Genomic DNA, 115,343 nt, shown 5'->3' on the forward strand with positions numbered 1-115,343 from the left:
CGAAATTGAAAAAGATTTTTCTTCTTATGGAGATGAAGCAAAATTTGGAGGAGGAAAAACCGTGAGAGACGGAATGTGCCAGTCTTCAACTGCTTTACGTGATGAAGGTGTTCTTGATTTTGTAATTACTGGTGCTACAGTTATTGACCACTGGGGAATTGTAAAAGGAGATATTGGTATTAAAGATGGAAAAATTGTTGGCGTTGGTAGAGCTGGAAACCCAGATACTATGGACAATATCACTCCCGGTATGATTATCGGAGCTTCAACAGAAGTTCATGGTGGACATGGATATATTGTTACCGCTGGAGGAATTGATACGCACATTCACTTTATCAGTCCTACTCAAATCGAAACTGCTTTGTACAGTGGTATTACAACTATGATTGGTGGTGGAACTGGCCCTGCTGACGGTACAAATGCTACAACTGTTACACCAGGAAAACACAACATTAAAAGAATGTTGCAGGCTGCAGAAGCATTTCCTGTAAATGTTGGTTTCTTCGGAAAAGGAAATGTGGCTACAGAAGCTCCAATTGAAGAACAAATTGAAGCTGGAGCATTAGGAGTAAAAATCCACGAAGATTGGGGAGCAACTCCTGCCGTGATAGATGCTTCTCTAAAAGCAGCAGACAAATATGATGTGCAAGTAGCAATTCATACTGACACGCTTAACGAAGCAGGATTTCTTGAAGATACTATGAATGCTATCGCAGGACGTGTTATTCATACTTTCCACACTGAGGGAGCAGGTGGAGGTCACGCACCAGATATTATCAAGGCAGCAATGTATCCAAATGTATTGCCAGCATCTACAAATCCAACTAGACCTTACACAACAAATACGATTGATGAACATTTAGATATGTTAATGGTTTGTCATCACTTAAGCCCAAAAATCCCAGAAGATGTAGCTTTTGCTGATTCACGTATTCGTCCAGAAACTATTGCGGCAGAAGATGTGCTTCAAGATATGGGAGTATTCAGTATCATGAGTTCCGATTCGCAGGCTATGGGACGTGTTGGAGAGGTAATTACTCGTACTTGGCAAACGGCAGATAAGATGAAAATTCAAAAAGGGTTTTTAGCTGAAGATGCAGCAAACAAAAACGACAACTTTCGTGCAAAAAGATATGTTTCTAAATACACAATCAACCCTGCGATTGCCCACGGAATTTCTAATCACGTTGGATCTATAGAACCAGGAAAGATTGCAGATTTGGTAATTTGGAAACCGGCATTATTTGGAGTTAAGCCAGAAATTATCGTAAAAGGTGGTTTTATTGCCGCAAGCAAAATGGGGGATGCTAATGCTTCTATTCCAACACCACAACCTATTATTATGCGTAATATGTTTGGAGCTTATGGTAAAGCATTAACTAAAACGGTGTTCACCTTTGTTTCTCAGGCAGGTATCGATAATAATATTGCCGAAGAATATGGTTTGGAAAAGAAATTACTAGCAGTTTCAAATTGCAGAAACATTGGCAAGGCTGATATGATTCATAACAACGCAACTCCAGAGATCATGGTAAATGCTGAAAACTATACCGTAACAATCAATGGAGAAAAAATCACTTGTGAACCGTTGGATAAACTTCCGTTAGCACAACTATACTATTTGTTTTAATTAATAATTATTTTACTTCTTACTGCGACAATTTATGTTGTCGCAGTAAGATTAGAAACAAAAATCAAAAGAATTTTATGAAAAATTGGAAAATAAATTTGGGTTTAATTCTTCTTCTAATATGTGCCAGTTTTACAACGGTTCATGCGCAGAAAGGATCTTTAATGCTTTATGGTTCTTTAACTTATAAAGACAATAATAATACGGGTAGCAGTTTTGGCGCGAACCCTGTTGGAGTAGGGTATTTTTTTAATGATCATGTTGTTGCGGGGATGAATTTTGCTTTTGATCAAGAGAAAAACGCAGCAGGAAATCTTACTGATTCTAAACATGAAATTGGTCCTTTTTACAGTGATTCTTGGAGTATCGGAGATCACTTTGCCATCATCGCTCAGGCTGACGCGCATTATGTATGGGGAAATACGCTTATGAATACTCCAGGATCTTATAGCTACAACGGTTATCTGGGAAGAATCTACCCAATTGTTGCCGTATTTCTTGGTCATGGCTGGGCGCTAAAAGCTAAATTCTGTGAATTATCTTATGAAAACACAACAGGAAATGACGCAAATAAAACGAGTAACCGAACATTTGTTGCAGGAATAAATGGCTCAACATTAGGGCTTGGCGTTTCAAAGAATATCTCTTTTAAAAGAATGAAATAATGATTGTACAAGGGATAATAGGCAATACAAAAACGCAATCTATTGAAGGACTTGAGGTCGATCTGCTGGAAATTGAGTGGTTTGAAACTACTAAGAGAATTCAGCGCAAGCGAACAAATTCAGGGATGGAAATTGCGATTAAATTTATTCAAGAAGGACAGCGATTGAATCAAGATGATATTCTGTATCAGGATGATAAAAAAGCTGTTATCGTGAATATCAAACCGTGTGAAGCAATCGTAATGACACCGTCTTCTCTATTAGAAATGGGTACGATATGCTACGAAATTGGAAACAAACATCTTCCATTATTTATTCAGAATGATCAGATTATGATGCCTTTTGAAATACCAATGTTTAGATGGTTAGAAGCGAGTGGTTACAAACCAGAAAAACAAGAGATAAAACTCTTGCATTTGCTAAAATCGAATGTAGCGCCTCACGGTCATGGAAATTCGTCTCTTTTTACAAAAATCCTAAATATGGCTTCTTCAAATGACTAATATAGAAAATACTTATTTAGGAAGTCTTCTTCATTTGGCAGATCCTACTTTGCCAATTGGAGGATACACACACTCTAACGGATTGGAGACTTATGTTCAGGATGAGGCAGTAAATTCTGTGGCTTCGGCAAAGGAGTTTGTATCAAACATGTTAATGTATAACATTAAATACAATGACGCATCTTTCTTGAAATTAGCTTATGAAGCGGCTGCAAATAATGATTTGAAAACCATCATAAAACTAGATCAAGAATGTAGCGCTTTAAAAAGTCCGCGTGAAATACGTGAGGCAAGTCAGAAGTTGGGAATTCGACTAATTAAGATTTTCCGAAGACAAAAAGCCTTTGACCTTATTGACGGTTATGAACATGCAATAGCAACTAAAGAAGCTACTGCCCACTATTGTATCGCTTTTGGATTGTATGCTCAGTTATTGGAAATTCCGCTTGACGAAGCTTTATTCGCATTCTATTACAATACAGCTATCGGAATGATTACCAATTCGGTAAAGCTTGTACCTCTAGGACAATTAGATGGACAAGATGTTTTATTCGAATTACAACCGCTGATTAAAAAATTAGCAAAAGAAACACTAACAATTGACAGAGAGCTTGTTGGTCTTTGCAGCATCGCGTTTGATATTCGCTGTATGCAGCACGAGAGACTTTATTCAAGATTATACATGTCTTAAAAAAAAATAAAAAATGGAAACTAGAAAATATGTAAAAGTAGGAGTGGCAGGACCTGTTGGATCAGGAAAAACTGCATTGTTGGAACGTTTAAGCCGAAAAATGCTAAACGACTATAATTTAGGAGTAATTACAAATGACATCTATACTAAAGAAGATGCAGAATTTATGGTAAAAAATAGTCTTTTGCCAAAAGAAAAAATCATTGGAGTAGAAACGGGAGGTTGTCCGCACACTGCAATTCGTGAAGATGCGAGTATGAATTTAGAAGCGGTAGATGAATTGGTTTCGCGCTTTCCGGATATCGAATTAATTCTAATTGAAAGTGGTGGAGATAACCTTTCTGCAACTTTTTCACCAGACTTGGCCGATGTGACGATTTTCGTAATTGATGTGGCCGAAGGAGAAAAAATTCCTCGTAAAGGTGGACCAGGTATTACAAGATCTGATTTGCTTTTGATTAATAAAATTGACTTGGCGCCGTATGTAGGAGCTAGTTTAGAAGTAATGGAGAACGATGCACGTAGAATGAGAAAAGGCGCGCCATTTGTATTCTCAAACCTTAGATCTACAGAAGGAATTGATGAAGTTATTGGCTGGATCAAGAAATATGCATTACTAGAAGATATTGAAGAACCAAATTTAGTTCGTTAATCAAATGGTAAGTACCCTAAAAATAGAAATAGAAGAAAGGGATGGGGAATCATTTTTAAGAGATGCGTACGTAAACCAGCCCTTTAGGATTATGCCTGTTGGGCAGTATAAATCTGATGGAGCTTCTTATTTGATGATCATGAGTTCATCACCTGGAATTTTAAGCGGTGACGTATATGATATTCAGGTGAATGTAAAAGAAAATGCTCGTTTGCAATTGCAGTCACAGTCCTATCAGCGATTGTTTAATATGGAGGGTAGTGCATCGCAAATCATGAATATCAAAATGGAAAAAGGAACTTCTTTCTCTTATGTTCCTCATCCTGTGGTGCCTCATGAAGATTCTACATTTAAAAGTCATAACAAGATTCAGCTTGAAGATGATTGTGATTTAACGATAAGTGAAATTATTACTTGTGGACGCAAACATCATGGAGAAACTTTTAAATATAGTCATTTTCAGAACCTTACGGAGGTTTACCATCATGACAGGCTTATCTTAAAGGACAATGTTTTGTTGAGACCTGATATTATGCCCTTGGCTGCAATGGGTTTGCTGGAAGGTTTTACCCATCAAGGAACCTTTGTATATCTCAATACAAAAAATGATGATTTGGAAGATAGTATCGAATATTTTTTTAAAGAATTGGAAGGACTGGAAAATGTATCATTCGGAATCAGTAAACTAGAAGCAAATGGTTTTGTGATTAGAATTCTTGGAAATGGAGGAGAGCAAATATTTGATTTTTTCAGAAAAGTGCAGGATGTGCTTTGGGAAGAAAAAGCAGTAATACAAATTTAAGCAGATTATGGATTCAAATTTAATAGCATTATCGATTACAGCGATCAGTATCAGCTTTTTTCACACTGCTTCGGGGCCTGATCATTATCTGCCATTTATTGTTTTATCTAGATCACGAAAGTGGAGCATCTCTAAAACAATAATGCTTACAATCGTTTGTGGTTTAGGACATATTCTGAGTTCGGTAGTTTTAGGGTTTATTGGAGTTTTCTTAGGTTGGCAAGTCAATAAAATAACATTTTTTCAAGATTTTAGGGGCAATGTTGCAAGCTGGGCACTGTTGTTATTTGGTGCAATTTACCTTGTTTATGGGCTTTGGGCTGCATACAAGAACAAAGCGCACAAACACTTTGACGTAATGGGCGAAGATGTATTTGTGTATTCGCATAAACATGGAGAAGTGGTTATGTCAACAAATCGAGTTAAAGTAACGCCTTTGGTTTTATTTGCCATTTTTGTGATGGGACCAAGCGAACCTCTAATTCCTTTGTTATTCTATTCTGGGTTGAAGCGTTCTGTTGGCGAAATTTCTACAATCGTTAGTGTTTTTACGCTTAGTACAGTTTTGACGATGCTTGGAATGGTGCTTTTAGGAGTATATGGATATTCTTTTTTCAAAACAGAAAAGCTCGAACGTTATACACCGGCAATTAGCGGGGCAGTAGTTTTGGCATGTGGTATCGGGATGGTTTTTTTAGGCTGGTAATTCAAATAATTTTTATTTCTAGAAGTATATATAAATGAAAAAAATAAAATCAATAGTAGAAGCAGTGCTTAAGGGCATTGGACAAATCATGCTTCAAGAAAGCGCTTGGACAGGATTATTATTTTTAATTGCAATATCATATGATTCGCTGCTTATGGGCGTTGGCACCTTGTTGAGTGCTATAATTGGTACTGCAACAGCAAGAATTTGCGGTTTCAGTAACGAGAATATAAAAGCAGGTTTGTACGGATTTAATGCAACGTTAGTAGGAGTGGGGTTGGTTTTCTTCTTTGAAGCTAGTCCGCTAATATGGTTTTTGATCGTTTTAGGATCTGTAATTAGTACATTGCTCATGGAATTTTCCATTCGCAAAAAAATACCTTTTTTCACTTTTCCTTTTATTGTAATTACAGTAGTTGCTGTTTTGATGATTCAGCATTTTGGATTAGCTGCAGCAAGAACACCAATTGCAAATAGCGAGATGGGCGAATTAGAGGTTTTTGCAGTAGCGGCGCATGCTTACAGCGAAGTAATTTTTCAAGGAACTATTGCCGCGGGTCTATTGTTTTTCGTAGGAGTTTTTCTGAATAACCCTACAGCGGCATTATACGGATTTGTAGCAGCAGTGATTGCGGGGGCAATTGCAGGTTTTTACGAAGATTCTGTAAAACTAATAGAAGATGGGATGTTTAGTTTCAACGCTGTTTTATGCGGAATTGCCTGCAGCGGTGTAAAACCCAGAGATGGATTATATGTATTGCTATCCGTTGTGATAGCAACCTACTTCGATATTTTTATGATGCATCATGGATGGATTACACTTACGTTTCCATTTGTTTTCTCTATGTGGGTAATCGTTTCCCTAAAAAAAGTAGTGAGCCATTTTGAAAGTAAAAATCAAAAACAAGAGCCATCAATTGTAAAATAAAATAAAGCGTAATGAGAAACAAACTTTTTACAGCAATTGTAATAGTATTGTTGACAATACAAAATGGTTTCGCTCAAAAGACAAATAAACCAGAAGTAAATAAATCAGAAGCAGATACAATGCATCTGAGCAAAATAGTTATCAGCAATATCGACTTCAGAAAACAAATAATGAAAGTTGATTTAAAAATGGCGCCTGTAAATTCTGCACAGGATTTATTGCGAAAAGTCCCGGGACTTTTTATCGCCCAACATGCTGGCGGAGGCAAGGCAGAACAAATATTTTTGCGAGGTTTTGATAATGATCATGGAACCGACATTAGCGTTATGGCTGACGGAATCCCAGTAAATATAGTCTCGCATGCACATGGACAAGGATATGCCGATTTGCATTTTCTGATTCCAGAAACGATTAAAGATATCGATTTTGGAAAAGGATCTTATTATGCCGATAAAGGCGATTTTAATACCTCGGGTTATGTAAATTTTAGCACATTTGACAAATTAGAGAATAACCTTTTTAAGATAGAAGGTGGTTCGTTCAATACCATGCGAGCAGTTACGATGCTTAATCTTTTAAATAAAACCATGAAAGATAAGAGTTTTTACGTAGCTGGTGAATTCAATTATACCGACGGGCCGTTTGATGTAAAGCAGGATTTTAAACGCATTAATTTTTTGACGAAGTACAGCCAATGGATTGATGAAAAACATTATTTCTCTATTCTGGGATCTACCTTTAGTTCGGACTGGAATGCCTCGGGACAAATTCCGGAAAGAGCAGTAGAAGAAGGAATTATAAGCAGGTGGGGATCAATAGACCCAACGGAGGGCGGGAGAACATCAAGGACAAATTTGGCATTAAATTATAAGTATTTAGCGAGTGAGAATGAAGAGTTTTCTAGTAATTTATTTTATTCGAAATATGACTTTAACCTCTTTTCAAACTTTACTTTTTTTCTAAAGGATCCCGTTTATGGAGATGAAATTCAACAAACTGACAATCGCTCTATTTATGGATTAGAAAATAAGTATGTCCGAAGATTTGCATTTGAAAATAGCAATATGACTTGGACTTCTGGAGTAGGTTTTCGTTTTGATGATATCAAGGATTTGCAGTTAAATCATGTTTTTCAGCGTGATTTATTGTTAGACAGACTGTCTGATGCATCTGCTTCTGAAATCAATGTTCACGGCTATACTTCAATCGATTATAGAGTGGAGAAATGGATTATAAATCCGTCAGCGAGATTGGATTATTTTACTTTCAGTCTTCATGATCGACTTGCTAGTTTACCGGCTGCAAAAGAGGCTTCGGCAGCAAGAGTGAGTCCGAAATTGAATATTTCCTATACACAAAACCAAAATGTGCAATGGTATATTAAATCTGGTTTTGGATTTCACTCCAATGATGTAAGAGTTGTCGTGGCGCAAGATGGAAAAGAAATTCTGCCTTATTCTTTTGGAAGTGATCTTGGTGTTATCCTTCGACCAACCGCTAACATGATTATTCAGCCTGCAATATGGCATATGTATCTGCAGCAAGAATTTGTATATGTTGGAGATGAAGCTGTTATAGAACCATCAGGAAAAACACGTCGTTTGGGATTCGATCTTAGTTTGAGATACCAACCATTTCCTTGGCTGTATCTTGACGGAGATCTTAATTATGCTCATGCCCGTTTTATTGATGAGCCAAAGGGGGAAGATTATATTCCATTAGTTCCAACGCTTACAAGTACAGGAGGCGTGGCGGTAAAACTTCGGTCAGGTTTCTCGGCAAATCTAAGATACCGCTATATGGATTCGCGACCTGCTATCGAAGATAATTCGGTAAGAACACGAGGCTATTTTGTTAACGATCTTGTGTTGGCGTATGGCAAAAAAAGTTGGGAGTTAAATCTGCAGTTTCAAAACATCTTTAACACCAAATGGAATGAAGCACAATTCGAAACAGAAACCAGACTCAGAAATGAGACAAATTCGGTATCAGAATTATGTTTTACTCCGGGAACACCTTTCGCTGTAAAAGCAGGAATAAGCTACAAAATTTAAACTTGATAAAAAATGAAAAAAGTGTCTACAAAAAACAAATTGCGATTGGCAGTGGTCATTTTTGTGGTCACATTTAGTAATTCATACGCACAGTTGAGCCCTCCGGGTTTAGGAGAGGGAAAAAACGCAGCTTGGTTTGCCTTTGGAGTCAGGCAATCTTTAGATTCACTTAAACAAAAAGAATCGACCACTTACGTAGGATATGGATTAAAGAGTAGTCCAGACGAAAACAATCCGTTTTCAAAAATGGCTATTCTGGTAATCAATGAAGAAATTTCAAATCGGTTCAAAAAGAATTGGGAATACTCTTATGCATTGAGCTACAGACGAGCAAATAATTATGATTCTGATGCGCCTTATGCGGAATTAAACCCTGCAATTGAACAGGAATTCAGATTATACGGACGCTATTCTTATATCACAGAAGGCAACGGACTGAAATGGAAAAATACGATTAGACAAGAGTTTAGAAAATTTTTTAATCCAGATTTCAGTAATGCCGAGGAGAATTTTCAGTTGCGTACAAGGTTTAAAACACAACTGAGCCTGGATTTAGGAAGCAGTAAAACGCATCATTTTATAGGCGGAGCAGAGGCGCTTTTTGCTATTAGCAAAGAAAATGAGCCAGAAAATGAGTGGTCAAAGTTTGCTTATAAAGAAAGCAGGTTTACGCTTTACTATTCAATTAGTCCGCATGAAATTCCATTTATTTTCGACGTTGGCTACATGTATAACCTTATCGGAAAAGGAGCAGCTATTTCAGACGTGAATTATTTGGCCTTGGATGTAATTTGGAAAAATCCTTTCGGGGCATGATAAACTAATAGAAAGACTTAGTGCTTAACACATTTTGTAAAATTATTTTAAACACATAGAAACATAGTTTTTGTAAACTCAAAAAAAGGCGTTTCACTAATTTCAATGCACATAGAGCTATGTGTTAAAGCTTGCTTTTTCTGTGAACTTAAAAGAAGGAGTAAAAAGCTAATTATTAATGTGTTAAAATTAAAGTTTATTCAATCTCACTCAACTCGTTAATCCATAAAAAAGTAATAATTAAAACAGAAAAACAAACAAATTATGAGCGAAATCAAAAAGAATTCGAGAAACACGGAAAATGCGCCAAAAAGCCCGTTTTCAACCCAAACTGTAGCATTTTCCCATTACAATAATATTTCGGCGCAATTGCCTATCGATCCAAAAACGGGAGAAATTGTTGGCAATACCGTTAAAGAACAAGCAAAACAATGTTTGACAAATATTCAAGCAATTGTTGAAAGCATTGGACATGTTATGGATGATGCCGTAAAATTGACTGTATTCGTTAAGAATATTTCTGACATTGAAGCAATTGAAGAAGTGTATAAAACATTCTTCAAAAAAGAGCTTCCAACACGTACAACAGTTGCTGTAGCAGCTTTGCCACTTGAAGGCGCTTTGATTCAAATAGATGCTCTTATTTCAAATGGCGAAGGAACGACGCCGCAAAAAGCATTAGATCTTGTTAAAGTAACTAGAAACACAGAGAAAGCGCCAAAAAGTGTAAACGCACAAACTGTAGCATTTTCTCATTACAACAATATTTCGGCTCAATTGCCTATCGATCCTCAGTCGGGTAAGATAGTTGCAGGCGGTGCGGCTGAACAGACAGAACAATGCTTAAAAAACATCCAAGCAATTTTAGAAAGCATCGGACATGTTATGAATGATGTGGTTAAAACCAATATTTTTCTTAAAAACCTTTCAGATGCAGAAACTGTAAATGGCGTTTTAGCAAAATTCTTCCCAAACTATGTTCCTGCTAGAACAATTATTAACGCAGCAGCTTTGCCAATAGACGCTTTGGTTCAGATTGATGTAGCGGTATCACACGGTGACGGAACACCTCCGCAACTTGCAGAAGATGCACGCTTTCTGGTAATTGAAGCAAATAATACAGAAAATGCACCAAAAGTTCCGTATTCGCATACTGTGGCTTATTCACATTACAATCACATTTCGGGACAATTGCCGCTTATTCCAGAAACCAATCAGATAGTTGGCGGTGGTGTTAAGGAACAAGCAGAACAATGTTTAAACAATATTAGAGCAATTTTAGAAAGCATCGATCACAAAATGGATGACGTTGTAAAAATTAATATCCAGCTTAAAAATATTGAAGATCTTAATGCCGTAAACGAAATCTATAATTTGTTTTTTAATGGCGATTTGCCTGCAAGAACAGTAATTGGAGTTTCGGCAATTCCTATGGATGCTTTAATTCAAATTGACGCTGTGGTTTCGAATAGTGAAGGTACGCCAGCTTAACTAATCGATAAAAGTCTAGCTTTTAAAGAAGAGTTTTTTTAGAAAAAAAACGCTTATAACGGATGTTTAAAATCCTGTTGTAAGCGTTTTCGTTTTTAAGTAAAAAAGGATTTATTAAATATCCGTTCTTATCCGCGTTTTCGCAAAGCGAATCTGTTTTATCCGTGTACTCAGGCAAAAGTATTTATTTAAAATAATGCATTAAGAACTATGTGTTAAAGCTTGCTTTTTCTTTTAATCTTCAATACAAGCAATAAAACCTATGTTTCTATGTGTTTGGATCTATTTTTTAATGTTTTAAAAACTGTGTACGATACTCAGAAGGAGATTCTCCCGTCACTTTTTTAAACATGCGCGAAAAATAAGAAGGAGATTGAAAATGCAATTCAAATGCTATTTCTGCTATTTCTTTTGAGTTATCTTGTAACAGAATTTGGCTGTGCTGAATGGTAATTTCGTTTATCCATTGTTTTGGCGCTTTTCCGGTGGTTTCTTTAACGCATTTGTTCAAATAATTATCTGATATTTTCAATAGATTAGAATAATAATCTATGTTTTTATGCTGAATGTGGTTTTTCTGTACCAATTCTCTAAACTGAAAAGAAATAAAACTTGCACGACTAAGCGATTTGTTATTAGTATTTTCCGTTCGTATAATTTTTAATAACGCAGACTGAAGAAGTGATGTTGTAATAGCATCAATATGTTCGGTTTGATTTAATTCTTCTTCAAGTAATTCAAATAAACGAGTAAGCCAATTGATTTTGTTAGGGTTTAAAATGGAGAACGGCGAAGCATAAAAGAAATTTAAATCACTCGTTGTCAATGAAATTTCTGTAATAACCTCATTTTCATAGATAACAAAAAAACCTTCAACATCGTCTGACAATTCTAATGTTGCCGTAAAATTCCCTTGTTTAATACTAAGCGCTTGATTCGCATTAATTTCAAAAACAGATGTTTCTAGTTGTTGTTTTACAAATCCTTTAGTTACAAAAATCAAAAAGTTAAAAGTCGTTTGATAGGGATTAACGGGAATTACAATCTTCTTTAAATAATTTTCAATTCGGTACAGCTGAACGTTAGAATTATTAAAAAGATTATGAGCGGATATATCGGGAAGAAAGAACTTCTTATATTCATAATTACTAAGTAATTTGGGGTTATTTTTCATATAAACCTGATTTTATAATAAAGCTTCGAATGTTAACTATGAAACAATCTCAGCAGTAAAAAATGGAATACTAAGTTAAGCAATTTTTTATTGGTTTTTCTATTTAATTTGTTCGAATTTGTATCTGTAAACCTTTGAATTTACTGAGTTTTTTAACTTATCTTCGTATGTATGAGAATTTCCAAATATAGGCTCTATTTTGAGTTTGATTTGTTTTTCGAAGACATAAAAAACTTCATTTTTGCAATATTTAAATCAAAATAAATTGTACCTTTTACAGTGCTTTTAATTAAAATAAGACAATTATGATAAAGTCTATAAATCCTTATAATCAGGAAACGGTATATGAATGTGTTGAAATGCAGAGTCAAAAGATTAAGAATGTGATTGAAACTGCAGATCTACAATATAAAGTATGGAAAGAGATTCCATTTTCGGAACGTTCAATATTAATGAAAAATGCTGGTCAGGAATTAAGAAAAAACGCCCGCGAATATGCTGAGATTATTACTCAGGAAATGGGAAAACCAATCACACAGTCATTGGCAGAAATAGAAAAATGTGCCGCTTTATGTGATTATTACGCTACACATGCGCCTGAAATGCTTTCAGATAAAATAATTGAAACAGAAGCATACAAAAGTTATGTTAGTTACGAACCAATAGGAGTTGTTTTAGCGATCATGCCTTGGAATTACCCATTTTGGCAAGTTATGCGTTTTGCTGTTCCAGCGCTCATGGCGGGAAATGTCGGAATACTTAAACATGCCAGTAATGTGATGAAATGCGCCACAAGTATTGAAAAAGTATTTGAAAGAGCAGGATTTCCTAAAGGTTGTTTTACGAATCTGCCTATTGGAAGTAAAAAGGTAGAAGAAATTATTAAAAATCCCAAAGTGAAAGCGGTAACCCTTACCGGAAGTGAAGCTGCAGGAAGAGCTGTAGCGGCTGTTGCTGGAAGCGAAATTAAAAAAACAGTACTCGAATTAGGAGGGAGCAACGCTTTGGTTGTTTTTGCCGATTGTAATCTCGAGCAAACAGTAAAAACTTGTGTGCAAGCACGTTTTCAGAATGCGGGGCAGAGTTGTATTGCTGGAAAACGCCTGTTGGTGGAATCATCGATTGCAGAAAAATTTACAAAATCCTTTCTTGAAGGTGTCAAAAGTCTTCGTCAAGGAGATCCATTAAATGATGAAACTACAATTGGAACTATGGCTCGAATTGATCTTGCCGAAGAACTCGAAAAACAGCTTCAACAAACAATAGAAAAGGGAGCAGTAGTCTTGCTTGGAGGCCACAGAAATAAAGCGTATTTTGAGCCTACCGTTGTAGGTAATGTTACGCCAGATATGTCTATTTTTACAGAAGAAATTTTTGGTCCCGTAATCGGAATTACGACTTTTAAGGATGAAGAAGAAGCGGTTCAGCTGTCAAATAGCAGTGCATTTGGACTTGGAGTTACGATCTTTACAGAAGACTTTGAAAAAGCTGTCCGATTAGTGCCAAAATTTGACGAAGGAGCAGTGTTTGTAAACGAACTCGTAAAAAGTGATCAGAGATTGCCTTTTGGTGGCACTAAAAATTCTGGATACGGACGCGAACTTTCGCAAGATGGTATTCAAGAATTTGTAAACAAGAAAACGGTTTACATCAATAAATATAAAAATTAAAAAAATAGATTTCTCTACATCATAATTATGAATAATACGTTTTCTGACAACGACCAAATTGGAGTGGTTTCTGCTTTCTCGGACTTGGTAAATACCGATTTCAAAGGAGAAATGAATGCATTATGCTGGTACAGAAATTTGGATGGTGATTTTGCTGAAATTACAGCCAAGTTGTCTTTAAAAGAAAATATAACCGAAGTTTTTCCCGAAGATTTACGAGCACTTCAATTATCAGAAAAAGGAAATTCAGCAAGAGAAATAATCTTAAATGATCTGAAATTATTAACTGATTTTGGTGCTTCGCCTTCACTTAATTTGCTAAAATGTTATGAACGTGATGATGAATTTGATTTCATATCTACGGATGTCTATTCGTTTCACGTCGATCGTTCTCCCATTGCAACCGATACTTTTTTGTGCACGTATCACGGAGCTGCGAGTGATATAATTTCGAATTCGCAGGCAGAGCAAAAAATCTTAATTCCAGAAATTCGAGCAAAGCTAAAAAAACTCCATGACGGAACAGACGAAGAATTCGAAGATTTTTTAAAAGAAAATTACTTTGATCTGCATTATCAGGTACACGAAGATGCAAAACCAATTAATTTAGGATTAGGGCATATCTGGCGACTGGCCGTAGATCATCCAAAACAACAAGTTTTACCGTGCATTCATAGAGCGCCAATAGAAAACGATGGCGAATATAGATTGTTGCTGATTTGTTAGATTTATTAAATTCCTTTATTAGCTGCAGATTTTATTAATTTAATTCCTGTATGAATGAATTGATCCTCATTAAAATTTGATGTTGTTTGCTTGACAAAATGATCAATTTTCAAACCGTTTCTTTGCACCTGGGTTCCGTCAGGGTAAAATCCTCCCATGCAAGTAAATTGAAATTCTTCGCCATCAGGCAGTTTGAAAATGGCAACATTGACAGGTGCACCAGAAGTTGTTTTGCCAACAGTTATGCAATTAGGAGCTGCCTGAATAGCCATTCCAATATACTCAGCCCTGCTTTGGGTACCGCCATATACTAAAAGAATAATTTTTTTATTGTAGTATTTTGAATTTTTGTGACCCGCTTTAAAAGGATCTACGATAGCACTAATAGCAGGTTTGTCAAAGTGTGACAACGAAGGTCTTTGCTTTAACGGAAAAAGAATTTTAATAAATTCTTTTCGGTCAGGATAGATGTAATTTGCAATTTCCTCGCCGGAAATATTTTTGGGATAATTTCTTAAATCTAAAATAATCCCATCTGTGTTGGAAAATGCTTCAAATGCTTTTTTTGTATCCTCTTTCGAAATTGTACTCAGATTTATGTATCCAATTTTATCTTCGATAATTTCCCATTCTTTTTTATAGGAAAAAAATGGAAGCCGAGACTGTTCTTCGTCTTTTGGGAAAGTCTTATAAAGATGAATGTATTTTGTAGCAACAACATCTTTTCTTTTTATTTTGACTTTAAGACTGTCTTCCTTATTCATCAACAAAAACCAAGTCAAGCGCTCTAAATGACGCTCATTTGAAGACGAAATCAGTGATCCAATCTTTTGCTTGCGGAATGATTTAATGTCCATGTCATTGATTTCAACAATCAAATCGCCTAATTTCAAATTGTCTTTTTCTGCCAATTTATTAAACATTCCCGAAACGACTAAAGTGTCATTAACATTCGTTGTGGTGATTGGTGCCTTGAATTTAAAAAGTGAATCTAATACTGTTTTTGAGAAAAAATACGAATGTGAGTCGTTGAGCGATGCAATGGAATGCATTTTTGCCAACTCATATTCTAATTGAGAAGTGCTTTTTGAAAACTCATCGATAAAACTTTCAAGCTGACTATACCAGTTTTTATCCATCAAGTATTTATTTACATCATGATATTGGATCACATTCCAAAAACTAAATAATTCTAATAATCGATGGCTTTTTGTTTTATAGTCAAATCCTTTAAAACCTTTCTCATTATCAAAAGTAGGAATGCCGCCTTTTGATGTGTAGTAAAAACCAATATTTGTATTGTTTTCTAATTTTTTTAATTTGGAAAAAAGTGCTGTGTTGCCAGAATAGTTTTCTATCCACTTATAGTCATAATTTTTCGTAAACAAATTATCGGTATTGGTGTCGGTTTTTATTTTGCTTTCCGGAATTGACGTGATAAAATTCAATAGAAATACATCAAGATTTGTTTGCGTAGTTACGCTTTCAAGTTTGTCAAAATTTTCAATAAATATTTCATCCCAATTGTATTTTCCATTACTTACTTCATAATGTTGGTATTTCATCAATCCCCAAACCAAGCCAAATTGTTTGTATTTTTCGGTAGCACTAATTTTTTCTTGAGAAAACATTTGTACAATGAAACAAAAGCAAAGCGTAATGGCGAAAATATTTTTTTTAATCATAGATGTTTTTGTTGCTTAATTATCAATAAAATCAGCTTGTTATTACTATTGCAAAGTAGCTTAATAACAAATAGGGAAGGGAGTACTAAAGTACATTTTTGCGTAGTTAAAAGTCCTGTTTTTGTATAAGCCTAATTTTTAGATGATATAACTTAAGGATAACATCGAAATTTTAAGCTGTTGCAAGTGTTTTTCCTACAATTAAATGCGTATATTTGATGTATGAACAAACAAGCGTCTTTTTCGGTTTGCGGAGAGTCATTAGAGGCTCCAATGCACATTTGTGGTTTTTTTGATTCCAAAGAACAGCAATATGAGGTAATCATCCCTTATATTATGGAAGGTCTGGAGGGGAATGATAAAGTCATTAATATTCTTGAAGGAGACCGTCATGGTGAGCATTGCCGCTGTCTGGCAGATAATGGTGTCTCAATTACTGCAAAATTAGCTAGCGGTCAATTAGAAGTTCTGGCTTCTGAAAACAGCTATATAAAAGATGGCAATTTTGCAGCAGAAAAAATGTACAATATGCTCGAAAAGACGCTGATGTCTTCTGAAAGAGCGGGTTACGAAAGCGTAAGAGCTTGTGGCGACATGGTTTGGGCGTTAAAGAATCTTCCGGGTACAGATGAACTTCTAGAATATGAGGCGAGTTTGAATCTGCTTACACCAAAATATTCCTGCTCATTAATTTGTATGTACGATATCAATAGTTTCAGCGCAAGCACGCTTACCGATATTCTGCTGACACATCCGTACGTAATCAAGGACGGAAAAATTACTAAAAACCCTCATTATGTTGAGCCTTTGACGTTTCTTGCAAACCTTGCAGATTCTCGTTCAAATGGGATGATATCTTAAGCAGTTATTATTTTCTAGTGTTTTTTGGTGGCGTTGTATCTACGCCAGTATTATTTCGTTAGTTGTCAAAATTCTTCTTCGTTTGGTGCACCAATATTATGATTCATTTTCTGTCCCATAGTATTTGTTATGTAACCTGCAACGTTTTCTTCTTTTCGTAGCCCGTTTACAGAATAGTTAAGATGTATTGAGCAGTCGCCCGTAATGTCAATCCAAACGGTTTCACTTTCGCCTTTTTCCAATTTGTCAATATGTCTGTTGCCACAACCCACAATATTTATATTCGTCACAGTTGTTTGTGTTGAATTTGTGAATGTTATTCTCATGGTATTGAGCAGTATAATTGTGATCCAACAATAAATTAGCATAACGGGAATATTCAGCAACATTAGTCCGCAAGTCTTTAATAATTTGTTTCTATTGTCAATATCTTTCTTTGCTTTTAATGCTATTGAGATTAGTATTCCTATGTTTATTAATCCTGTCAAGGCAATAAAACCGTAGCCTACAAAAAGTAATTCAAACGAAGAAGTCAAAAAGTAAATCCCAAAAATGCCTGTACCAAACAAAAACGAAATTAATGCTGTTTGTTGTCCTAGTTTTATGTGTTGGTTTGTTGTCATGGGCTTATTGCTAATGTTGGAATAAACACAAATTTATTAGATGCAAAACCAACTTCAAATTAAAGCTAAAAACTAAATTTCTTGTAGAGCGTGTTATCTGATTTGCTTTTATATGATTTTGGTGTTAAATTCTGTGTAAGAGTTGGTTTTCATAATATCAATTTTGAAATCTCCGTTTTGATCTTTCATAATTATAACACTATCAAAACCTAATTTGTCAAGTTTTTCTATTGTCGCCAATTCGCCTTCTGCAAGTTGCAAAACTCTGCGTAATAACCAATCAGACAAGGCTTTATTTGGATTAGTCATCAAGGCTTTTGAATTTTCTTGGCAAACTTTTGCAGAAAATATTTCTCCCGTTGGAATTTGTAAGTTAAAATCTTGGTCACGCTTTGGAAAGAAATTTGGATATTTTCTGTGCAATTCTGAAGGAATTGGAATATAAATTTCTCCAAAATCTCTTTTTCTTCCATTGGCATTCCATTGATTTAGACCGCTTCTTTCAAAAATAAACTTTTCTCCTTTCTGAATTCCATAAAGAGGCAAAATCACATAATTTTCGCCCTTAACAAGTTTGTCAGTTGCAGTTTTTAAATTCTTATTCTCCTCAAATAATTCAAGAAGCAAAGAATAAGGGTCTTCAATTATATCAATTGGTAAGCGAAAAGCATTTTGAGGAATTATAAACTTTCTAAAAAGTGTGCTTTTTGAATGATTGAAAGTATATAAATTATTTCCGTCTTCAAATTGCAAACTTGCTTTATTATCTTTAACCGAATGAATATTATCAATATCTATAATGTTGTAATCTGTTTCATAAAGTAATAATTCCTTCTCTTTTCGAGCAACAATGTGATAAAGTGAATCTTGAATATTGTAAACACGATTTGCTAAATTTATTCTATCGTTTCTGAACTCTCCAAGTTTTAAGGCTAATTCTTTGCCTTTAAAATCGCGTAAAGTTTTTGATAATGAATTAAATTCTGCGACTTTTTCTGTACTGGAATTACCGTTGCAAACAAAAGTTTTCAAACCAACACCAACTGAATTATAATTTGCGTCAAAAGCCGTATCTGAACGTGACAAATTACCTGCATCAAAACTTCTACAAAATATATTTTCGGCAACACGATAATTTATAAAAGGAATCGCACTTTCACTGAATAAACCCGAAAGTTTTGAAGCTGCTGAAAGCAGTTTTAAATAATTTCCGTTTTTTTCAATGTCTATTTCTGCGAACGATTTCATAAAACTCTTATGATTTCGGTGCTAATTCTCTCAATTAATGTTGTAGTAACAGAATTTCCTGCTTGCATATAAAGTTTACTATTTGCCAAGTTTGGCAAAATGTAATTTTCGGGATAACCTTGAAATAAAAAACATTCTTTTGGTGTTAATTTTCTAATTCCAAAATCGTCTTTTATAAGCGGTACATTATGTCCACCTGTTCCCATATTTGCCGTTAAAGTTGGACAAACATTATTTTTATTTTCCCTTGCGTAAACTCTACGCCATTGATAAACTGTGTCTTTTGAAGTCATCGCTTTTTCAAGCTCTGGATAATATGCGTGGTCTTCTTTGTAATATAAATTATCTGCTTGTTTTCCTTTTTCTAAAATATCGTGAATAGTTTTTGTTAATTTAATTTCCGAAGGAAATTGGAAATTAGCAAAATTTTCAACTTGATTAGGGTCAAACGCGACTATAAAAATTCTTTCTCGATTTTGCGGAATATTTGAGTGTGTCATTGAGTTCAAAATTTTTGTAAAAACTTTATAGCCCAATTTATCTTCTAAAACTGAAATTATAGTTTTAAATGTATTTCCATTATCGTGCGAAACTAAATTTTTTACATTTTCTAAAAACACCACTTTTGGTCTATGTTTTACAACGATTTGCTCAATGTCAAAAAATAAAGTTCCTCTTGTATCAGCGAAACCTTTTCGGTTTCCTGCAATCGAAAATGCTTGACAAGGAAAACCAGCGCATAATATATCAAATTCCTGTGGGATATAATTTTTAACACGTTCTTTTGTAATATCTCCAAATGGAACTTCTCCGAAGTTTTTTCTATAAGTTTTTTGTGCACTTGTTTCCCATTCGCTCGTAAAAACACATTTTCCACCAACGTTTTGCATTGCCAATCTGAAACCGCCAATTCCTGCAAAAAGGTCAATAAATTTAAAAGTATAATTTTCGGGTGTTGGAAAAGGAACATTTTCAACTTCAAAAAGTAATTGTTGTAAAGCATCTTCAGCAACAATATTTACTTGTTCTTCGACTTGTTTGTATTCAATAAAATTGTCTAAAACTTTTACGGCGTCTTTTTTATAATGTTTTGAAACTCCGTTTCTGTAATTGTGTAAATAATGTGTAATCAGTGCTTTATCATAAGGTTCGACAAGTCTTATTTGATAGTTTTTACTATCAAATTCCTCAATACTTACTTTTTGCTTAACTGCTATCATTTACTTTTTTATCGTTTACGCAAAACTACAATTTAATTTTTAAAATTCGGAATTTAATGTTTCTCGTTTCACGATTACATTCTGGTGAAGTAGCATATCAGGTAACGTTTCATTATTACATCGAGTTTGGGACTAAATTAAGCCCATTCTTCGGATTTGCCAAATCTTCCCAAGTGCAAAACCATTTTTCCATTATGTCTATTGTTTGAATCCGTTGTAGTAGCTGTTATGTGCTGTATTTATTTTAGGTCTTGATTCCACTTAATTAGTTTTCCATCTGTTTTTATTTTCTTTAACAGTTTGGATTCATTTTCCATTAATTCAATTATAATAGATTAATTTGGCTGCTTTTTTTTCGTTTTCTATACTGAAACTATAAAAAGCGACAAACATTCCTGTTTCTGGATCCGTTTCCATATTCAGTAAGACATCTGGATGATTTTTTTGGAGATAATAATTTATAAAGACTTCCCAATCATAACCGTTCATAAGTGCTACATTTGGAAATAATCTTATTATAAATTTACCAAAACTGTTACTTACGGTTTTCTTAATTTTTTTCCCCATTTCCATAACTATGTCTTGTTCAATAAAGAAACATATAGAAATGCATTTAGGATTCTCGGTTATAATTTTTTTTGCGTAGTCAGCCATTAATCTAAAATTCTATCTTTATTTTGATTTTGATTTATCCCGATTCTTCTGAATATGGACCATAACGTTCTCGCGCTTTGTCGCGTTTGGGAATTAGGAGAAAATTAATTCATGTCAAACGTAAATCTTCTTGTTTACGGTAATTCCACTAAAGCCCAAATGCGGGAAACGTGTGTTGGTGCCAGTTTATTTATTGTAAAGGTTTAAAGTCATTTCACTGTTTACTATGATACCTCTATAATTGGCTGGTTTCCATTTCGCTTTTTTGACAAAGCTAGTTGCTTCTTTTTCGAAGTATTTAGCAAAATCTTTATTTTTTGAAATGCTAAAATCGCTTTCGGCTTTTAAATTTCCCACACTTCCATCTTTATAGATTACGAAAAAAACTTCAGTATTTGCCTTTTCCTTTTTCGCTTGCCTTTTACTCATTTTGGGATAATTTAATCCATCAATAAAATCATTTTCAGGTTTTTCTAAAAACTCTTCATATGTTTTAGCAGTTATGTATCTCGAAGTTGTTTCACATTCCGAAAAATCAAAAATTAAATTTGGATTATTTTTCACAAATTGTTGATCCGCAACGTTTCGTAAGGAGTCGATGAATTTATCACCAAATTTCTTTTCAATTTCTAAGTTCATGCGCTCAGCATAACAATACCGCCTAAATCCTTTTGGTGGATGTGCACAAGAAATTAAAATTGAATCTAAACCTATTGAAAATTTGGATAATAATTCTTTCATTTCTTTATTGCTAAAATCATAGATTCCGAAACCATAAAGTAAAGTGTAAGTTAATTTCCCTTTTTTGATATCATTCTTTGCACGCTTTTCTTGAAAAAGGACAAACAGTATCTACAACTTTAATTCGTTTTGATTTGGTTTTATAAAATTGCTCTTCATTATAAACCACAACAGAATCATTACTACTATGTGCACTTTTTAACTCCTGCTTTTTATTACAAGAAATTAAAAATGTAAAAAGGACTAAAGTTAAAATCCAATGTTTCATATTATGGTTTCTGTTTTTGAGATAATTGCCACAAACGTTCCGCTACTACAGCGGGTTTGGGACTAAGTTAAACTCATTCTTCGGATTTGCCAAATCATTCCAAATACAAAACCATCTCTCCATTAAGCCTATTGCCCAAATCCGTTGTAGTAGCTGTTATGGGCAGTATTTTTAAGTCATATTAATTGGAATCAAGCAAACTAAATTTTCACCAACGGCTCTAAATACTCCAACAAATTTCAATTGAGATTCCCCTATAGTTTTTATTGAAAATCTGATAGGATATCCGGGCATAGTTGCTCTTGAAATATAAAAATAAAATCCATTACATTTATAATTATCGCTAACATCGATTCCATTGATAAAAGTTTCTCCTGTCGGATATAATATTTCTGACGTTATAGTTTTGACTTCAACTTCACTTTGTGAATTTTCTACTAAGATGATATATTTTGACATTGGTTCAACATAACTTTCAGCGCGTATTTCTAAGGTAATTTCTTTGTCAGGTTTTATCAAAGTAACATATCCTCTGACATTCTCATAAGTTTGCTCATTTTTGTCAAATGTACTTTTGTTATTTGCAACGTCAACTATCTGACGAAGACCATAATCCAGACCTTTGCCATAAATATCAATGTATAATGTCTGTAGCAAAATGGCTGGCATTAAGCAATCATCTAATTTTACTGGAATTAGTTTGACCTTATTTTGAGTAGCTTTATAAAGTGCGTTTTGCCATTCCAATTTAACCATATTACTAGCCAAACTGTTTTTAGAAACAAAAAAGAAAAAGTACTCACAATTCTCTAAACCTTCATTCATTTTGTCAATTATTCCTTCTCCAGGTTGCATCGACCAACTGTCATAAAAAACATTTTGCATTCCGTAAACTTTAGACAATGTAATTGCTATTGGTTCAACAATTGGTTTGTCTTTATAATTGTGACTTAAAAATATCATGAATATTTATGCTTAGTTGTTTAATATTGCTCATAACTTATTTATATGTATCACAAAATCTTACAAATCCATCAAGATTTAGGTAGATACATGTAATAACCATTATAAATATTTATTCCCAAATATAGAATATTTCCAATATAAATCATTGAATAAGCGTATTATTTGTTGGGTAATTTTCCTATTTATATTAGTGTATATTTAGTTTGTCTTAAAGCTATTATGTATCAATAATTTTGAATAAGAGAAATCGATATAATTAAGGATTTCGGAAACAATCTCAAAAAAATGTTGTGCTATTTTGCAACTAATTAGTTGTAAGTTAGTAGTGGCTGTGACTAAAAGAAAATATATGTTCAGCAAAGATAAAATCTAGGTTAGTTTTGTTTACGGTACAATAATCGGACAAATTCAAAACAAAAAAAAAACTCTAAATCTTTTATTTAGAGTTTTTAAGTGACCTCGACTGGATTCAAACCAGTAACCTTCTGAGCCGTAATCAGATGCGCTATTCAGTTGCGCCACGAGGCCTTTTTGTTATCAACTAACTAATTTTTTGTAGCTTTGTTGATTGCTTATTGCGGGTGCAAAGATAGACATAAATGTGAGATATACAAACATAAAATACGATAAAAATAAAAAAAAATGAAGATAGAAAATTATATACGTGATATTCAAGGATTTCCAAAAGAAGGAATTTTGTTCAAAGATATTACGCCACTCTTAAATGACCCAATTGCACGACAAGAATGCCTTTCGGTTCTAGTAAATTCTTTGAAAGACAAGAAAATTGACAAGGTTGTTGGCGCAGAAAGCCGTGGTTTTTTCTTCGGAATTTTATTGGCGCAGGAATTAAATGCTGGTTTTATTCCGGTACGTAAACCTAAAAAACTGCCGTATGAAACGATTTCAGCTTCTTACGAACTTGAATATGGCACCGACAGTTTAGAAATGCATACGGATGCGATTAAAAAAGGAGATCGTGTTTTAATTCACGACGATGTTTTGGCAACTGGCGGAACCGCAAAAGCAGTTTGCGAATTGGTAGAAAGTCTAGGTGGCGAAATTATGCAATGCAATTTCTTGATGGAATTATCTTTTTTGAACGGCAGAGAAAAAATAAAACAATACCCGATATTTTCTGCAATCACTTATTAATTTTTAAGATCGAAAATTTTATTTAAACACATAGAAACATAGATTTTATTGTTAACGGAAGAGGGTAAAAAGAAACTAGTTTCTAACACATAGCTAACTATGTTTGTTTTAATAAGTGAAACGCCTTTTGCAGGCATTTAAAAACTATGTTTCTATGTGTTTAATGATTTAAATTAAACAATTAAACAGTTAACCAGTTAAACGATTAAACAGATCAACGATCAAACGGTTAACCAATCACACCAAAACAATCTTGTGTTTTATAGCGTACAAAACCAAGCCAATTCGGGTTTTGATTTCTAGTTTGTCAAATAAACATTCTCGGTAGCCGTCTATGGTTTTTGGACTTAAACACATTTCCGAGGCGATTTCTTTATACGTTTTTTCGGTACAGGCATGTTTTATAAAAACGATTTCTTTTTCCTTTAAATTGATTTTTTTAGAATCGTTGTTTGCTTTTTTCACCAGCATTCCCGAAACTAATTCGGTGAAATAAAATCCTTTTTCAATTACTGAGATTATCGCTTCTTTGAAAATTTCTGGCGAAGTATCTTTTAGCAGATAACCTTTTGCACCGTTTGTAATCATTTTGATGATAATTTCTTCGTCATCATTTACAGAGAGTGCAATTACTTTTAAGTCGGGTCTGTTTTCCTTGATCCATTTCATTGTGCTTACGCCGTCTAAAACAGGCATGTTGACATCTAATAAAATCAAATCGATATTGTCTTCCGGATGATCTTGTAAATGCGTGACAAACAATTTGCCATTTTCAAATCGGTTTATGACTTCAAAATCTTTAAAGCTATTGATCAAAAGTTCCAAAGACTGCGAAAAAAGCTGATGATCATCAACAATAATTATTCGGTTTTTAGTGTTCGGTTTCATTGGTTGCGGTTAATGGGTATTCTAAAGTTACAGTGGTTCCTGATGAATTTGATTCCATAATTAAATGAGCGCCAATTAATTTGGCTCTTAATTTCATGTTGTTTAAACCTATTCCAGAGTTTATTTGATTGGTATCATAACCAATTCCGAAATCTTTCATTTCCAATCGAAAAACGGTATTTATGGTGCTAATATTTACTTCAAATAAATCACTGTGCGAATGTTTTAAGCTGTTGTGGAGCGCTTCCTGAAAAATTCGGTAAATAAACAAATCATGTTCTTGATTGATCTTCGGAATTTCTCCCGTAAGATGGTATTGATACTGAATATTTTTCAGCTTTTTTATACGCTCTAAATCTTGTTTTATGGCTTCGATGAAGTTGCTCTGCAGTAAATTGTCTTTATTGATGATTCGAGATAAAATTCGTATTTCATCAAGCGATTTGGCGAGTATTTCTTTAAGGTCTTGGAGTTCACTGGCTTTAATAGGTTTTCCGGCGTTCAAATAAATATTGAGCTGCATAATGCCTACCGAAATGATTTGGCCTATATTATCATGAAGTTCTTTGCTTATTTCGCTGAGTGTCTGGTCTTTGATTTCGATTCTGGTTTTAATCAATTCCGATTGAAAATAGAGTTCTGATTCCATTTTTTCAACCAGATATGTATTTTTCTTTTTCAGGAAATAAAAGAATATGACAAGCAAAATGATCAGTAAAGTTAAAAAAACAATACCTAATGAAATGACTAATAATTGTATTTCTTTTCGCTCCATAAGAATCCAATGATGTAGCAGCTTTGCGCCAAAAGATTTAAAATAAATACTACCAAACTAAAAACCGATTCATCGTGTTTGATTAAAAACCAATTTAAAGCTAGCATAAAGGGCAAAAACGGTACATGAAAAACTAAAATTCCGAGTATGTACCAAAAAAATACCGACTTTTTAAAATTCAATATTTTGTCTGAATTAAAAATTTCTACCAAGTAAAAGCAGGATAAAATCATCACTAAAATAACACCGATAGCAAAACTATACGTGTAAGAATGATTGACGTTGTCCTTAAAATAGAGAATATTCAGAAAAAACGAGGCTATAAAAATCAGCAAACTTAAAGATGCCATTATTCTATAATTCGTTTTAGTCAACAGACTCCGCAAGAGCAATATATAGGCAGAAAAACTGACCAGCATATAAAAATTAAAAACATAATAATTGAGCAAGCCGGTCCACTCGGTGAAATAATAACCTACTTTTTCTATAATGACAGAAAACCAGATTAAAATTACGAGTGATTTGGCTTTATATCCCGGAAGTTTGTGCCATGAAATCAAGCCAATAATTCCAGAAAACAAAGCCAAATAAAAAATATAAAATCGTAAAAATTCGAACATGATTTTTTAGTTAATAGTCCAATGCAGGCGGTCTTCCAATACTTCCATAATTCATTGGTTCAATGCTAGATATATCAGGATTTCCATCACTCATCAAGGCAAAAGTCTGAATTTCTCCCGCTTTAGGTGTTTTGATTTTTTTACCGGTTGCGGTCAAAAATACTGTCATCAAACCGGCTTTTTCGGCATATTTTGTTTCTTCGGGATATACTCCAAAATAAATTCGGATTCCGTTTACATCATAACCTGTTTTTTCTCCTTTAGACTTTATATAATGAATATAATTTTCGAGTTCATTAATAGAAAACCAAGCAGCATTGGCATCTTCTTTTTTAATGTATTTCGCAATAATGCTGGCTCTGTACTTCATAAAATTCGTGTGCAATTCCTTGGCGAACTTTTTAGTAATCAGTTGTGTTGGTCTTTCAGGTTGTCTTTCCATGATTATTAAGAGTTTAATGGGTTAATTGTTTGATAAATAGTGTTTTGATAAAAACATTGGGAACAAAAATATTTTAAACGTCAAAAATCGGCAAGGGGAAATGTACCCTTTTTCTTAGGGTAAATTTATTTAAAAAATTGGGTTAAAGTGCTGTTTTGTAGTAATTTATAAAAAATCAATTTTACATCGTTCCTTTTTGTGCACAAAATGGATAGGCGAAATCTGAAAAGCCTATAAAAGAGTAAGAAGTAATAGTAATACTAAAAATTATGAGTTTATATCACGAAGTTTTTCAGGGAGAATCATTCAGCGAAGACAATTATTTTGAAGCTGTACGATACGTTTTAGGACCAGAATATTCAAATTTAAGCGAAAGCGAACTGGAAGATGTCCTATTATCAAGAGTAGATCAAATGTCTGAAAGTGAAGCAGAAGGATTTTGGTCAAGTTTAGGAAATGTTGCCAGCAGTATTGGTTCTGGCGTTTTGCGCGGTGTTTCGGCCGTTGCTCCAATTGTAGGAACAGCAGTTGGAACCTATTTTGGCGCACCTCAAATTGGTGGAGCAGTTGGCGGGTTAGTTAGTAATCTAGCAGGAGCGGGAAGTACGGCACTCGATAATAGCCGTCAACCGCAACGCAGACCAGCGCCACCACAGCAATACAGACCAGCACCGCAACAACCACCACGCCGACCATCACAACCATCGCAATTTAGACAAGCTTTGGGAGATACTGGCCGTTATTTAGCAAATGCCGGCAGAGCTGCAATCCCCGCAATTCAGCAATATGTGCAAGATAATCCGGTTCAGTTGCGTCCGCAGGCTGCGCAGGATATTGGCAGAGTGCAGGGATTGTACAATCAATTAGGAGGCATTATCAACAATCCTCAGTTTCAGGCTGGTCAGGCGCAGCAGAGTTTGGGCACTGCAAGTCCAAATGCTCCTATCGAAAGCCATTCTTTTGCTGAACTGATTGAAAATGTCAATTACCTAACGGAGAATATTTTATATGAGTATTACAACGGAGGATTGATTCCAACTGAGGACTACTACATTGATCAATACGGCCAATTTGTTGGCGCAAATACTCCTAACCGAATCAATAGACTTGAAAATTCTATTGCAAGTTTATAAAACCTAAATGTTATACCAATGGATGCTTATTTAGAATATTTGAAAGAACATAATCCTGAAATGGCTAAATATTTTGAGCTTATGCAGCCCATGATGGAAAAAAAAGAACCTGAAGAGGAAAAAGAAATCCCAAAAGTTGATCCAGAACTTGAAGAGAGAGTCAAGAAACTTAAAAAAATCAACCATAAACTTTTTACTATAATCGAAGGACTGAAATTTCAGCTGGAATTTGAATTAAATCAAAATGATGATTTAGCAAAAGCTATTGGCGCATGCACCGAATGTTTTGGCGAAAATCCTGATTGCGCCGAATGTTTCGGAACTGGAAAACCAGGTACCACCGTTCCTGATTTTATTCTTTTCAACAAATATATTCAGCCAGCCATCCAGAAATATAACAAACATTATTTCAACAAAAATTAACCATTAAAAATTAAAATTATGAGCTATTTTGAAAGTTATTTAGACGAAGATTTATTGAATGAAGATTATTTCAACGAAGATCTTTTGAGTGAAGATTTATTAGAAAGTTATGACGAAAGTTATGATGAAGCTGCAAAACGCAGAAGACCTTCAACACGAAGCATTAGACCAAATGTGAGTTCGGCTGTAAAACAAAGATCAAATTTTGGACAAGCACTGAGCGGAAGAGCTAATGATTATGCTACTAAAAGCGAACTAAAAAAATCATTAGATGCTATTTCTAATCAGGTTAATGAGCTTAAAAAGACATTATTAGCAACAAATAAAGCATTAGTTGCTTTAGATCAAAAACATACTGAGTTTGCAAAAATAGACGCCCGAAAAGGCGACAACCAAACAAAGGTTTTAAAAAACATGCAAATGATGAGTATGATGGGATCGCTGCTTAATCAACCAAAATTAGTGACAGAAAACCTTCAGCTTGTTGGCTCTGGAACCGATACCAAAATTATCGCCAAGGACGGCAAAAACCCAATCTACATTGATCAAACGATGTCATTGCTTTTGCCAATGATGACTACGATGGGCGATTCTGGTTCTGGAAAATCAGACAATTCAAACATGATGCTGCCGTTAGTTTTGATTTTATCACAACAAAATCAGGGCAATACAACAAATAGCAACAACACTATTTTGCCTATTGCATTAATGATGATGATGAATAAATAAATCATAGAAAGGGCAGTTGAACCTCAATTGCCCTTTAATTTCTATTAACCTTAAAATTATGAAATGATGAATCCATTTAATTTATTAATCAATTATGTGATTGCCAACAGCAGAGCGAGTTTTTATAATGTTTCTGGAAATCAGGAAATAACTAATACGGCACTTTTGGCGGGCGTAGTTTCAGAAAATCCGCTCGTTAATTACTTGATTATTGAAAACAAAGCCAAAATAGAGGGTGATAAGTTTAATGTTTCTGAAGTGCCAGCTACAACTGCAAGTGCTCCAGGTTTGCCAGCGCCGAGCACAGCTCCTATTGTAAATCCGCCAACAAGCACTGAAACGCCGGTACAAACTAGCGGAACCGCTCCTGCAGATATTGTGACTTTGCAGAATGTGAGAAATGAAATTTCAATAAGCAACAACCTTTTAAAAGAAGAAATCGCTAAAATAACGGCAAGCAACAACGCCGAATTAACCAAAGCTTTAGCAGAAAAATTCGAAGTTAAAATTGCTTTACTAGAAAAAAATACTGCTGCTCTAAATGATGCTATTCTAGAAATTAAAAATAGAATTGAGGCAATTTCTAAAAGTATTTCATTTCCAGATAGTGTTTTGAGTCAAAAAGCACCAGCTAAAAACGAAAAGAAATAAAAACGCAATCTGCTGGCTTTGAATTAATATTTAAAATGCAAAATTATGGATCCGAGACTTAAAATCATATTGTATGGCAATCCAGATGAAGAGTTGTCGCTGTTGATGCGTTTGAGAAAGGAAAAAGAATATCCTGATCATTGTAAGATTATTTCAGAATTTGGAAATGTTGTAAGCATCAGGACATTGCGCAGATTTTTATGTTCTATTTATGAGGATCAGCGCGTAATAAGCTTAAAAGCACCAACAGTTGTTCCTGCAAATGATAACGTCGAACTTGCTCCTGAAAGCGAAATTTTGGATAAGAAAAATGAAGTTTTAGATGAGACTGTTTCAAATGTTGTCTTCGGAATTATTGATTTTGGTTTTGATTTTACGCACCCCGATTTTATAAGCAACGGAAAAACACGTTTTGAGAAAATTTGGGTACAGTCCGATCGCTATGACGGCAATAAATACGGCTACGGAAGAATCATTACAAAAGCGCAGATAAATGAGGCGTTGTTAGATGATTTTCCGTTTAAAAAACTTGGCTATCATCCCGGAAAGTCAGATTTGTTTGGCAATGGAACACACGGAACGCATGTTCTCGGAATTGCCTGCGGAAACGGCGCTGTTGCGCCCAAAAGTTTTGCCCCAAATGTGCCAATAATAGCAGTCGATATGGGAACTAATTTGGTCAACGGATCTAATTTATCCTTGGGCGATTCAGTAAAAGGAGCCGAAGGTTTGTGTTTGATTACAAATGAAGCAGGGGAGCGGCCTTTGGTAATCAATATGAGTTTGGGTGGTCATGGCGACGCACATATGGGGCGAACTTTGTTTGAGCAAATCATTGATCATATTGTTACCACGCGCAAAGGAACTGCAATTGTGCAAAGTACCGGAAATTACCATCAAGCAAATGTTCATACTTATGGAGATATTAAGTCAGATCAGCGAATTAAGATTCCGTGGATGTTTAAAAAGAACGATCGAACTCCCAACGAGATGGAAATTTGGTATCATGGCGACGATATTTTAAGTGTGGATATTTATGATGATAATGGAAAAAAACTGCTTTCGTCAACTCCTTTTAAAGATGAATTGATTTTAAAGGACAATGACGAAGTCGGGATTTGTCTTCATCGAAGCAATGAACCCAATACAGGAAAAAATCAGATCAACATTTTGGTCAATGGCAAATTGAATTCAAAATTTTGGACAATAGAATTGATTGGTCGAGTTGTAAAAAATGGGCGTTATCATTGTTATATAGAACGCGATGACGGCGGACAATCGATATTCTTGCCAGCAATTGCTAATAAAACCCACACTACAAATTCGATTTGTAATTCAAAATACAGCATCGTGGTTGGTGCATATAATCAAAATGATGATACAAAACCTATCTTGTCGTTCAGCAGTTCTGGACCAACTGCAGACGGACGCATGAAACCTGAAGTTGTTGCGCCAGGCTTTAAAATAAAATCATCCTGTTCGTCTTCAAGCAGAGAAAACAGAGCATCAAACAAGCTGACCTCTAAAAGCGGAAGTAGTATGGCAGCGCCTTATGTAGCTTCTTTAGTAATGAAAATTCTGGAGAAAGAGCCTGACCTTGATATCTTTTCAATACGAAAAAAACTATTCAAGGCCTGTGATACTGCTGCTTTTAAAGAAAATAATTTTGAGGTTTTTAGAGCCGGACATGGTTATATCAATCCCAATAAAATAACATAAATCTGGAATACTATGGAAAATTTAGTTTCGAATTCCCCAGTTATAAATCAAAATCCGTCTGTTGGGAATTTGCTTATCAACAGTGTAGGATTAAATGCAGCAAACAATCGATCTGACGTGTTGCAAATACAAAATTACTTGAAGGCAGTAGGTTATCCCGTGACGACCAGCGGAAGTATTTCAAATAATCATACGGATAGCACCATTATTTCTATTCTGAATTTTCAGGCCAATAATAACATTCAGGTAACCGGAATGATAACTCCCGGCGACCTTACGTTTAATGCCTTGAGACAACTGAATAGTGTAAATACTTCGCTGGTTGAATCGGAGGATGAATCACTGCATCAGCCCTTTTTGACCAACTCTTTTTTGTTTAGAAGAAATGCCGGAAATGCAAATACGCTCAACGTTATCTTTGAAGGTGATTCATGGCTGGATTATCCTGTTCCGACCATTTTGGATTTGTATGATACGATTACCGACCGAAATCAAAGATTGAATTTAAATTGCTTGCATCTCGCTAAATTTGGAGAAACAACTTCGCAAATGTATGCCGACAGAACGCACTTTGTTCAGTATGTAAGCGGTTATCGCATTGACCGAATTTATTTTAGTGGAGGCGGAAACGATGTTTTTCCACAACTTGGCAGAATATTAAATGCCGGTGTAACTTCTTTCGATCCAAGTTTCTTTACAGATCAAGCAAAATTGACGGAACTCAGAAGTTTGTCTGGTGATCCGTTGTATCAAAAATGCATTTTGTATAAAAGATATTTAAATACCACTACTTTTGATAGCGCACTTTTTAATACTGCAAATTTAAGTTCGATTTTCAGCACAATTATGCGAAATTATCTTGGTTTTGGAAGCATCATAAATGCATACGCAACGCCAAATACTATATTCTACATGCATACTTACGATTATCCGTTATTCAAACTCGGCGTAAGACCTTCAATTGTTGGCGTAGATTTGCCTCTCGGACCTTGGATAAAACCAGTTTTTGATCGTTTAGGAATTGCCGATGAGATCTTGAAATCGTTTATCATCATCCGATTATTGGATCGATTTTACGCGCTTTTATGCCAAATCAAAAATCATTTTGCCTATTACGGCTATCGTTTCCAAAGTCGTATTATTGATTATCGAGGTTTGCTGAATGCATCAGAATTTTGGAGAGATGAAATTCATCCAAACTCAGCAGGAGCGAGGAGATTATCAACACGAGTTACATTCTAAAAACAAACAAACCCCAACTTCAAAAAGTTGGGGTTTGCGTTTTTTTTTTTTAATACTATTTTATCTCAATGTTGCTCCAAGCTCAGTTTCAAAAGTCTGTTGTAACTTAGACATAATTTTGTCAATTTGAGCATCTGTAAGTGTTTTTGTGCTGTCTTGAATAGTAAAACTCAAAGCATATGATTTTTTTCCTGCAGGAAGTTTTTCTCCTTCGTAAACATCAAACAAATTCACATCTTTTAAAAGTGATTTTTCTGTTTGTTTTGCCAAATTAAAAATGCTTTCATAAGTCGTGCTTTGATCAATCAATAAAGCTAAATCTCTACGAACCTCAGGATATTTTGGAATTTCAGTATATTTAATTTTTCCAGTGATGATTTTCAATACTAAATCCCAGTTGAAGTCAGCATAATAAACATCTTGTTTGATTCCGAAATGTTTCAAAATTGATTTTTTTACTACACCCATTTCTACTAAAGTATCATTGTTGTAGCAAATTGCAGTTCCTTCTGAAAAAATATCAGATCGAACTGGTGCATTCGAAATTTTATCAATTCCTAAACGCGCCAACACTCCTTTTACATAACCTTTTAATAAAAAGAAATCAGTGCTTTTTTGAGGATTTGTCCAGCTTTCTTTATTTCTGTTTCCAGAAATCAGCAAAGTTAAATGTTTGTGCTCCTCGTGTCCAGTTAGATATTTATGATAGGTTTTTCCGAATTCAAATAATTTTAAATCGGCATTTTTTCTGTTGATATTATATGAAATAGCTTCAAGTCCAGAAAACAATAACGATTGACGCATAGTCGATAAATCACTGCTTAAAGGGTTCAGCATCGTTACATTATGTTCTTCTTTTAACGAAGTCGAAAGTTTTGCGTAAGCGGCAGTTGTCAAAGAGTTTGCCATCATTTCATGGAAACCTTGAGAATTTAGCTGTGAAGCAATTACGTTTTGTACTTTATAATCTTCGGTTCTTGGTGAATTTGCTACAGTTGCATTGAATTTTTTAGAAAAATTAATGTTGTTGTAACCATAAACACGTAAAATCTCTTCAATTACGTCAATTTCGCGCTGAACATCAACACGATATGCAGGAATTGTCAGTCCTAAACCAGAATCAGAAACGCTGTTTACTTTGATATCTAAGGATACTAAAATCTTTTTGATTGTATCTTTCGGAATTTCCTGTCCAATGATTTTGTAAACATGGCTGAAATTCAATAAAACAGAGAAATCTTCTACTTTTTTAGGATAAACCTCCACAACATCAGAAGTGATTTTTCCGCCAGCAACTTCCTGAATCAAAAGTGCTGCACGTTTCAAAGCATATTCAGTAATTGTTGGGTCAATTCCTCTTTCAAATCTAAAAGAAGCATCTGTATTTAATTGGTGTCTTTTTGCCGTTTTACGAATACTAACCGCATCAAAATAAGCACTTTCTAAAAAGATAGAAGTTGTTCCATCTGTAACACCTGATTTTTTTCCACCAAAAACACCCGCAATACATAACGGTCCTTTCTCATCGCAGATCATTAAATCTTCTTTGTGCAATGTTCTTTCAACATCATCTAAAGTGACAAATTTTGTTCCTTCTGGAAGTGTTTTTACAATTACTTTTCCGTTGATTTTTGCAGCATCAAACGCGTGCAAAGGCTGTCCTAATTCATGCAGAACATAATTAGTAACATCGACAATATTATTTTTTGGAGTTAATCCAATTGCTTTTAATCGATCTTGAAGCCAAGCAGGAGAGTCCTGAACCGTAATTCCAGAAATAGTCACACCACAATATCTTGGCGCTAAATGAGAATCTTCAACATTTACGTCAATTTTCAACGTACGCATGTCAACTCTAAAATTACTTACAGATGGTGTAATCAATTCTACGTTTACACCACGTTGCAACATTCCGGCTCTCAAATCACGTGCAGTTCCAAAATGACTCATAGCATCGGCACGGTTTGGAGTTAATCCAATCTCGAAAACTTCATCATTTACAATTTTAAAAACTTCAGCAGCTGGAGTTCCAGGCACTAAGTTTTCATCAAGAATCATAATTCCTTCATGACTTGTTCCCAAACCTAATTCATCTTCGGCACAAATCATTCCGTGGCTTTCCTGTCCGCGAATTTTTCCTTTTTTAATGGTAAATTCAGCTCCATCTTTGTCATACAAAACCGTTCCAATAGTAGCAACAGGAACTTTTTGTCCAGCTGCTACATTTGCCGCGCCGCACACAATTTGTACAGGAGCTTCTTGTCCAATATTTACAGTTGTAACTTTTAGTCTGTCTGCGTCTGGATGTTTTTCGCAGGTAAGCACATGACCAACAACAACGCCTTCCAATCCACCTTTTATAGATTGGTATTTTTCAACCACTTCAACTTCCAGACCTAAATCTGTAAGTAATTCTGAAGTTTGTTCTGAAGTCCAGTCTGTTTTAATAAATTGTTTTAACCAGTTGTAAGATATTTTCATGTTAGCTTAATTATTCTTGTATGAGGATACAAATATAAGGATTGCGTGTTGTAGTAAGAAAAAAAATATTTGCTTTTTTGCCTGAAAAATGACCGTTTATCGGAATTTTTAAGCAATGAGCAGAATAACGAGTTTGAAGTGATGCTTTTGTATGTTTTAGGAAAGATTTTTAAATCAATTCTTCAACATGTTTTTTGATGTTTTCAGATATTTTTTTGATCGGTAAATCATTTTCATCATCACCAAAAGGATCTTCAATTTCTTCAGCAATTAATTCTAAGCTAGCCAAAACATAAAAGACAAAAACAACGACAGGAGCAGTATAATATCCTAAACTCAAAGAATAGCCAAAAGGCAAAGTCATAATATAAATAAAGATGAATTTTTTGATAAAAGCACTGTAAGAGTAGGGAATAGGCGTGTTTTTTATTCGTTCACAAGCACCGCAAATATCTGTAAAAGCAACTAATTCGGCATTTAAAATAATGAGATGATCTCCAGTTATTTTTTTTGAATCATACAAAGTACTTATTTTATGATACATCATTTGTTTTACCTGATTAGGCTTGTGTTTATGAAGATCAAGTTCTAATTCAACATCATCAAAAAGCATTTGTGCAGTTTCTGAGTTGTTTAGATGTTTGTGCAAAATAGAGGCATAAGCGGGTATAAATTTCCTAAAAAACTTTCGGTCATTCTCATCTTTTAAAATGGCCGAAAGTTTTATAGCAAAGTTACGACTGTTATTTACAAGAGAGCCCCAAAGTTTCCGGGCTTCCCACCAGCGGTCGTAAGCTGTATTAGTTCTAAAAACCAGTAAAAGAGAAATCACGAAACCTAAAATCCCGTGCATAATCGGAATGTTGGTTAAGTAATGGTTTTCATCAATTCCGAAATAAATAATTTCTACATAGCCAACTATTACAGAATATACACCTATAACACACATTACAGGTACTAACTGCAATGAAGTATCAGATTTTACAAAGCGAAATATAAAAGTAAACCACTCCTTAGTGTTGTATGATTTCATTTAAAAACTAAATTTTTAATCAAATTTAGTTTAAAATTTAATATTACCAGCTAATTCTCTTAACGCAATTTCAGATAATTTTGCTTGATATTGAGCATTGATATAACGCGCCTTAGCATTTACATAATTCAATTGCGCTGTTCTGAAATCAAGCGTCGTAATGGTTCCGATTCTGAATTTATCTAATGTAATATCTAAGTTTTGCTTTGCAATTGTAACGTTATCTTCTTCTAAATCAATTAATCCTAAGTTAGTTTGATAAGTTTGAAATGCCGTGCTTAACTGTGTATCTAAAATCATATTTTGCTGATCAATAGCAATTTGTGAGTTTTCGATTTCCATTTGCGCCACTTTCTCATTTCTATGTTGATTCAAACCGTCGAATATATTCAGTCTTGCATTGAAACCATAATTAAAACCTTTTGAAGATGATTGGCTCGTAAAACCTAAACTTGACTGATTTTCAGAAAAATTATAACCAGAAGTTAAGTTCACAACCGGATAACGATCTGCTTTTATTTGCTTTAATTGCAATTCAGCAATTCGTTTATTGATGATTTGTGCTTCGACAGCAGGATTTTGTTTATGTGCCAATTCTGTTAATTGGTCTAAATTCATTGCGTTGTCAACTGTAACCAAATCAGTTACTGTGAAATCAATTTTTGGATCGCGAGCTAAATATTGATTCAACAAAATTTTTGCATTTGCGTACGATTCTTTTTGGCGAAGCAAAGCCACTTGGTCAGAATTTAAGTCAACCTGCGCATTTAAAACTTCTAATTTTGATGCTTTTCCAATGCTGAAACGGTTTTGTGCTAATGTCAATCGTTGTTTAGAAATTACGATTGTAGTGTCTAAAGCCGCTAGTTGATGCTGTTGCTGCACAAGATCATAATAACCTTGATTAACCTGCACGATTTTGATTAAAACGGTTCTTCTTAATTCTGAATCACCTAACTTTTGAAGTTCTTTTAACTGATCTAAACGAGCAAACATTTTCATTCCGTCAAAAACTGTCCAGTTTAAACCAACGCCATAGGCTAAAGTATTGTTTTTTGCATTGTTTAACGAAGTTGATGTTCCGTCCTGACGCGTTTGAGATGAATTTGTAACGCTGTTGTTGTCATTCACTGTTGCGGCAACCGTTGGAAGTATTCCTGCGTTTCCAACCGTAACATTTGTTTCGCTTATTTTCGAATTATTCTTTGCAATTCTAATTTCAAAGTTGTTTACTAAAGCGATTCTTGTAGCATCTTCAATCGTCAAAACTCCTTGTGCGTTTGTTTTTGCAACGCAAATAAGAAGGATGAATAAAGTGCTGTATATATTTTTAATGTTCATATTTATATTCTTTTACTGCAAAATCATGAATTTTACACAAGGCAAAATTCATGATTTTTTAGCTTCTATTTTATACTTTCTTTTTCGTATTCGTCAATATGATCAAACTCTGGATAATGTTTTCTTTGTTTTGACCACATTGAGTAAATAGCAGGAATTACAAAAAGAGTCAAAGCAAGAGAGAAAATCGTTCCTCCAACAATAACAACTCCCATTCCGATACGGCTTGTTGAAGCTGCTCCAAGTGAAAGCGCAATTGGCAATGCACCTAATGCAATCGCTAAACTGGTCATTAAAATTGGACGCAAACGCGCTTCTGAAGCTTCTAGAATAGCTTCTAATTTTGGTTTTCCTTGTTCGCGCAGCTGATTGGCAAATTCAACAATCAAAATACCATTTTTGGTTACTAATCCAATAAGCATGATTGTTCCAATCTGGCTGAAAATATTCCAAGTTTGATTGAAAAGCCATAATGAAAATAAGGCTCCGGCAACCGCCATTGGTACAGTTAAAATAATAATAAATGGATCAACAAAACTTTCAAATTGTGCTGCCAGAATTAAGAATATCAAAAGCAATGCAAGTCCGAAGGCAAAAGAAGTATTTGAACTACTTTCAACGAAATCTCGAGATTCTCCACTTAAATCGGTTGTGAAACTTTCGTCTAAAACTTTCGCTTTGATTCGGTCCATTTCCTCAATACCCTCGCTGATACTTTTTCCTGGTGCCAAACCTGCAGAAACTGTAGCCGACATATAACGGTTATTGTGGTACAATTGTGGCGGATTACTTTGTTCTTCAACATTTACCACGTTATCCATCTGGATTAATTCGCCTTTATTGTTTTTTACAAACATAGACGTTAAATCCAATGGTTTTGAACGGTCTTTTTGATCAAATTGTCCAATTACCTGATATTGTTTTCCGTTTTTAATGAAATAACCAAAACGTTGTCCACTCAAAGAAAGTTGTAAAGTTTGTGCGATATCCAAGATTGAAATTCCTAAACTTTCTGCTTTTTCACGATCGATACTAACATTGATTTCAGGTTTATTGAATTTCAAATTCACATCAGTTGTAGAGAAAACGTCGCTTTTGCCAACTTCTTCCATGAAAAGCGGAATTTTGGCTCTTAATTTTTCAAAAGTCGGAGCTTGAATAATATACTGAATCGGCAAACCTCCACGTCTGTTAACGGCAATTGTAGGTTGTTGCGTTACAGCGGTTTTGGCACTTGGATATTGTTTTGTCCATTTGGTCAATTTATCGGCAATTTCTTTTTGAGATGCTTTTCTTTCCTCGACATCTTTCAAAGTAAGCCTAATCATTCCAGAGTTTACTGCATTTGAACTGAATCCAGGCGAAGTGATAACCAAGCTCACTTTTTTTTCTGGAATCGAGTCGTCAATTACTTTTGAAATTTCCTGCATAAAACGATCTGTATATTCATATGAAGATCCTTCGGGAGTCGTCATACGAAGCGTTACAGCACCACGATCATCATAAGGGGCAGTTTCTTTTGGAAGAATGGTGAAGAACAAATAGATCAATCCGAAACAAGCAATTAAAATTGGAAAACTGATCCATTTTTTATGCATGAATTTCTCTAAAGCTTCCGCATAAGTGCTGTTCATTTTTTCAAAAAACGGCTCGGTTTTTTCGTAAAATTTAGATTTTTTCTGTTCGCCGCCTTTCATCAAATAGGCATTCAACATTGGCGTTAAAGTCAATGATACAAAGGCAGAAATTAATACCGCTGCACCAATTACAACACCAAATTCCCTAAAGAGTCGGCCAACGAAACCTTCCAAGAAAATTACTGGTAAAAATACCGCCGCTAAAGTTACTGAAATCGAAATTACTGCATAGAAAATCTCGTTTGAACCTTTGATTGCGGCTTCAATTGGCGACATTCCTTCTTCAACTTTCTTAAAGATATTTTCGGTTACAACAATTCCGTCATCCACTACCAGACCGGTCGCCAAAACGATTGCTAATAATGTCAATACGTTGATTGAGAATCCGAAAAGCCACATAATGAAGAATGTTGCAATCAATGAAACCGGAATATCAATTAAAGGTCTAAACGCAATCGCCCAGTCTCTAAAGAACAAATAAATAATAATAATAACCAGAATGATAGAAATTCCCAGTGTTTCAGCAACTTCCATTACAGATTTCTTTACGAAAATAGTATTGTCAAGTGCAATATTCAGTTTGATGTCTTTTGGAAGATCTTTTTTTAATGCTTCATATTTCTTGTAAAATTCTTTTGAAATATCAAGATAATTAGCTCCAGGCATTGGTACAATTGCCAAACCAATCATTGGAAGTCCAGACTGGCTTAATTTTGTCTCTAAATTTTCAGGCCCTAATGTTGCAAGGCCAACATCGCTGAAACGAACAATTTTATCTCCGTCAGTACGAATAATAATATTGTTGAATTCTTCCGGTTTGGATAAATTTCCAACAGTTTTTACAGTAAGTTCAGTATTATTACCAGTCAGTTTTCCTGATGGGAGCTCAACATTTTGAGCATTTAAAGCGGTACGAACTTCTGCTACTGTACAACCGTAGGCAGCAAGTTTTGCAGGGTCAATCCATAAACGCATTGCATAACGTTTTTGCCCCCAAATTTGAACACCGCTGACCCCCGGAATCGTCTCTAAACGTTGTGAGATTACGTTTTCGGCATAATCACTTAATTCAAGATTGTTTCGCGTATCACTTTGAACGGTCATTGAAATAATAGCATCACTATCAGCATCGGCTTTTGATACTACTGGCGGTGCATCAATGTCCTGAGGCAAACTTCTGATGGCTTGAGAAACTTTGTCACGAACATCATTCGCAGCTTCTTCCAAGTCTTTATCTAAATTGAACTCTATTGTAATATTACTGCTTCCTTGGTTACTTGATGAAGTAATATTTCTGATTCCGTCAATAGCATTTACTGCTTTTTCAAGAGGTTCTGTAATTTGTGATTCAATAATATCAGAATTGGCTCCGGTATAATTTGTTCGGATTGAAACTTGTGCCGGGTCAATTGAAGGAAATTCTCGAACACCCAAAAACGTGTAACCAATTAAACCGAATAAAATAATCAAAAGATTCAGTACAATCGTTAAAACGGGTCTTCTTATACTTGTGGTTGATAAACTCATGTGTAATTTTTGATTTTAGATTTAAGATTTCAGATTTATCGCTAAATCTTGCTTATTGTTAAATCTATATTTAAGTCTTGCGACTTTTGACTTTTGGCTTTATGACTTTGCTATTTTTGCACTTTAACTTTTATTGGCGCATCATTTTTTAATGACATAACACCGCTTGTTACAAGAGTATCTCCCGCTTTTAATCCCGATAAAATTAAAATTGAAGCGTCTGTACGAGTTGTTGCTTCAACCATAACTTCTTTGGCTTTGCCCATATCCGAAATAAAAACCTTTTTTCCGTCTTGTACAGGAACAATAGATTCAGACGGAACAACAATCGCATCTTTGATAATATTTAGCGGCAGTTTTACATCAGCAAAAGTTCCTGGTAAAAGTTTTCCATCGCTGTTGTCTGCAAGTGCTCTAATTTGAAGTGTTCGTGTTGCAACGGCAACTTCAGGTTCAATGGCGTATATTTTAGCTTTGTACACTTTGTTTGAACCAGAAACCGTAAAATCAATGGTTGATCCGCTGTTTACTTGTGTGGCATATTTTTCAGGAATTGAGAAAGTGATTTTCAGTTTGCCTGTGTTTACCAATTTTGCAACCAAAATAGTTGGCGTAATATAAGTTCCTGGAGAAATAGAGCGCAAACCAATTTTTCCTGAAAAAGGAGCTTTTACAGATGTTTTTGAAATTTGTGCTTTTATTAATTGTGTTTGTGCTTTTGCAGAAGCATAATCGGCATTAGCAACATCAAATTCTTCTTGGCTGATCGCTTCTTTTTGAAGCAGCAATTTTGCTCTTCTCTCATTTTCTCCAGCCAAACCTTCTTTTGTTTGTGCCTGACGCAGCTGTGCTCTTAATTCAATATCATTTACCTTGAAAAGTACTTGGCCTTTATTTACGTAGCTTCCTTCGTTAAAATAAATACCTTCAACAATTCCTGAAACTTCACTTCTAATTTCAATCTGTTCATTAGCTTCAATTGAACCTGATAAAGATAAATTGTTATCAAAAACAGCTGTTTTTACAACGATACCTGTAACAGTAATTGGTTTGTCTTTGTCGCCAGACTTTTTAGAATCGTCGTTTTTACTTTTGTTTGATACTACTCGGTAAGCAATAAATCCCCCAAGCACGATAACTAGAAGGGCATAAATTAGATTTTTTACTTTCATAAAATTGAGGTAAATGTATTTTTTGGTGTTTTTTCAGTAAGCCTACAAATTTAACTTTTTGATACGAATACGAAAGAGATGCCTCTTAATTTAACATTTGTATGTACAAGCTTTTGCATTGCTTAATATTTAGACTGTTTTCGTTTACAATGGTTTAATGTTGAAGCGTAAAAAATCTTTATCCGATTCTTAATCGTTTTATTGTCAATTACTTCCTCGATTTGATTTTGTTTGAATAAAAATATTTATAGGTTTTTATTTGTTAAAAGCGTAAAAATACGTATAATTATTTTAAGAAAAAGATTACATGTGTTTTTTTTACATGTATTTTATCTGATTTATTTTGTGCTTTATCGATTTTATTTGTAACATTGATAGAGTTAAACAAAACAGTATGGTTTTGAAAGAATTTGCGCTGTTTTTTCTGTAGTCGGTCGTGATAAATGTAGGTTTTTTATTTGTTTAGGGTTAAATTTTTTGTTTTATAAAATTTTAAAATTAACAACTGTTCATATTTTTAAATCAAAATCTATTTATTTATGAAGAAAAAATTACTTCTTGGACTGTGGTTTTCTTTGCTTCTCGCCGCTATTTCGGTTTTGTTTTGGAAAAACGAATTTAAATACAGTCTTCCAACACCTATTCCAAAAGATTACGTGGCTGTAGCCATGGGCAGTAAAATTGACTTAAAATGCTGCACAATGGATAGAAAGCCCATTTTTCTTCATTTTTTTAATCCTGAATGTCCCTGTTCCCGTTTTAATGTTCCTCATGTTACGGAATTAATAAAGAAATATGGCGATCGTGTAAACTTTAAAATCGTTGTCATCAACAATGAAAAAAGCGTGACAATCGAGGAAATCCAGAAAAAATTTGATGCTAAAATTCCGGTTTATTTCGACCAGCAAATTGCAAAAAGTGTTGGTGTTTTCTCTACACCGCAAGCCGTTTTGATTGATGGTTCTCAAAAGCTTTATTTTAGAGGCAATTATAATAAAACCAGATACTGTACCGATGCTTCAACGAATTATGCACAACAAGCGATAGAATCTTTATTAAGTCATACAAATGCCCCTTCATTTGATGCGTTGGCTCTAAGGGCCTATGGATGTTCATTACCAAAATGCACTAAATAAATCTAACACCTTAATTACTAATTTATGAAAACAAAAGCTAGTTTGAATGAGCAGGATTACCTGCATAGTTTCATGTCAACAATGACAGAAAAATCGGATACGATTATCAATTACGTTCTTGCCGTTTATTTTCTTCTCGGAATTGCATTGTCTTTTAAATATGATACTTGGGAAATTGGTGCGGGAGTTGGGACATTGAATTTACTGGCGTATTATTCGGCTAAATTTTTCCTTAAAAATTCTAAATTTTATCAATATGTACTTTCTGTTGTATTGGCAATTTTTATGGCGCAATATATTTATCAGATGCACGGTCTGTTTGAAATGCACTTTACAGTATTTGTAGCAAGTACAATTTTAATTATCTATCAAAACTGGAAATTACAAATTCCACTAACGCTTTTGGTTATCTTGCATCATGGAGCATTGGCTTATCTTCAAAATTATGTTTACAATGATGCAAATGGCTTGCAGGTTTATTTTTCGCAGGTGAATTTTGATATGGAAACTTTTTTGGTACACGTTGTTTTGGCAGGCGCCGTTTTCTTTATGAACGGGTATTGGGCTTATTATTTTAAAGCGCACAGCCAGAATCATATTTCTAAAATCTCTGACGAGTATGAATTGGAAAACATCAAATTAGCTTCGGCAAAATTCAGCTCAATGTCGGCTACAAAAGAGTACAATGACTTTATTCATAAAACAACTTTGGACTTAAAAATGCCGGTTAGTTCCGTTTTAAAATTGATTGATGTTTCAAAAGGGCATACAGATAATGATCAACTTTTAAGTTATTTGGATATGATGAGAGAAAGTGCCAAAAAAATTGATGATTTAGTGAATGATATTCATTTTAAATCGGTTAGCGGAAAAACTTCGTCACACTAAAAACAAAATTTAATCAAACAATATTTTATCAATTTTAATAGTATACGCAGCAACGTCAATACATGTTAATTTTTAAATGCAGAAATTTATGGATAACAGAATTACCCGCCCAAATCCATCAGACAGAGAAGTTGATTGGAACAAGAACAAAGTATTACTCAGTAAAACAGATACAAAAGGAACTATCTTATATGCAAATGAAGATTTCATCGATGTATCTGGTTATGACGAATTTGAACTCATTGGGCAGCCGCACAACATAGTACGGCATCCTGATATGCCCAAAGTGATTTTTAAATTTCTATGGGATAGCATCAAAGCGAGTAAAAACATTCATGCCATCATCAAAAACATGTCGAAAACCGGCAGATATTATTGGGTAATTACTGATTTTAAAATTATAGCCGACTCAAATGGAGAAATTGTTGGTTATTTTGGAACACGAAAATCTGTTCCTGAGGATATTATAGTCAAGTTTATTGAACCTTTGTATAAAAAACTTTTGCATATTGAAGAAGCGAGCGGCATGCCAGCTTCTGAAGAATATTTGCTTGGTTTTTTAGAAGAGCGTAAAAAAACATATATGGAATATATCGATCATCTTATCGCAACTGGAAAAGATGATAAGCACAAAGTAAGCAAAGGCTTGTTCAGCGGACTTTTTGAAAAGAAGGAAGCTCCTAAAAAATAAAAATAAATTTGAAAAAAACTTTGCTGTATCAACTAATATTCAACCCTAAATTTGTCCCCCAACAAATCTAATCACCTAGAAATTAAAATTGATGCAGTGGAGTTTTTTTTTTTTTTTTAAAGTTGCTAAGGTTCTAAGGTACTAAGATGCTAAGTTTTTTTTGAAACCTGAAACCTGAAACCTGAAACTTGAAACTTGAAACTTGAAACCTCAGTACCTTAGAACCTTAGTATCTTAGAACCTTAGTATCTTAGCATCTTAGACTAAGAAATATAATTCCAAATATTCTTTTTCTTGGTAAGCTCAATAAAAACTGCTTTCAAGATCGCGTGTTCTGGTTTTTGAAGTGCGCTGTCTTCTTTTAAAATTTTCATGGCATAATTTCTTGCTAGCGACAAAATTTCTCTATCTTTCACAATATCAGCGATTTGTAGGTTCAAAACACCACTTTGTTGCGTTCCCATCAAATCTCCTGGACCACGAAGTTTTAGGTCCACTTCGGCAATTTCAAAACCGTCATTCGTGCCAACCATTGTTTCCATTCTTGTTTTGCTGTCAGAACTCAGTTTGTGGCCCGTCATCAAAATGCAATAACTTTGTTCGGCACCACGACCAACGCGCCCGCGCAATTGGTGAAGTTGCGATAATCCAAATCGTTCAGCACTTTCAATAATCATAACGCTGGCATTTGGCACATTTACACCAACTTCAATTACTGTTGTAGCCACCATAATATTAGTTTTGCCTTCAGAAAAACGTTTCATTTCAGCATCTTTATCGGCTGGTTTCATTTTTCCGTGCAAAATAGAAATCGAATATTGTGGAAGTGGAAAATCTCTCGAAATACTTTCATATCCATCCATCAAATCTTTATAATCCATTTTTTCAGATTCCTGAATCAAAGGATAAACGATATAAATTTGCCTTCCCAAAGCAATTTCATCACGAAGAAATTTCCAGACTTTCAATCGGTTTGTATCGTAGCGATGAACCGTTTGAATTGGTTTTCTTCCTGGAGGTAATTCGTCAATTACTGAAATATCCAAATCTCCATATAAACTCATCGCTAAAGTTCTCGGAATAGGAGTTGCCGTCATCACCAAAACGTGTGGCGGAATATCATTTTTCTTCCACAATTTAGATCTCTGCTCAACGCCAAAACGGTGTTGTTCGTCAATGACAGCCAAACCTAAATTTTTAAATTGGACTTTATCTTCTAATAAAGCATGCGTTCCAATTATAATTTGCAGATTTCCATTTTCGAGTTCTTCGTGAATAATTTTTCGTTCCGATGTTTTAGTTGATCCGGTTAAAATTCGGATATTGATATTGAGTGTATTTGCAAAAGCAGATAATCCAATAAAATGCTGATTGGCCAAAATCTCCGTCGGTGCCATCAAACATGCTTGAAAACCATTGTCAATCGCCAAAAGCATACTCATAAAAGCCACAATCGTTTTTCCAGAACCAACATCACCTTGAAGCAAGCGGTTCATTTGGGCGTTGCTTCCCATATCGGTACGAATTTCTTTGATCACTCTTTTTTGGGCGCCGGTCAAATCAAAAGGCAAATGATTTTTATAAAATTCATTGAAAAGTTCTCCAACTTTAGTAAACGGATGCCCTTTTATTTTGTGTTTCCGAATTAGATTTTTAGTAATTAATTGCAGCTGAATAAAAAACAATTCCTCAAATTTTAATCGGAATTGGGCTTTCGCCAAAATTTCAGTGCTTTTTGGAAAATGAATATTGAATAACGCCGCTCTTTTCGGAATCAGCTTTAATTCTTCAATTAAATAAGAAGGAAAAGTTTCAGTAAATAAAGCCTGAGTTTCAATAAACAATTGTTCCATTAGTTTATTGATCGTTCTATTTGAAATACCGCGATTTGCCAACGTTTCTGTTGAAGGATAAACGGGTTGCATGGCAGAGCGCAGACTTCGTTCATGTTCGCTCAATAATTCAATTTCTGGATGCGCCATACTGAATTGGCTTCCATATAAAGAGCATTTTCCAAAAATTACAAGCGGTTCGTTCAGTTTTAGACTTTCCCGAATCCATTTGTGGCCTTGAAACCAATTCAGATCAATCTGTCCTGTATCATCAACAAAACTCGCAACCAATCGTTTTTTGTTTTTAGCAAATTCGACGGTTTTGATATTGATGATTTTTCCAATAATCTGAACTTCTGTTCCCGTATTCTGCAGTTCATTAATCTTATAATATCGCGTTCTGTCAATATATCTATTCGGAAAAAAGTTAACCAAATCTCCATATTTATGAATACCCAATTCCTTGCGAAGCAACTGGCCACGACTCGGGCCAACACCTTTTAAGTATTCAATTGGAGTTTCAAGAAGATTGTTGGACATTGAAGAATTTTAGATTATTGATTTTAGATTTTAGAAAATAGAGCTAAGAAGAAAGAATAAAGACAATTTTTTCGTCCATATTCTTTCTTCTTTATTCTAATTTCTTTGGAAAAGCGAAGATAGATTTTAATTAGGAAATTTGAAAATTGATTCATTTGAAATCAAACTTATAATAATATCTTTGAAGTATAAATTTCAAAAACATGAAAACTCATTTAGCACTTTTGCGCGGCATCAACGTTTCTGGACACAATATGATGAAAATGGAGGCGTTGAAAACAATGCTTGAAAACTTAGGATTTCAAAATATCCGCACCTATTTACAATCCGGAAATGTTTTTGTTGATAGCGAAGAAGAAGCTTCGAAGGTTGGTTTTATGATCAAACAGGAAATTTTTAAGGTTTTCGGGCATGAAGTTCCTGTTATTGTAATTGATAAAGAAGATTTGGAATTGTGTTTTAAAAACAGTCCCTATCTTAAAGATAAAGATTTAGATACAAAAAAGTTGTATGTTGCTTTTGTTTCAACTGTCTTAAAAAAAGAAAATATAAACGATCTAAAAATCAGTCAGTTTAAACCGGATGAAGCTAGTATCGACGGCAACAGAATTTTTATAAAATATGCTGTTGGAGCAGGAAAAACAAGATTTGATCAAAAATATATCTAGAAAAAATTGAATGTAACAGCAACAATTCGAAATTGGAATACGGTTACGAATTTGTTGGCTATGTATTCAGAATAAAAAAAATAGCCACGAATTATACAAATTTACACAAATCAATTCGTGAAAATCCGTGTAATACGTGGCAAACTTTTTTATATTATTTAGAAATCAAATCACAATACCAAAACCCATAATCAAAAGCAGTTTCGTTGTTTGTATCGCAAGCCGAGTTTGAAGAATCTTCTGTTTTAGGTTTTTCGTATTTGCGATAAACAATTTCTCCAATTTCAAAATTTATTGGTTCAGAGAAAATGGGGCCATCAAAAGCAAAAGTGTGAAATTCGCCGTTTTCTCCGCAGACATCGACATTCTCTGGTAAATCATTTATAAAATCCTGATCGATAATTCGCCCAACGAAACTTTTGTCTAAATAGCGTTCGTTAACACAAACCACAATAGTTTTAAATCCAAGGGAAATAAATTCCTGAATTAAATCATGAGATGGGATTTTCCAAATGGGGAAAACACCTTCAAAAACCAATTTTGCCAATTGATCTTCACGGTATTTTCGTAAATCTTCGAGAAAAATATCACCAAAAACCGAATGCGAAATACCTTCTTTTTTTAATTCAATTAAAGCTTCCGACATTACATTTTCGTATACTTCCATTGTTGGCATTTCTGGAATTTCAAGAATTTTTAATGGTATTCCAATGCTTTTTGCTTGCACCTCAAGTAATTCAACACGAACGCCATGCATTGAAATGCGTTGAAATTTTTGATTTACGCTCGTTAACAAACATTCGATTTTATACGCAGGATTTTGGAGAATTTTATATAAAGCAAGAGCAGAATCTTTTCCGCTGCTCCAGTTGAATAAGGCTTTTTTGGATGTCGACACGATTTATTGTTTTTGTTTGGTAAACTTACAAATTTCATTTTATTTGTTGATGAAAGGTTTGTAACTTTAGATTTTACACGCCAAAATATGTCATTATATAAAGATAAGTTCAAAATCGATTCAGCGAGATTGAAAAATTGGGATTACTCAAGTGAAGCCGTTTATTTTATAACTATCGTTACAAAAGGTCGCGAATATTTTTTTGGATCGATTGAAGACGGTAAAATGACATTGAATGAAAACGGAATTATCGTTGAGAATGAGCTTTTGAAATCTATAAAAATTCGTAAAAATTGGTTTTTTCATAATTGGATTGTTATGCCAAATCATATTCATTTGTTAATTGAAATTCAAAAGCAGATTTTAAACACAAATGAATTACCAAAAACAGACGATATTCTCAACACAACGAACATCGTAGAGGCGCACAGCAGTGCGTCTCCACCCAGCATATCCACAACGAAATTCACCAAATCTTTGTCGACAAACGTTGCGGAGACGCACTGCTGTGCGCCTCTACGATACAATAGAGACGAGAAACAATCGTTGTCGAAATTATCAAACGAATCAAATTTATCTCGAAAACCCAATTCTATTTCGTCTTTTGTTGCTATTTTTAAATCGGTTACAACAACAAAAATTAGCGGTTATAAATTTGTTTGGCAGGCTAATTACCACGATCATATTGTTAGAAATTACAAACGGTTTGAAATAATTTACGATCATCAAAAACAATCCACAATCTTGGGAAACAGATTCATTAAAATAAAACTTCAATGAAATACATTTTTTTTCTTCTAATTACTTCTTTCGCATTTGCACAACAAACTCAATTTGTTGATTTCAAAATAGTTTCAGGGCAATTGACCTTAAATGCCAAAGAAAAATCGGTTTCAGGTTCGGTCGATTATCAATTTGAGGTTTTAAAACCAATCGATACCATAAAAATTGATGCAAAAAACATGGAGTTTTCCAAAGTCCAAATCAATAATAAAGACGCTGTTTTTGTTAATTCGGGCAAGCAATTGCAACTTATTGGAAACTTTCAAAAAGGAGAAAATCATCTGACTTTTGATTATACTGCAAAACCAAAACAGGCTTTGTATTTTGTTGATATTGAAAACAAAGAAGTTCAAATCTGGACACAAGGGCAGGGAAGATATACCAGTAATTGGTTTCCCAGTTTTGACGACGTAAAAGAAAAAGTGATTTTTAATTTAGGAATATCTTATGATGCCGGTTATCAAGTTATTTCGAATGGAATTTTAAAAGAAAAAACACAAAACGGCAATTCATTTCATTGGCAATATAAAATGGAAAAGCCAATGAGTTCTTATGTTTTGATGCTTGCTGTTGGGAAATTTGATCAAAAAGGATTGAAATCTAAATCGAATGTTCAGCTTGAATATTATTTAGAGAATAAAGACGCTTCTCGTTTTGAACCGACATTTCGTTATTCAAAACGCATTTTTGATTTTTTGGAAAAAGAAATCGGCGTTTCATATCCTTGGGGAGTTTATAGAGAAATTCCGGTTCGGGATTTTTTATATGCCGGAATGGAAAATACAACTTCGACGCTTTTTGCGACTCGATATGTGGTGGATTCTATTGGATTTACTGATAGAAACTACACCAATGTCGATGCACATGAATTAGCTCATCATTGGTTTGGAAATTTAATAACAGCCGAAAGCAGTAAACATCATTGGCTGCAGGAAGGTTTTGCCACTTATTATGCAGCTCTTGCGGAGCGCGATATTTTTGGCGATGATTATTTTTATTCAAAGCTTTATGATACTGCACAGCAGATAAAATTCGCCTCCAGAACCGATTCTATTCCGGTTTTGAATCCAAAGGCGAGTTCGCTTACTTTTTATGAAAAAGGAGCGTGGGCTTTATTTGTTTTGCACGAATCTATTGGAGATAAGGCGTTTAAAAAAGCAATAAAAAGCTATCTGAAAAAATACGCTTATCAAACCGTAAATACAGAAGATTTCTTTAACGAAATCAGAAAAGTATCTGATTTTGATTTGGATAAATTCCAAAAGACTTGGCTAGAATCAACAGCTTTTGATACGCCGACAGCAAATGCTTTGTTAAGTAAAAACAAGGCAATTCAAGTGAGATTGGAAGTTGATAAACTCAAGAAAACATCTTTGGCAGATAAAAGGGATTTCTTTATGAAAACTTTAAATTCTGATGTTTATCAAACGGTCAAAGAAGCGATTGTTGATCAATTAGAAAATGAAAAGTACGAAGCGAAAAAAGATTTATTGCTTTTAGCGATGAAAACAAATAATATTGAGATTCGCCAAACTGTGGCAGAAACGTTAAACAAAATTCCAGAAGATTTTAGAACTGAATATGAAACCTTGCTCGATGATAAATCTTATCAAACGCAAGAAATTGCTTTGTACTGGCTTTGGAGAAATTTTCCAGATCATCGAAGTCAATATTTAGAAAAATCAAAAAACTGGATTGGTTTCAACGACTATAATCTTCGTACTTTATGGCTTTCGCTAGCATTATCAACGCCAAATTACGCTGACAATCCAGATGAACTTGTTGCCGAATTAATTGCTTTTTCATCTACAAAATATGAAGCGCCAACAAGACAAAATGCGCTTGAAAAATTAATTGCTTTCAAAATTATCAACGATCAGGTTTTGAGTAATTTAGTTTCTGCAACAACGCATCATATGTGGCAATTTTCAAAATTTGGTAGAGATACAATCAGAATGTTATTAAAAAATCCTGAAATGCGTGCTTCGTTTGAAAGAATTTTGCCTAATTTGACCCCCGATGAACAGTTTCAATTGAATCGTTTGCTGAAAGAATAAAAACAGAGGCAAGAGACAAGAACCAAGAAACGGAAAGCGATTTTTAAAGATTTAGATATTAACTCTTTCTTCTTGCTTCTTGGCTCTATTCTCTAAAAAAAAATAAACCTACAATACCATCTATGAGAGCATTAGTTATTTCTGGCGGCGGAAGTAAAGGCGCCTTTGCCGGCGGAGTTGCGCAGTATTTAATCGAAGAAAAAAATCATGAATACGATTTGTTTTTAGGCACTTCAACAGGAAGTTTGTTGATTCCTCATTTGGCTCTGGGGCATATCAAAAAAATTCACTCGGTTTATACTAATGTCACTATGGGAAGTATTTTTAATATTTGCCCGTTTGTGGTTAAAAATAAAGAAGGCGTTGATATCGTGACAATTAATCACTTGAATGTTTTGCGTCAATTTTTTAAAGGAAAGAGAACTTTTGGCGAGAGCAAAGGATTGAGAAAATACATTCGAAATAATTTTTCGTTATCGGATTTTAATAAACTTAAAAAATTAAAAACGGACGTTATAGTTACGGTTACCAATTTCACAAAAAACGAATCAGAATACAAATCGGTTAAAGATTGTACGTATGAGGAGTTTGTAGAATGGTCTTGGATTTCTAGTAATTATGTTCCGTTTATGAGTTTGGTTGAGAAAAATAATTATGAATATGGCGATGGCGGATTTTCTAGTTTAGTACCAATTCGGGAAGCAATTAATCGTGGCGCCACAGAAATTGATGTGATTATATTAGAAACCGAAGTAAATATGGATAAAACAGTTATTGGTAAAAATCCGTTTTCACTAATGATTGATTTGTTCCGAATTGCTTTAGATCAAGTAGAAAAACATGATATTGCTATAGGAAAACTTATGGCAAACAATAAGAATGTAAAACTTAACTTATATTACACGCCAACAAAACTTACTGATAATGCTTTGATTTTTAATAAAGAAGTAATGAAAGAATGGTGGGAACAAGGTTTTGAATACGCTCAGAATAAGTCTGAAGTTATGAGTGATAATAGGTAATTTTAGATTGTTGATTTTAGATTTTAGATTGCTAGTGAAAGAATCTAAAATCTAAATTCTAAAATTTTTTTACCAAAGCTCTGCAACTTCGTTTTTAATATATCCCAAAGCAGCATTGCTAGGCGATTGCTTTTCTAATAAATCATTTAAAATAACTTCACGAAGTTTATCCGCATTTTCAACTTTATCGCTCATCGCAGCTTTGCGAATTAATTGGATTGTAGCATTTTTTGCCGTTGTGATAATTGTCCAACATTCATCAGACATGTAAATTTGCTGTGTTAAATTATGCTCAAATTCTTGTTCAATTTGGTCAATTACGTAGTTTTCGTAATCATGTTTATTTTGAGAAATAGGAGCAATTCGAATTAATAACTTAGTCAAATTGATACGCTCCAAAAACAACGTCATGCGCTCATAAGCTTGTAGTCGAATTGGCAATGATTGCTTTTGGTAATCTCTATTCAATAAAAAAGCACGCTTTTTATCATTGTTTTTAATATGCAGTTCAAAAAAACTGTAGGCAACAAATCCTGTTACAATTGCAGGTAATGTATAACTGGCTAATTCTATAATTCTTGTAAAATCCATTTGGGTTAAATTTTTTAGCAAAAATATACTTTTTGATGAGAAATCCATTTTAAATTTTTGGTAATAAACAAAACGGAAAACTTATTTTTGCAACTGGTTTTCAAAATCTGAACAAAACTACTTTTAATGGATTCATACATAATTATTCTTCTTTGTTTAGCCGCTTTTGCGGCCGGATTTATTGACGCAATTGTTGGTGGTGGAGGATTAATTCAAACTCCTATGGGATTGATTTTATTGCCAAATTTACCGGTTTCAACTGTAATTGGGTCTTTAAAAATTCCGGCTTTCACGGGAACAGCTTTTGCAGCTTTTCAGTATTTAAAGAAAGTTGTTATTCAGTGGAAATTGTTGATCATTATGATGTGTCTGGCGGTCCCGTCGGCTTTTTTGGGTTCTACTGTTTTGACAATGGTTAGCAACGATTTCATGAAACCGCTTTTGCTTGTGGTTTTGTCATTGCTGTTTATTTATACATATGCAAAAAAGAATTTTGGTCAACATGTTGTCAAAGATCATTCTCAAACAACTCAAATTATTTATGCAGTCGTAATCAGTATGATTGTTGGTTTTTATGACGGATTTATTGGTCCAGGAACAGGAAGTTTTTTTGTAGTTGCTTTTATCGCGCTTTTAGGTTTCGATTTTTTGCACGCTTCGGCGAATGCTAAAATGGTAAACTTGGCGACAAATTTTGGTTCGATTTGCTTGTTTATGATTAAAGGAAAAATCATTTGGGCAATTGCAATTCCGATGGCAATAAGCAACGGACTTGGAGGTTGGCTTGGTGCAAAACTGGCAATTAATAAAGGAAATGGATTTATTAGGATCTTCTTTTTGGTTGTTGTTGTGGGAACTTTGATTCGATTTGCTTATGATGTGTTTTTTAAATAAGGTGCTATCCCGAACCTTCGGGACTGAGATGCTGAGATGCTAAGGTTTTTCTCTTCTGATTCAAAAAGTATAAATCTTACCATCTCAGAACCTTAGTCACTTAGAATCTCAAAAAAAATTGTTTGAATCTAGCCCCGATTGAGGCGATATCCTCGTAATGAAATGGAGAGATAAAGCCGAAAGCGGGAAACCATGTTTATAAAATGCCTATTCTTTGGCTTCAAAAAAGAAAAAAACTTAGCATCTCAGAACCTCAGAATCTTAGTAGCTTTTTCAATCATTAATTCTTATTTTTGCCTAAAAGGAGATAAATTACATGCAGAAATATATTGACCAGCTCAACGAAGCGCAGAGAGCGCCTGTTTTAAAGAAAGACGGGCCAATGATTATTATTGCTGGTGCAGGTTCGGGGAAAACTCGTGTTTTAACAATTAGAATTGCTTATTTGATGGCTCAAGGAGTTGACGCCTTCAATATTTTGTCGCTGACTTTTACCAATAAAGCAGCGCGTGAAATGAAGCACAGGATTTCGGATATTGTGGGAGCATCTGAAGCTAAAAACCTTTGGATGGGAACTTTTCACTCGATTTTTGCACGTATTCTGCGTGCAGAATCAGATCACTTGGGATATCCTTCCAATTTTACCATTTATGATTCTCAAGATTCTGCTAGATTGATTTCTTCGATTATAAAAGAAATGCAATTAGATCGCGACATTTATAAACCAAAACAGATTTTAGGACGTATATCTAGTTATAAAAACAGCTTGATTACGGTAAAAGCGTATTTTAATAATCCAGAATTGGTTGAAGCCGATGCAATGGCAAAAAGACCAAGATTGGGAGAAATTTATCAGCAATATGTAGAGCGCTGTTTCAAGGCAGGCGCAATGGATTTTGATGATTTATTATTGAAAACCAATGAGTTGCTGACTCGATTTCCAGAAGTTTTGGCGAAATATCAAGATCGTTTCCGATATATTTTGGTTGATGAGTACCAAGATACCAATCACTCTCAGTATTTGATTGTTAGAGCTTTGTCAGACAGATTTCAAAATATTTGTGTAGTTGGAGATGATGCGCAAAGTATTTATGCTTTCCGTGGCGCGAATATCAATAATATTTTGAATTTCCAGAAGGATTATGAAGGCGTGGTAATGTTTCGTTTGGAGCAGAATTATCGCTCGACGCGAAATATTGTGGAAGCCGCAAATACGGTGATGGAACATAACAAAACCAAGCTGGATAAAGTGGTTTGGACTGCAAATGAATTTGGGCCAAGAATTAAAGTCCACAGGAGTTTGACCGATGCTGAAGAAGGCCGTTTTGTAGCGAGTACGATTTTTGAACAGAAAATGCAGAATCAGTTGCATAATGGCGCTTTTGCTATTTTGTATCGTACTAATGCGCAGTCGCGTGCAATGGAGGATGCGTTGAGAAAACGAGATATTCCGTATCGAATTTATGGCGGATTGTCATTTTATCAACGCAAAGAAATTAAGGATGTTTTGTGTTATTTGCGTTTAGTTCTTAACCCAAAAGATGAAGAAGCTTTGATTCGCGTGATCAATTATCCAGCACGTGGAATTGGAGATACAACTGTGGAGAAATTGACGATTGCGGCCAATCATTATAAGCGTTCGATTTGGGAAGTAATGGTGAATATTGATAAAATCGATTTGAAACTGAATACCGGAACTAAAAACAAATTGAAAGATTTTGTGACGATGATTCAGAGTTTTCAGGTAATTGATCAAAATCAAGATGCTTTTTATATAACCGACCATGTTGCAAAAAAAACTGGTCTGGTTCAAGAATTGAAAAAAGATGCTACACCAGAAGGAATGGCGAAAATTCAGAACATTGAAGAGCTTTTAAACGGTATTAAGGATTTTACTGAAGGTCAGCGAGAAATTGATGGAGCTCGTGGCGCGCTTTCGGAATTTATGGAAGATGTGGCGCTGGCGACTGATTTGGATAAAGATACCAATGATGAAGATCGAGTAGCGTTAATGACCATTCACTTGGCAAAAGGACTTGAATTTCCTCATGTTTTTGTGGTGGGTATGGAAGAAGATTTGTTTCCGAGTGCTATGAGTATGAGTACAAGAAGCGAATTGGAAGAAGAACGTCGATTATTTTACGTAGCTTTAACTCGTGCAGAACATCAGGCGTATTTGACGTATGCACAATCGCGCTATCGTTGGGGAAAATTGACAGATAGCGAACCATCTCGTTTTATTGAAGAAATTGACGGACAGTATTTGGAATATTTGACACCATCTGAAAGTAACTATCGTTATAAATCACCAATTGACGGTGATATTTTTGGTGATGTTGATAAATCTAAATTGAGATTGGCTAAACCAATAGGAGGAACACCTCCAAAACATATTACAGACAATAATCTGAAACCGGATCTAAATATTCGCAAATTAAAACCAGTTGGTGGAACAAATCCGAATGCTGGCGCTCCGAATTTATTTGACAGCAAATTGACTGTTGGAAATGTTGTAATGCACGAACGTTTCGGGAAAGGCGAAGTGATTAATTTAGAAGGTGTTGGCGCTGATAAAAAAGCCGAAATCAAATTTGAAGTAGGCGGAATTAAGAAACTCTTGCTAAGATTTGCTAAATTAGATGTAGTGGGATAAATATACAGTTTCAAGTTTTGAAAACATTTGTCACCCTGAGCGAAGTCGAAGGGCGCTCCAATTAGACGTGGGCTTCGACTCCGCTCAGCCTGACAAACTTGAAACTTGAAACAAACAAAAAACTTGAAACAAAAAATAATATGGCTGAATTCATAAAAATATATCCAGATAAACCTAGTGAAGCTGCAATTGCAAAAGTTGTAAAAGTGCTTCAAAACGGCGGTTTGGTAATTTATCCGACAGATACTGTTTATGGTTTGGGCTGTGATATTACCAATTCAAGAGCTTTAGAAAAAATTGCAAAAATTAAAGGCGTCAAATTAGAGAAAGCAAATTTCTCATTTATTTGTCATGACTTAAGCAACTTATCAGATTATGTTCGTCAGATTGATACATCGACTTTCAAAATTTTGAAAAGAGCTTTGCCAGGACCGTATACTTTTATTTTGCCAGGAAATAATAATTTGCCAAGAGAGTTCAAAAAGAAAACCACTGTTGGTATTCGTGTTCCTGATAATAATATAATTTTGGAAATAGTTCGCCAATTAGGAAATCCTGTTGTTTCGACTTCGATTCGTGATGAAGATGATGTAATTGAATATACAACAGATCCCGAATTGATTTTTGAAAAATGGCAAAATCTGGTCGATTTAGTAATTGATGGCGGTTATGGTGATAATGTGGGTTCGACGATTATAGACTTATCAGAACATGAGCCAGTTATCGTGAGAGAAGGTAAAGGCGATATTGATATTTTGTAAGAAAACAAATAGATTGATTAGGAAAATACAAAAAGGTTTGGTTAATTAGTAGATGATTAACCAAACCTTTTGACTTTAATGAAAAAACTTCTAACTCTTTTATTTTTGTTTTCTGCGGTTGCTATATTTTCGCAACATAATCTTAATGGTAAAATTACAGGCAAAGATAATACTCCGTTAGAAGGTGTGAATATTTACTATGATGGCACAACGATTTCAACAGTTTCAGATGCTTATGGGGAATTTTCTATCAAATATGAACCTAATGCTAATAGTATTTTAGTGATTAGCTTACTTGGATATCAGACCGAGTATCTATCGGGGTTAGATGCTTCGAAACCATTAAATATAAAAATGAAAATTTCGGAAAATGAACTTAAAGAAGTTGTTGTTAAAAATAATAATGAGTTTACAAGAGCACAGAAATTAAAATTGTTTAGAGAATATTTTTTGGGAAAAACCAGTAATGCGAAATCAGCAATTATTACAAATGAAGATGATATTAAATTTAATTATGATAAAAAGAATTTACTTTTTACAGCCTCTTCAGATAAACCTTTGGTAATTATAAATCCGGCCTTAGGATATAAAATTAATTTTGAGTTGGTAATTTTTGAAGTTTCTTTTAATAGATTTAGTATTAATTCATTAGATGCATTTAAGAATTTTTACGGTGGCGTAAGCCGATTTGAAGAAATTGATAATAGTGCTAAAGTTTTAAAAAAACGAGAAAAAACATTTCAGGGATCTCAAATTCAGTTTTTCAGAAACTTAGCAGATGCAGAATGGGAAGCGAAGAAGTTTTTATTGTTTAAAGGTAAATATATTCAGGATCCAACTAAATGCTTCAAAATAACCAAAGAAGGCGATTTTGCAAAAGTAGAATTAATTGATCAGGATAAAAGTGGAAATACAAATCTAAACTCAAAAAAAATTGTAGCGGTTTATAATCTAATATTTGATAAAAAAGAAGCCTCGAAGATTACTTTTGAAACAAATAGTTTTTATATTTACAAATATGGAAATAATTCAAATATTGAAGACATACTTTTTTCAGGGAAAATTTCGGAAAAGAGAGTTGGAGATATGTTGCCTTTAAATTATGGGATAGAATAATTGTAATTTTGAAACTAGCAACATGGTGTATTTGTAAAAAAAAACTGAAATTGTGTAAATGTTAAAAAATAATCATTAACTTTATTATAGTTAAAATTTAGTTAGTTGATTAAAAATAATGCTATTCTTGATTTATATTTAATTGGTTATTAAAAAAATTAAGGATACATAAAAGCAGGTCGTAAGACCTGCTTTTTCTGTTTTTATGATATGTCAAACAAGGATTATTTAGCTTGTTTTTTCATTTCTTTTTCAATCATATCGTAGAACTGATCGATTTTTGGCATAACCACGATACGAGTTCTTCTGTTACGCGCTTTATTCTCTGGGCTGTCATTAGCAACTAATGGCACATATGAACTTCTACCAGCAGCGATTAATCTTGCAGGGTTAACATTTAAGTCGTTTGTTAAAACACGAACAATTGAAGTAGAACGTTTAACACTTAAATCCCAGTTGTCTAACAAAACTCCGTTGCTTTTGTAAGGAACGTCATCTGTGTGTCCTTCAACCATACATTCAAAATCAGGTTTGTCATTTACAACTTTAGCAACTTTAGCCAAAACAGATTTTGCCTTGTCGCTTACGTCATAACTTCCGCTTTTGAATAACAATTTGTCAGCGATAGAAATAAATACAACTCCTTTTTCAACATTGATTTCGATATCTGGATCGTTGATTCCAACAGCTCCTTTTAAACTTGTAACTAAAGCTAAAGTTACACTGTCTTTTTTCGTAAGAGCATCTTGAAGTCTTGATATTTTTAAGTCTTTCTCTTTTAGGCTTTCCAATGATTTTTCTAGGTTTTCAGCTCCTTTAGTAGTTAAAACAGTCAAATCTTTAGAACTGTTGATCAAATCTTGGTTATGTGATTTTAAGCCTTCAACTGTAGCAGCTAAACCAGCTTTTTCTTCTAGACAAGAATTTAATTTCACAGTACAAGAATTTAATAAGTCTTGTGTCTCTTTGTTCTTAGCTTCAAGTGCTGCGTATTGCTTTTTCGATACACACGAAGTTAAGGCCATTAATACTGATAGTGCGATAACTATTTTTCTCATAGGTATTATATTTAATTAAACGTTGATTACAAATTTAGTTTTTAATATTTTGATTACTGTTAAAGATTTCTTTAAAAACCAGTAATTTTTTGATGTAATACAGAAAAACGATGCTTTTTACGGCATAGTATTGCTGTATTTGAAAATCTTTTCTTTTTTTCAGATACCTTAAAGATAGACAATAAAAAGAGAAATGTGCCTTTAAAATGGCAAAAGTATGGCTGAATTTCCCTTGTGTAAGAAAACGGATACCTGCAATGCCATCTAAAACCATTCGAAGAAAAATTACCCAGAACAATCCTCTTTTGGGTAAATTTTTGACAAGCATTAATAGCGAGTTTCTAAAATTTAGATACGTTTTTTTTGGATTCCCTTGCTGGAGCGTTGCGCCACCCACATGATAAACAAGAGACTTGTAATTGTACTTTATAATATGTCCCTCATTCAAAGCGCGCCAACATAAATCGATTTCTTCCTGATGAGCAAAAAAGCTTTCATCAAAACCTCCTAATTCATCAAAAACATTTTTTCTGATAAAAAAACAAGCGCCAGAAGCCCAAAATAATTCGCGGTTTTCATCATATTGACCGTTGTCTTTTTCTACAGTCTCAAAAATTCTTCCTCTGCAAAACGGAAAACCAAATTTATCTATGAAACCACCTGCGGCACCAGCATATTCAAAATATTCTTTGTTTTTAAAATCACGGATTTTTGGTTGAATAATTCCGGTTTGCTTTTCATTGTCAAAAGTTTCAATAATTGGTTTAAGCCAATCTTTAGTTACTTCGATATCTGAATTGACTAAAGCATAAATTTCTGCATTAATATTTTTCAGCGCATCGTTGTAACCTTTTGCAAAACCATAATTACCAGTATTTTTTACAATTTTTACTGTAGGGAAATTTTGTTGAACAAATTCAACTGAATTATCCATGGAATCGTTATCGGCAACATATATTGTCGCTTCTTCAGAAAATTGAATAACAGAGGGTAAAAACTGCTCAAGCAATTTTACTCCGTTCCAATTTAAAATGACAACTGCTATTTTATCCAAAAGCTTCTAAATTATTTATTTTAATGGTTTTCTTTATAATCAGGCAGGCTTCTTAAAAACTCATATTTTTCGTTTTCAAAATCCATTTGACAATAAAAATGGTTTAGTCCGTTTGTGACATTCAAAAACCGTGCCTGCATTGTCATATTATAACGAGCAATTTGATCAAAAGTTGCCTGAGAGATTTTTACTTCGGGCGCTTTGCATTCTACAAGTATGTGTATGGAGCCATCTGGGTTGAAAACTACAACATCATATCTCTTTCTTAATCCGTTGACTTTTAAAACTTTCTCAACATTTATCAACGATTTTGGATATTTTTTTTCGTTGATTAAATAATGAACAACATGTTGCCGAACCCATTCTTCTGGGGTAAGAATGATAAATTTTTTTCTGATTTCATCAAAAATAGACACTTTATTTTCGCTATTTTTGAATCGGAAAGTGTAAGCTGGGAAATTTAATTGCTGCATAAAGCAAAAATATAAAATAGTTTCAGGTTTCTCCCGAAGTCTCGGGATAAAGTTTCAAATTTTGGAACTAGTCCCGAGACTTCGGGAGAAACTTTGAACTTGAAACAAAATTTTTAATGGAGGAAGTAATAAAAATTGTTAACGATATCAAGGCAGGAAATATCAAGCCAATTTATTTTTTAATGGGTGAAGAACCTTATTATATAGATAAATTATCTGAATATATAGAGGAGAATGTTCTTGCTGAAGAGGAGAAAGGGTTTAACCAGACAGTTTTATACGGAAGAGATGTTTCAATTGAAGATATTGTTTCAACGGCCAAGCGCTATCCTATGATGGCTGAACGTCAAGTTGTTATTGTAAAAGAAGCGCAAGATTTATCCAGAAATATTGATAAGCTTGAATCGTATGCCAATAATCCGATGGAAACTACGGTTTTGGTTTTTTGCTATAAATACAAAACACTTGACAAACGCAAGAAAGTAACTAAAGTATTAGCTCAAAATGGTTTGGTTTACGAAAGCAAAAAATTATACGAAAATCAGGTAGGAGACTGGATCAAACGTGTTCTAGCGGGAAAAAAATATACAATTGACCCAAAAGCAAATGCCATGTTAGTTGAATTTTTAGGAACAGATTTGAGTAAAATCAATAACGAACTTGAAAAATTGCAGATTATTTTACCACAAGGAACGATGATTACGCCTCAGCATATTGAGGAAAATATTGGTTTTAGCAAAGATTATAATGTATTCGAATTGCGAAAAGCAATTGGAGAACGCAATCAGTTGAAAGCCTATAAAATAGCAGAAAACTTTGCACATAATCCTAAAGAATATCCTTTAGTAATGACTACTGGATTAGTATTTGGATTCTTCGTACAGCTTTTAAAGTATCATGGTTTAAAAGATAAAAATCCAAAAAACGTTGCGGCTGCCATTGGAGTAAATCCATATTTCTTGAAAGAATACGATTTGGCGATTAAAAATTATCCAATGCGAAAAGTAAGTCAGATTGTTGGGGCGTTGCGCGATATTGATGTTAAGAGTAAAGGTGTAGGAGCCAATGCTTTACCTCAATCAGATTTACTTAAAGAAATGCTCTATAAAATATTTAATTAAGCCGTAATAATTCACGATATTTGCCTTTCTAAAAATTAATCAGATTAAAAAATAATTACACAATTATGGGAATGAATAAAAATACCGTTTTAGGATGGGCTACTTTTATAATGGTGCTTATGGGATTGTTGCTTATAGGTCTTGGAATCTTTAGATACAGTGATGTTTCTGGCTGGGGATTTGGTGCTGTTGGAGTTGGTTTCTTGGCTAATGCATGGGTTTTTAATGCTTTAAAAGGCAGGGTTTGATTTTTGAACTTGCTTACAATTTAAAATAAGAATAATAAATAAAAAATATAGAAAATGTCAGACGATAAGAAAGTAATTTTCTCAATGCAGAAATTGAGCAAAACCTATCAGGGAGCAGACAAACCGGTACTTAAAAATATTTATTTGAGTTTCTTTTATGGAGCTAAAATTGGTATTTTGGGACTTAACGGTTCTGGAAAATCTTCTCTTTTAAAAATTATTGCAGGGGTTGATAAAAACTATCAAGGAGATGTTGTTTTTCAGCCTGGTTATACTGTAGGTTATTTAGAGCAAGAACCAATTCTTGATGATTCTAAAACTGTTATCGAAGTTGTTCGCGAAGGAGCTGCAGAAACGATGGCTGTTTTAGAAGAATACAACCAGATTAATGATTTATTCGGTCTTGAAGAGAACTACTCAGATCCAGATAAAATGGATAAATTGATGGACCGTCAAGCAGCATTGCAAGACAAAATTGATGCGCTTGGTGCATGGGAAATCGATACAAAATTAGAAATTGCAATGGATGCTTTGCGTACGCCAGAAGGAGATACGCCAATTAAAAACCTTTCAGGAGGTGAGCGCCGTCGTGTTGCTTTATGTCGTTTATTATTACAACAGCCTGATGTACTGTTGCTTGATGAGCCTACTAACCACCTTGATGCTGAGTCAGTACTTTGGTTGGAGCAGCATTTGGCACAATATGCAGGAACTGTTATTGCAGTAACGCACGACCGTTATTTCTTGGATAACGTTGCGGGTTGGATTCTTGAGTTGGATAGAGGAGAAGGTATTCCATGGAAAGGAAATTATTCTTCTTGGTTGGATCAAAAATCAAACCGTATGGCTCAGGAAGAAAAAGTGGCTTCTAAACGTAGAAAAACTTTAGAACGTGAGTTGGAATGGGTTCGTCAAGGTGCAAAAGGTCGTCAGACTAAACAAAAAGCGCGTTTACAGAATTACGATAAATTATTGAATGAAGATCAAAAACAACTTGATGAGAATTTAGAGATCTACATTCCAAATGGTCCTCGTTTAGGAACAAATGTAATTGAAGCTAAAAATGTTGCAAAAGCTTTTGGTGATAAATTATTGTATGATAATTTGAACTTTACTTTGCCACAAGCTGGTATTGTTGGGATTATTGGACCAAACGGTGCTGGTAAATCGACTATTTTCAAAATGATTATGGATGAGCAAGCTACAGATAGTGGTGAATTTTCAGTTGGTGAAACGGTAAAAATCGCTTACGTAGATCAATCGCATTCTAATATTGATCCGAATAAATCAATCTGGGAAAATTTTGCTGACGGTCAGGAATTGATTATGATGGGCGGAAAGCAAGTAAATTCTAGAGCTTATTTATCACGTTTCAACTTTGGAGGTGGAGAGCAAAACAAAAAAGTTTCAATGCTTTCAGGTGGTGAGCGTAATCGTTTGCACTTAGCAATGACTTTGAAAGAAGAAGGAAACGTACTTTTACTGGATGAGCCTACGAATGACCTTGACGTAAATACACTTCGAGCTCTTGAAGAAGGTTTGGAGAATTTCGCTGGTTGTGCAGTAATTATTTCTCACGACAGATGGTTCTTGGATAGAATTTGTACACACATTCTAGCTTTTGAAGGAGATTCTGAAGTTTATTTCTTCGAAGGAAGTTTCTCTGATTATGAAGAAAACAAAAAGAAACGTCTTGGTGGTGATTTAACTCCGAAACGTTTGAAATACAGAAAATTGATTAGATAATACGATCTAATTTTCAATAAAAAAATCCCAAATTCCTCCCGAAGCCTCGGGATTGTGAATTTGGGATTTTTATTTTTATTTGGATTTTTCCGCTTTGTTTGTCATTTCGACGAAGGAGAAATCTTCGCGAGAAGCTCGACAAAGAATGGGTTTTCGTTACGGAGTTACTTGCGAGGATTTCTCCTTCGTCGAAATGACAATAATGTGGAAATTGGAATTAAAAATTTAAAGAAATTTGCTTTTCAATTTCGGAGTGGGAATCATACAGCTCTCTTTCTTTCCGTACCAATTGTATCTGTTTTTTGCGACATAATCATAAATTCGGTCACTAATAAAAATAGGTACAATTCTGAAAATTAAAATCAATTTCCAAAATCCACCAAAATCTTTAGCAATTTCAATCACGGCCGAAGATTTATAAAAATATGCTGTTCCAGGATCATACAAAATAATACTGTCCATTTTAGAAAAACTGATTCCTAAATGTTTACAAATAGAAATCCCCAATTCTGACTGTAGAGCAACGAATCTAAAAACATCTTTTTTGTCATGTTTGATAATAAATTGCACCGCCGAATCGCATAGATTGCAAATTCCATCAAATAGTATTATTTTTTTATTTTTTTCGGTCATTGCGAGGAACGAAGCAATCTCACGATGTTTTTCCATTACAATTTTATTATATAATCATTATATCCTCAATTTCTTCAAACAAATCTTTCCAAGTTGGATTTATTGAACGTATCAAATTGTTTTTCGCTTCTCTTGATCCGGCTTTTATTTGTTTTTCTCTTGTTATTGCATCTTCAATCCATTGAAATTGTTCGTAATAAACTAAAATATTTACATCATAACGAGCTGAAAATGATTTTGGATATTTTTTGTTTTTATGTTCTAAAATTCTTTTTGGGAGATTTGATGTTACTCCAGTATAAACGACGGTCTGGTATTTATTGGTAATAATATAAACAAAACCTGGTTTCATAATTTTATTGTTAAGTCATTGCGAGGAACGAAGCAATCTCATTGTCGCTTAAACTTTAGCTTAACTATTTTAGTGCGGTTGCTTCGTTCCTCGCAATGACAAAACTAACAAAAATTATTGTTTGTAGGTTTTTTATTATTTATAGTTTTTAGTTATAATTTTTAAGATAGGTATCATTTTTCAGAATCGTAAACAGCTTCAATATATAGCCTTAAATCAATTTTTAAAAATTAATGACAACTTTTGTTGTTTATAATAAAAACGTTCCTTAAATCACTTTATTTTAATTTGTGTTGTTTTTTCAGCATTTTTAAATTGAAAACTACCACTTCAACAGAAAACTTTATTTCTTAACAGCTTCTACCAATTCTAATTCATCCAAACTGACTTTCGATGTAAAAATTCCGTAATTTACTGTTGCTTTATTTTTTTCGATTGAATCGATACTTCCAACAGATCTTCCGTCTAACATTCTAACACGATCACCAACTTTTAAAATTGGTTTTGGTTTTTCGATAACAGGTTTAAGTTTTTTCTCTTTTTTCTCTTTTCGAATTTCTTCGACTTTCACTTGAACTTCAGCAATAATTTCCTTTTGTTTTTCAACTTTTGCTTTGACTTCTTTTGGAGTTGCTTTTTTACGTTTTGAATTTTCAATTTCAACAATTTTCAAAAATTCGCCAATAAGTTCTTTTTTGTTTTTGTTGTTAAAATACTTTTCGGCAATATCATCAATTTTTTGTCCGATATAAATAATCTTCTGATTGCTATCATACAATTCCTGATAGCTTTCTAATTTCTGTTGAATTCTCGTATTGATGTTTTCCATCTTTTTGCTTTCCTCGCGCGCACGAGTTTCCTCTTCTTTTAAATTCAAAGAAGTTTTTTCCAATTTCGAACGCTCTTTCTGAAGCGTTGCAATGGTTTTGTCAAAACGAACTTTTCCAACTTCGATTTTCTTTTTCGCACGATTAATCAATCCAAACGGAATACCATTTTTTTGAGCGACTTCAAAAGTAAAAGAACTTCCTGCCTGACCTAAGGCCAGTTTATACATTGGTTCAAGAGACTTTTCATCAAACATCATATTGGCGTTTGTTGCGAAAGGCAATTCGTTTGCGAGAATTTTTAAATTAGAATAATGTGTTGTGATAATTCCGAAAGCTTCTCTATGATAAAATTCTTCTAAGAAAATTTCAGCCAAAGCTCCTCCCAGTTCCGGATCAGAACCTGTACCAAATTCGTCAATTAAAAACATGGTTTTCTTGTTGCATTTCTTCAAGAAATAATTCATGTTTTTTAATCGATAGCTGTATGTACTTAAGTGATTTTCAATAGATTGGTTATCGCCGATGTCTGTCAGAATTCTGTCAAACAAGAAAGTTTCACTTCTTTCGTGAACCGGAATTAAAATTCCAGATTGCAGCATCAATTGTAACAATCCAACCGTTTTTAAGGAAATTGTTTTTCCTCCGGCATTTGGTCCAGAAATTACAATAATTCGGTTTTCTTGTTTTAACTCAATTGTTTGCGGATGTGTAACTTCTTTTTTCTCCTTATTATTAAGGTATAAAATTGGGTGATAAGCTTCTCTAAAAAACAATCTTCTTTCTTCAGTGATTGTTGGCAAAATCGCATTGATTCGATTTGCGTATTTTGCTTTTCCTGCAACAACGTCAATATCACTTAAAAAATCTTGATATTCAATAAGTAAAGGTAAAAACGGACGAATTACATTTGATAAATTCTTTAAAATTCTCGTAATTTCTTCCTTTTCCTCATATTCTAGATTAGCTAATTCTCTTGAATATTTCAAAGTAGCTTCTGGTTCAATATAAGCAATACTTCCGGTTTTTGAACTTCCTAAAATAGAGCCTTTTACCTTGCGTCGATACATTGCTAAAACTGCTAAAACTCTGCGGTTTTGCACAAAGCTTTCTTTAATATCGTCTAAATATCCTAAACCGTTATACTGAGTTAAAGCTACTCCAAAACTTTGGTTTACTTTACCGCGAACCAAATTCATATTCTGGCGAATACTTGCTAAAGCTGGTGAAGCATTATCTTTTATTTCTCCATATTTATCAACGATTGCATCAATCGCGGTGATAATATCTTTTGTTAATTCAACGCGTGAAGCTCTCGCATTGATGTTGGGATAATAATCATCGAATTTTTTTAAGAAGTTCAATAAGACATTTGTCGTTGCCGAAAGATTGGCGATTTTTCTAAAACTTCCCACTTCTAGAAAACTGTCTTCAATGGCAAGAAATTTAATTTCGTGCGTAATGGCGTCAAATCCGTGATTCGGAATGGCGTTATTGTTTTGAAATGAAGATACATATTCTGAAGTCTGCATTAAAGACTGCATCAACGTTTCTTTATCTCTGAAAGGTGTTATTTTTAAAGCTTTTTCTTTTCCAATGTCTGTGTTACAGCCGGCCGAAATAGTTTCAAGCACCGTTGGAAATTGTAAATCTTGTAATGTTTTTTCTGTAATAGATATCATTATGTATCGTGAGTTGTAAAGATTTCAAAGTTACAAAGTTTTAAAACGAAATTGCACTAATTATTGGCAGTTTGAATAAAACTTTGCGTAATTTGTAATAAAATTTTAAAATGAAAATTGATTTAGCGCAAGACTGGCAAGCGGTTTTAAAAGACGAAATCCAAAAACCATATTTTATCGAATTAATGGATGCTTTGGATGTTGAATATAAAACGCATACTTGTTACCCGCCAGCTGAATTGATTTTTTCTGCTTTTAATAATTGTAGTTTCAAGGATTTAAAAGTTGTCATTATTGGTCAAGATCCTTATCATGGTGAAGGAGAAGCTAATGGCTTAAGTTTTTCAGTAAATGATAATGTCAAAATTCCACCGTCGCTTCGAAATATTTTCAGAGAAATAAACACCGATTTTGATTCGATTTTTATGCCAACATCTGGTAATCTTGAAAAATGGGCACAACAAGGCGTTTTGCTTTTGAACGCGTCATTAACCGTTAGAAAAGACAGTCCAAATAGTCATAAACACTTGAAATGGAATCTTTTTACAGATGCTGTTATTCAAGCTATATCTGATCAAAAAGAAAATATCGTTTTTCTTTTATGGGGAAGCTTCGCTCAGAAAAAAGGCTTGAAAATTGATCGTTCAAAACATTATGTTTTAGAATCTGGGCATCCATCGCCAATGAGTGCCAATCAAGGAAAATGGTTCGGAAACAAACATTTCAGCAAAACAAATGAATTTTTGAAATCGAAAGGGATTAAGGAAATTGATTGGTTGTAAAAAAAAACTGTTTAAACTTAGATTTAGTCCCTAAGGGACAATTGATAGCTTGGATATGTTTCTACCAAGATTTAATCTCTACGAGATAACTCCTTTAGGAGTTGCATATTGGTAGAAAATGAAATCTAAGTCGTATCGTGTCCCTTAGGGACTATATAAAATTTAGAAATTAGCTTCTTATTTTTCAGATTCTTTCTTAATAATCTCCTCTAAAACAGCCTTGTTTTCAAAATTTACAACTTTCAAAATAATCTCTTGATTTTTTGCTGTTTTTCCTTCAATGATATACAATTTTCCTTTTTTGAACGGAACATTACTCTGGTCAAAATCAACATCGCCATATGTTAAAGTATTTTTGATATCGGCAGTGTCAACCCATTTTTCGTTTAAAGTCTGAATTGCTTTATCTGAATATTGAAAAGGTTTTGTTCTTAAGTTATTCAAAACTCTCGCGTTCGGAAAATAATTGCATCGCGTATCTTTTCCGCTAAATACAAGGGCTACAAAAAAGCATCCCATAACCAAACCAATCAAATAATATGCAAAACGGTGTACGAACTTCATGAAATAAAATTTTTGCAAAGGTACATTAAAGTTCCTTTAAAATACAAGTAAATTAATATCGTTGTCGGGTAAATCGAACCAGTCGCCAATTGCTTTATTTGTCAAGATTCCGTGATAGAGATAAATTCCGTTTTTAAGTCCTTTGTTACATCTAATTGCGCTTTCTAAACCACCATCTTCGGCTATCTGATGTAGATAAGGTGTTAAGATGTTACTAATTGATAATGAGGCAGTTTTAGAATATCGAGAAGGAATATTTGGTACACAATAGTGTAAAACGTTGTTTTTAATGAAAGTTGGTTTTTCGTGCGTAGTCACTTCAGAGCTTTCAAAGCATCCGCCGGTATCAATGCTGACATCAACAATAACGGCGCCTTTTTTCATGTGCTCCACCATTGTTTCAGTAACTACAATTGGGCAACGTTCCTTGCCTCGCATTGCACCGATCGCTACATCGCAACGTCTCAAAGCTTTTAAAAGTCCTTTTTGCTGAATAGTTGAAGTGAAAATTCGTTGATTTAAATTGTTTTGTAAACGACGTAATTTGGTGATCGAATTATCAAAAACTTTTACGTTTGCACCAAGTCCAATTGCGGTTTTTGCTGCAAATTCTCCAACAGTTCCTGCGCCTAAAATCACAACTTCAGTAGGAGGGACGCCAGTAATGTTTCCGAATAAAAGTCCTTTTCCAAATTCATCTGTGATCATTAATTCGGCTGCAATTAAGATTGAAGCAGTTCCGGCAATTTCGCTTAAAGATTTTACAGCAGGATAAGATCCGTCTTCATCTTTAATATATTCAAAAGCAAGAGCAGTAATTTTCTTTTGTGCCAAAGCCTCAAAATACTCTTTCTTTTTGGTTTTCAATTGAATAGCAGAAATGATAACCGTTTCAGGGTTTATCATTTTAATTTCGGCTAAAGTCGGCGGTTCTACTTTTAATAGAAAGGGACAGCCAAAAACTCTTTTTGTATCTTTTGTGATTTCTGCACCAGCATCCGCATATTCTTTATCGGTATAACTCGAACTTTCACCGGCTCCAGATTCAATCATAACGCGATGACCTTCATATGTTAATGAATTTACGGCATCTGGAGTGAGGCAAATACGGCGTTCCTGATAACTTGTTTCTTTAGGAATTCCTATAAAAAGTTCTCTTTTAAAACGACCAACCTCAAGTTTTTCTTCCTGCGGCAGTAATTGTTGTTTTGTAAATGGAGTTAACGTGATTGACATGGGTGGTGCAAAAAATTAAAGGTACAAATTACGTAAAAAGATTTAAAATTAGTGCAAAAATTCTGCTAATACTGTAATGACAATGTTAAGATATTTTTTTCTCCATTTTTATGTCGGCTCTTTCGTAAATGCCCGCTTCTAAAGGGATTTCAATAAAACCGAATTTTCTGTAAAGATGAATTGCTGGTAGCAAAATAGTATTTGAATACAAAATGAGCGTTTTGATATTATTTTCTTTAGCCACATTAAAGCAATGTTCAAGAAGTTTAGTGCCAATTCCTAAGCCTTGCGCTTTGTCTGAAACCGCCATTTTGCTTAATTCAAATATCGAATCATCAACCTTCATTAAAGATGCAGTTCCAAGAATTTCACTATTATATCTAGCATAGAAAATCATGCCGCCTTTATCTATTATTTCTTCCTGTGGATTTGAAAGTGTAAGCTTGTCTTTTTCTTCTACTTTAAAGTATTTTTCAAGCCAAGCAATATTTAGGGTTTTGATGTGCTCTTTTAAATCGGGAGAAAAGGGGATTATTTCTACGGTGTTGTGGGTATTCATTATTGTACATTGTTTCGCAGAGATTCACAAAGCTTACGCAGAGAAACACAAAGAAATATTTTAAAATCTTTGCAAATCTTTGTGTAAGTTTTGTCAATCACTGAGGAATTTTAAATTAATTCTAAACTTCTCTTTCCATCTGCCAACAACTCAATTGTTATTGTTGAAGTTTCTTCAGGAAGAAGATTTTTAATTTTTTCAGACCATTCAATAAAACACCAATTTCCAGAATATAGATAATCATCAACGCCCATATCTAACGCTTCAGTTTCTTTGTTTAATCTATAAAAATCGAAGTGGTAAACGATTTGATTATTAGAAGTGTAATATTCGTTAACTAAAGAAAAAGTTGGACTGCTTGTGGCATCTTGAACGCCCAAACTTTTGCACAATTGTTTGATTAAAGTTGTTTTTCCAACTCCCATTTCTCCGTTAAAAAGAATGATTTTTTTAGGATTTGAGTCTAAAATCTGTTGAGCAACTTCTTGAATTTGATCTAATGAAAAAACGATGTTCATTTTGTTTTTATTTTTGCCACGAATTTCACGAATTGAGTTTTATTTTTTGACTAAAAAAATAGTGCAAACTCGTGAAACTCGTGGCGACTTTTTCTACTTAGGATTAAAAACTAAAAACGGAATAATCATTTCTTCTAATGAAATTCCGCCGTGCTGGTACGTGTTTTTGTAATAGCTCACATAATGGTTGTAATTGTTTACGTAAGCCAAGAAAAAATCATTTTTGGCAAAAATAAACGAACTACTCATATTTATGGCAGGCAAACCAATTGTTTTTGGTTCTTTTACCACATAAACATCTTTTTGTTCGTACGTTAAACTGCGTCCCGTTTTATAACGCAAATTTAGGCTTGTATTTTTATCTCCCACAACTTTCGACGGATTTTTTACATTAATTGTTCCGTGATCTGTTGTCAAAATTAATTTGAAACCTAGCAATTGTGCTTGTTGAATAAGGTCTAATAAAGGTGAGTTTTTAAACCAGCTTAATGTTAGGGAACGATACGCTTTGTCGTCAGAAGCAAGTTCTTTTACTACTTCCATTTCGGTTTTAGCGTGCGAAAGCATATCGACAAAATTGTAAACAACTGTTACCAAGTCATTTTCTTTTAAAGCTCTAAAGTTTTCTGCTAGTTTTTTCCCGCCCGCATAATTCGTGATTTTAAAATAATCCTCCTTAATATTTAGTCCTAAGCGTTTTAATTGAGCTGATAAAAATTCTGCTTCATAAAGATTTTTTCCGCCATCTTCAACATCATTTTTCCAATATTGCGGAAATTGTTTTTCCATTTCAATTGGCAATAAACCAGAAAAAATCGCATTTCGCGCGTATTGTGTCGCTGTTGGCAGAATGGAAAAATACGGAACTTCTTTTTCTAATTTATAATAGTTGGAAACAACCGTTTCAAATGATTTCCATTGATCATACCTTAAGTTGTCAATTACGACAAACAAGATAGGTTTGTCTTTCTTTTTTAATTCGGGAACAACTAATTCTTTAAATAAATTGTGCGATTGAATAGGCTTGTCGGCTTTTGGAGCGAACCAATCTTCGTAATTTCTCTCGATATATTTCCCGAATTGAGAATTGGCTTCTACTTTTTGAGATTCCAGAATTTCAATCATCGCAGTGTCGTTGATGTCCTCCAGTTTTAATTCCCAAAAAAGCAGTTTTTTGTACAACTCAACCCAATCTTCATAAGAATTGACCATTGCTAATTCCATTGAAATTTTTCTGAATTCCTTCTGATAATCTAATGTTGTTTTCTCCGTAATCAGTCTTGAATCGTCCAGATTTTTCTTTAAGCTCAGCAAAATCTGATTCGGATTTACAGGTTTTATCAAGTAATCAGCGATTTTTGATCCAATAGCTTCCTCCATTATATATTCTTCCTCACTTTTGGTGATCATAATCATCGGAATGGCTGATTTTTTTTCTTTCATTTCCGAAAGCGTCTCCAAGCCACTCATTCCTGGCATATTTTCATCCAAAAAAACAATGTCAAAATTATCTTCTTCAAATAAAGCAATAGCATCAAGGCCGTTGTTGCAAGTCGTTACCGAATAATTTTTTTTCTCCAGAAATAATATATGAGGCTTTAAAAGATCGATTTCATCATCGACCCAAAGTATTTTTATCTTATCCATAAGTAAATTAATTTGATGCAATTTAGAGTTATAGAACTTAAAAAGTATTAAAAATAGTATAAATTTCAGAAAAATGAAGCCTATTTTTTAGATAAAATCTTTTTGATTTTTAACTATTTGTCTAAAAATCAGTTGAATTTAATGTCAATATTTAAATGAAAAACTATAGTTATTTACTTATATTTGTTGACCTAAAAATAACCAAATAGTGACTCATATTAATAAGTTAAAAATATTCAATGATCCCATTTACGGGTTTATTACCATCCCGAACGAACTTATTTACGATCTAATTCAGCATCCATATTTTCAGCGTTTACGCCGTATTTCACAGATGGGGCTTTCGTATTTGGTTTATCCAGGAGCTAATCATACGCGTTTTCACCATGCTTTGGGATGTATGCATTTGATGAAAAAAGCAATAGACACGCTTCGTTTCAAAGATGTTGCAATTTCTGAAGAAGAAGAAAATGCGTTGTTGATAGCGATTTTACTTCATGATATAGGACACGGGCCGTTTTCTCATGCAATGGAAAAAAGTATTGTTGAAGATGTTCATCATGAGGCGATTTCTCTATTATTTATGAATCAGCTGAATGAAGAATTTGATGGAAAATTAAGTTTAGCTATTCAGGTTTTCAAAGGAGAATATCACAGAAAATTTATGTTGCAATTGATTTCGAGTCAATTGGATATGGATCGAATGGATTATTTAAAACGTGACAGTTTTTATACTGGAGTAGCAGAAGGAAATGTGAATTCTGAGCGTTTGATCCAGATGATGAATGTTGAAAATGACGTTTTAGTTATAGAAGAAAAAGGGATTTATTCTGTAGAGAAATTTCTGCTTTCAAGACGATTGATGTATTGGCAGGCGTATTTACACAAAACAAGTTTGGTAGCCGAATTGATTTTGATGAAAGTCTTGAAAAGAGCAAAAGAATTGACTTTAAAAGGAGTAAAGCTTCCTTGCAGCGAACCCCTTTTATATTTTATGCAAAATAAAATCTCGCTAGAAGATTTTGATGCCGAAAAATTAGACTTGTTTTCTCAATTAGATGATTTTGATATTATTAGTGCCTTAAAAGCATGGCAAAGACAAGATGATTTTATACTTTCTACATTGAGTAAAATGATCATTAACAGAGATTTGCTTAAGATAAAAATGAGTGCAGAGAAAATTCCGATGGAAGAATCTCAGTCCATGAAAGAAGAATTTGCAGAAGATCATAAAATTTCACAATTAGAAGCTGGTTATTTTATTTTTAGAGGAAAAATTAAAAACCAGGCATATAGTAAAGCTGCTGAACCGATACGAATTTTGAAAAAAGATAAAACAATTGAAGATGTTGTTGAAGCCTCTGATCAGCTGAATTTGAAATCGTTATCTAAATTGGTAACAAAATATTACATCTGTTTCCCAAAACAACTTATCTAAAATTAACATTTAAAATCTATTTTTTATATTTTTGTCGCAATGAAATTTACAGCAGAACAAATAGCAGGAATTTTAGAAGGAGAAGTTGTTGGGAATCCCAATGCAGAAGTTTCTCGGCTATCTAAAATAGAAGAAGGCGAAGAAGGATCGCTTACTTTTTTGGCTAACCCAAAGTATGTTAACTACATATATACTACAAAAGCGACAGTAACAATTGTTAACGACAGCTTTGTACCAGAGCAAGAAATAAGCACAACTTTAATAAAAGTTGATGATGCATATGCAGCTTTTTCAAAGCTTTTACATTTTTATAATCAGGTAAAATTAAATAAAAACGGAATAGAACCTCAGTCGTTCATGTCTGAAGGTACTAAATATGGAGAAAATTTATATTTAGGAAGTTTTAGTTATATAGGTCAAAATGTTGTTTTAGGAAATAATGTGAAAATTTACCCAAACAGTTTTATTGGCGACAATGTAACAATTGGTGACAATGTTTTTGTTTTTGCCGGTGCAAAAATTTATTCAGAAACGGTAATTGGAAACAATTGTACTATTCATTCTGGTGTTATCATTGGCGCAGATGGCTTTGGCTTTGCTCCAAATGAAGACGGAGAATACAGCAAAGTACCACAAATTGGCAATGTTATTATTGAAGACAATGTAGATATTGGTGCCAATACTACAGTAGATAGAGCAACTCTTGGTTCTACAATTATTAGAAAAGGAGTTAAGTTAGACAATCAAATTCAGATCGCCCATAATGTTGAAATTGGCAAAAACACTGTAATTGCAGCGCAAACCGGTGTTGCTGGTTCAACTAAAATTGGTGAAAACTGCATGATTGGCGGGCAAGTAGGTATCGCAGGACACTTAATTATAGGTAATAACGTCAGGCTTCAAGCACAATCGGGAGTAGCAAGAAACATCAAAGATGATGAAGTGCTGCAAGGATCTCCGGCGCTTGCATATGGTGATTTTAACAAATCATACGTTCATTTTAAAAACTTACCAAAAATTGTGGCCGAAGTTGAAGAATTAAAGAAACAAATAATAAACCCAAAAAATGGAAATAATGGTTAAACAGAAGACCATCAAAAATGAAATTTCACTAACAGGAGTTGGATTACATACTGGAAAAGAAGTTACAATGACTTTCAAACCAGCTCCAATTAATAATGGTTTCACTTTTGTAAGAGTAGATTTGCAAGGTCAGCCAGTCATTGAGGCTGATGCTAATTATGTTGTTAATACCCAAAGAGGTACTAATTTAGAAAAATTAGGTGTAAAAATACAAACTCCAGAACACGTACTAGCTGCAGTAGTTGGATGTGATTTGGATAATATTATCATTGAGTTAAATGCCTCTGAACTTCCTATCATGGACGGTTCATCAAAATATTTTGTTGAAGCTATAGAAAAAGCTGGTATTGAAGAACAAGATGCTCAACGTAATGTTTACGTGGTAAAAGAAGTAATTTCATTTACTGATGAAGCAACTGGAAGCGAAATTCTTGTAATGCCTAGCGATGATTATCAAGTAACAACAATGGTAGATTTTGGTACAAAAGTTTTAGGTACTCAAAATGCTACTCTTAAAAGTATCGCCGATTTTAAAACAGAAATTGCAAGTTCTAGAACTTTCAGTTTCTTGCATGAATTAGAGTCTTTATTAGAAAACGGACTTATTAAAGGTGGTGATTTAAACAATGCAATTGTTTATGTTGATAAAGAGATTTCTGAGTCAACAATGGAGAATTTAAAGAAAGCATTTGGTAAAGATGAAATTTCTGTAAAACCAAACGGCGTTTTAGATAATCTTACATTACATTATCCAAACGAAGCTGCAAGACACAAATTGCTTGATGTTATTGGAGATTTGTCTCTTATTGGAGTTCGTATTCAAGGAAAAATTATTGCAAATAAGCCAGGTCATTTTGTGAATACGCAGTTTGCTAAAAAATTAGCGAAAATCATCAAAATAGAGCAGCGTAACCATGTTCCTGTTTATGATTTGAATCAAGAGCCATTGATGGATATTCATAAAATCATGGCAATGTTGCCTCACAGACCTCCATTTTTGTTGATTGATAGAATTATTGAAATGTCTGATCGTCATGTGGTTGGATTGAAAAATGTTACTATGAACGAGAATTTCTTCGTAGGGCATTTTCCAGAAGCACCAGTTATGCCAGGAGTATTAATTGTTGAAGCTATGGCGCAAACAGGAGGGATTTTAGTTTTAAGCACGGTTCCAGATCCTGAAAATTATTTGACATATTTCATGAAAATTGATAATGTTAAATTCAAACATAAAGTATTGCCAGGTGATACCTTAATTTTCAAGTGTGAATTGATTTCTCCTATCAGAAGAGGAATCTGTCACATGCAGGCAAACGCATATGCAAACGGAAAATTAGTGACTGAGGCAGAATTAATGGCACAAATTGCAAGAAAACAATAATTAATCAAATTTATTGTTTAGGTTTGTTGCCCTCAAATTAGACTATTTTAAATTTAAAATATAAAACTTACAGATGAATCAACCATTAGCATATGTTCATCCTGGCGCTAAAATCGCTAAAAATGTTGTAATTGAGCCTTTTACAACAATCCACAATAATGTTGTTATTGGTGATGGTACTTGGATTGGTTCAAATGTGACCATCATGGAAGGCGCTCGTATTGGAAAAAATTGTAATATTTTTCCAGGAGCTGTAATTTCTGCGGTGCCACAAGATTTAAAATTTGGCGGAGAAGATTCTCTTGCTATTATTGGAGATAACTGTACTATTAGAGAATGTGTTACTATTAATAGAGGCACAGTTGCATCTGGACAGACTATTCTTGGAAACAATTGTTTAGTGATGGCTTACGCTCACATTGCGCACGATTGCGAAATTGGAAACAACGCAATTATTGTAAATGGTGTTGCACTTGCTGGCCACGTTGTTGTTGGAAATCATGCGGTTATCGGTGGTTTGGCAGCTATTCACCAATTTATTCACATTGGAGATCACGCTATGATTTCTGGTGGATCTTTGGTTAGAAAAGACGTTCCTCCTTATACAAAAGCGGCAAAAGAGCCTTTGTCATACGTTGGAATCAATTCAGTTGGTTTAAGAAGAAGAGGTTTCAGTACTGAAAAAATTAGAGAAATTCAGGAAATCTATAGAATTTTATATCAAAAAAATTACAATACAACTCAAGCTTTAAGTATTATTGAAGCTGAAATGGAAGCGACTCCTGAGAGAGATGAAATTCTTGATTTTATCAGAAATTCATCACGAGGAATTATGAAAGGTTATTCAGGGAACTATTAAAAATAAAGTTTAATCGTTTATTTGTTTAATCGTTGAGGCGAAAAAACAGTTAAACGATTCAACGATTCAACAATAAAATAAAATAAAAATAAAATGGCATCTACATCAGATATTAGAAACGGATTATGTATTAAATTTAATCACGATATCTATAAAATTATTGAATTTCTTCACGTTAAGCCAGGAAAAGGTCCAGCTTTCGTAAGAACAAAATTGAAAAGCTTAACATCAGGAAAAGTATTGGATAATACTTTTTCAGCAGGACATAAAATTGACGTTATTCGTGTTGAAACACATACATTTCAGTTTTTATATCCAGAAGGTGATGAGTTTCACTTTATGAATGCTGAAACATTTGAGCAGATTTCTTTAAACAAAAACATCTTAGATGCTCCAGATTTGTTGAAAGAAGGAACAAATGTAATGGTTCAGATCAACACTGAAACTGATTTGCCTTTATCTGTAGATATGCCAGCATCTGTAATTCTTGAAGTTACTTACGCTGAGCCGGGAGTAAAAGGAAATACAGCTACAAACGCAACAAAAAATGCTACAGTAGAAACTGGTGCATCTGTAAACGTTCCTTTATTTATCAATGAAGGAGATAAAATTAAAATTGATACAGCTTCAGGTTCTTACATGGAGCGTGTAAAGGAGTAGTTTATTGATTAAGATAATTTGTCAATGAGTCAATTAGATAATTTTTGAATAGGCATATTTTTGAACATTCATTTTCTAATTGACTCATTTTCTGATTGACATGTTTTCTAATTGACAAATTTTCTAATTATAACATATGAAATTTCCAAAGATTCATTCTTTACAAGAAATTGCAAATTTGCTTAATTGCGAATTTATAGGAGATAAAGACTTTCCAGTTCAAGGCATGAACGAAATTCATGTTGTAGAGCCTGGAGATATAGTTTTTGTTGACCATCCTAAATATTATGATAAAGCTTTGCAATCTGCAGCAACTATTGTTTTAATCAACAAAAAAGTTGAATGTCCAGAAGGTAAAGCACTTTTAATTTCTGATGATCCTTTCGGAGATTTTAATACTTTAACCAAACATTTCAAACCTTTTCAATATGCAAATGTTGCTGTTGCGCCAACTGCAGAAATTGGGGAAGGTACTTTAATACAACCAAACACTTTTATTGGAAACCACGTAAAAATTGGTAAAAACTGTTTGATCCATTCCAATGTTTCAATTTACGATTATACTGTAATTGGAGATAACGTGATTATTCATGCAGGAACCATTTTAGGTGCAGACGCATTTTATTATAAAAAACGCCCAGAAGGTTTTGATCAATTAATTTCTGGCGGAAGAGTTGTTATTGAAGACAATGTTGGAATTGGTGCTCTTTGTACAATAGATAAAGGTGTTACCGGCGATACAACGATTGGCGAGGGTACAAAGTTAGATAATCAAGTACATGTTGGGCACGATACAGTAATTGGAAAAAAATGTTTAATTGCATCGCAAACTGGTATTGCAGGTTGTGTTGTTATTGAAGATGAAGTTACTTTATGGGGACAAGTAGGTACAACCAGTGGCATCACGATAGGAGCGAAGGCTGTTGTCATGGGGCAAACTGGTGTCACAAAATCGGTTGAAGGCGGAAAATCTTATTTCGGAACTCCAATCGAAGAATCAAGAGAAAAGTTGAAACAATTGGCTAATATCAAAAAGATTCCTGAAATTCTAAATAAATTGAAATAATATGTCTATTAAAGAATTTGTTCAAAAATTTTATAAGTCAGATGCCTTGATTGATAGTGAAATTCTTAAAACTTATTTGCATCCTGACATCATATTAGAGTGGAACAGCACTACAGGGCTTATCGAAATGAATTACGATTCAATGGTCGAAATGGCCAATGAATTAAGCCGTGCTTATGTGCGTTCTAAAGTCAGAATCAGTCATATTATTGCTGAAGATGACTTAGTTTCAGTACGTTATTCTCATTTTGTGAAAACGATTGAGAACCCGCGTGAAGAGATGTTATTAGCACATTTTACAACGATTTGGCAAATTAAAGACGATAAACTTTATCGAGGGTATCAAATGAGTCAATTTTCTTAATTTTTTTTGAGAATAAAAAGGTAAAATACGTTACAAAACCTTACTTTTGCATCACAATTTTAAAAACTACATAAAATATATATCATGAGTGTTTTAGTTAATAAAGATTCCAAAATAATTGTTCAAGGATTTACAGGAAGTGAAGGAACTTTCCACGCTTCTCAAATGATTGAGTACGGTACTAATGTTGTTGGTGGTGTTACTCCAGGAAAAGGAGGAACTAGCCATTTAGATCGTCCAGTTTTTAACACAGTAAAAGATGCTGTTGATCAAGCTGGAGCTGATACATCTATTATTTTTGTACCACCAGCTTTTGCTGCTGATGCAATTATGGAAGCTGCTGATGCGGGAATTAAAGTAATTATTGCTATTACAGAAGGGATTCCTGTTGCAGACATGATTAAAGCAAATAATTATGTTAAAGAAAGAAGTTCAAGATTAATTGGACCAAACTGCCCAGGTGTTATCACTCCAGGTGAAGCTAAAGTTGGTATCATGCCAGGTTTCGTTTTCAAAAAAGGAACAGTTGGTATCGTTTCTAAATCAGGAACTTTAACTTATGAAGCTGCTGACCAAGTTGTAAAACAAGGTTTAGGAATCACTACAGCTATCGGAATTGGTGGAGATCCAATCATTGGAACAACTACTAAAGAAGCTGTCGAATTATTAATGAACGATCCAGAAACTGAAGCAATTATCATGATTGGTGAAATTGGTGGTCAATTAGAAGCTGATGCTGCTAAATGGGTAAAAGCTGATGGTAACCGTAAACCAGTTATTGGTTTCATCGCTGGAGAAACTGCTCCTGCTGGTAGAACAATGGGTCACGCAGGTGCTATCGTTGGAGGTTCTGATGATACTGCTGCTGCTAAAAAACAAATCATGAGAGACAACGGAATTCACGTTGTTGATTCACCAGCTGAAATTGGTAAAAAAGTAAAAGAAGTACTTGGATAATAAAATCCAATATTCGAAATAACAAATTCCAAAAAAGTCTCAATATTTACTTGAGACTTTTTTACATTTTAAAATACTGAGGTATAAATAGAAAAAACTTAGCATCTTAGAACCTCAGTACCTTAGAGGCTAAAAAAAGAAATATGAGTAAAGATTTAAAAAAGTTCAAAGTAAGCAACAGTTTTGTTTTTACTATTGAAGATAGTTTAGAAGAAGTTTGCAATGCACCAGAAGGAAGCGCAGGAATTTTTGTGGTTTATGCTGTAGAAGGAGAAGAGAAAGAACTTATCATGGTTGGTTCAACTGGAACTGTTCAAAATGACGGAACTTTAAAAAGCAAAAATGGCGGTTTGTATGATAAAATCGTGAACGGACACCAATTTGCAAAAACAGGAAGAAAATATTCTTGGCCAGCACAAATGAAATTAGAGAATATTTCGGCTCTTGAAGTAGTTTGGTACGAAACTTTCAATGCTGATGTGAAAGCTATTCCAACTGCGGTCGAAGGACAGGTTTTGCAAAATTTCTTAGATGAAAATGCTAAATTGCCAAGATGGAATGTAGCTTTCTAAAGTTACTTTTGATATAAAATTATTCTGAAAGCCTTGCTTTAATTAGTAAGGCTTTTTTTATGAAATCTTTGGTTTTGTTTTTTGCTTTTTATATATTTAAAAACCAAAACAAAACTAACCCTATGACCAAGAACTACTTGCTGTTACTGATATCGTGTGTTTTTTCTTCTGTAAATTCTCAGATAATTAATTTTCCAGACGCTAAGTTTAAGGCAAAATTGCTGGAAGCTGATGTTGTAAATAATATTGCTAAAGGTAACTTTGGAGAAAAAATCAAGATCGATTTAAATGGCGATGGAAATATTGACCAGTCAGAAGCCGCTAATGTTATTTATTTAGATGTTAGCAAGTCTGATATTGCATCATTAGTGGGTATTAAAAGTTTTTCAAATTTACTTTCTTTAAATTGTGCTTCAAATAAAATTTCTGATTTGGATATTAGTAATATGCTTAGTCTTGGTGGTGTAAATTGCGATGAAAATCAAATTACAAACATAAATCATTCTGGAGCATCTAATTTAACGGGATTAAGTTGTATGTATAATTTGCTTACAAACCTTGATTTTTCAGATTTTTTGTACCTCGGAGAACTTCAATGCGATGGAAATCAATTTAGTACTTTAGAAATTACCGCTCCATTGCCTAGATTATATCAGTTAAGTTGTAGCTTTAATTTATTGACTAGTATAAACTTATCGGGTTTAAATCCTAATGAGTTTCATACTTTGTCTTGTTTTTTAAATACTATTACAAGTCTTGATTTAAGTAGGTTTACAAAGCTTGAAAATTTATATTGCGGTTCAAATCCATTAACAAATTTAAAAGTTACTGCATATGAAACATTGCAAAAATTTTCATACAGTGAGACTGGAATTTCAAATTTTGATGTAACAAAATTTCCAAACCTTTTAGTTTTATCGTGCAACAAAACTGAAACGACAGTATTGGATTTAACAGGATTGAAAAAATTAAAAATATTGGAATGTGGTCAAAATTATATTGAACATTTAAATTTACAGGAAACTTTAGATTTGGAGGATCTCTACTGTCCTTACAATAAATTGATTAGTCTCGATTTGTCGAAATTAACAAAATTGCAAAACCTAGAGGTTGAATCGAGTGATATAGCAGATTCGAATTTTAATGATTTAGTAAGTTTAGAAACTGCTGTGATTTGGAACACTTACATAAAAACGATTGATTTAAGCAAATCGCCTAGTTTAAAGTCACTGACTGTTTTTCGAAATCCTCTTTTAGAAACAATTAACGTAAAGAACGGAAGTTTAGAAAGTGAATTCATTATTGTAGAAAATCCAAAATTGACTAATGTATGTGCAGATGATGATGATATAACAAAAATTGAAGATGCATTTAAGGAATATGGCGTGACCAATTACAATGTTAACTCGTATTGTACTTTTGCACCGGGAGGCGAGAGTTTTTCGATACAGGGAAGCAATCGTAATGATTTGAACAACAATGGTTGCGATGCGACAGATATTCCGGCTTCGTTTTTAAAGTTTAGAATAGAGGACGTAGCAAAATCAGGGAATTTCATAAGTAATGATTTAGGTAAATATGACATAAAAGTTGCCGCTGGAAAATACAATGTTACTCCAGTTTTTGAAAACCCGAGTTACTTTTCCGTATCTCCTGCTTCAGTACAAGTGGAATTTCCGACGGTTTCTAGTCCGTATACGCAAGATTTTTGTATAAAAGCAGTAGGAGTTCATAACGATTTGGAAGTAACATTTTTGCCAATTTGGCCTGCGAGACCAGGATTTGCCGCAAAATACAGAATCATATATAAAAATAAAGGCAATACAGCCCAATCTGGAACAATTGGTTTAACATTTGATGATTCCGTTTCAGATCTAACGACTGCAAGTCCTGCGGTTTCTTCGACATCTTTAAATAAACTTATGTGGAATTTCACTAATTTGAAGCCTTTCGAAATTAGAGAAATTGTTTTGAATTTTCGTATAAATCCTCCAACAGATAGTGCAGGAGTTACTTTTGGAGATATTCTTTCTTATTCTGCTACTGCAACTTCTTCTGCAACAGATGAAACACCTCTGGATAATGTATCTGCTTTCAACCAGATTGTAGTTGGTTCATACGATCCAAATGATAAAACTTGCCTTGAAGGAAATGTAATTACGCCAACTTTGATTGGCGAATATGTCCACTATATGATTCGTTTTGAAAATACAGGAACTTATATGGCGCAGAATATTGTGGTTAAAGATTTGATTGATCTTTCAAAATTCGATATTTCAACTTTAATTCCTGTTAGTGCAAGCCATCCGTATGCGATGAAAATTTCAGATGGAAATAAGGTCGAATTTATCTTCGAAAACATAAATCTTCCTTTTGACAATGTAAATCGAAATGGATATATTTCTTTTAAAATCAAAACATTGCCAACTTTAAAACCAGGTGATACTTTTGCAAATGAAGCCAATATTTATTTTGATTATAATTATCCAATCTTGACTAATAAGGCAAGTTCGACATTTAAGGCTCTCGGGACACAAGATTTTGAGTTTTCTCAATATTTTAATATTTACCCAAATCCCGTTAAGGACGTTTTGAATATTGATTCTAAAAATGTAATCCAAAAACAGTCAATTCAAATATTTGATATTTTGGGGCAAATGATCATTTCGGTTCTAGATCCCGAAAATGCGTCAAAAATTGATGTTTCAAGACTTCAAAGTGGAACTTATATTTTAAAAGTTAAGTCAGACAAAGGAAGTTCAAGTTTCAAGTTTATAAAAAAATAGAGAACAGGTAAAAAAGGTTAAATCTTAGATTTATTTGAATAAATTATCCGAAGATAATTTTAACATTCAACTTTAAGCCTTATAAAATCTATAAAAAGGGACAGTTTTTATATTAAGAAACTGTCTCTTTTTTGTAAAATAATTGTTTTTAAAAAAATGCTTTTATATATTTATCGCACAAAATTAAAGGATAATGTTAAAAAAATACAATCCTTGTATTAAATAAATCTCACAAGGAGAGAATCTTGCCCCTAAACACCATGAAGACCCCGACTTTACTATTTAATGTTGTTGATGACAATACGCTTTGGAATAACTTGAAAGAGGGTGATGAAAAATCATTTTCAATGTTATTTGAAAGGTATTATGCCGATTTGGTTCGTTATGGAAATTCGCTTTCTCCATTTGAAGAAAAAGTCCAAGACTGCATTCAAGATGTTTTTACTGATATTTGGATTTACCGCAATACACTTCAAAACTCAGTTGTTGTAAAAGCTTATTTATTGTCTAGCGTGCGAAAGCGAATTGCAAGATTACACGAACGCGATCACATTTTTCGTAAAACTGCTAGTACAGATTCAATTGCTTTTTTGCTTGAATTTTCAGTTGATCACGAACTTTTGGAAGAAGCTGATGATGATGCCAAAGAAAAACTGATTCACTTGAATAAATTACTGAATGATTTGCCTGGAAGACAAAAGGAAGCGATATATCTTCGTTATCATCAAGGTCTTAACGTAGAACAAATTGCTGAAATGCTTAATGTAAATTACCAATCAGCAAGTAATTTGTTGCATCGAGGTTTGATGACGCTTCGTAGAGAATGGAAGGGTAGTTTTTCCTTATTACTTTTGCTATCCGCAACCAGTTTTTAAATTTATTTCAAAAAAAATAAAAAAAATCACAATTTAGTGAGTATATAATAAGAGTGCTGTCCTCTATGTTTTTGTAACCTTATTTTTAGATGCAAAAACGTAACACATATACTCAAATTGAAGACTTTTTGTCTGACGAATCATTCCAGTCTTGGGTTTTATTAAAAATCGATCAGGACGGCTGGGAAGAATGGACTTTAGAAAACCGTCATCGTGCAAAACTCGTTCAGGATGCCAGACATTTGCTGTTGGCGATGAAAGTTCCGGAATCCAATTTATCGAAATTGGATATTCAAAAAGCGCTTCAAAATACTTGGCGAAAAATTGAAGAAAAGGAAAATCAAATTCTTTTCAGCAAAAATGCCGGTACAAAGTTTTTCAAAAACTATTTTTTAACTGGTATTGCGGCCAGTTTATTCTTTTGCTTATTATCGATCTGGTATTATGAAAATCATTTTCCATCTGATAATGTTGTCACTTATAAAGAATTGATAGCTGAAAATAGTGAAGGACTTGTCGAACAAACAAATAATTCTAACAATCCTCAAATTATCACATTATCAGACGGAAGTTCTGTTTTATTACAGCCAAATAGTAAATTAAGTTACCCTAAAATCTTTACCGGGAACGAAAGAAAGGTGTATTTATCCGGCGAAGGTTTCTTTGAAATTAGTAAAAATCCTAAAAAGCCTTTTTTCGTTTACGCAAATGAGATTGTCACAAAAGTTGTTGGTACTAGCTTTAGAGTTAAAGCTTTTTCTGATCAGCCAGATGTAGAAGTTCTTGTACGCACCGGTAAAGTTAAGGTAAAGTCTAATGATTTGGTTACAAAATCAAATCAGGAGGAAGTAGTATTGCTTCCTAATCAAGCCCTTCGATTTGTTCGGAACGATTTAAAATTCAACAAAATCACAAATATTACGCAAGACAAAGAATTGCGCGAAAGTGTGGGCAATATCGAGCAGTTGAGTTTTGAATTTAGTGATATTCCAGTTTCTCAAATCTTCGAAACCATTGAGCAGGCGTATCAGGTCAAAATCGATTATCCTAAAAATAAATTGAAAGATTGTCATTTGACAACTTCACTAAGTGATCAGCCATTGCCTGAAAAACTAAAAATTGTCTGCAAAAGCATCAGTGCAGAAACCAATTTTGAGATGAATGGAAATCAGGTTATTATAACTTCTCAAGGCTGTAATTAATCAACGCTTTATAACTGTAATTATAAAGTATTTTGATTTTCAGTTTTAAAATCAGACTAAAAATAAAACTAAAAAATTAACCAAAACCAAAACAAAATATAAGCCTATGTAAAAATAATATTCATAAAAAAAGTGCCGAAATGCTGTAACATTTTCGACACTTATTAGATTGAATTCCTCTCTGTAAAGAGCAATTCAGTTCGTTTCTTAAAATACACGCGAATCAGTATTAATCAAAACAAACCAAAATTATGAAAAAACCAGTTGGTAAACAACGATTACTCCATCGAATCATGAAAATAACACTATTTCAGTTTGTCTTAGCACTTATATTTTCAAGTGTTACAATGGCAAACAGTGTAAATGGGCAGAAAAAATTAGATACTAAAGTTACAATTACAGTTGAAAATTTGACTTTAGACAACGCTTTATCTAAAATTGAAAAGTCGGCACAAGTAAAATTTTCTTATAATTCAAGATTACCTCAATTGAACCAAAAAGTGAGTATTGAGGCAAATGAGGAAACATTGGCAAGTATTCTTAACCGAATTTTGTTGCCATTCAATATAACTTTTTCAGAAGTCAGCAATCAGATTGTTTTGCAGAAAAGTGTAGCCGCAGATTCGTTTTCGGCTTCAGCAAATCATGACGCATTGCCAAATATATTTACCGCAGGCCCTATTATCAAAGGAAAAGTAACAGATGTTTCGGGAAGTCCGCTTCCAGGAGCAACAGTTATGGCAAAAGGAACTAAAATAGCTGTTTTAACCGATTTTGATGGAAATTTCTCTATTGAAATGCCAGCAAACAGTACAACATTAGTGATTTCATATGTTGGGATGGAAACTAAAGAAATCAGCGCTTCAAATACATCTCCAACAATTGTTTTGACAGAATTAGGACAAAATTTAAAAGAAGTTGTAGTAACAACAGGTTATGAAAAAACATCCAAGAGAACTTTTACAGGAGCAATCAGTAAAATTTCTGGAAGTGAATTAAAAATTGATGGTGTAGTTGACGTAAGCCGAATGATCGAAGGAAAAGCGGCCGGAGTTACAGTACAAAACGTTACCGGAACTTTTGGTACAGCTCCAAAAATTACTGTGCGTGGTTCGTCTTCAATTTTTGGAGATACAAAACCGCTTTGGGTAATTGATGGTGTTGTTCAAGAGGATATAATCAATCTAACTTTTGCCGATTTGGCTTCTGGTAATTCTGAAACTTTATTAAGTTCCTCTGTTGCAGGTTTAAATGCAAACGACATTCAAAGTATTGAAATTCTTAAAGATGCATCGGCTACGTCAATTTATGGTTCAAGATCATTAAACGGAGTTGTGGTTGTTACAACAAAACAAGGACGAAGAGATTCGCCTCTAAAAATCAGCTATTCTTTGGAACAAACTGCGAGAACTGTTCCGAATTACAGTCAGTACGACATCTTGAATTCGCAGGAATCAATGAGTATTTTTAAAGAAATGGAAGCAAAAGGATATCTTGATCTTCCATCGACAGTTAACGGAAGATATGGTGGAGCATATAATTTGTTAGGTCGTGCAATCAATACGTATGTACCTGAAACGGATAGTTATTTAGTGAATAATGATCCTGTTAGCCGAAATAATTTTTTGAGAAAATATGAAATGGCAAATACAGACTGGTTCGGAACCTTATTCAGACCTTCATTGACTCAGAATCACTCTTTAAGCTTTTCTGGCGGAGGAAAAAACAATACATTTTATGCTTCTTTGGGTTATTATACAGATCCGGGATGGACCATTGCTGATGATGTAAAGCAACTTTCATCAAACATAAAAGGGACATTTTTTATCAATGATAAATTAAATATTACGTTATCAACACTTGCTTCTATTCGTGATCAAGGCGCTCCAGGAAGTTATGAAAGTGAAAAAGATGCTGTTTTTGGAAAAGTAACTCGTGATTTTGACATCAATCCGTTTAATTATGTTTTGAATACCAGCAGAACGTTGAGACCTTACGACGAAAACGGAAATCTAGAATATTACAGAAACAACTGGGCTCCTATGAATATTATCAATGAGTTGGCAAACAACTTCATGGAGATCAATGTAAAAGATATTCGCTTTCAAATGGATTTAGATTATAAAATAAATCCGCATTTAACTTATAATTTGACGGCTTCTGCGCGTTATGCGAATACAACTCGCGAGCACAAAATTCTAGAAGGTTCGAATGTTGTCGGCGCTTATAATGCGATGGAAAATACGCTGGTAAGAGATGCAAATATCTTTTTGTACCAAGATCCAAACGACTTGACGGCACCAAAAGTTTCGGTATTGCCAAATGGTGGTTTTTTAAGAAAGTTTACCAATGATATGACTTCTTATAACATCAGAAACAGTGTGAGTTACAGAAATACATTTAATGAAAAACATGAACTAGAAGGTTTCTTTGGAACAGAGATGCGAGTAGTAGATAGAACAAGCGATAATTTTGTTGCTGCGGGTATTCAATACGACAGAGGACTTACTGCTTTTACAGATCCTAGATTATTGGAGAAAATAATCAATGCTGGAGATTCTTATTACGGTTTTAATGAAGAAAAAGAAAGAACGGTAGGTTTCTTTGGAAAAGTTGGGTACACATATGATCGTCGTTATACAGCTTCGGTTACAGGACGTTACGATGGTTCAAACAGACAAGGAGACAGCGGTTCTTCACGTTGGCTTCCAACATATACTTTTAGCGGAAAATGGAATCTTTCTGAAGAAAGTTTTATGAAAAATGTTCAGTCTGTAAACAATTTAAGTTTAAGAGGATCGTACGGTTTAACTGCGACTGCAGGGCCTGCGACGAATTCTTTGGCTATTTATAAAAGTTTCATCACAGATCGTTTAAATCTTGACGACAGACAAACGGGAATCAGAATTGATGAGTTGCAAAACGGAGATTTGACTTGGGAAAAACAATACGAAACCAATTTAGGGGTTGATCTTGGAATGTTCCGAAATCGAATTGCTTTAACTACAGATATTTACCGTAGAAAAGCATTTGATTTAGTTGATTATGTTGTGACTTCGGGAATTGGAGGACAAAGAATTAAACAAGGAAATAATGCCAACATGGAAACAAAAGGTCTTGAAGTTGGTTTTACTACAAGAAATATTGTTGCAGATAATTTCAAATGGTCAACAACACTTAATTTCTCAGTTTATAGTCAGAAAATTACAAAATTGGAAAACAAACCAACAGCATTTGATTTGATTGATGGAAACGGTGGAAACACAATTGGGCATCCAAGAAATTCATTGTATTCGTACCAATTTACAGGTTTAAATGAGCAAGGACTTCCAACGTTTATTATGCCTGAAGGCGAAAAAGACAATATTACCGGAGCTGATTTTCAAGACAATAAAGACGTTACAAAATATTTGAAATATGAAGGTTCTATTGAGCCTAATAAATCAATTGGTCTTGCGAACACTTTTACATACAAAGATTGGTCATTATACATCTTTTTTGTTGGTTCGGGTGGAAACAAAGTGCGTTTGAATCCGATTTACGACAGTACTTATGATGATTTGACGGTATTTACAAAAGATTTTACAAACCGTTGGATTAATCCTGGTGATGAGAAATATACAAATGTTCCAGTAATTGCAGATCAAAGACTTAATGCAAATTATGGAGGAGATCGTACACTTTCGAGAGCTTACAATACTTATAATTACTCTGATGTGAGAATTGCAAGCGGTGATTTTGTGAGATTGAAAAATATCTCATTAAGCTGGGAATTTCCTAAAGATTTTAAAAAGAAAATCGGCGTAAGCACCTTTACTTTAAAAGGATCTGCAGTGAATCCGTGGTTGGTTTATTCGGATAAAAAACTAAACGGACAAGATCCTGAATTTAGAAATTCAGGAGGAGTTGCCCTGCCAGTTACGTCTCAATACACCTTTACTCTAAACATTTCATTATAATATTTACAATTATGAAAAAGATAAAAATAACTTTATTTCTATTAGTACTTCTAAGTATTACTAGTTGTGATGATTTTCTTTCTGAAAAGCCAGATAATAGAACCGAAATAGATACACCTGAAAAAATCTCTGAATTATTAGTAAATGCTTATCCGCAGGATAGTTATTTTGATTTTGCAGAAACAATGACCGACAATGTTTTTGACAGCGGTTTGGCAAATACTCTGAGAAAAAACGAGCAAAATTACAATTGGGAAATTCAAAGCGAAACCGACACGGACAGTCAAGCTGCGTATTGGGATGCTTGTTATACAGCGATTGCACATGCCAATAAAGCGTTAGAAGCAATTGAAGAATTAGGGAGCCCAAAAAGTCTTAATCCGCAAAAAGGGGAGGCGTTGCTAGCTAGAGCCTACTCACATTTTATGTTGGTTTCTTTCTGGTCACAGCGCTACAATCCAGCAACAGCCGATAAAGATTTAGGAATTCCGTATGTAACAAAACCAGAAAAGGCTTTGATTACAAAATACACGCGCAACACTGTAGCCGAAGTTTTTGATTTTATTCAGAAAGATATTGAAGAAGGTTTGCCGTTGCTGACAAATGATTATTCAGAACCAAAATTCCATTTTAATAAAGATGCCGGAAAAGCGTTTGCAAGCCGTTTTTATTTAATAAAAGGAAACTGGGACAGAGTAATTGAATTATCAAATGATTTAGGTTCGCGACCTGTTGGAAGATTAAGAGATTATGCTTCTTATAAACTAAATGATTTTCAGACGCAGAATATGCGTTACGCAAGCAGCAATGAGGTTACAAACTTGTTGATTGCTTCTCCAAACTCTTACTATGCAAGAGCTTCCTATTCTGGTTCAAGCGGAAGTCGTTTTTTCTTGTCTGGAACTCGATATGACGAAATCATTGGAACTCCAACTAATATTTTCGGAAAGCAATGGCAGTATTCTATTTATTCAAGAAACAGTTTTATTACTGCTTTTGTACCAAAATTTTATGAGTATTTCAAATATACAAACGTAACGGCAAATATTGGAAATGGATTCTTAGCTGAAGTTTTATTGAGCAACGATGAGTTTTTCTTAAACAGAATTGAAGCGCATGTCATGAAAGGTCAAATTGCAGATGCAAATGCTGAATTAGAATATTTTCTTTCAACAAGAACAGTAGGTTACAACGCAACGACGGATAAGCTTACAGAAGCAAAAGTTGTAGCAAAATATCCAGTAATTGAAAATGAATTTACGCCATTTTACACACTGACGCCAGTTCAAACTTCTTACATCAAGGCTATTGCCGAAACCAGAAGAAGAGATTTTATTCACGAAGGAATGCGATATTTTGATGTTAAACGATTCAATATCGTCGTAAAACATGAAATTATGAACAAACCGACTAACACGCTTGTGAAAGACGACAAACGAAGAGCAATTCAGATTCCGCTTCACGCTTCAAGCAATGGTATTGAGTTAAATCCTAGGTAAAACTTTAATTGAAAAGATATGAAAGTATTAAAATACAATATAATAGCAGGTTTGTTTTTATCAATCACAACTCTGGTTTCCTGCGCCAGTGACGAGCCTTTGACAGAAAGCCAATTAGATTACACGCAGCCAACAAAAACGGCTTTGGATAATTGGATTACAGCAAATTATTTGGTTCCGTATAACATCAATGTACAATACAAATGGAATCAGAATACGGTTGACAATAATCGATATTTATATCCGCCATTGATTGAAAAAGTACAGCCTGCGCTTGAAATCGTTCAGAAAATCTGGTTGGAAAGCTATAAAACAATTGGAGGATATGATTTTGTAAAAAAAGTTGCTCCAAGAGAATTTGTTTTAGTTGGAGGCGTAAACTTGAATACAGTTGGAACTAAAACTCTTGGTTTAGCCGAAGGAGGACAGCGCGTTACACTTTTTGAAACCGATTATGTAGATAAAAAGAACAGAGAAAATATCAAACAGTTCCTTCATACAATCCAGCACGAATATGTGCACATTTTGAATCAAAACAAACCTTTTGATGAGAAATCTTGGGCCGCAATTACGCCTTCAGGATACACGGCAAGCTGGCATTTGTACACAGATGAAGAGTCTAGAGAAATTGGTTTCATTACCAATTATGCCCGAAGCAATATCAACGAAGATTTTGCAGAAATGGCGTCAATGATGCTGATAAATTCTAAAGCAGAATACGCAGCCATTTTAGCGTCCATTAAAAATCAAACTGCTGTTGCACAGATAAAAGCAAAGGAAGCGCTCGTTGTAAAATATTACAAAGAGGCTTACAACATGGATTTTTACGTTTTGCGCGATGAAGCCGAAAAAAATACTAACGCCGTAATAAACAACTAACAAATGAAGATTATGAAAGCAAAAAATATATTAAAATATCTGGCTCTAATACTAATTACATTACATTTTTTTGGTTGTAGCAGTACAGATGCTGAACAGAAATTTGACCAGACGCCAACTGAGCGCTTAAATGCTCAGAAAAAGGAATTAAGCGATCTTTTGCTTACTTCAGAATATGGCTGGAAAGCAGTTTATTTTACCGATAACACGCTCTTAGGTGGTTATACACATTTATTTAAATTTGCTTCCGACGGAACGGTTCAAATGGCGTCCGATTTTGACAGCGACACTAAAACCTATAAAAGTGAATATGCCGTACAAACTGGAAGCACGGTTAGTTTGACGTTTACGACTAAAAACAGAATTCATCTTTTATCAGATTCAGATAATTATCCAATTGATGTATTGCGCGGAAAAGGTTATTTAGGTGATTTTCAGTTTTTGTATTATGGACAAGAAAATGGCGAAATCATTTTTAAAACAAACAGAACCGTTCAGGAACTTCGTTTTGTGAAAGCAACCGCCGATGATTGGACAAATCTTCCAAAACATACTATAATGGAGCAAAATGTTATTGGTTCAGATGCGCGTCCGTTATTCAGATTGTTGGAAACAAATGACGGAACTACAAAACATCAATTTGATTTTAGTTTTACTGAAATTACTCGTTTTGCGGAAGCTAATTCTATTGAAGCAGGTTATTCGCAAAGCTACGATATGGGAATTGCCTACACGCCAACCGGCATTATTGTAAGCCCTGCAGTTGTGGTTAAAGATCAAAAGTTGACTTCATTTGTTTATGATGACAAAGACGGAAGTTTTACAGCAACGGGTACAAATGGAGTAAGCGCAGTTATAAAATATACCGATAAGCCATTGGTATTGACTGATGATTATAAATTGCTTCTTACAGGGAAACCTTATTCTCGATTTGGCTATTACCCAGATGATTATACCGCAGATGCGCCAACAAATTCAAAATTATTTTTGGCTGAAATAGATAAAATTAATGCTTCGTTGCCAGCAGGTCAAAGTCTAGCTTACGTGCAATTGTATGTAAATCATTCACTTGGAACATTTATCTATTACTATTTTATTGGCAGACCTGCTTTACAGCATTTTGTTGATGTTGTTGAAGATCCGGCAGGAAAAAAAATCATTTTGAAACATAAATCTTGGAACGGAAATACGACAGTTGCAACGCCGGCATTTTTAGCAAGTTTCGATAAAAACTTAATGGATCCGAACGGACTTTATGTTAAAAAGGAAAGTTTTAAATTATATTATTCAAATACCGTTTACACCTTTACAAGTTCGTCAAGCCCTTTTAGAATGACTACTTGGCAGCTTAATTAGTTTTTAGTTTTGTTTTAATTTTGGAGGAAAAGCAACTCAATATTTTTTGAGTTGCTTTTTTTCAAATCCAAGTCTTTGCAGAAATCTAACGTGAATATCAATAATTAAAATTTATAGAAATTATGATAAAAAAAATTATAACACCTGTAAACACTATTTTCTTTTTCTGGGGATTGGTATTAGTTACATTTTCAGAATCATATCCGCAGTACACCAGATATTATTTATATGCTTCTATTCTAGTAATTCTTCCAATAATGATTTTTAATTTGATAAAACAGAGGAAAGAAGATAAACAAAATCGGACAACAAACTTCGAGTCTTCAATTCTTAGAATGCTGATTTTGGCAGGATTACTCGGGATTATGTATTTTATAACGAAACAAAACTATTTGTAGATTTTTATTTTTGTTTTTATTTTTTTGGAAGAAAAGCAACTCAAAATTGGGTTGCTTTTTTTGATTAAAAATGGAGAATATCTGCCTTTTTTTGTATTCCAAATTTTATTAAACGCCCAAATAATCTATATTTGTAATTCAAAAAATAAAAACGAATACCTTAATATGAAATTACTAGAAGGAAAAGTAGCAATCATTACGGGCGCTAGCCGCGGAATTGGAAAAGGAATTGCAGAAGTTTTTGCTAAACATGGTGCAAACGTAGCATTTACATATAGTTCATCTGCTGCATCTGCAGAAGCTCTTGAGGCTGAATTGAATAGTTTGGGAGTTAAAGCAAAAGGATATCAGTCTAATGCTGCCGATTTTAATGAAGCGCAAGCTTTTGTTGATGCTGTTTTGGCTGATTTTGGAACTGTAGATATTTTGATCAACAACGCCGGAATTACAAAAGATAATTTATTGATGCGTATGTCTGAAGCCGATTTTGACCAAGTTATCGATGTTAACTTGAAATCGGTTTTCAATATGACAAAAGCAATTCAAAAAACATTTTTGAAACAACGCGCTGGTTCTATCATCAATATCAGTTCTGTTGTTGGTGTTTCTGGAAACGCTGGACAAACAAATTATGCTGCTTCTAAAGCGGGTGCAATTGGTTTTACAAAATCTGTAGCGCTAGAATTAGGTTCTCGTAATATTCGTTGCAACGCAATTGCACCAGGTTTCATCGAAACTGAAATGACTGCAAAATTACCTGAAGATGTAGTAAAAGGATGGAGAGACGGAATTCCGTTGAAACGTGGCGGAACTACTGAAGACGTTGCAAATGCTTGTCTTTTCTTAGCTTCAGATATGAGTGCATACGTTACAGGACAAGTTCTAAACGTTTGCGGTGGAATGCTTACCTAAGATGTTACTTGTTTATGGTTTGTTGTTTATCGTTCTGCAACCAAAAACTATAAACTAAAAACTATAAACCCAAATTATATATGACTACAAACTCGATTTTATTATTATTGCTTTCTTTAGTAATAGCTGGTGGTTTGTCGTATTTTCAATATTTTTTTAAAGCCAAAAACAAATCGAATCTGATTTGGTTTTTGGCTTTTTTACGTTTTATGGCCATTTTTGGATTATTGGTTTTATTGATAAACCCAGTGATTTCTAAAAGCTCACTTGAAATAACCAAAACGCCATTAGCAATTGCTGTTGATAATTCAAGTTCGATTCAAGCTTTGAAATCAGATAAAAAAGCGGTTGAATTATACCAAAAACTGATTTCAAATCCTGCGCTTAAAGAGAAATTTGAAATTCAGACGTATCAATTTGATGCTGATTTTAAATCGTCGGATAAATTTGATTTCAAAGGAAAACAAACTAATCTTGATGAAGTTGCCAAAAACTTAAAAAGCATCAACAAAAACCTGACTTTCCCAACGGTTATTATTACTGATGGAAATCAAACTACAGGAAACGATTATGTTTATCGATTTGATCCTGTCAATAAAGTTTATCCTTTGGTTGTGGGAGATACAACTACTTTTTTTGATTTAAAAATCAATCAGCTTAACGTAAACAAATACGCTTTTCATAAAAATAAATTTCCGGTCGAAGTTTTTCTGCAGTATTCTGGAAATAAGGCCGCAACTGCCGATTTTACGATCTCGCAAGGAAATTCTGTTGTAGCAAAAGAGAAAGTTTCTTTTTCTCCGTCTAAAAAAACTGCTTCTCTAAATTTGCTTTTACCAGCAGATAAAATAGGATTGCAAATTTTTAGAGCCTCAATTTCTTCAAGTGCAAAAGAGAAAAACAGCTATAATAATATCAAGAATTTTGCTGTCGAAATAATCGATCAAAAATCTACAATTGCAATAGTTTCTGCTATAAATCACCCTGATATTGCGGCTTTAAAACGTTCAATTGAAGTTAATGCGCAACGTAAAGTGATTTTGGTTAAACCAAATGATATTAGTCAGTTACAAGAGGCTTCTGTTTTGGTTTTATACCAGCCAAATGCATCCTTTAAAGCAGTTTTCGACAACAATAAAAATGCAGGAAGAAATACATTTATTATAACAGGAAACAACACCGATTTTAATTTTTTAAATCAACAACAAAACAACCTAATTTTTAAAATGAGTGGGCAAATAGAAGATTATTTATCTGAATTTCAGTCTCAGTTTAATTTGTTTGCAATTGACGATATTGGTTTTGAAAATTTTCCTCCGTTGCAAAATGCATTCGGAACTATTTCTACAAACGGAAATGTATCAGTTTTACTTTCTTCGAGAATTAGAAATGTTTCTACAAACGCACCATTATTGGCTTTCGCCGAAAATCAAGGTAAAAGAACGGCTTTTCTTTTAGGAGAAAACAGCTGGAAATGGCGTTTGCAAAGTCATGTTGACAATCAATCTTTTGAAAAATATGATGTTTTTGTAGATAAGATAATTCAGTATTTAGCAACTTCGACTTCAAAAAAATCACTAGTTGTAACACATGAAAGTTTTTATAATTCGGGAGATGAATTGGTGATCAATGCGCAGTATTTCAATAAAAATTACGAATTTGATGAAAAAGCGAGATTGACAATTTCGGTTACAAATACAGAAACGAAGCAAAATAAAAACTACGATTTACTAAAAGGAAATAATTCGTATTCTGTAAATCTGGACGGATTAACTGCTGGAAAATACAATTTCACAGTAAAAGAATTAAATTCAAATACTTCGTATTCAAGTCATTTTGAAATTTTGGATTTTGATATCGAAAAGCAATTTGTAAATCCAGACGTTTTAAAATTAAAGCAATTGGCGCTACAGACAAACGGAAAAGCATTTTTCGAAAATCAAGCCGACGACTTGATTAATACACTTCTTGAAAACAAAGAATACAAATCAATCGAGAAAAATGTAACCAACAAAACACCAATAATTGATTGGGTTTGGTTATTGATTTTAATTACTGTTTTATTGACTACTGAATGGTTTGTTAGGAAGTATAACGGATTGTTGTGATGAAATATAATTGAATTCCTTCTTGCATTTTGTAATCTAGTGGTAAATTAAAGGTCTAAAATTATGAAAGTTAAATTCTTTTTTACCGTAGCAATTTTAATGGTAATTTTTTGCTTTTTCTCATTTTCAGAGACAAATACTACCAACAAAAATAATATTTTAGAAAATACAATTCAGCAACGTTTTCAACTGCCTCAGGGATTTGTGAGAGGAGAAGAATCTAAAACTTCATTTGATTTTTTTTTGCGAAATCTTCCATTAAAACCATTGGGTTCAAAAGTTTTATATTTTGATGGAACTACAAAACCAAATCGAAATGTTTATGAAGCGGTTGTAGATTTGCCCATTGGAAAACAGGATTTGCATCAATGTGCTGATGCTGTGATGCGTTTGCGAGCAGATTATTTTTATAGTCAAAAACAGTACGACAAAATACATTTTAATTTTACGAATGGTTTTCGAGCTGATTTTAGTAAATGGGCCGCAGGTTATAGAATTGCAGTTAAAGGCAACAAAACGAGTTGGGTTAAAACTGCAAAACCATCTGACAGTTATGAAACTTATTGGAAATACTTAGAGACGGTTTTTATGTATGCAGGAACGTCTTCTTTAGAAAAAGAAATGAAACCAATTAATGTTTCAGACATAAAAATAGGTGATGTTTTTATAAAAGGCGGTTTTCCAGGTCATGCTGTTATTGTAGTTGATATGGCTATAAATCCAAAAAACAATCAAAAAATTGTGCTTTTAGCACAAAGTTATATGCCTGCACAGGAAATTCAAATATTGAAAAATCCAAATAATAGTTCGTTGAGTCCTTGGTATACTGTCGATTTTGGAACTTCTCTGAAAACACCCGAATGGACTTTTAGTTCCTCACAATTAAAACGTTTTTAAATGAAAAGATTCTTTTTTTTAGTTCTTATATTTCAAAATTCTTTTTCGCAAGAAATCCCATTGAATGTTCAAAAATTAATTAAAGCATATCCAGATCAAATTATTGGATATAAAGACAATAAGATTATTTTTAGTGATAAATCAAATTTAATTTATGATGATTTTAAAAATAAAACGAATCAAGAATTATTAGATAATCCTGATATTGAAGATCAATTTAAGTTTGTTTATTATAGAGCTAGTAAGAATGTAATTCCAAAGGAAGATCCAGGAAGAATTCGAAATGAAGCTTTTTTTAAGAAAATTTACGGCAATTCAAAATCAGAAGTTGAATCAAAATTGACTGAAATTGTTTGGTGCCCGAAATTAGTCAATCAGAAAATAAAAGTAACAACCGTAAATGGAATTGATAAAATAGTCAAAAAACTCTCGGCAGAATTAGATAATAATCCAGAATTTAAAAAATACATTACTGATATTGGGGGTACATTTAATTGGAGAAAAATTTCAGGAACAGACCGATTGAGTATGCATAGCTATGGAATGACAATAGATATTAATGTCAAAAATTCTAATTATTGGCAATGGGATTGTAACTGTAAAAATGAAGAAGCTACTCTTTCGTATAGAAATGAAATTCCGCACAAGCTAGTTTCAATTTTTGAAAAATATGGCTTTATTTGGGGAGGAAATTGGAAACATTATGACACAATGCATTTTGAGTATCGACCTGAATTGTTGTTATAGATTTTAGAATTATTTTATTGCAGAAAAAATAGTACGGAGGAAAGCGGATTAAGAATTAAAAATTTATGATTATGGATTTCAGGCTAAAAGTATTTTACACCGTTGCGCTCCGCCTTAATTTTACCAAAGCGGCAACCGAATTGTATATCACACAGCCAGCGGTTTCCAAACACATTCAGGAATTAGAAGAAACCTATAAAACCAAATTATTTGAACGAAACGGTTCTAAAATTGCGTTAACTCCCGCCGGAAATATTCTTCTGAAACATACCAAAGAAATTTTCGAAATTTATCGCGAAATTGATTTTGAAATGAGTTCGTTTATAAGCGAACGTCAAGGTTTATTGAGGTTAGGAGCAAGTACAACAATTTCACAATATATAATTTCACCTATTTTAGCACGTTTTCATCAAAAGCAGAAAGACATAAAAGTCAATTTGCTGAACGGAAATACTGAACAAATCGAAAATGCTTTAATCAATAAAGAAATTGAAATTGGAATTGTTGAAGGACAATCTAAAAATCAATCTATAAAATACATTCCGTTTTTAAAAGACGAATTAGTTTTGGTTTGCAATAACAATAATCCGTTTGTGAAGCAAAATAAAATCTCGTTAACAGACTTAAAATCAATGAAATTCATAACACGCGAACGTGGATCAGGAACACTTGAAGTTATTGAATTTGAATTAAAGAAGGCAGGAGTTAAATTTTCGGATTTGCAAATCGAAATGCAGTTAGGAAGTACTGAAAGCATAAAATCTTATTTATTAAATTCCGATTGCTTCGCGTTTATGTCCATTCACGCTGTAAACAAAGAGCTGAAAACTAAGGAATTGATTGTTTTAGACGTTGAGAATTTGACAATTGAAAGATATTTCTACATTATTACACTTTTAGGAAAATCTGATGCTTTGTCTGAGTTGTTTATTCAAAATATTTCATCTCATTATAACCTGAAGTTATAGCAGATTGTTATTTACGATTGGCTATTTCCAATTAAACAACGGAACTTTGCAGAGTAAATATCAATTTTCCTTATTTTGAAAACAAATCAGCATTCAGCATCACAATTATTCGAAATTAATCTTTATCTGCAACAAGCAATCTTTGCTGCAATTTTACTTCTATGCTTATTTTCGATAATCTCACCACCAGTTGCATTATTATTAGGAGTGTTGATTGTAAATGTTTTCGGGAATCCATTTGTTGAATTTAATGCCAAAGCCATTACATTTTTACTGCAGTTTTCGGTTGTTGGTTTAGGCTTCGGAATGAATGCTGAAAGCGCATTTTCAGCGGGAAAAGAAGGTTTTGTTTTAACTATATTTTCAATTTTCAGCACCTTGCTTTTCGGTTTTTTGCTGGGAAAGTGGCTGAAAACAGAGAAAAAAACATCCCATTTAATTTCATGCGGAACAGCAATTTGCGGTGGAAGTGCGATCGCGGCGATTTCTCCAGTAATTAAATCAAATGAAAATCAGACTTCAATTGCATTGGGCGTAATTTTTATCTTGAATTCAATCGCATTGTTTGTCTTTCCGTTTATTGGGCACCAGCTTGATCTTTCACAAAAAGATTTCGGATTATGGTGTGCGATTGCCATTCACGATACAAGTTCTGTTGTTGGTGCGGCAAATAAATACGGTGCAGAGGCTTTACAGATTGCAACAACCGTAAAATTAGCAAGAGCATTATGGATTATTCCAATTTCTTTGTTGACAGCAGTGATTTTCAAGAATAAGAATTCAAAAATCAAGATTCCTTATTTTATTGGGTTATTTATAATTGCAATGCTTTTAAACTCTTATGTTCCAAATGTTTCTGTATTTGCACCTCATATTGTTAGTTTGGCTAAAATTGGTTTAACTATAACTTTATTTTTGATTGGTGCTACTTTAAATATTAACACATTAAAAGCAGTAGGAGTAAAGCCTTTACTTCAAGGTGTTTTTCTTTGGGTTTTTATTGCAATTTTCAGTTTGTTGTCTATTATCTATTTAGGTTAAATTATTTTTTATTGGAAAATTTCACAATTGGTTTGTCAATCATTTTGTAGAATTTTCCTTTGAAAGAGTAATGTCTCTCAATCTCAAAATTAAATGACTTTTTAGTTCTTGCCATTTCAGTAAGTTCAGTAGGCAGATCAACTTCAAAATCATCTTCTGTGCCTTTGGCTTTTTTGTAAGAACCTTTGGTGACAATTTTAAAATCTCTGAAAAACTTTTTGTTGTTATCTGTAATCACAGTATAAGAACTTGACCATTCTGAACTGATACTATTGGTAAGTGAGTATTTATCAACTTCCATCAAAGGCTGATATTTTCCGTCAAATCCGGCAAGTATATAGAAATAACTATTATAAGGACCGCCTGCGCCACCATTGACATGAACAAGCGATAATGCATATTGGTCTTCTCCAATCTCAACCAATTTTGGAGTTGGACATTGTGCAAATGCTCCAAAAGCTGCAATGGCAGGCTGAAAAGAACGCATTTCCCAAGAGTTCCCATTTTTGGCAAATTTAGCCACGCCTAATAATCCACCAAAAAAACGCCCTGTTTGTAGTCCGTCTTCGTCATATACAGAGTGATTAAAGGCTATTATTTTAAATTGGTTTCCTTTAGAATCTTTATAATCAATATTGGCCAAAAGTCTTGTGGCAACACCTTCGGTATAAGGAAATAACTGATCACCTTCAGTGCTATTTACATCCAAAAAAGGAGCGGGTTTGCAAGTTTTACATTTCCAGCTTATAAAGGTATTTTTATCAACAAGATGATACAAATTACCGGGAAATAATTTTAGCATCGTTTTCACATCGTCAAATGGATCAGAAACTCTTAAAGTTCGTTTTGGGTTTAATATCGTGTCACTTATATTTTTCAATTGTACATCAGATTGCTGTGCAAAACAAAAGGTCGAAGCGAGAAAAATAAAATTCAAAAGTAAAAGGCGCATATTTGTAAGATTTAACTTGGTGTCAAACTTACAAATAAAATAACTTCCAGCATGAACTTATAGTATTTATATGCTTTAAAAACTGTAAAAAATCAAATTGGCATAAACTTAATTGGTAAATTTTTAAATTATCTTTAAATAAGGTAACTTTGCCTTCCAAATACAAAAACAAATGAAAAACTTCAAAATGAGACCAACATTAATTACTATCTCAGTATTAATCGTTGGTTTTTTCACCTTATCATGGGGAATTGTTGGCCACGAGCGCATTAATAAAGCGGCAGTAATGGCTTTACCGAAACAACTTCAAGTATTTTTTTACAATCACATTGATTTTATTACGCAGGAAGCTTCGGTTCCAGATATTCGTAAATACGCTTTAAATTATAAGGATGAAAATCCAAGGCATTATTTTGATATGGAAAACTTTGGTTCTCTTGATACGCTTCCGCAAACTTTAGAAGAGGCGAAGAAAAAATATAATGCTAAATTTTTAAACGATAACGGAATCTTGCCTTGGTATATCGAAGATATGATGGCGAAATTGACTAAAGCGTTTAAAGACAAAAACAGAGCAGAAATCTTATTTTTGGCTGCAGATTTAGGTCATTATATTGGTGATGCACACATGCCTTTGCATACATCGGCAAATCATGACGGGCAGTTAAGCGACCAAAAAGGAATTCACTCTTTGTGGGAAAGCCGTTTACCTGAATTGTTTGCAAAAAACTATAAATATAATGTGCCTGAAGCGCAGTACTATGCAGATGTTCATAAAGCGACTTGGGACATGATAAATGATACACACAGCTTAGTGAAGCCGCTATTGGATATCGACAAAAAACTACGTACATCAACTCCAGAAAATAAAGTATTTAAAGTAGATGCTGACGGAAAAGTAATGAAAAGCAAATACAATACAGCTCTTTTTACTGATGAATACGCTGCAAAATTGAACACTGATTTAAACGGAATGGTTGAGCAGCAAATGAGAAAAGCAATTGCTGCAACGGCAAGTTTCTGGTACACAGCATGGGTAAATGCAGGGAAACCAGATTTAAGTGATTTAGACTCATCTTCGGTAACACAAAGAAATTACCAATTTTTACAGGAAGATTTAAAAATGTATCAAAAAGGAGATTTATTCGGAATGAAAAATCAGAATGATTAAATTTTTGTTTCAGGTTTAAAGTTTCAGGTTGACTGAGAGATAAAAGAAAAGCCTCAAATTCATTTGAATTTGAGGCTTTTCTTTTATCTAAAATCTAAAATCTTTTCTCTCTCTAGTGAGACTTTGCATAGAGCGTTTTATTCTTTGCTTTTACACCTTCAAACTGATATTGTTTTTCTTTCAATAAATAGGATGCGGACTGATAGAATGAAATAGCATCATTTACTAAATCCGTTCTTTCGGTTTTTAAAGGGATTTCTTCGTATAAAACTTGAAATTCTGGAGCAACTTCTTCGGTTGGTTTTACTTTTAAAGAATACTGTTTTACAACTTGTTTTGGTGATAAAATAGTTAATACATTATCTTTAATTAAACCTAAATCTTGATAAGTTGCAATAAATGCTCTTGGTTTATAATCAGCTTTGAAAACATCCTGTCCAAAAAATTTGCTTTCATAATCAAAATGCAATAATCCGAAAAGCGTTGGCATCACATCAATTTGCGACATTAATTGATTGTATTGGGCAGGCTTTTTATTTGGGTCATAAATAAAGCCCGGAATTCTATATTTGTCTAATGGCAATTCCGTTTTTCCTGCACTTGAAGCACAGTGATCAGCAACAATAACAAAAATAGTATTTTTAAACCAAGGCTGTTTGCTTGCCATTTCGAAGAATCTCTTAAGAGCAAAATCCGTATATTTTACACCGCCTTCGCGCGATTTTATGTCTCCAGGAATATCGATTTTGTTATTTGGATATGTAAAAGGTCTGTGATTGCTAACCGTCATGATATGATTAAAGAAAGGCTTGTTTTCCTTCGCTTCAGCATTCATCACTTTGATTGCCTTGTTGTACATATCTTCGTCACAAACTCCCCAAACATTTGAAAAAGTGATTTCTTCAGGTGAAAAACTCGATTTGTCTATAATTTGATAACCATTTCCAGAATAAAAATCCTGCATATTATCAAAAAACGCATCGCCTCCGTACATGAATTTTACGTTGTAGCCTTTTTGTTTGAAAACAGCTCCAGTTGAAAATTTATTTTTATTGTCTTCACGTTTTACAACGCTTTCTCCAGCAGTTGGAGGCAAGCACAAAGTCACTGCTTCAAGGCCACGAACAGTACGGTTTCCTGCAGCGTATAAGTTTGTGAATTGAAGGCTTTTTTGCGCTAAACTATCTAAAAATGGTGTAATATTCTGCTTGTTTCCATATGCTTTCATGAAATCGGCACTATAGCTTTCAATCGTAATTAAAACAACATTTTTATGGATTTCAAGAGAATCTCCGGTAATGGTTCTAGCCGTGCTTTCGCCAGAAATCGAAGGATAATGTTTCTTTAACATAGCAAATGCCTCTTGATTTGGAAGTGTTTTGTAAAACTTCAAATAATCAAGTTTGTTGTTTTGGAAAGCTAAATAAAACTTATATAATCCGTTAGATTGCAATTCGTTAACGAAAACATTTTTCGAATTTTCTGTTTTGGCAAATAATGGAATGGCTACCAATGAAACGGCGAATAGAACAATGTAAATTGCAGAGAATTTGATTTTTTCAGTGAAGTTCGGAATTTCTTTGATGAAATTACCTGAACGCTTCAATATAAAATAAGTTACCGTAGCAGATACTAAAAATAAAGCCGAAAATAATGGAATCACAGGATATGACTGCATAATGTTTCCGATTACTTCGTTTGTGTAAATCAAATAGTTAACGGCTATAAAGTTGTATTTTACGCCAAATTCATTCCAAAAGAAATATTCGCTTAAACCATTTTGAAGAATCAATACTACGTAAAGAAAAACGACAAAAGCAAACATCCAAAAACGGATTTTGTCTCTCCATTTTGGAAGAAAAAGAAAAAGTGCAAAAAGAGCCGTTTTTATTCCAACGAAAATCAAAACTATTCTTGGTAAAGCGCCTCCGTATTCGTCAAAAATACTTTTTCCAGAAGCGATATAAAGAAATAAAGCTACAAAAGCGCCTAGAATAACATAACCATAAGGCTTGTTGTATTTTGAATTGGAAACAAATATTAAGTAAAGCCACAAAAAAACACTTGCGATAACAAAAACAAAGAAATCTGATATCAATCCCAATGAAAAAATCTTCAAACTGTCCAGAATTGTAAAGCTGCTTTGTGTAATTGGGTGGAAAAAAAGAACAATTCGCAAAAGAAAACTAACAATAAAATAGAAGAATGCGAGATTGTAAAACGGTGATAGTTTTTTGTAAAAAATCATGTTGTGGTAATTTTTGCAAAATTAATTTTTATTGATGAAAACAAGATGAAGTTAGGCTTTTACCTTGCTTAGTGTTAACTTAATGTTCCCTTAAGATTACGCAAAAATATGGTAGGTTAAAGGCATTTGAGTTGTTTTTTACCAATTTCTCTCCGTTAAAATAGGTATCTTTGAAAAATCATTAATACAGATTAATCTTAATTAAATCAAAATACATGCATATTTTAATAGTAGAAGATGAATTAGGAATTGTACAATTTTTGCAGCAAGGACTGCAGGAAGAGGGTTATTTGGTTACAACAGCAAATGACGGATCTAAAGGTTTTGAATTGGTGCAAAATCATCAATATGACTTGATTTTACTGGATTGGATGCTTCCTAAAATCAACGGATTAGATTTATGCAAAGCCATCAGAATCAAGGATCAGCATACGCCAATAATTTTTTTGACAGCAAAAGACACCGTTCAAGAAACTGTTGCGGGCTTAAAAGCAGGTGCGAATGATTACATCAAAAAACCTTTTAGTTTTGAAGAATTGGTGGAGCGAATCAAGGTTCATTTTAGACATAAAAAAGAAGACAAAGAACTTACTCTAGGAACTATAAAAATTGATCTTTCGAAACATATTGTTTTGAAAAATGAAGAAGAAGTCACGCTGACACAGCGAGAATTCGAGCTTTTGACCTATTTAATTCAGAATAAAGGGAAAGTTTGTACTCGAAATCAAATTTTAAAGGACGTTTGGGATATTAATTTTGAATATGATACCGGTGTAATTGATGTTTTTATGAACGCTATTAGAAAAAAACTCAATTTAAAAATCGAGGAAGATTATATAAAGACGATTCGCGGAATTGGTTATATCGCAAATGACTTATAAATGACACAGCTTTCGTTCAAAAATAGAATCGCTTTAAACTATATAATCACAACAGGCTTGCTGATTTTAGTGGTTTTTTCAGCAACTTATTTTACAGTAAAATTCACTGTTTATAAGCATATTGATGAAAATTTAATGATTGAAATTCAAGATCATTTAAAAGAAATCAGGGTTGAAAATAAAAAAGTGATTTTTATGGACGCCGAAGAGTGGGAGGAACGCGAACATAATTCGGTAGATGTAAATCCGGTTTTCGTTCAGTTTTTGGATTTGAATAAAAAAATCATTGAAAAGTCTCCCAATTTAAAGAACGAAGTTTTAGTTTATCATGAAAGCAAAGATCACTATGAACTCTTTGATACCAAGCTTTTAAATAATAAAATCAGACAAATTCAGATTCCACTTCATATAAAGTCAAAGAAAATTGGGTATCTGATTATTGCAATGTCATTGGCAGATTCAGTTAAAGTATTAAAAAATCTTTTCGATACTTTATTGATAGCTTTTCCTATCATTTTGGTTTTATTGTTTTTGATTGCGCGTTTCTTTGCAGGTAGAAGTATAAGGCCAATAAACGCCATCATAAATACATCAAGAGTTATTACAAAAGATAATTTGAAAACCAGAATTCCGTTGCCAAAAACACGTGACGAATTGTTTACACTTTCAAAAACAATAAATAATTTACTAAACAGAATTGAAGACGCAATTGAGCGCGAAAAACAATTCACTTCCGATGCTTCTCATGAGTTAAGAACACCACTAACCGTTATTAAAGGAACACTTGAAGTACTTATTCGTAAACCTAGAGACAACAAGGAATACGAAGAAAAAATAAATTATTGTATTAATGAAGTTGACCACTTAAATACATTGGTAGATCAATTGCTTTTGATGGCGCGTTTTGAGAATCAAAAACAAAACATTAGCACCGAATCGGTTTATTTGAATGCTTTGATTTTGGATGTTTTGACTTTGAATTCAGAAAAAATTAGCAGCAAAAAATTAGAGGTGAAATTTGATGCGATGGCCGATTGCTATATTCAGTCAGATAACTTTTTGGTGATTACCATTTTAAGAAACATTATTTCTAATGCTATTAAATATACTAATAACGGTGGCAATATTTTGATTTCGCTTTTAAAACAAAACGACAAAACAATACTTAAGATTAAGGATAACGGAATAGGAATTGCGAAAGGCGATTTAGAATCAATTTTAAATCCGTTTTTTAGATCAAATTCAACCGATCATCCTGAAATTAAAGGAACTGGACTAGGATTGTCGATTGTAAAAAGAACTACACAATTGCTAAATATCAAATTTAAAATTGAGAGCGAATTAGAAGTTGGAACAACGGTAATTTTGACTTTTAATGAAAAATATGAAAACGTTATCGTAAATTGAAAATATGTAGTGAAAAAGGAGGCCTTGCCTTTTTTTAACAATAAACTTTAGTTAAGTTAAATTAAAAATTGCTTTTTTATGAAATTAACTAGTATATTTGCAACCGAATCAAAGAATTATAAAACAAACCAAACAATGATTTCAATTCAATTACATCATCATCATTTACATTATTGCTCTCAAGCGATGTGTTAATGGTATGCATGTAAATCATCATATTTTAAAACCCGTTTGAGTACATCAAACGGGTTTTTTTATACCAATTCTTTGTACTCAAACTATTAATCAAACAAACAACTGAAAAATGAGTACTTTAAAAATTGCAATTCAAAAATCTGGTCGCTTAAACGAAGACAGCATTCAAATTCTAAAAGACTGCGGTATTTCAATCAATAACGGAATTGACCAGTTAAAAGCCGAAGCTTCAAATTTTCCTCTTGAAGTTTTATATCTTCGAAATTCAGATATTCCTCAATATCTGATAGATGGAGTAGTAGATTTAGCTATTGTTGGCGATAATCTTTTAGTGGAAAAAGGCAAAGGAATCGAAGTTGTACAGAAGCTAGGTTTCTCAAAATGCAAAGTTTCTGTGGCAGTTCCTAAGACTTTTGAATACAATTCGATTCAGGATTTGGCAGGACTTCGTATTGCAACTTCTTATCCAAATACGGTTAATGAATATTTTAGTAAATTTGGGTTAAAAGTCGATATTCACCAAATTTCTGGATCTGTTGAAATCGCACCAAATATTGGTCTAGCCGATGCAATTGTCGATATTGTTTCCAGTGGAAGCACTTTATTCAAAAACAATTTAAAAGAAGTTGAAGTTATTTTGAAAAGTGAGGCAGTTTTGGCTGTTTCTCCAAAAGTTTCTCCAGAAATTCAAAAACACATTGATACATTAAAATTCAGAATTCAGGCCGTTTTAAGAGCTAGAAATTCGAAATATATTTTGATGAACGTTCCAAATGACAAAATTGATGCAGTTGGAAAAATTCTTCCAGTTTTAAGAAGTTTGACAGTATTGCCCTTGGCACAAGAAGGCTGGAGCAGTGTTCACTCGGTAATTGATAAAGATACTTTTTGGGATGTAATCGATCAATTAAAAGAAGTTGGCGCCGAAGGAATTTTAGTTTGCCCAATCGAGAAAATGGTTCTTTAGGGCTTTCGCCCGCTTTAGGCAGTAGGCTTTAAGCTTTAGGCTTTTGAAAAGCTTGCTCCTCATGCAAAAAATAAACACAACGTTAATAAAGCCTAAAGCCTACAGCTTAAAGCTTAAAGCTTAAAAAAAATGAATATAATAGACAATCCAAAACCAGAAAGCTGGTCAGATATATTAAAAAGACCAACACAAACAATTGATGATATTGAGGTTACGGTAAAAGAAATCTTCAAAGAAATTCAGAGAAAAGGAGATGAAGCTGTTGCTAAATATACTTCAATTTTCGACGGAATTTCGTTAGATAATTATGAAGTTTCTGAAGAAGAAATTCAAAAAGCAGTAAAACTAATTCCGACTGAATTAAAAGAAGCGATTCAGTTGGCAAAAGACAATATTTATAAGTTTCACAACGCTCAAAAAACGGAGAGAATTGAAATTGAAACTATTGAAGGAGTAAACTGTTGGCAGGAAAAAAGACCAATTCAAAAAATTGGGTTATATATTCCGGGTGGAACGGCGCCTTTGTTTTCAACGGTTTTAATGCTTGCTGTTCCTGCTGAAATTGCTGGAAGCAAGGAAATTGTTTTGTGTTCTCCACCAGATAAATTTGGAAAAATAAATCCTGCTATTTTGTATGCTGCAAATTTATGTGGTGTGACTAAAATTTTAAAAGTTGGCGGAATTCAGGCGATTGCCGGAATGACCTTTGGTACACAATCTATTCCAAAAGTGTATAAGATTTTCGGACCAGGAAATCAATTTGTGACTGTGGCGAAACAGTTGGCGACGCAATTTGGAGTAGCGATCGATATGCCGGCCGGCCCATCAGAATTGTTGATTGTTGCTGATGATACAGCAGTTCCAGAATTCGTGGCTTCCGATTTATTGTCTCAAGCAGAACACGGAACTGATAGTCAAGTAATTTTAGTTTCGACTTCCAGAAAATTGATTAGCGAAGTTGAAGAAGAAATTCAGTCGCAGCTTGAAGTGCTTCCGCGAAAAGCAATTGCGGCAAAAGCGATCGAAAATTCAAAATTGATTTATGTTGAAAATGATCAAATTGCACTTGATTTAATCAATGAATATGGTCCTGAACATTTTATCATTTGTTCTGAATATGATGATTTCTATTGTAACGGAATCGTAAATGCAGGTTCTGTTTTTATTGGGAATTATACTCCTGAGAGTGCTGGAGATTATGCTTCGGGTACAAATCATACACTTCCAACAAACGGTTATGCGAAAAATTACAGCGGAGTAAATCTTGATAGTTTTATGAAATCAATGACTTTTCAGAAAATTTCAAAAACAGGAATTCAAAACATTGGAAGCGCGATTGAAACAATGGCTGAGGCTGAAGGTTTGCAAGCGCATAAAAATGCTGTAACATTGAGATTGAAGAGTTTGGATTAAGAAAGAGGCAAGAACAAAGAACAAAGAATACAGTATGATGAGAAGTCTTTTGTCTTTCATCTTGATTCTTTCTTCTCAAAAAAATAAAAGAAATGAAATTCGATATAAATACAATAACACGTGAAAACGTAAAAAAATTAAAGCCTTATTCGTCTGCGAGAGATGAGTTTGAGGATTTTGATACAGCCGAAATGATTTTTTTGGATGCCAATGAAAATCCGTATCAAAATGGCGTAAATCGTTATCCAGACCCGCAACAGAATTCGGTTAAAGCGATTTTAGCAAAAAACAATAATACCAAACAAAGTCAGATTTTATTAGGAAATGGAAGCGATGAAGTTTTAGATTTACTTTTCAGAGCTTTTTGTGAGCCTAAAAAAGATAATATTATTTCGTTGCCACCAACGTACGGAATGTATGGCGTCTTGGCAAATATTAATGCGGTCGAAAACAGAGAAATTCTGCTTTCAAATGATTTTCAGCCACAGGTTGAAAAGATTTTAGAAGCAGTTGATGAGAATACAAAAATCATCTTTTTATGTTCGCCTAATAATCCTACGGGAAATTCTTTTTCAGATGAAAGTGTAGTGAAATTACTTCAAAATTTTAAAGGATTAGTAGTAATTGATGAAGCGTACATCGACTTTTCGGAGAAAGAAAGCTGGTTGACAGAAATTGACGAATATCCAAATTTGGTTATCACACAAACGCTTTCAAAAGCATATGGTTTGGCCGGAATTCGTTTAGGAATTTGTTATGCTTCTGAAGCTGTTATTTCGGTTTTGAACAAAATCAAACCTCCTTATAATGTAAACGAACTGACGCAACAAAGAGCAAAAGAACGTTTGAAAGATTCTGAAAAAATTAAACAAGAAATAGCTTCAATTATTGAACAAAGAGAAGAATTACTTAAAGTATTGCTTGAAGTAAGTTTTGTTGAAAAAGTATATCCAACAGAAGCCAATTTTATTCTGGCGAAAGTGGATGATGCCAATAAAAGATATGATCAATTAATCCAAAAAGGAATTGTAATTCGTAACAGAACGACACAGCCTTTATGTGAAAATTGTCTTCGCTTTACAATTGGAACAAAAGAAGAAAACGCTGTTGTAATTAAGGAATTGAAATTATTGAGCTAAAAATGTTATTGGCCACAGATTATACAGATTAAAATGATTTTATTCTGTTTGTGTATTTTTTGCCACGAATTACACAAATTATCACGAATTTAATTAGTGCAAATTAGTGTAATTCGTGGCAAAAAGAAAAATCCATTTAATCTGTGAAATCTGTGGCAAAAAAAGAAATATATGAAAAAAATACTTTTTATCGATCGTGACGGAACAATCGTTTTAGAACCTAAAGATTTGCAATTAGACAGTTTGGATAAATTAGAATTTTATCCAAAAGCGTTTCAATATCTGGCTAAAATTGCTAACGAATTAGATTACGAATTAGCAATGGTAACCAATCAAGACGGACTAGGAACGGATAGTTTTCCAGAAGACACGTTTTGGCCAACGCAAAATTTTATTTTGAAAGCGTTTGAAAACGAAGGAGTTGTTTTTGATGAGATTTTCGTTGATCGAACTTTTCCAGAAGAAAATGCACCAACGCGCAAACCTAGAACCGGAATGCTTACTAAATATTTGAACAATCCGGAATATGATTTGACTAATTCTTTTGTTTTAGGCGATCGTTTGACGGATGTCGAATTGGCCAAAAACCTTGGTGCAAAAGCCATTTTCATGAATGATACCGATGGAGCAGGAAGTAATGAAATTTCGTCAAAACGTGAAGAATTAGACGAAACAATTGTTTTACAATCAATGGATTGGAAGAAAATTTATGAGTTTTTGAAATTAGAAGCACGTTCGGCTTCAATTACTCGTAAAACCAATGAAACTGATATTTATATCAACTTAAACCTTGACGGAACAGGAAAAAGCAAAATCGATACCGGAATTGCCTTTTTCGACCATATGTTGGATCAAATTTCGCGTCACGGTCAAATGGATCTTGAAATCCTTGTAAAAGGCGATTTAGAAGTTGATGAGCATCATACAATCGAAGATACTGCAATTGCTCTTGGAGAAGTTTTCGCGAAAGCGTTAGGAAATAAACTAGGAATCGAGCGCTACGGATTCTGTTTGCCAATGGACGATTGCTTGGCACAAGCCGCAATTGATTTTGGAGGGAGAAACTGGTTGATTTGGGAAACCGAATTCAAACGTGAAATGGTAGGTAAAATGCCAACTGAAATGTTTTATCATTTCTTCAAATCATTCACAGACGGCGCAAAAGCCAACTTAAATATCAAAGCTGAAGGAATCAACGAACATCATAAAATTGAAGCGATTTTTAAAGCTTTCGCGAAAGCAATAAAAGTAGCCGTAAAAAGAGATACCGAAAAAATGATTTTGCCTTCAACGAAAGGAATGTTGTAAAACGCTGTAAGCTATAAGCAATAGGCAATAAGCCTAAAGCTTACGGCTTAAAGCTTAAAGCTTTTTTAATGAAAATAGTAATTATAAATTACGGAGCAGGAAATATTCAGAGCATTATGTTTGCTATTGAAAGACTGGGTTTTAAGGCCGTTTTGAGCAATAATCCTGAAGAAATAAAAGCGGCAGATAAGGTGATTTTTCCTGGTGTGGGCGAAGCTAGTTCGGCGATGGCTAAACTTTGCGAAAGTGGTTTGGATAGTTTGATTTCGAATTTGAAACAGCCAGTTTTAGGAATTTGCCTCGGAATGCAGTTGATGTGCAATAAAACTGAAGAAGGAAATACAGAAGGTTTAGGGATTTTTGATGTTGATGTTTTGAAATTTTCAAACAATGTAAAAGTACCGCAAATGGGCTGGAATCAGATTTATGATTTGAAATCGGACTTATTTAAAGGAATTTCTGAAAATGAGTTTATGTATCTGGTTCATAGTTTTTATGCGCCAAATTGCGATGAAGCCATTGCTACTACGAATTACGACGTTGAATACGCTTCTGCTTTGCAAAAAGATAATTTTTACGGAACTCAGTTTCACCCAGAAAAAAGTGGTGATGTTGGAGAGAAAATCCTCGGAAATTTTCTGAAGATGTAAATGTTTCAATATCAATCAAAATATCAAAAATCAATTTCAATTTTTAGAATCTAAAATCTAAAATCCGAAATCTAAAATTAAAAACATGAGAATAATACCAGCCATAGATATCATTGAAGGTAAATGCGTTCGTTTGTCCAAAGGTGATTATGATACCAAAATAATTTACAATGAAAATCCGCTTGAAGTCGCGAAATCATTTGAAGCACACGGAATTGAATATTTGCATTTAGTCGATTTAGACGGTGCAAAATCAAGCAAAATTGTCAACTATGAGATATTGGAACAAATCGCAACGCAAACGAGCTTAAAAATTGATTTTGGCGGCGGATTAAAATCAGATGATGATTTAAGAATTGCGTTTGAAAGCGGAGCAAACCAAATTACTGGTGGAAGCATTGCAGTCAAAAACAGAACTATTTTCGAAAAATGGATTTCAGAATATGGTTCTGATAAAATCATTTTAGGTGCTGATGCAAAAGACGAAAAAATAGCGGTTTCCGGTTGGTTAGAAGAATCAAATGAAGATTTGATTCCGTTTATTCAAGATTATCAAAATAAAGGAATTCAGTATGTTATCTGTACGGATATTGCAAAAGATGGAATGCTTGAAGGTCCAAGTTTTGATTTGTACAGCAAAATTTTAGCGGAAGCAAAAGGTATAAAACTAATAGCTTCTGGTGGAATTTCGACTTTTGATGAATTACCAAAACTTGCCGAATTAGGATGCGAAGGAACTATTATCGGTAAAGCAATTTACGAAGGAAGAATTAGTTTGAAACAGTTAGAAAATTATATAATTGGTTTATAGTTGTTAGTTGTCGGTTGATAGTATATCACTTTAACCAACAACAATCAACGAATAACCAACAACCAAACTAAAAATGTTAGCAAAAAGAATCATACCTTGTTTAGATATTAAAAACGGACGAACCGTAAAAGGTGTTAATTTCGTGGACTTACGCGATGCGGGTGATCCAGTCGAATTGGCAGAAATTTATTCGGCTGAAGGTGCAGACGAACTGGTTTTTTTAGACATTTCGGCAACTGAAGAACGTAGAAAAACATTGGTCAATATGGTGCGAAGTGTTGCAGAAAAAATCAATATTCCATTTACAGTTGGTGGTGGAATTTCATCTGTTGAAGACGTTGATATTCTGCTGAATAACGGAGCGGATAAAGTTTCGATAAATTCATCGGCAGTAAAAAATCCGCAATTGATCAATGATTTGGCACAAAAATTTGGAAGTCAATGCGTTGTTGTCGCAATCGACGCCAAACAAATTGACGGACAATGGATTGTGCATTTAGTTGGAGGGAAAGTTCCAACCGAATTAAACTTATTCGATTGGGCTGTGGAAGTGGCAGAACGAGGCGCTGGCGAAATCCTGTTCACATCGATGGATAACGACGGAACGAAAAACGGTTTTGCAAACGAGGCTTTGGCAAAACTTTCAGAATCAGTAAATATTCCAATCATTGCTTCTGGAGGAGCGGGAAATATTCAGCATTTTGTTGATTCTTTTAAAGAAGGAAAAGCAGACGCCGCTTTGGCAGCGAGCGTTTTTCACTTCAAAGAAATAGAGATAAAAGCTTTAAAACAAGAACTTAGAAGTAACGGAATTGAAGTTAGGCTTTAAAAAAGAAGCAAGAAACAAAAAGAAAGAGAAGATTCAAAATAAAAAAAAATAATAAGATTTCAGAGAATCAAAATCTAAAATCTAAAATCTAAAATCTAAAATGGAAATCGATATAAAAAGTGCGCATGGTTTAATTCCAGCAATAATTCAGGATTCAGAAACAAAAAATGTTTTGATGTTGGGGTATATGAATGAAGAATCGCTTCAAAAAACAATTGAAACGCAAAAAGTAACTTTCTTTAGCCGATCAAAACAAAGACTTTGGACAAAAGGCGAAGAAAGCGGCAATTTTTTAGAACTTGTAGATATTAAAAATGACTGCGATGGCGATACACTTTTGATTCAGGCAAAACCTGCGGGTCCAACGTGTCATACGGGTGCAGATACTTGCTGGCAAGAGCCTAATAATTCTAATTACGGTTTTATTTCGCAATTAGAAAACACGATAAAAACACGCAGAGAAAATGCTGACTCTGAGAAAAGTTATGTAGCCTCTTTATTCGAAAAAGGAATCAATAAAATTGCTCAAAAAGTTGGAGAAGAAGCTGTAGAAGTTGTTATTGAAGCAAAAGACAGTAATGATGACTTATTTT

General features: G+C 33.7%; 103 protein-coding genes, 1 tRNA gene and 1 pseudogene (2 of these 105 only partly in view). 70 read left to right on the forward strand and 35 right to left on the reverse strand.

All coding sequences use genetic code 11. The annotated features are described in order from the left end of the window. From ureC to FND99_RS00915, 11 genes are all read left to right on the forward strand, one after another. Positions 1 to 1,630 carry the 3' portion of an urease subunit alpha gene (gene ureC, locus FND99_RS00865; RefSeq protein WP_144336115.1) on the forward strand. The gene continues 92 nt to the left of window position 1, outside the view, so the window shows 1,630 of its 1,722 coding nt (coding positions 93-1,722); the start codon falls outside the window, past its left edge; it ends in the stop codon at positions 1,628 to 1,630. A gap of 77 nt (positions 1,631 to 1,707) precedes the next feature. After that, a complete protein-coding gene (locus FND99_RS00870; protein WP_144336116.1) occupies positions 1,708 to 2,295 on the forward strand; it encodes a hypothetical protein in 588 nt (195 codons plus the stop codon). Beyond that, positions 2,295 to 2,798, forward strand: coding sequence for an urease accessory protein UreE (gene ureE / locus FND99_RS00875; protein WP_144336117.1), 504 nt, complete (start codon positions 2,295 to 2,297; stop codon positions 2,796 to 2,798). The genes FND99_RS00870 and ureE overlap by 1 nt, the downstream gene beginning before the upstream one ends. A gap of 1 nt (position 2,799) precedes the next feature. Continuing rightward, positions 2,800 to 3,489 (forward strand): urease accessory protein UreF, encoded by a 690-nt coding sequence (locus FND99_RS00880; RefSeq protein WP_144336388.1) that lies wholly within the window; start codon positions 2,800 to 2,802, stop codon positions 3,487 to 3,489. A gap of 13 nt (positions 3,490 to 3,502) precedes the next feature. Beyond that, positions 3,503 to 4,141, forward strand: coding sequence for an urease accessory protein UreG (gene ureG, locus FND99_RS00885; RefSeq protein ID WP_144213159.1), 639 nt, complete (start codon positions 3,503 to 3,505; stop codon positions 4,139 to 4,141). A gap of 4 nt (positions 4,142 to 4,145) precedes the next feature. After that, a complete protein-coding gene (locus FND99_RS00890) occupies positions 4,146 to 4,943 on the forward strand; it encodes an urease accessory protein UreD (protein WP_144336118.1) in 798 nt (265 codons plus the stop codon). Between the two features lie 7 nt (positions 4,944 to 4,950). Further along, complete coding sequence (locus FND99_RS00895; protein ID WP_144336119.1) at positions 4,951 to 5,649, forward strand: hypothetical protein; 699 nt, start codon at positions 4,951 to 4,953, stop codon at positions 5,647 to 5,649. A gap of 34 nt (positions 5,650 to 5,683) precedes the next feature. Next, positions 5,684 to 6,577, forward strand: coding sequence for an urea transporter (locus tag FND99_RS00900; protein WP_144336120.1), 894 nt, complete (start codon positions 5,684 to 5,686; stop codon positions 6,575 to 6,577). Between the two features lie 11 nt (positions 6,578 to 6,588). Then, complete coding sequence (locus FND99_RS00905) at positions 6,589 to 8,631, forward strand: TonB-dependent receptor (RefSeq protein ID WP_144336121.1); 2,043 nt, start codon at positions 6,589 to 6,591, stop codon at positions 8,629 to 8,631. A 12-nt stretch (positions 8,632 to 8,643) separates the two neighbouring features. Further along, the gene (locus FND99_RS00910; RefSeq protein WP_144336122.1) at positions 8,644 to 9,447 is read left to right on the forward strand and encodes a DUF2490 domain-containing protein; all 804 of its coding nucleotides are present in this window, start codon (positions 8,644 to 8,646) and stop codon (positions 9,445 to 9,447) included. A gap of 264 nt (positions 9,448 to 9,711) precedes the next feature. Beyond that, positions 9,712 to 10,938, forward strand: a complete 1,227-nt coding sequence (locus FND99_RS00915) for a RidA family protein (protein ID WP_246074145.1) — start codon at positions 9,712 to 9,714, stop codon at positions 10,936 to 10,938. Between the two features lie 289 nt (positions 10,939 to 11,227). On the opposite strand, the gene FND99_RS00920 is transcribed toward FND99_RS00915, so the two are convergent. Next, positions 11,228 to 12,112 (reverse strand): helix-turn-helix domain-containing protein, encoded by an 885-nt coding sequence (locus FND99_RS00920; RefSeq protein ID WP_144336124.1) that lies wholly within the window; start codon positions 12,110 to 12,112, stop codon positions 11,228 to 11,230. A 305-nt stretch (positions 12,113 to 12,417) separates the two neighbouring features. Between FND99_RS00920 and FND99_RS00925 the strand changes: the two genes are divergently transcribed. Further along, a complete protein-coding gene (locus tag FND99_RS00925) occupies positions 12,418 to 13,782 on the forward strand; it encodes an NAD-dependent succinate-semialdehyde dehydrogenase (protein WP_144336125.1) in 1,365 nt (454 codons plus the stop codon). Positions 13,783 to 13,809: 27 nt separating this feature from the next. Next, entirely contained in the window at positions 13,810 to 14,508 is a 699-nt protein-coding gene (locus FND99_RS00930) for a DUF1826 domain-containing protein (protein WP_144336126.1), read from the forward strand. Between the two features lie 5 nt (positions 14,509 to 14,513). Here the strand turns inward: FND99_RS00930 and FND99_RS00935 are convergent, their stop codons facing one another. Next, positions 14,514 to 16,193, reverse strand: a complete 1,680-nt coding sequence (locus FND99_RS00935) for a S41 family peptidase (RefSeq protein ID WP_144336127.1) — start codon at positions 16,191 to 16,193, stop codon at positions 14,514 to 14,516. A 222-nt stretch (positions 16,194 to 16,415) separates the two neighbouring features. On the opposite strand from FND99_RS00935, the gene FND99_RS00940 reads away from it, so the two are divergent. Beyond that, on the forward strand, positions 16,416 to 17,054 hold the full coding sequence (locus FND99_RS00940; RefSeq protein WP_144336128.1) for an MEDS domain-containing protein: 639 nt from the start codon (positions 16,416 to 16,418) through the stop codon (positions 17,052 to 17,054). A 65-nt stretch (positions 17,055 to 17,119) separates the two neighbouring features. Here the strand turns inward: FND99_RS00940 and FND99_RS00945 are convergent, their stop codons facing one another. The 8 genes from FND99_RS00945 to FND99_RS00980 all read right to left on the reverse strand — a co-directional run bounded on the left by FND99_RS00945 (position 17,120) and on the right by FND99_RS00980 (position 23,302). Next, the gene (locus FND99_RS00945; protein ID WP_144336129.1) at positions 17,120 to 17,677 is read right to left on the reverse strand and encodes a hypothetical protein; all 558 of its coding nucleotides are present in this window, start codon (positions 17,675 to 17,677) and stop codon (positions 17,120 to 17,122) included. A 108-nt stretch (positions 17,678 to 17,785) separates the two neighbouring features. Continuing rightward, entirely contained in the window at positions 17,786 to 18,925 is a 1,140-nt protein-coding gene (locus FND99_RS00950; protein ID WP_144336130.1) for a phospholipase D-like domain-containing protein, read from the reverse strand. Continuing rightward, positions 18,922 to 20,145, reverse strand: a complete 1,224-nt coding sequence (gene dcm, locus FND99_RS00955) for a DNA (cytosine-5-)-methyltransferase (RefSeq protein ID WP_211356612.1) — start codon at positions 20,143 to 20,145, stop codon at positions 18,922 to 18,924. The genes FND99_RS00950 and dcm overlap by 4 nt, the downstream gene beginning before the upstream one ends. Before the next feature lie 321 nt (positions 20,146 to 20,466). After that, the gene (locus tag FND99_RS00960) at positions 20,467 to 20,799 is read right to left on the reverse strand and encodes an Imm51 family immunity protein (protein WP_144336131.1); all 333 of its coding nucleotides are present in this window, start codon (positions 20,797 to 20,799) and stop codon (positions 20,467 to 20,469) included. A 186-nt stretch (positions 20,800 to 20,985) separates the two neighbouring features. Then, positions 20,986 to 21,540, reverse strand: coding sequence for an energy transducer TonB (locus tag FND99_RS00965; protein WP_144336132.1), 555 nt, complete (start codon positions 21,538 to 21,540; stop codon positions 20,986 to 20,988). Between the two features lie 70 nt (positions 21,541 to 21,610). Next, positions 21,611 to 21,808, reverse strand: a complete 198-nt coding sequence (locus FND99_RS00970) for a hypothetical protein (RefSeq protein ID WP_144336133.1) — start codon at positions 21,806 to 21,808, stop codon at positions 21,611 to 21,613. A 171-nt stretch (positions 21,809 to 21,979) separates the two neighbouring features. Continuing rightward, complete coding sequence (locus FND99_RS00975) at positions 21,980 to 22,771, reverse strand: toll/interleukin-1 receptor domain-containing protein (protein WP_144336134.1); 792 nt, start codon at positions 22,769 to 22,771, stop codon at positions 21,980 to 21,982. A 457-nt stretch (positions 22,772 to 23,228) separates the two neighbouring features. Next, positions 23,229 to 23,302, reverse strand: a tRNA-Arg gene (locus FND99_RS00980). Between the two features lie 114 nt (positions 23,303 to 23,416). Between FND99_RS00980 and FND99_RS00985 the strand changes: the two genes are divergently transcribed. Further along, a complete protein-coding gene (locus FND99_RS00985) occupies positions 23,417 to 23,929 on the forward strand; it encodes an adenine phosphoribosyltransferase (protein WP_144336135.1) in 513 nt (170 codons plus the stop codon). A gap of 237 nt (positions 23,930 to 24,166) precedes the next feature. Here FND99_RS00985 and FND99_RS00990 read toward each other — a convergent pair whose 3' ends face one another. The 4 genes from FND99_RS00990 to FND99_RS01005 form a co-directional block, all read right to left on the reverse strand. Continuing rightward, on the reverse strand, positions 24,167 to 24,817 hold the full coding sequence (locus tag FND99_RS00990) for a response regulator transcription factor (protein ID WP_144336136.1): 651 nt from the start codon (positions 24,815 to 24,817) through the stop codon (positions 24,167 to 24,169). Continuing rightward, a complete protein-coding gene (locus FND99_RS00995; protein ID WP_246074146.1) occupies positions 24,801 to 25,466 on the reverse strand; it encodes a sensor histidine kinase in 666 nt (221 codons plus the stop codon). The genes FND99_RS00990 and FND99_RS00995 overlap by 17 nt, the downstream gene beginning before the upstream one ends. A gap of 98 nt (positions 25,467 to 25,564) precedes the next feature. Continuing rightward, positions 25,565 to 26,212 carry a hypothetical protein gene (locus tag FND99_RS01000; protein WP_144336138.1) on the reverse strand — a complete coding sequence of 216 codons (648 nt, stop codon included), beginning with the start codon at positions 26,210 to 26,212 and terminating at the stop codon, positions 25,565 to 25,567. Positions 26,213 to 26,222: 10 nt separating this feature from the next. After that, complete coding sequence (locus FND99_RS01005) at positions 26,223 to 26,654, reverse strand: hypothetical protein (protein WP_144336139.1); 432 nt, start codon at positions 26,652 to 26,654, stop codon at positions 26,223 to 26,225. A 269-nt stretch (positions 26,655 to 26,923) separates the two neighbouring features. Between FND99_RS01005 and FND99_RS01010 the strand changes: the two genes are divergently transcribed. The 6 genes from FND99_RS01010 to FND99_RS01035 all read left to right on the forward strand — a co-directional run bounded on the left by FND99_RS01010 (position 26,924) and on the right by FND99_RS01035 (position 32,551). Next, positions 26,924 to 27,787, forward strand: a complete 864-nt coding sequence (locus tag FND99_RS01010) for a hypothetical protein (RefSeq protein ID WP_144336140.1) — start codon at positions 26,924 to 26,926, stop codon at positions 27,785 to 27,787. An 18-nt stretch (positions 27,788 to 27,805) separates the two neighbouring features. After that, positions 27,806 to 28,210 carry a hypothetical protein gene (locus FND99_RS01015; protein WP_144336141.1) on the forward strand — a complete coding sequence of 135 codons (405 nt, stop codon included), beginning with the start codon at positions 27,806 to 27,808 and terminating at the stop codon, positions 28,208 to 28,210. Between the two features lie 18 nt (positions 28,211 to 28,228). Then, the gene (locus FND99_RS01020; RefSeq protein ID WP_144336142.1) at positions 28,229 to 28,939 is read left to right on the forward strand and encodes a hypothetical protein; all 711 of its coding nucleotides are present in this window, start codon (positions 28,229 to 28,231) and stop codon (positions 28,937 to 28,939) included. A gap of 63 nt (positions 28,940 to 29,002) precedes the next feature. Next, positions 29,003 to 29,590, forward strand: a complete 588-nt coding sequence (locus FND99_RS01025; protein ID WP_144336143.1) for a hypothetical protein — start codon at positions 29,003 to 29,005, stop codon at positions 29,588 to 29,590. 45 nt (positions 29,591 to 29,635) lie between these two features. Continuing rightward, on the forward strand, positions 29,636 to 31,309 hold the full coding sequence (locus tag FND99_RS01030; RefSeq protein WP_144336144.1) for a S8 family serine peptidase: 1,674 nt from the start codon (positions 29,636 to 29,638) through the stop codon (positions 31,307 to 31,309). Positions 31,310 to 31,321: 12 nt separating this feature from the next. Then, positions 31,322 to 32,551: a peptidoglycan-binding domain-containing protein gene (locus FND99_RS01035; protein ID WP_144336145.1), complete on the forward strand. Its 1,230-nt coding sequence runs from the start codon at positions 31,322 to 31,324 to the stop codon at positions 32,549 to 32,551. A gap of 60 nt (positions 32,552 to 32,611) precedes the next feature. On the opposite strand, the gene pheT is transcribed toward FND99_RS01035, so the two are convergent. The 5 genes from pheT to FND99_RS01060 form a co-directional block, all read right to left on the reverse strand. Continuing rightward, on the reverse strand, positions 32,612 to 35,032 hold the full coding sequence (gene pheT, locus FND99_RS01040) for a phenylalanine--tRNA ligase subunit beta (RefSeq protein WP_144336146.1): 2,421 nt from the start codon (positions 35,030 to 35,032) through the stop codon (positions 32,612 to 32,614). Positions 35,033 to 35,201: 169 nt separating this feature from the next. Beyond that, complete coding sequence (locus tag FND99_RS01045; RefSeq protein ID WP_144336147.1) at positions 35,202 to 36,065, reverse strand: bestrophin family protein; 864 nt, start codon at positions 36,063 to 36,065, stop codon at positions 35,202 to 35,204. A 30-nt stretch (positions 36,066 to 36,095) separates the two neighbouring features. Then, on the reverse strand, positions 36,096 to 37,406 hold the full coding sequence (locus FND99_RS01050) for a TolC family protein (RefSeq protein WP_144336148.1): 1,311 nt from the start codon (positions 37,404 to 37,406) through the stop codon (positions 36,096 to 36,098). 65 nt (positions 37,407 to 37,471) lie between these two features. Next, complete coding sequence (locus tag FND99_RS01055) at positions 37,472 to 40,570, reverse strand: efflux RND transporter permease subunit (RefSeq protein ID WP_144336149.1); 3,099 nt, start codon at positions 40,568 to 40,570, stop codon at positions 37,472 to 37,474. Positions 40,571 to 40,680: 110 nt separating this feature from the next. Continuing rightward, a complete protein-coding gene (locus FND99_RS01060; RefSeq protein WP_144336150.1) occupies positions 40,681 to 41,742 on the reverse strand; it encodes an efflux RND transporter periplasmic adaptor subunit in 1,062 nt (353 codons plus the stop codon). A 539-nt stretch (positions 41,743 to 42,281) separates the two neighbouring features. Here FND99_RS01060 and FND99_RS01065 point away from each other — a divergent pair. From FND99_RS01065 to FND99_RS01075, 3 genes are all read left to right on the forward strand, one after another. Beyond that, positions 42,282 to 42,878 carry a TlpA family protein disulfide reductase gene (locus tag FND99_RS01065; RefSeq protein ID WP_144336151.1) on the forward strand — a complete coding sequence of 199 codons (597 nt, stop codon included), beginning with the start codon at positions 42,282 to 42,284 and terminating at the stop codon, positions 42,876 to 42,878. A gap of 24 nt (positions 42,879 to 42,902) precedes the next feature. Beyond that, a complete protein-coding gene (locus FND99_RS01070) occupies positions 42,903 to 43,766 on the forward strand; it encodes a hypothetical protein (protein WP_144336152.1) in 864 nt (287 codons plus the stop codon). Positions 43,767 to 43,854: 88 nt separating this feature from the next. After that, positions 43,855 to 44,457, forward strand: coding sequence for a PAS domain-containing protein (locus FND99_RS01075; protein WP_144336153.1), 603 nt, complete (start codon positions 43,855 to 43,857; stop codon positions 44,455 to 44,457). 263 nt (positions 44,458 to 44,720) lie between these two features. Here the strand turns inward: FND99_RS01075 and recG are convergent, their stop codons facing one another. Further along, positions 44,721 to 46,829 (reverse strand): ATP-dependent DNA helicase RecG, encoded by a 2,109-nt coding sequence (recG, locus tag FND99_RS01080; protein WP_144336154.1) that lies wholly within the window; start codon positions 46,827 to 46,829, stop codon positions 44,721 to 44,723. Positions 46,830 to 47,032: 203 nt separating this feature from the next. Between recG and FND99_RS01085 the strand changes: the two are divergent. Continuing rightward, positions 47,033 to 47,572, forward strand: a pseudogene (locus FND99_RS01085) (DUF1697 domain-containing protein). 79 nt (positions 47,573 to 47,651) lie between these two features. Here the strand turns inward: FND99_RS01085 and FND99_RS01090 are convergent. After that, positions 47,652 to 48,395: a Dph6-related ATP pyrophosphatase gene (locus FND99_RS01090; protein ID WP_144336155.1), complete on the reverse strand. Its 744-nt coding sequence runs from the start codon at positions 48,393 to 48,395 to the stop codon at positions 47,652 to 47,654. A gap of 87 nt (positions 48,396 to 48,482) precedes the next feature. Between FND99_RS01090 and FND99_RS01095 the strand changes: the two genes are divergently transcribed. The 3 genes from FND99_RS01095 (at position 48,483) to FND99_RS01105 (ending at position 52,257) form a co-directional block, all read left to right on the forward strand. After that, positions 48,483 to 49,175: a transposase gene (locus tag FND99_RS01095; RefSeq protein ID WP_144336156.1), complete on the forward strand. Its 693-nt coding sequence runs from the start codon at positions 48,483 to 48,485 to the stop codon at positions 49,173 to 49,175. After that, entirely contained in the window at positions 49,172 to 51,235 is a 2,064-nt protein-coding gene (locus tag FND99_RS01100; protein ID WP_144336157.1) for a M1 family metallopeptidase, read from the forward strand. The genes FND99_RS01095 and FND99_RS01100 overlap by 4 nt, the downstream gene beginning before the upstream one ends. A 122-nt stretch (positions 51,236 to 51,357) precedes the next feature. Continuing rightward, positions 51,358 to 52,257: a patatin-like phospholipase family protein gene (locus FND99_RS01105; RefSeq protein WP_144336158.1), complete on the forward strand. Its 900-nt coding sequence runs from the start codon at positions 51,358 to 51,360 to the stop codon at positions 52,255 to 52,257. A 69-nt stretch (positions 52,258 to 52,326) separates the two neighbouring features. Here the strand turns inward: FND99_RS01105 and FND99_RS01110 are convergent, their stop codons facing one another. Beyond that, on the reverse strand, positions 52,327 to 52,848 hold the full coding sequence (locus FND99_RS01110) for a DUF7935 family protein (RefSeq protein ID WP_144336159.1): 522 nt from the start codon (positions 52,846 to 52,848) through the stop codon (positions 52,327 to 52,329). A gap of 126 nt (positions 52,849 to 52,974) precedes the next feature. On the opposite strand from FND99_RS01110, the gene FND99_RS01115 reads away from it, so the two are divergent. The 4 genes from FND99_RS01115 to FND99_RS01130 all read left to right on the forward strand — a co-directional run bounded on the left by FND99_RS01115 (position 52,975) and on the right by FND99_RS01130 (position 58,272). Beyond that, on the forward strand, positions 52,975 to 53,742 hold the full coding sequence (locus tag FND99_RS01115) for a sulfite exporter TauE/SafE family protein (protein WP_144336160.1): 768 nt from the start codon (positions 52,975 to 52,977) through the stop codon (positions 53,740 to 53,742). Positions 53,743 to 54,058: 316 nt separating this feature from the next. After that, a complete protein-coding gene (locus FND99_RS01120) occupies positions 54,059 to 56,395 on the forward strand; it encodes an ATP-dependent helicase (protein ID WP_144336161.1) in 2,337 nt (778 codons plus the stop codon). Between the two features lie 140 nt (positions 56,396 to 56,535). Beyond that, positions 56,536 to 57,156 carry an L-threonylcarbamoyladenylate synthase gene (locus FND99_RS01125; protein ID WP_144336162.1) on the forward strand — a complete coding sequence of 207 codons (621 nt, stop codon included), beginning with the start codon at positions 56,536 to 56,538 and terminating at the stop codon, positions 57,154 to 57,156. 78 nt (positions 57,157 to 57,234) lie between these two features. Continuing rightward, positions 57,235 to 58,272, forward strand: a complete 1,038-nt coding sequence (locus FND99_RS01130) for a carboxypeptidase-like regulatory domain-containing protein (RefSeq protein WP_144336163.1) — start codon at positions 57,235 to 57,237, stop codon at positions 58,270 to 58,272. Positions 58,273 to 58,496: 224 nt separating this feature from the next. Here FND99_RS01130 and FND99_RS01135 read toward each other — a convergent pair whose 3' ends face one another. The 3 genes from FND99_RS01135 to FND99_RS01145 are packed head-to-tail and all read right to left on the reverse strand — an operon-like array spanning position 58,497 to position 60,857. Continuing rightward, positions 58,497 to 59,330 (reverse strand): OmpA/MotB family protein, encoded by an 834-nt coding sequence (locus tag FND99_RS01135; protein WP_144336164.1) that lies wholly within the window; start codon positions 59,328 to 59,330, stop codon positions 58,497 to 58,499. A 34-nt stretch (positions 59,331 to 59,364) separates the two neighbouring features. After that, a complete protein-coding gene (locus tag FND99_RS01140; RefSeq protein WP_144336165.1) occupies positions 59,365 to 60,384 on the reverse strand; it encodes a glycosyltransferase family 2 protein in 1,020 nt (339 codons plus the stop codon). 20 nt (positions 60,385 to 60,404) lie between these two features. Continuing rightward, positions 60,405 to 60,857 (reverse strand): type I restriction enzyme HsdR N-terminal domain-containing protein, encoded by a 453-nt coding sequence (locus FND99_RS01145; RefSeq protein ID WP_144336166.1) that lies wholly within the window; start codon positions 60,855 to 60,857, stop codon positions 60,405 to 60,407. Between the two features lie 116 nt (positions 60,858 to 60,973). Here FND99_RS01145 and holA point away from each other — a divergent pair, with 116 nt between their 5' ends. The 3 genes from holA (at position 60,974) to ettA (ending at position 63,972) form a co-directional block, all read left to right on the forward strand. After that, positions 60,974 to 61,978, forward strand: a complete 1,005-nt coding sequence (gene holA, locus FND99_RS01150) for a DNA polymerase III subunit delta (RefSeq protein ID WP_144336167.1) — start codon at positions 60,974 to 60,976, stop codon at positions 61,976 to 61,978. Positions 61,979 to 62,043: 65 nt separating this feature from the next. Continuing rightward, positions 62,044 to 62,226 carry a CAL67264 family membrane protein gene (locus tag FND99_RS01155; RefSeq protein WP_144336168.1) on the forward strand — a complete coding sequence of 61 codons (183 nt, stop codon included), beginning with the start codon at positions 62,044 to 62,046 and terminating at the stop codon, positions 62,224 to 62,226. A gap of 54 nt (positions 62,227 to 62,280) precedes the next feature. Next, positions 62,281 to 63,972, forward strand: coding sequence for an energy-dependent translational throttle protein EttA (gene ettA / locus FND99_RS01160; protein WP_144336169.1), 1,692 nt, complete (start codon positions 62,281 to 62,283; stop codon positions 63,970 to 63,972). Between the two features lie 225 nt (positions 63,973 to 64,197). On the opposite strand, the gene FND99_RS01165 is transcribed toward ettA, so the two are convergent. The 3 genes from FND99_RS01165 to FND99_RS01175 all read right to left on the reverse strand — a co-directional run bounded on the left by FND99_RS01165 (position 64,198) and on the right by FND99_RS01175 (position 67,466). Further along, positions 64,198 to 64,641 carry a thiol-disulfide oxidoreductase DCC family protein gene (locus FND99_RS01165; RefSeq protein ID WP_144336170.1) on the reverse strand — a complete coding sequence of 148 codons (444 nt, stop codon included), beginning with the start codon at positions 64,639 to 64,641 and terminating at the stop codon, positions 64,198 to 64,200. Between the two features lie 10 nt (positions 64,642 to 64,651). Beyond that, positions 64,652 to 64,957, reverse strand: a complete 306-nt coding sequence (locus FND99_RS01170) for a GIY-YIG nuclease family protein (protein WP_144336171.1) — start codon at positions 64,955 to 64,957, stop codon at positions 64,652 to 64,654. A 343-nt stretch (positions 64,958 to 65,300) separates the two neighbouring features. Next, on the reverse strand, positions 65,301 to 67,466 hold the full coding sequence (locus FND99_RS01175) for an endonuclease MutS2 (protein WP_144336172.1): 2,166 nt from the start codon (positions 67,464 to 67,466) through the stop codon (positions 65,301 to 65,303). 110 nt (positions 67,467 to 67,576) lie between these two features. On the opposite strand from FND99_RS01175, the gene FND99_RS01180 reads away from it, so the two are divergent. Further along, positions 67,577 to 68,248, forward strand: a complete 672-nt coding sequence (locus tag FND99_RS01180) for a uracil-DNA glycosylase (RefSeq protein WP_144336173.1) — start codon at positions 67,577 to 67,579, stop codon at positions 68,246 to 68,248. 177 nt (positions 68,249 to 68,425) lie between these two features. On the opposite strand, the gene FND99_RS01185 is transcribed toward FND99_RS01180, so the two are convergent. The 5 genes from FND99_RS01185 to porX all read right to left on the reverse strand — a co-directional run bounded on the left by FND99_RS01185 (position 68,426) and on the right by porX (position 72,772). After that, positions 68,426 to 68,812, reverse strand: coding sequence for a DUF4258 domain-containing protein (locus tag FND99_RS01185; RefSeq protein WP_144336174.1), 387 nt, complete (start codon positions 68,810 to 68,812; stop codon positions 68,426 to 68,428). Positions 68,813 to 68,848: 36 nt separating this feature from the next. Continuing rightward, positions 68,849 to 70,048 carry an alanine dehydrogenase gene (locus FND99_RS01190; RefSeq protein WP_144336175.1) on the reverse strand — a complete coding sequence of 400 codons (1,200 nt, stop codon included), beginning with the start codon at positions 70,046 to 70,048 and terminating at the stop codon, positions 68,849 to 68,851. An 85-nt stretch (positions 70,049 to 70,133) separates the two neighbouring features. Further along, on the reverse strand, positions 70,134 to 70,607 hold the full coding sequence (locus tag FND99_RS01195) for a GNAT family N-acetyltransferase (RefSeq protein WP_144336176.1): 474 nt from the start codon (positions 70,605 to 70,607) through the stop codon (positions 70,134 to 70,136). Positions 70,608 to 70,717: 110 nt separating this feature from the next. Continuing rightward, on the reverse strand, positions 70,718 to 71,125 hold the full coding sequence (tsaE, locus tag FND99_RS01200) for a tRNA (adenosine(37)-N6)-threonylcarbamoyltransferase complex ATPase subunit type 1 TsaE (protein ID WP_144336177.1): 408 nt from the start codon (positions 71,123 to 71,125) through the stop codon (positions 70,718 to 70,720). A gap of 93 nt (positions 71,126 to 71,218) precedes the next feature. Next, positions 71,219 to 72,772 carry a T9SS response regulator signal transducer PorX gene (gene porX, locus FND99_RS01205; RefSeq protein WP_144336178.1) on the reverse strand — a complete coding sequence of 518 codons (1,554 nt, stop codon included), beginning with the start codon at positions 72,770 to 72,772 and terminating at the stop codon, positions 71,219 to 71,221. Between the two features lie 208 nt (positions 72,773 to 72,980). Between porX and FND99_RS01210 the strand changes: the two genes are divergently transcribed. The 23 genes from FND99_RS01210 (at position 72,981) to FND99_RS01320 (ending at position 100,779) form a co-directional block, all read left to right on the forward strand. After that, the gene (locus FND99_RS01210) at positions 72,981 to 74,210 is read left to right on the forward strand and encodes an HD domain-containing protein (protein WP_144336179.1); all 1,230 of its coding nucleotides are present in this window, start codon (positions 72,981 to 72,983) and stop codon (positions 74,208 to 74,210) included. 39 nt (positions 74,211 to 74,249) lie between these two features. Next, entirely contained in the window at positions 74,250 to 75,293 is a 1,044-nt protein-coding gene (gene lpxD / locus FND99_RS01215; RefSeq protein ID WP_144336180.1) for a UDP-3-O-(3-hydroxymyristoyl)glucosamine N-acyltransferase, read from the forward strand. Beyond that, positions 75,286 to 76,674, forward strand: a complete 1,389-nt coding sequence (locus FND99_RS01220; RefSeq protein WP_144336181.1) for a bifunctional UDP-3-O-[3-hydroxymyristoyl] N-acetylglucosamine deacetylase/3-hydroxyacyl-ACP dehydratase — start codon at positions 75,286 to 75,288, stop codon at positions 76,672 to 76,674. Before lpxD ends, FND99_RS01220 begins: the two co-directional genes overlap by 8 nt. A gap of 73 nt (positions 76,675 to 76,747) precedes the next feature. Then, entirely contained in the window at positions 76,748 to 77,533 is a 786-nt protein-coding gene (gene lpxA, locus FND99_RS01225; protein WP_029270176.1) for an acyl-ACP--UDP-N-acetylglucosamine O-acyltransferase, read from the forward strand. A gap of 93 nt (positions 77,534 to 77,626) precedes the next feature. Beyond that, entirely contained in the window at positions 77,627 to 78,193 is a 567-nt protein-coding gene (gene efp / locus FND99_RS01230; protein WP_132991049.1) for an elongation factor P, read from the forward strand. 136 nt (positions 78,194 to 78,329) lie between these two features. Then, positions 78,330 to 79,259 carry a UDP-3-O-(3-hydroxymyristoyl)glucosamine N-acyltransferase gene (locus tag FND99_RS01235; RefSeq protein WP_144336182.1) on the forward strand — a complete coding sequence of 310 codons (930 nt, stop codon included), beginning with the start codon at positions 78,330 to 78,332 and terminating at the stop codon, positions 79,257 to 79,259. Position 79,260: 1 nt separating this feature from the next. Continuing rightward, a complete protein-coding gene (locus tag FND99_RS01240) occupies positions 79,261 to 79,623 on the forward strand; it encodes a nuclear transport factor 2 family protein (protein WP_144336183.1) in 363 nt (120 codons plus the stop codon). A gap of 84 nt (positions 79,624 to 79,707) precedes the next feature. Further along, the gene (gene sucD / locus FND99_RS01245) at positions 79,708 to 80,580 is read left to right on the forward strand and encodes a succinate--CoA ligase subunit alpha (RefSeq protein ID WP_012024957.1); all 873 of its coding nucleotides are present in this window, start codon (positions 79,708 to 79,710) and stop codon (positions 80,578 to 80,580) included. 143 nt (positions 80,581 to 80,723) lie between these two features. After that, the gene (locus tag FND99_RS01250; RefSeq protein WP_144336184.1) at positions 80,724 to 81,152 is read left to right on the forward strand and encodes a hypothetical protein; all 429 of its coding nucleotides are present in this window, start codon (positions 80,724 to 80,726) and stop codon (positions 81,150 to 81,152) included. Positions 81,153 to 81,274: 122 nt separating this feature from the next. Continuing rightward, positions 81,275 to 83,938, forward strand: a complete 2,664-nt coding sequence (locus FND99_RS01255; protein ID WP_162615522.1) for a T9SS type A sorting domain-containing protein — start codon at positions 81,275 to 81,277, stop codon at positions 83,936 to 83,938. 260 nt (positions 83,939 to 84,198) lie between these two features. Continuing rightward, on the forward strand, positions 84,199 to 84,813 hold the full coding sequence (locus tag FND99_RS01260) for an RNA polymerase sigma factor (protein WP_144336186.1): 615 nt from the start codon (positions 84,199 to 84,201) through the stop codon (positions 84,811 to 84,813). An 89-nt stretch (positions 84,814 to 84,902) separates the two neighbouring features. Further along, complete coding sequence (locus FND99_RS01265; RefSeq protein WP_144336187.1) at positions 84,903 to 86,015, forward strand: FecR family protein; 1,113 nt, start codon at positions 84,903 to 84,905, stop codon at positions 86,013 to 86,015. Between the two features lie 251 nt (positions 86,016 to 86,266). After that, positions 86,267 to 89,974: a SusC/RagA family TonB-linked outer membrane protein gene (locus tag FND99_RS01270; RefSeq protein ID WP_144336188.1), complete on the forward strand. Its 3,708-nt coding sequence runs from the start codon at positions 86,267 to 86,269 to the stop codon at positions 89,972 to 89,974. Positions 89,975 to 89,985: 11 nt separating this feature from the next. Continuing rightward, a complete protein-coding gene (locus FND99_RS01275) occupies positions 89,986 to 91,473 on the forward strand; it encodes a RagB/SusD family nutrient uptake outer membrane protein (RefSeq protein WP_144336189.1) in 1,488 nt (495 codons plus the stop codon). 18 nt (positions 91,474 to 91,491) lie between these two features. Next, positions 91,492 to 92,352, forward strand: coding sequence for a zinc-binding metallopeptidase (locus FND99_RS01280; RefSeq protein ID WP_144336190.1), 861 nt, complete (start codon positions 91,492 to 91,494; stop codon positions 92,350 to 92,352). A gap of 12 nt (positions 92,353 to 92,364) precedes the next feature. Beyond that, positions 92,365 to 93,708 (forward strand): DUF4302 domain-containing protein, encoded by a 1,344-nt coding sequence (locus tag FND99_RS01285; RefSeq protein WP_144336191.1) that lies wholly within the window; start codon positions 92,365 to 92,367, stop codon positions 93,706 to 93,708. Positions 93,709 to 93,830: 122 nt separating this feature from the next. Then, a complete protein-coding gene (locus tag FND99_RS01290) occupies positions 93,831 to 94,106 on the forward strand; it encodes a hypothetical protein (protein ID WP_144336192.1) in 276 nt (91 codons plus the stop codon). A gap of 165 nt (positions 94,107 to 94,271) precedes the next feature. Next, positions 94,272 to 95,018 (forward strand): 3-oxoacyl-[acyl-carrier-protein] reductase, encoded by a 747-nt coding sequence (fabG, locus tag FND99_RS01295; protein WP_026729795.1) that lies wholly within the window; start codon positions 94,272 to 94,274, stop codon positions 95,016 to 95,018. An 80-nt stretch (positions 95,019 to 95,098) separates the two neighbouring features. Further along, positions 95,099 to 97,126: a hypothetical protein gene (locus FND99_RS01300; protein WP_144336193.1), complete on the forward strand. Its 2,028-nt coding sequence runs from the start codon at positions 95,099 to 95,101 to the stop codon at positions 97,124 to 97,126. Between the two features lie 63 nt (positions 97,127 to 97,189). Further along, entirely contained in the window at positions 97,190 to 98,023 is an 834-nt protein-coding gene (locus tag FND99_RS01305) for a DUF4846 domain-containing protein (protein WP_144336194.1), read from the forward strand. Beyond that, a complete protein-coding gene (locus FND99_RS01310) occupies positions 98,024 to 98,770 on the forward strand; it encodes a M15 family metallopeptidase (protein ID WP_144336195.1) in 747 nt (248 codons plus the stop codon). Between the two features lie 71 nt (positions 98,771 to 98,841). After that, positions 98,842 to 99,738, forward strand: a complete 897-nt coding sequence (locus FND99_RS01315; protein ID WP_144336196.1) for a LysR family transcriptional regulator — start codon at positions 98,842 to 98,844, stop codon at positions 99,736 to 99,738. Between the two features lie 75 nt (positions 99,739 to 99,813). Beyond that, positions 99,814 to 100,779 (forward strand): YeiH family protein, encoded by a 966-nt coding sequence (locus tag FND99_RS01320; protein ID WP_144336197.1) that lies wholly within the window; start codon positions 99,814 to 99,816, stop codon positions 100,777 to 100,779. 1 nt (position 100,780) lies between these two features. Here FND99_RS01320 and FND99_RS01325 read toward each other — a convergent pair whose 3' ends face one another. Continuing rightward, positions 100,781 to 101,659 carry a hypothetical protein gene (locus FND99_RS01325; protein ID WP_246074148.1) on the reverse strand — a complete coding sequence of 293 codons (879 nt, stop codon included), beginning with the start codon at positions 101,657 to 101,659 and terminating at the stop codon, positions 100,781 to 100,783. Between the two features lie 244 nt (positions 101,660 to 101,903). Between FND99_RS01325 and FND99_RS01330 the strand changes: the two genes are divergently transcribed. Then, entirely contained in the window at positions 101,904 to 102,902 is a 999-nt protein-coding gene (locus FND99_RS01330) for a zinc dependent phospholipase C family protein (protein ID WP_144336199.1), read from the forward strand. A gap of 112 nt (positions 102,903 to 103,014) precedes the next feature. On the opposite strand, the gene FND99_RS01335 is transcribed toward FND99_RS01330, so the two are convergent. Beyond that, positions 103,015 to 105,150: an alkaline phosphatase family protein gene (locus FND99_RS01335; RefSeq protein ID WP_144336200.1), complete on the reverse strand. Its 2,136-nt coding sequence runs from the start codon at positions 105,148 to 105,150 to the stop codon at positions 103,015 to 103,017. 215 nt (positions 105,151 to 105,365) lie between these two features. Between FND99_RS01335 and FND99_RS01340 the strand changes: the two genes are divergently transcribed. From FND99_RS01340 to hisIE, 10 genes are all read left to right on the forward strand, one after another. Beyond that, a complete protein-coding gene (locus FND99_RS01340) occupies positions 105,366 to 106,031 on the forward strand; it encodes a response regulator transcription factor (protein ID WP_144336201.1) in 666 nt (221 codons plus the stop codon). Continuing rightward, on the forward strand, positions 106,032 to 107,438 hold the full coding sequence (locus FND99_RS01345) for a sensor histidine kinase (RefSeq protein WP_144336202.1): 1,407 nt from the start codon (positions 106,032 to 106,034) through the stop codon (positions 107,436 to 107,438). A 304-nt stretch (positions 107,439 to 107,742) separates the two neighbouring features. Beyond that, positions 107,743 to 108,600 (forward strand): ATP phosphoribosyltransferase, encoded by an 858-nt coding sequence (gene hisG, locus FND99_RS01350; RefSeq protein WP_144336203.1) that lies wholly within the window; start codon positions 107,743 to 107,745, stop codon positions 108,598 to 108,600. 129 nt (positions 108,601 to 108,729) lie between these two features. Beyond that, positions 108,730 to 110,013 carry a histidinol dehydrogenase gene (gene hisD / locus FND99_RS01355; RefSeq protein ID WP_144336204.1) on the forward strand — a complete coding sequence of 428 codons (1,284 nt, stop codon included), beginning with the start codon at positions 108,730 to 108,732 and terminating at the stop codon, positions 110,011 to 110,013. 92 nt (positions 110,014 to 110,105) lie between these two features. Then, positions 110,106 to 111,152, forward strand: coding sequence for a histidinol-phosphate transaminase (gene hisC, locus FND99_RS01360; RefSeq protein ID WP_144336205.1), 1,047 nt, complete (start codon positions 110,106 to 110,108; stop codon positions 111,150 to 111,152). A gap of 171 nt (positions 111,153 to 111,323) precedes the next feature. Beyond that, complete coding sequence (gene hisB, locus FND99_RS01365; RefSeq protein WP_144336206.1) at positions 111,324 to 112,460, forward strand: bifunctional histidinol-phosphatase/imidazoleglycerol-phosphate dehydratase HisB; 1,137 nt, start codon at positions 111,324 to 111,326, stop codon at positions 112,458 to 112,460. Positions 112,461 to 112,528: 68 nt separating this feature from the next. After that, positions 112,529 to 113,110, forward strand: a complete 582-nt coding sequence (hisH, locus tag FND99_RS01370) for an imidazole glycerol phosphate synthase subunit HisH (RefSeq protein ID WP_144336207.1) — start codon at positions 112,529 to 112,531, stop codon at positions 113,108 to 113,110. An 85-nt stretch (positions 113,111 to 113,195) separates the two neighbouring features. Next, positions 113,196 to 113,921: a 1-(5-phosphoribosyl)-5-[(5-phosphoribosylamino)methylideneamino]imidazole-4-carboxamide isomerase gene (gene hisA / locus FND99_RS01375; protein ID WP_144336208.1), complete on the forward strand. Its 726-nt coding sequence runs from the start codon at positions 113,196 to 113,198 to the stop codon at positions 113,919 to 113,921. A 73-nt stretch (positions 113,922 to 113,994) separates the two neighbouring features. Further along, positions 113,995 to 114,750 carry an imidazole glycerol phosphate synthase subunit HisF gene (gene hisF / locus FND99_RS01380; protein WP_144336209.1) on the forward strand — a complete coding sequence of 252 codons (756 nt, stop codon included), beginning with the start codon at positions 113,995 to 113,997 and terminating at the stop codon, positions 114,748 to 114,750. A 100-nt stretch (positions 114,751 to 114,850) separates the two neighbouring features. Then, a protein-coding gene (gene hisIE / locus FND99_RS01385) for a bifunctional phosphoribosyl-AMP cyclohydrolase/phosphoribosyl-ATP diphosphatase HisIE (RefSeq protein ID WP_144336210.1) crosses the window boundary here: on the forward strand, positions 114,851 to 115,343 show its 5' portion. It continues 104 nt past the right edge of the window; 493 of the gene's 597 nt are visible here — the first part of the coding sequence; its start codon is at positions 114,851 to 114,853; its stop codon lies beyond the right edge, outside the window.

The organism is Flavobacterium daemonense, assembly GCF_007341385.1.
Taxonomy (GTDB): Bacteria; Bacteroidota; Bacteroidia; order Flavobacteriales; family Flavobacteriaceae; genus Flavobacterium; species Flavobacterium daemonense.

Coding starts and splice junctions, on each gene's coding strand:
- FND99_RS01255 (WP_162615522.1), top strand. CDS start 81,275: ATGACCAAGAACTACTTGCTGTTACTGATATCGTGTGTTTTTTCTTCT.
- hisC (WP_144336205.1), top strand. CDS start 110,106: ATGAAATTCGATATAAATACAATAACACGTGAAAACGTAAAAAAATTA.
- FND99_RS01100 (WP_144336157.1), top strand. CDS start 49,172: ATGAAATACATTTTTTTTCTTCTAATTACTTCTTTCGCATTTGCACAA.
- FND99_RS01015 (WP_144336141.1), top strand. CDS start 27,806: ATGGATGCTTATTTAGAATATTTGAAAGAACATAATCCTGAAATGGCT.
- FND99_RS00945 (WP_144336129.1), bottom strand. CDS start 17,677: ATGACAACAAACCAACACATAAAACTAGGACAACAAACAGCATTAATT.
- FND99_RS01285 (WP_144336191.1), top strand. CDS start 92,365: ATGAAAGCAAAAAATATATTAAAATATCTGGCTCTAATACTAATTACA.
- FND99_RS01180 (WP_144336173.1), top strand. CDS start 67,577: ATGAAAATTGATTTAGCGCAAGACTGGCAAGCGGTTTTAAAAGACGAA.
- FND99_RS00960 (WP_144336131.1), bottom strand. CDS start 20,799: ATGGCTGACTACGCAAAAAAAATTATAACCGAGAATCCTAAATGCATT.
- FND99_RS01005 (WP_144336139.1), bottom strand. CDS start 26,654: ATGGAAAGACAACCTGAAAGACCAACACAACTGATTACTAAAAAGTTC.
- fabG (WP_026729795.1), top strand. CDS start 94,272: ATGAAATTACTAGAAGGAAAAGTAGCAATCATTACGGGCGCTAGCCGC.
- tsaE (WP_144336177.1), bottom strand. CDS start 71,125: ATGAACATCGTTTTTTCATTAGATCAAATTCAAGAAGTTGCTCAACAG.
- FND99_RS01130 (WP_144336163.1), top strand. CDS start 57,235: ATGAAAAAACTTCTAACTCTTTTATTTTTGTTTTCTGCGGTTGCTATA.
- FND99_RS01050 (WP_144336148.1), bottom strand. CDS start 37,406: ATGAACATTAAAAATATATACAGCACTTTATTCATCCTTCTTATTTGC.
- FND99_RS00990 (WP_144336136.1), bottom strand. CDS start 24,817: ATGAAACCGAACACTAAAAACCGAATAATTATTGTTGATGATCATCAG.
- lpxA (WP_029270176.1), top strand. CDS start 76,748: ATGAATCAACCATTAGCATATGTTCATCCTGGCGCTAAAATCGCTAAA.
- ettA (WP_144336169.1), top strand. CDS start 62,281: ATGTCAGACGATAAGAAAGTAATTTTCTCAATGCAGAAATTGAGCAAA.
- FND99_RS01155 (WP_144336168.1), top strand. CDS start 62,044: ATGGGAATGAATAAAAATACCGTTTTAGGATGGGCTACTTTTATAATG.
- FND99_RS00900 (WP_144336120.1), top strand. CDS start 5,684: ATGAAAAAAATAAAATCAATAGTAGAAGCAGTGCTTAAGGGCATTGGA.
- FND99_RS01340 (WP_144336201.1), top strand. CDS start 105,366: ATGCATATTTTAATAGTAGAAGATGAATTAGGAATTGTACAATTTTTG.
- FND99_RS01280 (WP_144336190.1), top strand. CDS start 91,492: ATGAAAGTATTAAAATACAATATAATAGCAGGTTTGTTTTTATCAATC.
- FND99_RS01260 (WP_144336186.1), top strand. CDS start 84,199: ATGAAGACCCCGACTTTACTATTTAATGTTGTTGATGACAATACGCTT.
- FND99_RS00995 (WP_246074146.1), bottom strand. CDS start 25,466: ATGGAATCAGAACTCTATTTTCAATCGGAATTGATTAAAACCAGAATC.
- FND99_RS01345 (WP_144336202.1), top strand. CDS start 106,032: ATGACACAGCTTTCGTTCAAAAATAGAATCGCTTTAAACTATATAATC.
- FND99_RS01010 (WP_144336140.1), top strand. CDS start 26,924: ATGAGTTTATATCACGAAGTTTTTCAGGGAGAATCATTCAGCGAAGAC.
- ureE (WP_144336117.1), top strand. CDS start 2,295: ATGATTGTACAAGGGATAATAGGCAATACAAAAACGCAATCTATTGAA.
- FND99_RS00975 (WP_144336134.1), bottom strand. CDS start 22,771: ATGATATTTTTAAGTCACAATTATAAAGACAAACCAATTGTTGAACCA.
- FND99_RS01000 (WP_144336138.1), bottom strand. CDS start 26,212: ATGTTCGAATTTTTACGATTTTATATTTTTTATTTGGCTTTGTTTTCT.
- FND99_RS01035 (WP_144336145.1), top strand. CDS start 31,322: ATGGAAAATTTAGTTTCGAATTCCCCAGTTATAAATCAAAATCCGTCT.
- FND99_RS01095 (WP_144336156.1), top strand. CDS start 48,483: ATGTCATTATATAAAGATAAGTTCAAAATCGATTCAGCGAGATTGAAA.
- FND99_RS00895 (WP_144336119.1), top strand. CDS start 4,951: ATGGATTCAAATTTAATAGCATTATCGATTACAGCGATCAGTATCAGC.
- FND99_RS00905 (WP_144336121.1), top strand. CDS start 6,589: ATGAGAAACAAACTTTTTACAGCAATTGTAATAGTATTGTTGACAATA.
- FND99_RS01065 (WP_144336151.1), top strand. CDS start 42,282: ATGAAGAAAAAATTACTTCTTGGACTGTGGTTTTCTTTGCTTCTCGCC.
- FND99_RS01310 (WP_144336195.1), top strand. CDS start 98,024: ATGAAAAGATTCTTTTTTTTAGTTCTTATATTTCAAAATTCTTTTTCG.
- FND99_RS01145 (WP_144336166.1), bottom strand. CDS start 60,857: ATGCAGCAATTAAATTTCCCAGCTTACACTTTCCGATTCAAAAATAGC.
- dcm (WP_211356612.1), bottom strand. CDS start 20,145: ATGATAGCAGTTAAGCAAAAAGTAAGTATTGAGGAATTTGATAGTAAA.
- FND99_RS01235 (WP_144336182.1), top strand. CDS start 78,330: ATGAAATTTCCAAAGATTCATTCTTTACAAGAAATTGCAAATTTGCTT.
- FND99_RS01190 (WP_144336175.1), bottom strand. CDS start 70,048: ATGTCAATCACGTTAACTCCATTTACAAAACAACAATTACTGCCGCAG.
- FND99_RS00935 (WP_144336127.1), bottom strand. CDS start 16,193: ATGATTAAAAAAAATATTTTCGCCATTACGCTTTGCTTTTGTTTCATT.
- FND99_RS00965 (WP_144336132.1), bottom strand. CDS start 21,540: ATGAAAGAATTATTATCCAAATTTTCAATAGGTTTAGATTCAATTTTA.
- FND99_RS01290 (WP_144336192.1), top strand. CDS start 93,831: ATGATAAAAAAAATTATAACACCTGTAAACACTATTTTCTTTTTCTGG.
- FND99_RS01305 (WP_144336194.1), top strand. CDS start 97,190: ATGAAAGTTAAATTCTTTTTTACCGTAGCAATTTTAATGGTAATTTTT.
- hisH (WP_144336207.1), top strand. CDS start 112,529: ATGAAAATAGTAATTATAAATTACGGAGCAGGAAATATTCAGAGCATT.
- FND99_RS00950 (WP_144336130.1), bottom strand. CDS start 18,925: ATGAAATCGTTCGCAGAAATAGACATTGAAAAAAACGGAAATTATTTA.
- FND99_RS01195 (WP_144336176.1), bottom strand. CDS start 70,607: ATGAATACCCACAACACCGTAGAAATAATCCCCTTTTCTCCCGATTTA.
- FND99_RS00870 (WP_144336116.1), top strand. CDS start 1,708: ATGAAAAATTGGAAAATAAATTTGGGTTTAATTCTTCTTCTAATATGT.
- FND99_RS01045 (WP_144336147.1), bottom strand. CDS start 36,065: ATGAAATCATACAACACTAAGGAGTGGTTTACTTTTATATTTCGCTTT.
- hisG (WP_144336203.1), top strand. CDS start 107,743: ATGAGTACTTTAAAAATTGCAATTCAAAAATCTGGTCGCTTAAACGAA.
- hisB (WP_144336206.1), top strand. CDS start 111,324: ATGAAAAAAATACTTTTTATCGATCGTGACGGAACAATCGTTTTAGAA.
- FND99_RS00985 (WP_144336135.1), top strand. CDS start 23,417: ATGAAGATAGAAAATTATATACGTGATATTCAAGGATTTCCAAAAGAA.
- FND99_RS01220 (WP_144336181.1), top strand. CDS start 75,286: ATGGTTAAACAGAAGACCATCAAAAATGAAATTTCACTAACAGGAGTT.
- FND99_RS01175 (WP_144336172.1), bottom strand. CDS start 67,466: ATGATATCTATTACAGAAAAAACATTACAAGATTTACAATTTCCAACG.
- FND99_RS01105 (WP_144336158.1), top strand. CDS start 51,358: ATGAGAGCATTAGTTATTTCTGGCGGCGGAAGTAAAGGCGCCTTTGCC.
- FND99_RS00920 (WP_144336124.1), bottom strand. CDS start 12,112: ATGAAAAATAACCCCAAATTACTTAGTAATTATGAATATAAGAAGTTC.
- FND99_RS01075 (WP_144336153.1), top strand. CDS start 43,855: ATGGATAACAGAATTACCCGCCCAAATCCATCAGACAGAGAAGTTGAT.
- FND99_RS01025 (WP_144336143.1), top strand. CDS start 29,003: ATGATGAATCCATTTAATTTATTAATCAATTATGTGATTGCCAACAGC.
- FND99_RS01250 (WP_144336184.1), top strand. CDS start 80,724: ATGAGTAAAGATTTAAAAAAGTTCAAAGTAAGCAACAGTTTTGTTTTT.
- pheT (WP_144336146.1), bottom strand. CDS start 35,032: ATGAAAATATCTTACAACTGGTTAAAACAATTTATTAAAACAGACTGG.
- porX (WP_144336178.1), bottom strand. CDS start 72,772: ATGGATAAGATAAAAATACTTTGGGTCGATGATGAAATCGATCTTTTA.
- ureG (WP_144213159.1), top strand. CDS start 3,503: ATGGAAACTAGAAAATATGTAAAAGTAGGAGTGGCAGGACCTGTTGGA.
- FND99_RS01060 (WP_144336150.1), bottom strand. CDS start 41,742: ATGAAAGTAAAAAATCTAATTTATGCCCTTCTAGTTATCGTGCTTGGG.
- efp (WP_132991049.1), top strand. CDS start 77,627: ATGGCATCTACATCAGATATTAGAAACGGATTATGTATTAAATTTAAT.
- FND99_RS01030 (WP_144336144.1), top strand. CDS start 29,636: ATGGATCCGAGACTTAAAATCATATTGTATGGCAATCCAGATGAAGAG.
- FND99_RS01300 (WP_144336193.1), top strand. CDS start 95,099: ATGACTACAAACTCGATTTTATTATTATTGCTTTCTTTAGTAATAGCT.
- sucD (WP_012024957.1), top strand. CDS start 79,708: ATGAGTGTTTTAGTTAATAAAGATTCCAAAATAATTGTTCAAGGATTT.
- FND99_RS01170 (WP_144336171.1), bottom strand. CDS start 64,957: ATGAAACCAGGTTTTGTTTATATTATTACCAATAAATACCAGACCGTC.
- FND99_RS00915 (WP_246074145.1), top strand. CDS start 9,712: ATGAGCGAAATCAAAAAGAATTCGAGAAACACGGAAAATGCGCCAAAA.
- FND99_RS01270 (WP_144336188.1), top strand. CDS start 86,267: ATGAAAAAACCAGTTGGTAAACAACGATTACTCCATCGAATCATGAAA.
- FND99_RS01125 (WP_144336162.1), top strand. CDS start 56,536: ATGGCTGAATTCATAAAAATATATCCAGATAAACCTAGTGAAGCTGCA.
- FND99_RS00940 (WP_144336128.1), top strand. CDS start 16,416: ATGAACAAACAAGCGTCTTTTTCGGTTTGCGGAGAGTCATTAGAGGCT.
- hisA (WP_144336208.1), top strand. CDS start 113,196: ATGAGAATAATACCAGCCATAGATATCATTGAAGGTAAATGCGTTCGT.
- FND99_RS01120 (WP_144336161.1), top strand. CDS start 54,059: ATGCAGAAATATATTGACCAGCTCAACGAAGCGCAGAGAGCGCCTGTT.
- FND99_RS01240 (WP_144336183.1), top strand. CDS start 79,261: ATGTCTATTAAAGAATTTGTTCAAAAATTTTATAAGTCAGATGCCTTG.
- FND99_RS00890 (WP_144336118.1), top strand. CDS start 4,146: ATGGTAAGTACCCTAAAAATAGAAATAGAAGAAAGGGATGGGGAATCA.
- FND99_RS01315 (WP_144336196.1), top strand. CDS start 98,842: ATGGATTTCAGGCTAAAAGTATTTTACACCGTTGCGCTCCGCCTTAAT.
- FND99_RS01165 (WP_144336170.1), bottom strand. CDS start 64,641: ATGGAAAAACATCGTGAGATTGCTTCGTTCCTCGCAATGACCGAAAAA.
- FND99_RS01275 (WP_144336189.1), top strand. CDS start 89,986: ATGAAAAAGATAAAAATAACTTTATTTCTATTAGTACTTCTAAGTATT.
- FND99_RS01335 (WP_144336200.1), bottom strand. CDS start 105,150: ATGATTTTTTACAAAAAACTATCACCGTTTTACAATCTCGCATTCTTC.
- FND99_RS00970 (WP_144336133.1), bottom strand. CDS start 21,808: ATGAAACATTGGATTTTAACTTTAGTCCTTTTTACATTTTTAATTTCT.
- lpxD (WP_144336180.1), top strand. CDS start 74,250: ATGAAATTTACAGCAGAACAAATAGCAGGAATTTTAGAAGGAGAAGTT.
- FND99_RS01020 (WP_144336142.1), top strand. CDS start 28,229: ATGAGCTATTTTGAAAGTTATTTAGACGAAGATTTATTGAATGAAGAT.
- FND99_RS00925 (WP_144336125.1), top strand. CDS start 12,418: ATGATAAAGTCTATAAATCCTTATAATCAGGAAACGGTATATGAATGT.
- FND99_RS01185 (WP_144336174.1), bottom strand. CDS start 68,812: ATGAAGTTCGTACACCGTTTTGCATATTATTTGATTGGTTTGGTTATG.
- FND99_RS01135 (WP_144336164.1), bottom strand. CDS start 59,330: ATGAGAAAAATAGTTATCGCACTATCAGTATTAATGGCCTTAACTTCG.
- recG (WP_144336154.1), bottom strand. CDS start 46,829: ATGTCCAACAATCTTCTTGAAACTCCAATTGAATACTTAAAAGGTGTT.
- holA (WP_144336167.1), top strand. CDS start 60,974: ATGGAGGAAGTAATAAAAATTGTTAACGATATCAAGGCAGGAAATATC.
- FND99_RS01115 (WP_144336160.1), top strand. CDS start 52,975: ATGGATTCATACATAATTATTCTTCTTTGTTTAGCCGCTTTTGCGGCC.
- FND99_RS00910 (WP_144336122.1), top strand. CDS start 8,644: ATGAAAAAAGTGTCTACAAAAAACAAATTGCGATTGGCAGTGGTCATT.
- FND99_RS01055 (WP_144336149.1), bottom strand. CDS start 40,570: ATGAGTTTATCAACCACAAGTATAAGAAGACCCGTTTTAACGATTGTA.
- hisD (WP_144336204.1), top strand. CDS start 108,730: ATGAATATAATAGACAATCCAAAACCAGAAAGCTGGTCAGATATATTA.
- FND99_RS01330 (WP_144336199.1), top strand. CDS start 101,904: ATGAAAAACTTCAAAATGAGACCAACATTAATTACTATCTCAGTATTA.
- FND99_RS01110 (WP_144336159.1), bottom strand. CDS start 52,848: ATGGATTTTACAAGAATTATAGAATTAGCCAGTTATACATTACCTGCA.
- FND99_RS01070 (WP_144336152.1), top strand. CDS start 42,903: ATGAAAACAAAAGCTAGTTTGAATGAGCAGGATTACCTGCATAGTTTC.
- hisF (WP_144336209.1), top strand. CDS start 113,995: ATGTTAGCAAAAAGAATCATACCTTGTTTAGATATTAAAAACGGACGA.
- FND99_RS01265 (WP_144336187.1), top strand. CDS start 84,903: ATGCAAAAACGTAACACATATACTCAAATTGAAGACTTTTTGTCTGAC.
- FND99_RS00930 (WP_144336126.1), top strand. CDS start 13,810: ATGAATAATACGTTTTCTGACAACGACCAAATTGGAGTGGTTTCTGCT.